At 71.9% G+C, this 111,118-nt stretch carries 109 protein-coding genes and 1 pseudogene; 36 read left to right on the plus strand and 74 right to left on the minus strand.

Annotation, left to right across the window (positions count from 1 at the left end; all coding sequences use genetic code 11):
* The first annotated feature begins 120 nt into the window (after positions 1-120).
* The 4 genes from RUR49_RS22110 (at position 121) to RUR49_RS22125 (ending at position 2,995) form a co-directional block, all read left to right on the plus strand.
* Positions 121-1,434, plus strand: coding sequence for a sugar ABC transporter permease (locus RUR49_RS22110; protein ID WP_409148604.1), 1,314 nt, complete (start codon positions 121-123; stop codon positions 1,432-1,434).
* Positions 1,435-1,450: 16 nt separating this feature from the next.
* Positions 1,451-2,251 (plus strand): ATP-binding cassette domain-containing protein, encoded by an 801-nt coding sequence (locus RUR49_RS22115; protein WP_409148605.1) that lies wholly within the window; start codon positions 1,451-1,453, stop codon positions 2,249-2,251.
* Between the two features lie 82 nt (positions 2,252-2,333).
* On the plus strand, positions 2,334-2,543 hold the full coding sequence (locus RUR49_RS22120; protein WP_409148606.1) for a hypothetical protein: 210 nt from the start codon (positions 2,334-2,336) through the stop codon (positions 2,541-2,543).
* Complete coding sequence (locus RUR49_RS22125; protein WP_409148607.1) at positions 2,507-2,995, plus strand: hypothetical protein; 489 nt, start codon at positions 2,507-2,509, stop codon at positions 2,993-2,995. The genes RUR49_RS22120 and RUR49_RS22125 overlap by 37 nt, the downstream gene beginning before the upstream one ends.
* A 68-nt stretch (positions 2,996-3,063) precedes the next feature.
* Here RUR49_RS22125 and RUR49_RS22130 read toward each other — a convergent pair whose 3' ends face one another.
* From RUR49_RS22130 to RUR49_RS22155, 6 genes are all read right to left on the minus strand, one after another.
* Positions 3,064-6,354: an EAL domain-containing protein gene (locus tag RUR49_RS22130; RefSeq protein WP_409148608.1), complete on the minus strand. Its 3,291-nt coding sequence runs from the start codon at positions 6,352-6,354 to the stop codon at positions 3,064-3,066.
* A gap of 9 nt (positions 6,355-6,363) precedes the next feature.
* Positions 6,364-7,362, minus strand: a complete 999-nt coding sequence (locus tag RUR49_RS22135; RefSeq protein ID WP_409148609.1) for a tyrosine recombinase XerC — start codon at positions 7,360-7,362, stop codon at positions 6,364-6,366.
* 89 nt (positions 7,363-7,451) lie between these two features.
* Positions 7,452-7,667, minus strand: a complete 216-nt coding sequence (locus tag RUR49_RS22140; protein WP_409148610.1) for a DNA gyrase inhibitor YacG — start codon at positions 7,665-7,667, stop codon at positions 7,452-7,454.
* Complete coding sequence (locus RUR49_RS22145; RefSeq protein WP_409148611.1) at positions 7,664-8,365, minus strand: Maf family nucleotide pyrophosphatase; 702 nt, start codon at positions 8,363-8,365, stop codon at positions 7,664-7,666. Before RUR49_RS22145 ends, RUR49_RS22140 begins: the two co-directional genes overlap by 4 nt.
* Before the next feature lie 76 nt (positions 8,366-8,441).
* Positions 8,442-8,660: a translation initiation factor IF-1 gene (infA, locus tag RUR49_RS22150; protein ID WP_409148612.1), complete on the minus strand. Its 219-nt coding sequence runs from the start codon at positions 8,658-8,660 to the stop codon at positions 8,442-8,444.
* A 228-nt stretch (positions 8,661-8,888) separates the two neighbouring features.
* Positions 8,889-9,284: a hypothetical protein gene (locus RUR49_RS22155; protein ID WP_409148613.1), complete on the minus strand. Its 396-nt coding sequence runs from the start codon at positions 9,282-9,284 to the stop codon at positions 8,889-8,891.
* A 40-nt stretch (positions 9,285-9,324) separates the two neighbouring features.
* Here RUR49_RS22155 and RUR49_RS22160 point away from each other — a divergent pair, with 40 nt between their 5' ends.
* Positions 9,325-10,491, plus strand: a complete 1,167-nt coding sequence (locus RUR49_RS22160; protein ID WP_409148614.1) for an acetyl-CoA acetyltransferase — start codon at positions 9,325-9,327, stop codon at positions 10,489-10,491.
* 171 nt (positions 10,492-10,662) lie between these two features.
* Here the strand turns inward: RUR49_RS22160 and RUR49_RS22165 are convergent, their stop codons facing one another.
* From RUR49_RS22165 to RUR49_RS22205, 9 genes are all read right to left on the minus strand, one after another.
* On the minus strand, positions 10,663-11,016 hold the full coding sequence (locus RUR49_RS22165) for a DUF2794 domain-containing protein (protein WP_409148615.1): 354 nt from the start codon (positions 11,014-11,016) through the stop codon (positions 10,663-10,665).
* Between the two features lie 230 nt (positions 11,017-11,246).
* A complete protein-coding gene (locus RUR49_RS22170) occupies positions 11,247-12,179 on the minus strand; it encodes a ribose-phosphate pyrophosphokinase (RefSeq protein ID WP_409148616.1) in 933 nt (310 codons plus the stop codon).
* A 126-nt stretch (positions 12,180-12,305) separates the two neighbouring features.
* Complete coding sequence (locus RUR49_RS22175) at positions 12,306-12,830, minus strand: hypothetical protein (RefSeq protein ID WP_409148617.1); 525 nt, start codon at positions 12,828-12,830, stop codon at positions 12,306-12,308.
* A gap of 112 nt (positions 12,831-12,942) precedes the next feature.
* Positions 12,943-14,097, minus strand: a complete 1,155-nt coding sequence (locus tag RUR49_RS22180; protein WP_409148618.1) for a M24 family metallopeptidase — start codon at positions 14,095-14,097, stop codon at positions 12,943-12,945.
* 50 nt (positions 14,098-14,147) lie between these two features.
* A complete protein-coding gene (locus RUR49_RS22185) occupies positions 14,148-14,492 on the minus strand; it encodes a cupin domain-containing protein (protein WP_409148619.1) in 345 nt (114 codons plus the stop codon).
* Positions 14,493-14,538: 46 nt separating this feature from the next.
* Positions 14,539-16,053, minus strand: a complete 1,515-nt coding sequence (locus tag RUR49_RS22190; RefSeq protein ID WP_409148620.1) for an AMP nucleosidase — start codon at positions 16,051-16,053, stop codon at positions 14,539-14,541.
* A gap of 31 nt (positions 16,054-16,084) precedes the next feature.
* Entirely contained in the window at positions 16,085-17,713 is a 1,629-nt protein-coding gene (locus RUR49_RS22195; RefSeq protein ID WP_409148621.1) for an NTP transferase domain-containing protein, read from the minus strand.
* Positions 17,710-18,420 carry an XdhC family protein gene (locus RUR49_RS22200; protein WP_409148622.1) on the minus strand — a complete coding sequence of 237 codons (711 nt, stop codon included), beginning with the start codon at positions 18,418-18,420 and terminating at the stop codon, positions 17,710-17,712. Before RUR49_RS22200 ends, RUR49_RS22195 begins: the two co-directional genes overlap by 4 nt.
* Positions 18,421-18,442: 22 nt before the next feature.
* The gene (locus tag RUR49_RS22205; protein WP_409148623.1) at positions 18,443-18,778 is read right to left on the minus strand and encodes an XdhC family protein; all 336 of its coding nucleotides are present in this window, start codon (positions 18,776-18,778) and stop codon (positions 18,443-18,445) included.
* 289 nt (positions 18,779-19,067) lie between these two features.
* On the opposite strand from RUR49_RS22205, the gene RUR49_RS22210 reads away from it, so the two are divergent.
* The 7 genes from RUR49_RS22210 to RUR49_RS22240 all read left to right on the plus strand — a co-directional run bounded on the left by RUR49_RS22210 (position 19,068) and on the right by RUR49_RS22240 (position 32,041).
* Positions 19,068-21,551, plus strand: a complete 2,484-nt coding sequence (locus tag RUR49_RS22210; RefSeq protein ID WP_409148624.1) for an ATP-binding protein — start codon at positions 19,068-19,070, stop codon at positions 21,549-21,551.
* On the plus strand, positions 21,548-23,095 hold the full coding sequence (gene tsaE, locus RUR49_RS22215) for a tRNA (adenosine(37)-N6)-threonylcarbamoyltransferase complex ATPase subunit type 1 TsaE (RefSeq protein WP_409148625.1): 1,548 nt from the start codon (positions 21,548-21,550) through the stop codon (positions 23,093-23,095). Before RUR49_RS22210 ends, tsaE begins: the two co-directional genes overlap by 4 nt.
* A 22-nt stretch (positions 23,096-23,117) precedes the next feature.
* Positions 23,118-23,870 carry a nucleotidyltransferase family protein gene (locus tag RUR49_RS22220; protein ID WP_409148626.1) on the plus strand — a complete coding sequence of 251 codons (753 nt, stop codon included), beginning with the start codon at positions 23,118-23,120 and terminating at the stop codon, positions 23,868-23,870.
* 5 nt (positions 23,871-23,875) lie between these two features.
* On the plus strand, positions 23,876-26,968 hold the full coding sequence (addB, locus tag RUR49_RS22225; protein WP_409148627.1) for a double-strand break repair protein AddB: 3,093 nt from the start codon (positions 23,876-23,878) through the stop codon (positions 26,966-26,968).
* Entirely contained in the window at positions 26,965-30,474 is a 3,510-nt protein-coding gene (gene addA / locus RUR49_RS22230; protein WP_409148628.1) for a double-strand break repair helicase AddA, read from the plus strand. The genes addB and addA overlap by 4 nt, the downstream gene beginning before the upstream one ends.
* 94 nt (positions 30,475-30,568) lie before the next feature.
* Positions 30,569-31,117 (plus strand): NUDIX domain-containing protein, encoded by a 549-nt coding sequence (locus RUR49_RS22235; protein ID WP_409148629.1) that lies wholly within the window; start codon positions 30,569-30,571, stop codon positions 31,115-31,117.
* 162 nt (positions 31,118-31,279) lie between these two features.
* Positions 31,280-32,041: a DUF1223 domain-containing protein gene (locus tag RUR49_RS22240; protein ID WP_409148630.1), complete on the plus strand. Its 762-nt coding sequence runs from the start codon at positions 31,280-31,282 to the stop codon at positions 32,039-32,041.
* A 42-nt stretch (positions 32,042-32,083) separates the two neighbouring features.
* Here RUR49_RS22240 and RUR49_RS22245 read toward each other — a convergent pair whose 3' ends face one another.
* Both RUR49_RS22245 and RUR49_RS22250 read right to left on the minus strand, forming a co-directional pair.
* On the minus strand, positions 32,084-32,977 hold the full coding sequence (locus RUR49_RS22245) for a DMT family transporter (RefSeq protein ID WP_409148631.1): 894 nt from the start codon (positions 32,975-32,977) through the stop codon (positions 32,084-32,086).
* 235 nt (positions 32,978-33,212) lie between these two features.
* On the minus strand, positions 33,213-33,698 hold the full coding sequence (locus RUR49_RS22250) for a MarR family winged helix-turn-helix transcriptional regulator (protein ID WP_409148632.1): 486 nt from the start codon (positions 33,696-33,698) through the stop codon (positions 33,213-33,215).
* A gap of 217 nt (positions 33,699-33,915) precedes the next feature.
* Here RUR49_RS22250 and RUR49_RS22255 point away from each other — a divergent pair, with 217 nt between their 5' ends.
* On the plus strand, positions 33,916-34,665 hold the full coding sequence (locus RUR49_RS22255) for a YebC/PmpR family DNA-binding transcriptional regulator (protein WP_409148633.1): 750 nt from the start codon (positions 33,916-33,918) through the stop codon (positions 34,663-34,665).
* Between the two features lie 14 nt (positions 34,666-34,679).
* Entirely contained in the window at positions 34,680-35,048 is a 369-nt protein-coding gene (locus RUR49_RS22260) for a hypothetical protein (RefSeq protein ID WP_409148634.1), read from the plus strand.
* Positions 35,049-35,242: 194 nt separating this feature from the next.
* Here RUR49_RS22260 and RUR49_RS22265 read toward each other — a convergent pair whose 3' ends face one another.
* A complete protein-coding gene (locus tag RUR49_RS22265) occupies positions 35,243-35,731 on the minus strand; it encodes an Lrp/AsnC family transcriptional regulator (protein ID WP_409148635.1) in 489 nt (162 codons plus the stop codon).
* Positions 35,732-35,874: 143 nt separating this feature from the next.
* On the opposite strand from RUR49_RS22265, the gene RUR49_RS22270 reads away from it, so the two are divergent.
* Entirely contained in the window at positions 35,875-36,837 is a 963-nt protein-coding gene (locus RUR49_RS22270; RefSeq protein ID WP_409148636.1) for a DMT family transporter, read from the plus strand.
* 6 nt (positions 36,838-36,843) lie between these two features.
* On the opposite strand, the gene RUR49_RS22275 is transcribed toward RUR49_RS22270, so the two are convergent.
* Positions 36,844-37,158: a sulfurtransferase TusA family protein gene (locus RUR49_RS22275; RefSeq protein ID WP_409148637.1), complete on the minus strand. Its 315-nt coding sequence runs from the start codon at positions 37,156-37,158 to the stop codon at positions 36,844-36,846.
* A 137-nt stretch (positions 37,159-37,295) separates the two neighbouring features.
* Here RUR49_RS22275 and RUR49_RS22280 point away from each other — a divergent pair, with 137 nt between their 5' ends.
* From RUR49_RS22280 to RUR49_RS22290, 3 genes are all read left to right on the plus strand, one after another.
* Positions 37,296-39,113 carry a long-chain-acyl-CoA synthetase gene (locus RUR49_RS22280; protein WP_409148638.1) on the plus strand — a complete coding sequence of 606 codons (1,818 nt, stop codon included), beginning with the start codon at positions 37,296-37,298 and terminating at the stop codon, positions 39,111-39,113.
* The gene (locus tag RUR49_RS22285; RefSeq protein ID WP_409148639.1) at positions 39,110-39,661 is read left to right on the plus strand and encodes a DUF924 family protein; all 552 of its coding nucleotides are present in this window, start codon (positions 39,110-39,112) and stop codon (positions 39,659-39,661) included. Before RUR49_RS22280 ends, RUR49_RS22285 begins: the two co-directional genes overlap by 4 nt.
* Before the next feature lie 137 nt (positions 39,662-39,798).
* Positions 39,799-40,209: a hypothetical protein gene (locus RUR49_RS22290; RefSeq protein ID WP_409148640.1), complete on the plus strand. Its 411-nt coding sequence runs from the start codon at positions 39,799-39,801 to the stop codon at positions 40,207-40,209.
* Positions 40,210-40,320: 111 nt separating this feature from the next.
* On the opposite strand, the gene RUR49_RS22295 is transcribed toward RUR49_RS22290, so the two are convergent.
* Positions 40,321-40,704: a DUF1127 domain-containing protein gene (locus RUR49_RS22295; protein ID WP_409148641.1), complete on the minus strand. Its 384-nt coding sequence runs from the start codon at positions 40,702-40,704 to the stop codon at positions 40,321-40,323.
* A gap of 126 nt (positions 40,705-40,830) precedes the next feature.
* On the opposite strand from RUR49_RS22295, the gene RUR49_RS22300 reads away from it, so the two are divergent.
* Positions 40,831-41,715 carry a LysR substrate-binding domain-containing protein gene (locus tag RUR49_RS22300; RefSeq protein WP_409148642.1) on the plus strand — a complete coding sequence of 295 codons (885 nt, stop codon included), beginning with the start codon at positions 40,831-40,833 and terminating at the stop codon, positions 41,713-41,715.
* A 10-nt stretch (positions 41,716-41,725) separates the two neighbouring features.
* On the opposite strand, the gene RUR49_RS22305 is transcribed toward RUR49_RS22300, so the two are convergent.
* Entirely contained in the window at positions 41,726-42,703 is a 978-nt protein-coding gene (locus RUR49_RS22305) for a GlxA family transcriptional regulator (protein WP_409148643.1), read from the minus strand.
* A gap of 75 nt (positions 42,704-42,778) precedes the next feature.
* Between RUR49_RS22305 and RUR49_RS22310 the strand changes: the two genes are divergently transcribed.
* Together RUR49_RS22310 and RUR49_RS22315 are read left to right on the plus strand one after the other, a co-directional pair.
* Positions 42,779-43,672: a 3-keto-5-aminohexanoate cleavage protein gene (locus RUR49_RS22310; RefSeq protein ID WP_409148644.1), complete on the plus strand. Its 894-nt coding sequence runs from the start codon at positions 42,779-42,781 to the stop codon at positions 43,670-43,672.
* A 222-nt stretch (positions 43,673-43,894) separates the two neighbouring features.
* Positions 43,895-45,373 (plus strand): carnitine 3-dehydrogenase, encoded by a 1,479-nt coding sequence (locus RUR49_RS22315; RefSeq protein WP_409148645.1) that lies wholly within the window; start codon positions 43,895-43,897, stop codon positions 45,371-45,373.
* 81 nt (positions 45,374-45,454) lie between these two features.
* Here RUR49_RS22315 and RUR49_RS22320 read toward each other — a convergent pair whose 3' ends face one another.
* The 3 genes from RUR49_RS22320 to RUR49_RS22330 form a co-directional block, all read right to left on the minus strand.
* On the minus strand, positions 45,455-45,970 hold the full coding sequence (locus RUR49_RS22320) for a TerB family tellurite resistance protein (protein WP_409148646.1): 516 nt from the start codon (positions 45,968-45,970) through the stop codon (positions 45,455-45,457).
* Between the two features lie 217 nt (positions 45,971-46,187).
* Entirely contained in the window at positions 46,188-46,547 is a 360-nt protein-coding gene (yidD, locus tag RUR49_RS22325) for a membrane protein insertion efficiency factor YidD (protein WP_409148647.1), read from the minus strand.
* Positions 46,548-46,658: 111 nt separating this feature from the next.
* Complete coding sequence (locus RUR49_RS22330; protein WP_409148648.1) at positions 46,659-47,126, minus strand: iron-sulfur cluster assembly scaffold protein; 468 nt, start codon at positions 47,124-47,126, stop codon at positions 46,659-46,661.
* Positions 47,127-47,354: 228 nt separating this feature from the next.
* On the opposite strand from RUR49_RS22330, the gene folE reads away from it, so the two are divergent.
* From folE to RUR49_RS22365, 7 genes are all read left to right on the plus strand, one after another.
* Positions 47,355-47,987 (plus strand): GTP cyclohydrolase I FolE, encoded by a 633-nt coding sequence (gene folE, locus RUR49_RS22335; RefSeq protein WP_409148649.1) that lies wholly within the window; start codon positions 47,355-47,357, stop codon positions 47,985-47,987.
* 32 nt (positions 47,988-48,019) lie between these two features.
* Positions 48,020-48,472: a phosphoribosyl-AMP cyclohydrolase gene (gene hisI, locus RUR49_RS22340; RefSeq protein ID WP_409148757.1), complete on the plus strand. Its 453-nt coding sequence runs from the start codon at positions 48,020-48,022 to the stop codon at positions 48,470-48,472.
* A 183-nt stretch (positions 48,473-48,655) separates the two neighbouring features.
* A complete protein-coding gene (locus RUR49_RS22345) occupies positions 48,656-49,642 on the plus strand; it encodes a tripartite tricarboxylate transporter substrate-binding protein (RefSeq protein WP_409148650.1) in 987 nt (328 codons plus the stop codon).
* A 25-nt stretch (positions 49,643-49,667) separates the two neighbouring features.
* Entirely contained in the window at positions 49,668-50,150 is a 483-nt protein-coding gene (locus RUR49_RS22350) for a tripartite tricarboxylate transporter TctB family protein (protein ID WP_409148651.1), read from the plus strand.
* A 37-nt stretch (positions 50,151-50,187) separates the two neighbouring features.
* On the plus strand, positions 50,188-51,690 hold the full coding sequence (locus tag RUR49_RS22355) for a tripartite tricarboxylate transporter permease (protein ID WP_409148652.1): 1,503 nt from the start codon (positions 50,188-50,190) through the stop codon (positions 51,688-51,690).
* A 177-nt stretch (positions 51,691-51,867) separates the two neighbouring features.
* The gene (locus RUR49_RS22360; protein WP_409148653.1) at positions 51,868-52,245 is read left to right on the plus strand and encodes a DUF6152 family protein; all 378 of its coding nucleotides are present in this window, start codon (positions 51,868-51,870) and stop codon (positions 52,243-52,245) included.
* Positions 52,245-52,733, plus strand: a complete 489-nt coding sequence (locus RUR49_RS22365) for a hypothetical protein (protein ID WP_409148654.1) — start codon at positions 52,245-52,247, stop codon at positions 52,731-52,733. The genes RUR49_RS22360 and RUR49_RS22365 overlap by 1 nt, the downstream gene beginning before the upstream one ends.
* A gap of 21 nt (positions 52,734-52,754) precedes the next feature.
* Here RUR49_RS22365 and RUR49_RS22370 read toward each other — a convergent pair whose 3' ends face one another.
* Together RUR49_RS22370 and RUR49_RS22375 are read right to left on the minus strand one after the other, a co-directional pair.
* A complete protein-coding gene (locus RUR49_RS22370) occupies positions 52,755-53,186 on the minus strand; it encodes a CBS domain-containing protein (RefSeq protein ID WP_409148655.1) in 432 nt (143 codons plus the stop codon).
* 102 nt (positions 53,187-53,288) lie between these two features.
* A complete protein-coding gene (locus tag RUR49_RS22375; protein WP_409148656.1) occupies positions 53,289-54,038 on the minus strand; it encodes a rhomboid family intramembrane serine protease in 750 nt (249 codons plus the stop codon).
* Between the two features lie 225 nt (positions 54,039-54,263).
* Here RUR49_RS22375 and RUR49_RS22380 point away from each other — a divergent pair, with 225 nt between their 5' ends.
* Positions 54,264-54,893, plus strand: a complete 630-nt coding sequence (locus RUR49_RS22380; RefSeq protein ID WP_409148657.1) for a transglutaminase-like cysteine peptidase — start codon at positions 54,264-54,266, stop codon at positions 54,891-54,893.
* A 22-nt stretch (positions 54,894-54,915) separates the two neighbouring features.
* Here the strand turns inward: RUR49_RS22380 and RUR49_RS22385 are convergent, their stop codons facing one another.
* Positions 54,916-55,443, minus strand: a complete 528-nt coding sequence (locus tag RUR49_RS22385) for a gamma carbonic anhydrase family protein (RefSeq protein ID WP_409148658.1) — start codon at positions 55,441-55,443, stop codon at positions 54,916-54,918.
* 26 nt (positions 55,444-55,469) lie between these two features.
* Entirely contained in the window at positions 55,470-55,682 is a 213-nt protein-coding gene (locus RUR49_RS22390; protein ID WP_409148659.1) for a DUF3126 family protein, read from the minus strand.
* A gap of 175 nt (positions 55,683-55,857) precedes the next feature.
* Here RUR49_RS22390 and RUR49_RS22395 point away from each other — a divergent pair, with 175 nt between their 5' ends.
* Complete coding sequence (locus RUR49_RS22395) at positions 55,858-56,898, plus strand: hypothetical protein (protein WP_409148660.1); 1,041 nt, start codon at positions 55,858-55,860, stop codon at positions 56,896-56,898.
* Positions 56,899-56,954: 56 nt separating this feature from the next.
* On the opposite strand, the gene cysE is transcribed toward RUR49_RS22395, so the two are convergent.
* From cysE to RUR49_RS22410, 3 genes are all read right to left on the minus strand, one after another.
* Positions 56,955-57,803 carry a serine O-acetyltransferase gene (gene cysE, locus RUR49_RS22400; protein WP_409148661.1) on the minus strand — a complete coding sequence of 283 codons (849 nt, stop codon included), beginning with the start codon at positions 57,801-57,803 and terminating at the stop codon, positions 56,955-56,957.
* A 105-nt stretch (positions 57,804-57,908) separates the two neighbouring features.
* Positions 57,909-58,418 (minus strand): GNAT family N-acetyltransferase, encoded by a 510-nt coding sequence (locus RUR49_RS22405; protein ID WP_409148662.1) that lies wholly within the window; start codon positions 58,416-58,418, stop codon positions 57,909-57,911.
* On the minus strand, positions 58,415-58,696 hold the full coding sequence (locus RUR49_RS22410) for a DUF1778 domain-containing protein (protein WP_409148663.1): 282 nt from the start codon (positions 58,694-58,696) through the stop codon (positions 58,415-58,417). Before RUR49_RS22410 ends, RUR49_RS22405 begins: the two co-directional genes overlap by 4 nt.
* 171 nt (positions 58,697-58,867) lie before the next feature.
* Between RUR49_RS22410 and RUR49_RS22415 the strand changes: the two genes are divergently transcribed.
* A complete protein-coding gene (locus RUR49_RS22415; protein WP_409148664.1) occupies positions 58,868-59,677 on the plus strand; it encodes an exodeoxyribonuclease III in 810 nt (269 codons plus the stop codon).
* A gap of 40 nt (positions 59,678-59,717) precedes the next feature.
* Positions 59,718-60,683 (plus strand): YncE family protein, encoded by a 966-nt coding sequence (locus tag RUR49_RS22420; RefSeq protein WP_409148665.1) that lies wholly within the window; start codon positions 59,718-59,720, stop codon positions 60,681-60,683.
* A 79-nt stretch (positions 60,684-60,762) separates the two neighbouring features.
* Here the strand turns inward: RUR49_RS22420 and RUR49_RS22425 are convergent, their stop codons facing one another.
* The 3 genes from RUR49_RS22425 to RUR49_RS22435 form a co-directional block, all read right to left on the minus strand.
* Positions 60,763-61,431, minus strand: coding sequence for a carbonic anhydrase (locus RUR49_RS22425; protein ID WP_409148666.1), 669 nt, complete (start codon positions 61,429-61,431; stop codon positions 60,763-60,765).
* A 48-nt stretch (positions 61,432-61,479) separates the two neighbouring features.
* The gene (locus RUR49_RS22430) at positions 61,480-61,947 is read right to left on the minus strand and encodes a cyclic nucleotide-binding domain-containing protein (protein WP_409148667.1); all 468 of its coding nucleotides are present in this window, start codon (positions 61,945-61,947) and stop codon (positions 61,480-61,482) included.
* A 61-nt stretch (positions 61,948-62,008) separates the two neighbouring features.
* On the minus strand, positions 62,009-62,722 hold the full coding sequence (locus tag RUR49_RS22435) for a response regulator transcription factor (RefSeq protein WP_409148668.1): 714 nt from the start codon (positions 62,720-62,722) through the stop codon (positions 62,009-62,011).
* Between the two features lie 230 nt (positions 62,723-62,952).
* Here RUR49_RS22435 and RUR49_RS22440 point away from each other — a divergent pair, with 230 nt between their 5' ends.
* Both RUR49_RS22440 and RUR49_RS22445 read left to right on the plus strand, forming a co-directional pair.
* Positions 62,953-63,468: a L,D-transpeptidase gene (locus RUR49_RS22440; RefSeq protein WP_409148669.1), complete on the plus strand. Its 516-nt coding sequence runs from the start codon at positions 62,953-62,955 to the stop codon at positions 63,466-63,468.
* Positions 63,469-63,574: 106 nt separating this feature from the next.
* Positions 63,575-64,942 (plus strand): hypothetical protein, encoded by a 1,368-nt coding sequence (locus RUR49_RS22445; RefSeq protein WP_409148670.1) that lies wholly within the window; start codon positions 63,575-63,577, stop codon positions 64,940-64,942.
* A gap of 153 nt (positions 64,943-65,095) precedes the next feature.
* On the opposite strand, the gene RUR49_RS22450 is transcribed toward RUR49_RS22445, so the two are convergent.
* The 18 genes from RUR49_RS22450 to RUR49_RS22535 all read right to left on the minus strand — a co-directional run bounded on the left by RUR49_RS22450 (position 65,096) and on the right by RUR49_RS22535 (position 82,587).
* Positions 65,096-65,953, minus strand: a complete 858-nt coding sequence (locus tag RUR49_RS22450; protein ID WP_409148671.1) for a zinc ribbon domain-containing protein — start codon at positions 65,951-65,953, stop codon at positions 65,096-65,098.
* A gap of 107 nt (positions 65,954-66,060) precedes the next feature.
* A complete protein-coding gene (gene rfbD / locus RUR49_RS22455) occupies positions 66,061-66,966 on the minus strand; it encodes a dTDP-4-dehydrorhamnose reductase (protein WP_409148672.1) in 906 nt (301 codons plus the stop codon).
* A gap of 62 nt (positions 66,967-67,028) precedes the next feature.
* Positions 67,029-68,081: a sulfate/molybdate ABC transporter ATP-binding protein gene (locus RUR49_RS22460; RefSeq protein ID WP_409148758.1), complete on the minus strand. Its 1,053-nt coding sequence runs from the start codon at positions 68,079-68,081 to the stop codon at positions 67,029-67,031.
* A 100-nt stretch (positions 68,082-68,181) separates the two neighbouring features.
* The gene (gene cysW / locus RUR49_RS22465; RefSeq protein WP_409148673.1) at positions 68,182-69,063 is read right to left on the minus strand and encodes a sulfate ABC transporter permease subunit CysW; all 882 of its coding nucleotides are present in this window, start codon (positions 69,061-69,063) and stop codon (positions 68,182-68,184) included.
* Positions 69,056-69,919, minus strand: a complete 864-nt coding sequence (gene cysT / locus RUR49_RS22470) for a sulfate ABC transporter permease subunit CysT (RefSeq protein ID WP_409148674.1) — start codon at positions 69,917-69,919, stop codon at positions 69,056-69,058. Before cysT ends, cysW begins: the two co-directional genes overlap by 8 nt.
* 7 nt (positions 69,920-69,926) lie before the next feature.
* Positions 69,927-70,982: a sulfate ABC transporter substrate-binding protein gene (locus RUR49_RS22475; RefSeq protein ID WP_409148675.1), complete on the minus strand. Its 1,056-nt coding sequence runs from the start codon at positions 70,980-70,982 to the stop codon at positions 69,927-69,929.
* Between the two features lie 399 nt (positions 70,983-71,381).
* A complete protein-coding gene (gene pufC, locus RUR49_RS22480; RefSeq protein WP_409148676.1) occupies positions 71,382-72,659 on the minus strand; it encodes a photosynthetic reaction center cytochrome PufC in 1,278 nt (425 codons plus the stop codon).
* Positions 72,660-72,663: 4 nt separating this feature from the next.
* Entirely contained in the window at positions 72,664-73,641 is a 978-nt protein-coding gene (pufM, locus tag RUR49_RS22485; RefSeq protein ID WP_409148677.1) for a photosynthetic reaction center subunit M, read from the minus strand.
* A gap of 16 nt (positions 73,642-73,657) precedes the next feature.
* Complete coding sequence (pufL, locus tag RUR49_RS22490) at positions 73,658-74,482, minus strand: photosynthetic reaction center subunit L (RefSeq protein ID WP_409148678.1); 825 nt, start codon at positions 74,480-74,482, stop codon at positions 73,658-73,660.
* A 145-nt stretch (positions 74,483-74,627) separates the two neighbouring features.
* On the minus strand, positions 74,628-74,813 hold the full coding sequence (gene pufA, locus RUR49_RS22495) for a light-harvesting antenna LH1, alpha subunit (protein ID WP_409148679.1): 186 nt from the start codon (positions 74,811-74,813) through the stop codon (positions 74,628-74,630).
* An 11-nt stretch (positions 74,814-74,824) separates the two neighbouring features.
* Positions 74,825-75,046: a light-harvesting antenna LH1, beta subunit gene (pufB, locus tag RUR49_RS22500; protein WP_409148680.1), complete on the minus strand. Its 222-nt coding sequence runs from the start codon at positions 75,044-75,046 to the stop codon at positions 74,825-74,827.
* 124 nt (positions 75,047-75,170) lie between these two features.
* Entirely contained in the window at positions 75,171-75,395 is a 225-nt protein-coding gene (locus RUR49_RS22505) for a hypothetical protein (RefSeq protein ID WP_409148681.1), read from the minus strand.
* A gap of 72 nt (positions 75,396-75,467) precedes the next feature.
* Positions 75,468-76,916, minus strand: coding sequence for a chlorophyllide a reductase subunit Z (gene bchZ, locus RUR49_RS22510; RefSeq protein WP_409148682.1), 1,449 nt, complete (start codon positions 76,914-76,916; stop codon positions 75,468-75,470).
* A complete protein-coding gene (gene bchY, locus RUR49_RS22515) occupies positions 76,916-78,472 on the minus strand; it encodes a chlorophyllide a reductase subunit Y (protein WP_409148683.1) in 1,557 nt (518 codons plus the stop codon). Before bchY ends, bchZ begins: the two co-directional genes overlap by 1 nt.
* A gap of 10 nt (positions 78,473-78,482) precedes the next feature.
* A complete protein-coding gene (locus tag RUR49_RS22520) occupies positions 78,483-79,493 on the minus strand; it encodes a chlorophyllide a reductase iron protein subunit X (protein WP_409148759.1) in 1,011 nt (336 codons plus the stop codon).
* A 5-nt stretch (positions 79,494-79,498) separates the two neighbouring features.
* The gene (gene bchC, locus RUR49_RS22525; protein ID WP_409148684.1) at positions 79,499-80,431 is read right to left on the minus strand and encodes a chlorophyll synthesis pathway protein BchC; all 933 of its coding nucleotides are present in this window, start codon (positions 80,429-80,431) and stop codon (positions 79,499-79,501) included.
* Between the two features lie 108 nt (positions 80,432-80,539).
* Positions 80,540-81,685: a methyltransferase gene (locus RUR49_RS22530; RefSeq protein ID WP_409148685.1), complete on the minus strand. Its 1,146-nt coding sequence runs from the start codon at positions 81,683-81,685 to the stop codon at positions 80,540-80,542.
* 32 nt (positions 81,686-81,717) lie between these two features.
* Positions 81,718-82,587 carry a polyprenyl synthetase family protein gene (locus RUR49_RS22535; protein WP_409148686.1) on the minus strand — a complete coding sequence of 290 codons (870 nt, stop codon included), beginning with the start codon at positions 82,585-82,587 and terminating at the stop codon, positions 81,718-81,720.
* A 125-nt stretch (positions 82,588-82,712) separates the two neighbouring features.
* On the opposite strand from RUR49_RS22535, the gene crtD reads away from it, so the two are divergent.
* Positions 82,713-84,257 carry a 1-hydroxycarotenoid 3,4-desaturase CrtD gene (gene crtD / locus RUR49_RS22540; protein WP_409148687.1) on the plus strand — a complete coding sequence of 515 codons (1,545 nt, stop codon included), beginning with the start codon at positions 82,713-82,715 and terminating at the stop codon, positions 84,255-84,257.
* A 116-nt stretch (positions 84,258-84,373) separates the two neighbouring features.
* The gene (locus RUR49_RS22545; protein ID WP_409148688.1) at positions 84,374-85,126 is read left to right on the plus strand and encodes a hydratase; all 753 of its coding nucleotides are present in this window, start codon (positions 84,374-84,376) and stop codon (positions 85,124-85,126) included.
* 6 nt (positions 85,127-85,132) lie between these two features.
* Here RUR49_RS22545 and RUR49_RS22550 read toward each other — a convergent pair whose 3' ends face one another.
* From RUR49_RS22550 to bchF, 22 genes and pseudogenes are all read right to left on the minus strand, one after another.
* Entirely contained in the window at positions 85,133-85,294 is a 162-nt protein-coding gene (locus RUR49_RS22550) for a hypothetical protein (RefSeq protein WP_409148689.1), read from the minus strand.
* Positions 85,295-85,306: 12 nt separating this feature from the next.
* Positions 85,307-86,368, minus strand: a complete 1,062-nt coding sequence (locus RUR49_RS22555; RefSeq protein ID WP_409148760.1) for a phytoene/squalene synthase family protein — start codon at positions 86,366-86,368, stop codon at positions 85,307-85,309.
* Positions 86,369-86,444: 76 nt separating this feature from the next.
* A complete protein-coding gene (locus tag RUR49_RS22560; protein ID WP_409148761.1) occupies positions 86,445-87,911 on the minus strand; it encodes a phytoene desaturase in 1,467 nt (488 codons plus the stop codon).
* A gap of 113 nt (positions 87,912-88,024) precedes the next feature.
* Positions 88,025-88,912: an alpha/beta fold hydrolase BchO gene (bchO, locus tag RUR49_RS22565; RefSeq protein WP_409148690.1), complete on the minus strand. Its 888-nt coding sequence runs from the start codon at positions 88,910-88,912 to the stop codon at positions 88,025-88,027.
* Positions 88,913-89,034: 122 nt separating this feature from the next.
* Positions 89,035-90,954 carry a 1-deoxy-D-xylulose-5-phosphate synthase gene (gene dxs, locus RUR49_RS22570; RefSeq protein WP_409148691.1) on the minus strand — a complete coding sequence of 640 codons (1,920 nt, stop codon included), beginning with the start codon at positions 90,952-90,954 and terminating at the stop codon, positions 89,035-89,037.
* 100 nt (positions 90,955-91,054) lie between these two features.
* Positions 91,055-92,884 (minus strand): annotated as a pseudogene (locus RUR49_RS22575) (magnesium chelatase subunit D); the annotation flags it as partial.
* A gap of 104 nt (positions 92,885-92,988) precedes the next feature.
* Positions 92,989-93,966, minus strand: coding sequence for a magnesium chelatase ATPase subunit I (gene bchI, locus RUR49_RS22580; RefSeq protein ID WP_409148762.1), 978 nt, complete (start codon positions 93,964-93,966; stop codon positions 92,989-92,991).
* Between the two features lie 240 nt (positions 93,967-94,206).
* Positions 94,207-95,160, minus strand: coding sequence for a 4-hydroxy-3-methylbut-2-enyl diphosphate reductase (gene ispH / locus RUR49_RS22585; protein ID WP_409148692.1), 954 nt, complete (start codon positions 95,158-95,160; stop codon positions 94,207-94,209).
* Positions 95,161-95,186: 26 nt separating this feature from the next.
* Entirely contained in the window at positions 95,187-96,398 is a 1,212-nt protein-coding gene (gene hemA / locus RUR49_RS22590; protein WP_409148763.1) for a 5-aminolevulinate synthase, read from the minus strand.
* Positions 96,399-96,508: 110 nt separating this feature from the next.
* Positions 96,509-97,369: a putative photosynthetic complex assembly protein PuhE gene (puhE, locus tag RUR49_RS22595; protein WP_409148693.1), complete on the minus strand. Its 861-nt coding sequence runs from the start codon at positions 97,367-97,369 to the stop codon at positions 96,509-96,511.
* Between the two features lie 28 nt (positions 97,370-97,397).
* A complete protein-coding gene (gene acsF / locus RUR49_RS22600; protein ID WP_409148694.1) occupies positions 97,398-98,465 on the minus strand; it encodes a magnesium-protoporphyrin IX monomethyl ester (oxidative) cyclase in 1,068 nt (355 codons plus the stop codon).
* Positions 98,462-98,764, minus strand: coding sequence for a hypothetical protein (locus tag RUR49_RS22605; protein ID WP_409148695.1), 303 nt, complete (start codon positions 98,762-98,764; stop codon positions 98,462-98,464). Before RUR49_RS22605 ends, acsF begins: the two co-directional genes overlap by 4 nt.
* On the minus strand, positions 98,761-99,219 hold the full coding sequence (gene puhC / locus RUR49_RS22610) for a photosynthetic complex assembly protein PuhC (protein ID WP_409148696.1): 459 nt from the start codon (positions 99,217-99,219) through the stop codon (positions 98,761-98,763). The genes RUR49_RS22605 and puhC overlap by 4 nt, the downstream gene beginning before the upstream one ends.
* A 16-nt stretch (positions 99,220-99,235) precedes the next feature.
* Positions 99,236-99,922, minus strand: coding sequence for a photosynthetic complex putative assembly protein PuhB (puhB, locus tag RUR49_RS22615; protein WP_409148697.1), 687 nt, complete (start codon positions 99,920-99,922; stop codon positions 99,236-99,238).
* Complete coding sequence (puhA, locus tag RUR49_RS22620; protein WP_409148698.1) at positions 99,919-100,689, minus strand: photosynthetic reaction center subunit H; 771 nt, start codon at positions 100,687-100,689, stop codon at positions 99,919-99,921. Before puhA ends, puhB begins: the two co-directional genes overlap by 4 nt.
* Positions 100,690-100,722: 33 nt before the next feature.
* Complete coding sequence (locus tag RUR49_RS22625; protein WP_409148764.1) at positions 100,723-102,141, minus strand: MFS transporter; 1,419 nt, start codon at positions 102,139-102,141, stop codon at positions 100,723-100,725.
* 56 nt (positions 102,142-102,197) lie between these two features.
* Positions 102,198-102,899 carry a magnesium protoporphyrin IX methyltransferase gene (gene bchM, locus RUR49_RS22630; RefSeq protein WP_409148699.1) on the minus strand — a complete coding sequence of 234 codons (702 nt, stop codon included), beginning with the start codon at positions 102,897-102,899 and terminating at the stop codon, positions 102,198-102,200.
* 14 nt (positions 102,900-102,913) lie between these two features.
* The gene (gene bchL, locus RUR49_RS22635) at positions 102,914-103,825 is read right to left on the minus strand and encodes a ferredoxin:protochlorophyllide reductase (ATP-dependent) iron-sulfur ATP-binding protein (protein WP_409148700.1); all 912 of its coding nucleotides are present in this window, start codon (positions 103,823-103,825) and stop codon (positions 102,914-102,916) included.
* Positions 103,826-103,848: 23 nt separating this feature from the next.
* Positions 103,849-107,607 (minus strand): magnesium chelatase subunit H, encoded by a 3,759-nt coding sequence (locus RUR49_RS22640; protein ID WP_409148701.1) that lies wholly within the window; start codon positions 107,605-107,607, stop codon positions 103,849-103,851.
* Positions 107,582-109,210 (minus strand): ferredoxin:protochlorophyllide reductase (ATP-dependent) subunit B, encoded by a 1,629-nt coding sequence (gene bchB, locus RUR49_RS22645; RefSeq protein ID WP_409148702.1) that lies wholly within the window; start codon positions 109,208-109,210, stop codon positions 107,582-107,584. The genes RUR49_RS22640 and bchB overlap by 26 nt, the downstream gene beginning before the upstream one ends.
* 3 nt (positions 109,211-109,213) lie before the next feature.
* Positions 109,214-110,443 carry a ferredoxin:protochlorophyllide reductase (ATP-dependent) subunit N gene (locus RUR49_RS22650; protein WP_409148765.1) on the minus strand — a complete coding sequence of 410 codons (1,230 nt, stop codon included), beginning with the start codon at positions 110,441-110,443 and terminating at the stop codon, positions 109,214-109,216.
* 68 nt (positions 110,444-110,511) lie between these two features.
* The gene (gene bchF / locus RUR49_RS22655) at positions 110,512-111,039 is read right to left on the minus strand and encodes a 2-vinyl bacteriochlorophyllide hydratase (RefSeq protein WP_409148766.1); all 528 of its coding nucleotides are present in this window, start codon (positions 111,037-111,039) and stop codon (positions 110,512-110,514) included.
* Positions 111,040-111,118: the final 79 nt, after the last annotated feature.

A 111,118-nucleotide genomic window follows, 5' to 3' on the forward strand; every position in this document is an offset into this window, starting at 1 on the left:
TTCGGGACCTGTTTCGCCCGCAAGCGCAGTTGACGCGCGCCGGCCACAGTCCGAAGTTCGGGAACAAGGAGCGGCCGGGCCGATGTCGCCTGCCGCCGGGTCGTGTCCAGGGGGTCGTCCATGAGCGAACGCGCCGTCGGCGTCCCAGCCGCATCCTCGCCGCCGCAGCAGCAACAGTCCCGCTCGATCCTCCAGGCGCTCGAGGTCGACGTCCGCTTCCTCGGCATGATCGGCGCGCTGGCCGTCATCTGGATCGGCTTCCACATCCTGTCGGGCGGCACCTTCCTGACGCCGCGCAACCTGTGGAACCTGTCGGTGCAGACCGCCTCGGTGGCGGTGATGGCGACCGGCATGGTGCTCGTCATCGTGACGCGCCACATCGACCTGTCGGTCGGCTCCATCCTCGGCGTCACCGGCATGATCATGGCCGTGGTGCAGGTGAACTACCTGACGCCGACCTTCGGCTTCAACAATCCGGCCGTCTGGGCGCTGACGCTGCTGATCGGCCTGTTCTTCGGCGCGATCATCGGCGGCCTGCAGGGCTTCGTCATCGCCTATCTCGGCGTGCCGGCCTTCATCGTCACGCTGGGCGGCCTGCTCGTCTGGCGCGGCGCGGCCTGGTGGATTGCCTCCGGCAAGACGATCCCGCTCACCGACGACAACTTCAAGCTGATCGGCGGTGGCGCCGACGGCTCGATCGGCTCCACGTGGAGCTGGGTGATCGGCATCGTCGCCTGCCTCTGCATCGTCGTCGCGGCGCTGAACGCGCGGCGCCAGCGCCAGCGCTTCCACTTCCCGCTGAAGCCGGCGTGGGCGGAGGTCGTGACGGTGGCGGTCGGCTGCCTCGCCGTCATCGTCGCCACCATGGTCATCAACGCCTACATGATGCCGGCGGCCCTCGCCCGCCGCTACGCCGAGACGCACAACATCGCCGTGCCGGACGGCGGGATGCTGCAGATCCCGTTCGGCTGGGCCATCCCGGTGCTGATCGCCGTCGGCGTCGGCATCGCCATGACCTTCCTGACCAAGCGCACCCGCTTCGGCCGCTACGTCTTCGCCATCGGTGGCAACCCCGAGGCGGCCGAGCTCGCCGGCATCAACACCCGCCGGGTGACGATGACGATCTTCGCTCTGATGGGCATGCTGGCGGCGCTCGGCGCGGCGATCTCCACCGCCCGCCTCACCTCGGCGACGAACGCCCAGGGCACCCTCGACGAGCTCTACGTCATCGCCGCCGCGGTGATCGGCGGCACCTCGCTCGCCGGCGGCGCCGGCACGGTGGCGGGCGCCATGCTCGGTGCCCTCGTCATGCAGAGCCTGCAATCGGGCATGGTGCTGCTCGGCTTCGACACGCCGCTGCAGAACATTGTCGTCGGCATCGTGCTGGTGGTGGCGGTCGGTCTCGACACCGTCTACCGCAAGCGCTTCAAGTGACCGGGAGAACCGCGCGATGAGCACCCGTACCGGCACCCCGCTCGTCGAGATGCGCGACATCTCGATCTCGTTCGGCGGCATCCGCGCCGTCGACCGCGTCAGCGTCGACCTCTATCCCGGCGAGGTGGTCGGCGTGCTCGGCCACAACGGCGCCGGCAAGTCGACGCTGATCAAGATCCTGTCGGGCGCCTACCGCTCCGACACCGGCGAGATCTTCGTCGGCGGCCAGAAGGCCGACATCGGCACGCCGCGCGATGCCAAGCGCTACGGCATCGAGACGATCTACCAGACGCTGGCGCTCGCCGACAACGTCGACGCCGCCGCCAACCTCTTCCTCGGCCGCGAGCTGCTCACCGCCTGGGGAACCCTCGACGACGTCGCCATGGAGGCGGCGACGCGCGAGGTGATGGGCCGCCTCAACCCGAACTTCCGCAAGTTCAAGGAGCCGGTGCGCTCGCTCTCCGGCGGCCAGCGGCAGTCGGTGGCGATCGCCCGCGCCATCCACTTCAACGCCAAGATCCTGATCATGGACGAGCCGACGGCGGCGCTCGGGCCGCAGGAGACGGCGCAGGTCGGCGAGCTCATCAAGCAGCTGAAGGCCGAGGGCATCGGCATCTTCCTGATCAGCCACGACCTGCACGACGTCTTCGACCTCGCCGACCGGGTGTTCGTCATGAAGAACGGCAAGCTCGTCGGCTCGGCCCTGACGAGCGACGTCACCCAGGACGAGGTCCTCGGCATGATCATCCTCGGCAAGTGCCCGCCCGGCGCCATCCGCGGACCGGGGGCGCTGACGGACGCCGAGATCGCGGCGTAAGCGGGGGGGGCAAACCATTTCTGAACTGTCGGCCGGCGAAAGGCGTCAGTTTGAGAAGAGCCGATACGCGCTCGAGCGGGCGGTGACGACCAGTCTCCGTTCGCGCGCTCGCGCCGCTGGCTGGAAAACCATCAACAACAACATTTTCCGTGAACGCGGCGAGTGGTTCCTTCACTCTACCTGGCTCGTCAGTAAAGATGATGAGTCGACCGTCTTATGGTTTAACGCCAAGCCTATGGAACTCGACCATATCTTTTGGGATATCGTAGGGTTGCCAGAAACAAGAACCTGAAGAAATCTCTGCGAGTCAACGGCGCATGGACGACGCATCCACCGGCGCTTTTCGAAGATAAAATCGCCGATAGCGGCCTCAGCGTGGACGAGATAGCTGAACGCATACTCTTTTGGTCCGATCGATCACTCGAACTCTCTTTGGATCATGCGATCCTCGAAAATCTTGTAACGCAAATCGAGAACAACATTCACTGGCAGCAGCGAAAATCATACTCGGACGCGCACATTTGCGCCTACGTTCTCACAGCGCAACTGGGCGAGGCACGGCAGCTCGCACAATTTTGCGCCTTGCACGGCCAGCCGGTCGACTACGTCGTTGGTGACAAAAACTTCGGTGCGATGGCTCTTGACTGGCTCGACGCACGGATCCCACGACGCGATCCATGGAAGCGGGCGACCGACGCAGTGCGAAGGTTCTTCATGCGCCCCGGCGATCCGCTGAAGCGGTAGTGTCGTGCTCCATAGAGAAAACATCCCACGGGAGGCCGCTCGCGGACCCCCGCCGTGCCCGTCGCCGCCTACGCCCCCTCCCCCAGCCGCGCGAACCAGTCCTCGATCGGCTCCGGGGCGGCGACGAGGTAGCCCTGCAGGCGGTCGACGCCGGCGTTGCGCAGGAAATCGGCGTCGGACTGCGAGGCCACCATCTCGGCCACCAGCGTCAGCTTCATCGCCTTCGCCACGTCGACGGTCGCCCGCACGATCGCCTGGTTGATGCGGTCGTCGGCGACGCCACTGACGAAGGAGCCATCGAGCTTCACCATGTCGACCTCGAGCAGGCGCAGGTAGTCGAACGAGCTCATGCCCTTGCCGAAGTCGTCCAGCGCGATGCGGCCGCCGAGCTGGCGCACGCCGGAGACGAAGCTGCGCGCCACCGGCAGGTCGAGGATCGCCGCGCTCTCGGTGATCTCGAAGACGATCCGGCCCATGTCGATGCCGTTCTCGATCGCCGTCGCCCGCACGTGCTCGAAGAAGTCGCGGTCCGACAGCGTCGAGCCGGCGACGTTGATGTGGATGTCGAGGCCGTGCGCCGCGGCGCCGCGGCCAAGGCGGGCGAGCGCCTCGAAGGTGCCGCGCACCACCGCCCGGTCGAGCCGCCGGACGAGGCCGTGGCGCTCGGCGGCCGGCAGGAACACCCCCGGCATCATCACCCGCCCGCCGCGATCGCGCAGTCGCGCCAGGATCTCGATGCCAGTGAACGCGCCGCCTTCCGCGGAGACGACGGGCTGGCAATAGAGCTGCACGGCCCGCTCGGTGAGCGCCCGGTTGATCTCGGTGAGCACGGCGAACTGGGCGCGCGCGCCGCCCGGGTCGTCGCCCGAGCGGAACACCTCGATGCGGCCGCCGCCGCGCGTCTTCGCCTCGTAGAGGGCGATCTCGGCATCGGCCATGACGTCGAAGGCGGTGGAGGCGGCGACGCGGTCGATCACTACCAGCCCCACCGAAAGGCCGATCGGATGCGACCGCTCGCCCCAGACGAAGCCGAGATCGCCGACGCGGCGAACGAGATTCGCCGCCGATGTCTCGCCGTCCTCGAGGCGGCAGTTCTGCAGGATGACGGCGAACTCGTCGCCGCCGACGCGGGCGACGATGTCGCTCGCCCGCACCGATTCGGTGAGCGTGCGGGCGAGGTCGCGCAACAGCTGGTCGCCGGCGATGTGGCCGGAGGTGTCGTTGACGATCTTGAACTTGTCGACGTCGAGGAACATCAGGCAGCTCGTTACGCCGCGCAGCCGCGCCGCCTCCACCGTCCGTCCGACCTCGCGCTCGAGGGAAAAGCGGTTGAGGAGACCGGTGAGGACGTCGTGATTGCCGCGCCACTCGAGCTCGGCGACCATCCGCTCGCGCTCGCCGACGTCGCGCAGCGTCAGCACCGCGCCGTCGGGATGGCCGTCGGCGGCGCCGATCGGCTGGGCGACGAACTCGACGACGGTGCGCCGCCCGGCGCGGCCGGTCAGCACCGCCGGCATCTCGGAGCGGATCTCGCCGCCGGCCCTGACCGCCTCGATGGCGAGGTTGGGCAGGCGCGGCCGCGCCGGGTCGAGGGACAGCGTCACCACCTCGTCCAGGGAGCGGCCGACCGCCTCCTCGCGCGGCCACTCGGTCATCGCTGCCGCCGCCGGGTTGAGGAACTCGACGAGACCGCGCGGGTCGACCTTGACCAGGCCCTCGTTCAGCGCCGACAGCATCTCGACGGCGATCTCGCGCTCGCGCTCGGCGCGGGCGAGCCCGCGCTGCAGGCCGGTGACGTCGTGGAAGGCGACGACGACGCCGTCGGTCGCCCCGTCGCCGGCGACATAGGGTGTCAGGCGCGCCTCGAAGGTGCTCTCGCCGGTGACGAAGGGCACCACCAGGCTCTCGCCGGAGGCGATCACCTCGGTGAGGCGCTGGACGACCTCCGAGCGCAGCGGCGTCCGCCAACGGATCGCCGACAGCGGGTCGCCCTCGCGCAGCACCGCCGTCGCGCACAGCCGCTCGAGCTCCGGCGTGAAGCGGCGAACGCGGAGGTCCCGCCCGAGCACCAGCGCCGGCACGGCGATGCCGCGCTGCATCGCCTCGAGTTCGTCGCCGCGCACCTGCAGCCGCGCCACCCGGGCAGCGAGTTCGTCGCCGAGGGCGCGGAGTTCGGCGCGGCTCGAGCGCAGCTCCGCGGCCTCCGCCGCGAGCTCCTCGATGTCCGCGGACGGGGCGTCACCGTGCGCTGGCGCCGGGGCGACGGCCTCGGCCGGCGTCCGCTCGACGCCGGCCAGCACGAGGAGGCCGCCCTCCTGCATCTCCGGAAAGGGGTGGACGACGAGCCGCGGCCCGTCATTGGCGGGGTCGGCCGGCACCGTCAGCGCGACCACCGTCGGCTCGCCGCTCCGCCGCGTCCGCGCCATCGCCCGCCGCAGCGGCCCGGCGAGGTGGGGGCGCACCATGTTGGTGACAAGCAGGCTCGCCGGTCCGGGCTGCAGCTCGGTCAGCGGGCCGGTGTCGCCGAGCGTGAACCGGACGTGGCCGTCCGGATCGACCGCGAACGCCGCCGCCACCGCAAGCGTCGCGCACTTCTCGACGACGAGGCGGCGCAGCGCGTCTGCCGCGGCATCGACCCCAGGCAGGCCGGCCGTGTCCGACACCCGCCCGGGTCCGCTCGGCCGATAGAGCCGGCGGTCCAGAACGTCCGACGTGAAGCGGTCGGGCGAGCCCATGCCGTCTTCGGCGCGCGTCAGCAGAACGCCTTCGCCGCGCAAGGCGTAGTGGAAGGCGCCGATCGCCCGCTCGCGGGCGTCCGGGGGCAGCGCCGCGAGCCGCATCCGGCAGACGATGACGTCGATCCGGGCGAACGGCGCATCACGGGCGACGTCGTGGACGGAGAAGGTCATCCGGTCGCGGATCGCCGCGCGCACCCGGTGGCCGCTCGGCTCGGAGGCGAAATAGCTGCCGAGGAGCCCCGGCGGCAGCGCCGCCACCGCGTCGGCACCATAGAGGCCGATGCGGGCGTGGCCGATCGCGTCGGGGTCGCCGTCGGTGGCGAAGATCTGCAGGAGTGTCTGGCCGCGGGAGGCGCGCCGCGCCTCCTCGCAGACCATGGCGACGGCATAGGCCTCGCTGCCGGCGCCGCACCCGACCACCCACACGCGCACCGGCTCGCCACCGGCGCGCCGCCGGATCAGCGCCTCCACATGCCGGCGCAGCGCCTCGAGCCCGGGGGCGTCGTCGAAGATGGTGCCGCCTGCCGACGCAACACCGGCAGGACCGATGGTTGAGAGCGTGTCACGCCGAACCTCCGGCACATCCGCCTCCGGCACGCCCGTCCCCCCGAAATCGTTCATTCCAGGTCCCTAGCCCGCGTTCATCCTTCGCACGCTCGCCGCCGTGTCGGCAACGGCCGCCTCGCCGCCCAGCGGGTGGGCGCGGCGGTGCACGTCGATCAGCCGGTCGGCATCGACGGCGGTGTAGAGCTGGGTCGTCGACAGGCTGGCGTGGCCGAGCAGTTCCTGGATGGTCCGCAGGTCGCCGCCGGCCGACAGGAGATGCGTCGCGAACGAATGGCGCAGCGCGTGCGGGGTGGCCGTGTCCGGCAGCCCGAGGGCGCCGCGCAGCCGCGCGAGCGAGCGCTGCACGATCCGCGGCGACAGCGGCCCGCCACGGGCGCCACGAAACAGCGGCTCGCCGGCGCCCGGCCGGAACGGCAGCCGGTGGCGGTAGTCGTCGAGGCTCGCGCGTACCGCCGGCAGGAGCGGTACGAGCCGCACCTTGCCGCCCTTGCCGGTGACGCGCAGCACCGAGGTGTCGCCGGCGACGTCGGTCGCGGTGATCGCCAACGCCTCGCCGATGCGCAGGCCGGCGCCGTAGAGCAGCATCGCCACGGCGGCGTCGCGGGCGGCGATCCACGGCTCGGCGGCGTCCTCGCCGGCCTCCTCGGTGACGCGGCGGGCGTCGACGACCGACAGCGGGCGCGGCAGCGACGGCTTAAGGCGCGGCGCCTGCACGGCGCGGATCGGCGCGGCGTTGAGGCCATGCTCGCGCTCGAGATAGCCGGCGAAGGAGCGCAGCGCCGCGAGCTGGCGGGCGATGGTGCGCGAACCGGCGCCGTCCGCCCGCCGGCGCGCGAGGAAGGCGCGCACGTCCGCCGTCCTCAGACCCGCATGGTCCGCGAGATCCGGGGCACCGCCGAGATGGCCGGCGAGGAAGGAGAGCCACTGCCGGGCATCGCGGTCGTAGGCCTCCAGCGTGCGCGCGGCGAGGCGGCGCTCGACGCGCAGGCGCGTCAGCCAGGCGACGACAGCGGCGGCGAGCGCCGGGGCGGCGATGCGGAGGGGGTCGGGGGCGTCGGTCATGGCGCGTCCGTCAGGGCGGGGGCAAAGCGTGCCCCGCGGGCCAGGGACGCACCCTGGCAGGCAGCGGTTAACGAGCCGCTGCGCTGACCTCAGTCCTCGCGGTCGCGCTCAGGTGGCCGGCCGTCCTCGTCGTCGGCACCGTCGAGCTCCACGACCGGGATCGCGTAGGAGCCGGCGAGCCAGCGGTGCAGGTCGACGTCGGCGCAGCGCTTCGAGCAGAACGGCTTGTAGGCCTCGACGCGCGGGGCCGAGCAGATCGCGCACGGGCGGGCCCGCGGCGTGCCGGGCGGCGGCAGCGGGCTCATCCGGCCGCGACACCGGGCGTCGAGGCCGGCTCGGCGGCCGCGAGCGGCTCGCTGCGGGCCTCGGCGGCGGCGGCGATCGGGTCGACCGACCAGCGCTCCAGCACCGGGAAGCCGTCGCCGACGAGCAGCGCCACGGTCTCGTGCAGCGGCAGCCCGACGACGGCGCTGTAGGAGCCGGCGAGCGAGGCGACGAACGTCGCGGCGAGGCCCTGGACGGCGTAGCCACCCGCCTTGCCGCGCCACTCGCCGGAGGCGATGTAGGCGCCCGTCTCGACGGCCGACAGGCGCTTGAAGCGCACCCGCGTCTCAACGGTGCGCTCGCGCAGCTTGCCGCCGGGGGTGATCAGCGCGACGGCGGTGGTGACGGTGTGGGAGCGGCCGGAGAGCAGCGCCAGGCAGCGCTCGGCCTCGTCCTGCGTCTCCGCCTTCGGCAGCACGCGGCGGCCGACCGAGACGACGGTGTCGGCGGCGAGGATGAAGGCCCGGGTGCGCGCCTCCTGGGCGGCGAAGCGCCGGGCCGCGACCTCGGCCTTGCCGCGGGCGAGCCGCTCCGCGAGCTGGCGGGGCTGTTCGCGCGACTGCGGCGTCTCGTCGATCTCGGCCGGGAACAGGTGATCGGGCACGAGGCCGACCTGCTCGAGCAGAGCGAGGCGCCGCGGCGAACCGGACGCGAGGACGAGGACGGCGGGCTCGCGCATGCTGGCTCCAGGATGATGGCTGCGGAGGGGGGCCGGCACCGCGGGCGGCGCGGGCCGGCTCAGGCCCCGCCGACGGTCACTTGAAGCGGTAGGTGATCCGCCCCTTGGCGAGATCGTACGGCGTCATTTCGACGAGCACCTTGTCGCCCGCGAGCACGCGGATGCGGTTCTTGCGCATCCGGCCCGCCGTGTGGGCGATGATCTCGTGGTCGTTCTCGAGCTTGACGCGAAACGTCGCGTTCGGGAGGAGTTCGGTCACCATGCCCGGGAACTCCAGGACTTCTTCCTTCGCCATGCGCACCCTTGCACTGCTGTCCGCTACCGCGCCGGCAGGCGCGCCCCGCAGGGTCGTTCGGACGATATGTCGTTAGACGACAGAACGGGCTAAGCGCGGCGCCGCGGGGCGGCGCCGCGCCGAGCGCCGCGGATTGCGATCTCCGCTACCACGTTCCGCGCCCGGCGGAAAGCTTTCAGGCGCACGGATGCGGCAGCGAGCGCGATAGCATGCCCGATCGACGCTTCCTCAGCCGTCGTTCTCCGCATTGAGCTCTTCGGGCCGGAGGCTGCCGGCCTGCGGCCGCAACCTCACCCCAGGGGCACCGCCGCCGAGCAGCTCGACGCCGGCCTCCTCCAGCACCCGGGCGACGGCCGCGAGGTCGAGGTCCACCGGCGACGGGCCGTCGTGCGCCTCGAAGCGGGCGATGTCCTCTTCCGGGACGCCGGCCGCCGCCGCGAGATCCGCGATCTCCCAGCGCAACATTGCGCGCGCCGCCCGCACCTGCACACCCGTCAGCACATCATCCTCCCAGCCGCCGGCCTGCCGGCAAAGCCCCCGGTGTTCCGCTCCGATCGTGTCACCGGCGGGGTGCCACGGCAACCTTCGGGCATCCCGCTGGTCTTTCAACGCCCCGGTCGCCATGCCATATCAGCCAGCACGGGGCACGAGACGGAGAGTGGCGATGACGGCTGCGATCGTGGGCTGGGCGCACAGCCCGTTCGGACGGCAAGACGGCGAGACCGTCGAAAGCCTCATCGTCGGCGTCGCCCGCGGCGCGCTGGCCCACGCCGGCATCGCCGCCGCCGACGTCGACGAGATCTTCCTCGGCCACTTCAACGCCGGCTTCTCCGCCCAGGACTTCACCGCCTCGCTGGTGCTGCAGGCCGACCCCGGCTTGCGCTTCAAGCGGGCGACGCGCGTCGAGAACGCCTGCGCCACCGGCTCCGCCGCCGTCCACCAGGGGGTGCGGGCGATCGCCGCCGGCGCGGCCCGCGTCGTGCTCGTCGTCGGCGTCGAGAAGATGACCGACACCCCCGGCCCGCAGATCGGCCAGAACCTCCTGCGCGCGTCCTACCTTGCCGAGGAGGGCGACATCCCGGCCGGGTTCGCCGGCGTCTTCGGCCGCATCACAGAGGCCTACTTCCAGCGCTACGGCGACCAGTCCGACGCGCTCGCCGCGATCGCCGCCAAGAACCACCGGCACGGCGTCGCCGACCCGTTCGCGCAGATGCGCAAGGACCTCGGCTACGAGTTCTGCCGCACCGAGAGCGAGAAGAACCCGCGCGTCGCCGGGCCGCTGAAGCGCACCGACTGCTCGCTCGTCTCAGACGGCGCCGCCGCGATCGTGCTCACCGACATGCCGACGGCGCTCGGCATGGAGCGGGCGGTGGCGATCCGCGCCGCCTCCCACGTGCAGGACTTCCTGCCGATGTCGCGCCGCGACATCGTCCGCTTCGAGGGCTGCGGCGAGGCGTGGTCGCGGGCGCTCACCGAGGCGCGGCTGACCCTCGACGACCTCGACCTCGTCGAGACGCACGACTGCTTCACCATCGCCGAGTTGATCGAATACGAGGCGATGGGCCTCGCCGCCCCCGGCCGCGGCGCCGACGTCATCCGCGACGGCCACAGCGCCATCGGCGGCCGTCTGCCGGTCAACCCCTCGGGCGGCCTGAAGTCGAAGGGCCACCCGATCGGCGCCACCGGCGTGTCGATGCACGCGCTCTGCGCCATGCAGCTCACCGGCCAGGCCGGCGACATGCAGGTGAAGGACGCCGAGCTCGCCGGCCTGTTCAACATGGGAGGCGCCGCGGTGGCGAACTACGTGTCGATCCTGCAGGCGGTGCGATAGGCGCTCGCCTTCCCGACGCCGTCATGCCCCGCTTCACGGGCCATACAAGCCACGGAAACGGCTAGCGTTTTTCTGGCATGGATCGCCCGGTCGAGCCGGGCGATGACGGATTGGATTTGTCCGTCGGGTCCGAACCCATCCCGCCGCAAGATGCGCCGCACCAGCCGACCCTCAGGCGTCGACCAGCCTCAGCGAGCGCTTCTTGTCGAGCACGGCCAGCACCCGCTCGAGATCGGGCCCGCGCTTCAGGATCATGCCGCCGGCGGCGACGACCGAGTAGGCGCCCTGCCGCCGGGCGAGCCGCATGTCCTTGACGATGCGGAACAGCGGCATCTCGCTGGCGCGCCGGAAGATCGAGAACACCGCCTCGTCGCGCTGGAAGTCGATGGCGTAGTCGCGCCATTCGCCCTCCGCGACCTTGCGGCCGTAGACCTTGAGGATGCTGGAAAGCTCCCGGCGATCGAAGCTCGTCACCGGGGTGGCCTGCGGCTGGCACGCCGCTTGGCTACCCGTGTGCGGCCCCACGGCCGTCGTTGCCTGCGCCGTCCTGGGTGCCGGTCCGCGTGGCGCGGCGATCGACACGACCGCCGCGCTTGCGCGGCTTTCCGGACTGGCTTCCGCGTCGTCCAAAACGCGCCTCCCGTCGTCATCCCGCCGTCATAGTCGGGGCGGGAGCGGCGGCTGGCAAGCCCGTTTGTGGCGGGCGCGTTTGCGGGAGGGGCCGTTCGCGACGGCCCGGTCTTCGAAGCGCCGGCTCAGTCGAACAGGCTCGACACCGACTTCTCAAGCGCCGTCCGGCTGATCGCCTCGCCGATCAGCGGCGCGATCGACAGGACCCGGATGTTGCGCCCCTTGCGCACCGATTCGGTCGGCTGGATCGAATCGGTGATGACGAGCTCCTTCAGCATCGAGCCCTCGACGCGGGCGACCGCCCCACCCGACAGGACGCCGTGGGTGATGTAGGCGGTGACGCTCTTCGCGCCCTGGGCGAGCAGCGCCTCGGCGGCGTTGCAGAGCGTGCCGCCCGAATCGATGATGTCGTCGAAGAGGATGCAGTTGCGGTCCTCGACGTCGCCGATGATGTTCATCACCTCGCTCTCGCCGGGCCGCTCGCGCCGCTTGTCGACGATGGCGAGCGGCGCGTCGATGCGCTTCGCCAGCGCCCGCGCCCGCACCACGCCGCCGACGTCCGGGGAGACGACGACCAGGTCGTTCGCCGCGTAGCGCTCCTTGATGTCGCGCATCATCACCGGCACGGCGTAGAGATTGTCCGTCGGGATGTCGAAGAAGCCCTGGATCTGGCCGGCGTGCAGGTCGAGCGTCAGCACCCGGTCGGCGCCGGCGCGGGTGATCAGGTTCGCCACGAGCTTCGCCGAGATCGGCGTGCGCGGGCCGGGCTTCCGGTCCTGGCGGGCGTAGCCGAAATAGGGCACCACCGCCGTCACCCGGCGCGCCGAGGCGCGGCGGAGCGCGTCGGTGATGATCAGCAGTTCCATCAGGTGGTCGTTCGCCGGGAAGCTCGTCGACTGCAGGATGAAGACGTCCTCGCCGCGGACGTTCTCCTGGATCTCGACGAAGATCTCCTGGTCGGCGAAGCGCCGCACCATGCACTTCGACAGCGGGATGTCGAGATAGCCGGCGACCGCCTCGGCGAGCACGCGGTTGGAATTCCCTGACACGAGCTTCATGCCGGCGATCGTCCTCCAGGGAAGGGTCGTGCAGAGCCGGCATAGGCGCCGGCGGGAAGGTCGCGGTCTCTCTAGCAACCCTCCCCCGCGCCGACAACCGCGCGGACGCCGCAATCCTTCGCCGGCTCAGACGCTGCCGGAGGCGAGCCAGGCCTTCAGGGCGGCCACCGTGCGCTCCGCCACCACTTCCAGCGTCTCGTCGGTGATGCCCGACCACGGGTCGCCCGACGTGCCGCCCGAGGGCTCTTGGCCTGCGATCCGGTGCAGCCGCCGGCCGGAGGCATCGTAGACGTCGTAGATGTAGGAGAGCGTCGTCGCGGTCGGATTGCCGACCACGGTCAGGTAGCCCTTGACGCGGAACGTCGCAGGGGCGCCGACGCGGCGCACGAGGTTGAGGCCCTCGCGGCCGGCGGCGTCGGCGATGCGGCGCGTCAGCTCGTCCGCGGCATTGCCCGGCACGCCGGTGAACGGCTCGAAGGCGAAGCTCGCGGTGCCCACGGCCGACGGCCCGATCGGCGCGGTGGTGCCGGCCACCGTGGGTGTCGGGGCGAGGTCGCTCACCGCATCGCCACCACTGCAGCCGGCGGCGACGAACGCCGCCGCCACCAGGGGCGCCACGATCCGCACCATCCGACCCGTCCATCCCGTCATGCCGCGATCCACCATCCGCGCGCCTGCCTCCCAGTCCGCTCGCAAGGCGCCGACCCTACCGGCATGCGCCGCAAAGATAAAGGAAGCGCGGGCCCGCTTCGCTACCGGCCCCTCACGCCGCGATCGGCAGGTCGAGGGGCAGCGTCGACAGTGGCTCCGGGTCGGCGTCGGTGGTGAGATAGGTGCGGCCGAGCGTCATCGCCGCGCCGGCCTCGCTGTCGAACAGGATCATGTGGGCGAACAGCACCATGTTCGGCACGATCGCCGTCTTGTTGCCACGGTAGAACATCGGCGTGTCCATCCACGACGGCGCGAAGCGGGCGCCGAGCGAGTAGCCGCAGGCGTTCAGCCGGTGCGCCTGCAGCTCGCGGCCGTCCATCACGGTGGCGTGGGCGTCGAAGACGTCGCCGAACGTATTGCCGGGCCGCATCGCCGCCTCCACCGCCCCGAGCGCCTCGCGTTCGGCGGAGTAGAGCGCGAGGTGGCGCGAGGTGGGCGTGCCGACGATCACCGTGCGCATGAGGGCCGCGTGGTAGTGGCGGAAGGTGCCGGCGAACTCGAGCGTCAGTTGGTCCTGCGGATCGAGGGCGCGCCGGCCCGCCTTGTGGCGGCAGAGCAGAGCATCGGGGCCGGAGCCGATGATGAACTCGTTGCCCGGATACTCCCCGCCCGCCTCGAACACCGCGCCCTGCAGGACGGCGAGGATGCGGCCCTCGTCGGCGCCGGCGTGGATCTCGGGCAGTGCCTTTTCCCAGGCGAGGTCGGCGATGCGGGCCGCCTCGCGGACGATGGCGATCTCGGCCGGGCTCTTCACCATGCGCAGCGACGGCACCAGGTCGGAGGCGTCGACGAGGGTGGCGAACGACTTCAGCCCGTCGTCGATCTTGCGGCCGTGGGCGGCCGTCAGGCCGTGGGTGTCGTATTCGATGCCGATGCGGGTGCCGAGGAGCTCGAGCTCGAACAGCGTCTCCTTCAGCTGGCCGCTCGGATCGGCCTCGCCACGGTCGACCCAGACGCGGATGTCCTCGACGATCGAGGTGTGCTGCGCCTGGCGGAGATCCGGGGCGCGCGTCACCAGGGTGAAGCGGCCGGTCTTCGTCAGCACCATCGCCTGGAAGAAGCAGAACCCGAACGTGTCGTAGCCGGTGAGCCAGTACATGCTCTCCTGGGCGAACATCAGGAGCGCATCGAGCTTGCGCGCCTCCATCGCCTCCAGCGTGGCGGCGAGGCGGTCGTCGTACTCGCGTCGGTCGAAGTGCAGCGCCATGCGCGTCCGTCCTGGTGACTGGAATGAAGGGGTCGGCTGGGGGCCGGGGGTCAGACCGCCGGCCGGCAGCCGCCGACCGGGCCGAAGAAGAACACCCAGGTGCCGAAATCGTCCCCGAAATCTTCGAAGCGATGCTCCTCGAAGGCGGCGACGAACAGGAAGTCGCCGGGCGCGAACGGCACCCGCTCGCCGTTCCTGAGAAACGTGCCGGAGCCGGTGGCGACGATGTAGACCTCGTCGCGGTCGTGCGGCTCCTGGAGGTCCGCACCGCGCGGCGCATAGAACTCGACGCTGAGGTCACCGCGGGCGAACAGCTCGTCAAAGGGCAGCGGCAGCGCCGCGATGCGGGCCGCGGCGTCGTGGGCAGCGATGCGGGTGGTGTCGTCGGCCGTCATGGCGCGACTATGAGATCGCCCGCCGCCGCTGTCCATCGTGGCCTGGTCACTGGAAGGCGACCTCGGAGAACGAGCGCAGCTTGCGGCTGTGGAGCTGCTCGAGGCCGAGGGCCCTGAGCTTCTCCATCGCGAGGATGCCGATCTTCAGGTGCTGGTCGACCTGGCTGCGGTAGAAGGCGTCGGCCATGCCGGGCAGCTTCAGCATGCCGTGCAGCGGCTTGTCGGAGACGCAGAGCAGCGTGCCGTAGGGGACGCGGAAGCGCAGGCCGTTGGCGGCGATGGTGGCGCTCTCCATGTCGAGGGCGACCGCCCGGCTCTGGCTGAGGCGCTGCACCGGCTCGCGGTGGTCGCGCAGCTCCCAGTTGCGGTTGTCGATGGTGGCGACGGTGCCGGTGCGCAGGATGCTCTTGCGCTCCCACCCCGACAGGCCGGTGACCTCGCCGACCGCCTGCTCGAGGGCGATCTGCACCTCGGCCAGCGGCGGGATCGGGATCCACGGCGGCACGTCCTCGTCGAGCACGTGGTCCCAGCGCACGTAGCCGTGGGCGAGCACGTAGTCGCCGAGCTTCTGGGTGTTGCGGAGCCCGGCGCAGTGGCCGAGCATGAGCCAGGCGAGCGGGCGCAGCACCGCCACGTGGTCGGTCGCCGTCTTGGCGTTCGACGGCCCGACGCCGATGTTGACCATCGAGATGCCGGACGCGTCCGGGCGGACGAGATGATAGCCCGGCATCTGCGGCAGCCGCGGCGGCGTCTCCCCCGAGGCGCCGCCGCCGTGGCGGATGTTGCGGGTGACGCGGTGGCCAGGCTCGACGAAGGCGTCGTAGTCGCTGTCCGGGTCGGCCATCTCGGCGAGGCCGTAGGCGATGAACTCGTCGATGTAGAACTGGTAGTTGGTGAAGATGACGTAGTTCTGGAAATGCTCCGGGCTCGTGCCGGTGTAGTGGCGCAGCCGGTGCAGCGAGTAGTCGACGCGCGGCGCCGTGAACAGCGACAGCGGCTGTGGCTCGCCGGGCGCACCGACCCAGGTGCCGTTGACGATCGAATCGTCCATCTGCGCGAGGTCCGGCACGTCGAACCAGTCGCGGATCGAGCGGATCTGCTCGGCGTCGAGGACGCCCTCGATGTGGATGCCGTCGGCATAGGCGAAGTGGACGGGGATCGGCGTGTCGCCGATGCCGACCTCGACCGGCCGGCCATGGTTGCGGATCAGCTGGCCGATCTGCTCCTCGAGATAACCGCGGAAGAGGTCGGGCCGCGTCACCGTCGTGGAATAGGTGCCCGGCGCGCTGACGAAGCCGTAGGAGAGGCGGGTGTCGACGCGCGCATAGCTCTCGGTGGTCAGGGACACCGTCGGATAATAGGCGCGCACCCGCTCGGCCGGCGGACGGCCGGCGGCGAAGTGGCGGAAGTGCTCACGCAGGTAACCCGTCTCCGCCTCGTAGAGGGCGCGCACGTGGGCCACGGCGGCAGCGGCATCGCTGAAGCTGCGGGTCTGCGGCGGGTCGGGGCGGGTCAGCACGGGGCGGTCCTCGGTCGGGCGGGACGCACAGGATAGGCGCATGCGGGTGTCGGCGCGATGGCGCCGTCACCGCTCATCCCGGCTGGCCGAGCAGCCCTCCCGCCGCAGCGAGGGCCTCCGGCGTGTCGACGTCGATCGCCGCCGCCTCGCCGAGTTCCACCTCGACGACCGCCTCCGGCACACCGGCGATGATCTGCCGCCCGCCGGTGTCGCCGGTGATCGCAGAAAGTTCCGGGAAGAACCGCCGCGACCACAGCACCGGATTGCCGCGCTTGCCGCCGGCGGTCGCCATCACGACGAGGGCGCCTGCGGCCGGGTCGTAGGCGCCGACCACCCGGTCGATCGCCCGGGCGTCGATGCCCGGCATGTCGGCGAGCACGACCACCGCCGCCTCGACGTCCTCCGGCAGCGACGCCAGGCCCGTGCGCAAGGACGTCGACAGCCCCTCGGCGAAGTCGGGGTTGTGGACCACCGTCACGTCGAGGCCCGTCAGCGCCGCCGCGACGTCGGCGGCGGCGTGGCCGGTGACAACAACGACCGGCGTCGCCCGGCTCGCCACCGCGGCTTGCGCCGCCCCCCGCACCAGCGGCACGCCGCCGATGGTGGCGAGTTGCTTCACCGGCCCGCCCATGCGGCTGCCGCGCCCGGCTGCCAGCACGACGGCGCCGACACGGCGGGCGGGCGCGGCCACCTCCGGCACCGGGCCGGCGCGCGGCTGCGGCCGCGAGACGATCTCCATCAGGAGCCCGCCGACGCCGAGGCCGGTGATGTCGTCGGCCGTCACCGTCAGGCCGGCGAGCAGGCGCTGCAGCACCCAGTCGAAGCCGTTCTCCTTCGGCGAGCGGGCGCAGCCGGGCGCCCCCACGACCGGAATGTCGCCGAGGGCGCCGACGAGCAGCAGGTTGCCCGGATCGACCGGCATGCCGAAGTGGTGCACTTCGCCGCCCGCCGCCTCGACACCGGCCGGGATGACGTCGCCGCGGTCGACCACGGCGGAAGCGCCGAAAACCACCAGCATATCGGCACCGTCGGCCGCGAGCTGTCGCAGCGCGACGGCGACGGCCTCGGCGTCATGCGGCACGCGCACGTCGGCGGCGATCGTCGCGCCGGCCGGCGCGAGCCGTTCTGCCAGCACCTTGAGCGTCTTGTCGACCACGGATGGCTTGAGGCTCGGCAGCAGCGTCGAGACGACGCCGACGCGGGCCGGGCGGAAGGCCGCGAGGCGCACCGGCGGCCGGTCGGCGAGCACCGCCATCGCCGCAGCGACGGCCGCCTCCGGCACGGCGAACGGAATGATCTTCACGGTCGCCACCATCCGCCCCGCCTCGACGGCGGCAAAGCGCGGCAGCGTCGCCAGCGTGATGCCGGGATCGATGCGGTTGAAGGCGTCCACCGCCCCGCCGTCGACGACGAGCACGCCGGCCGCCTCGGCATAGAGGTTGGAGCGGCCGGTGAAGGCCTCCTCGACGCGCACGCCGTCTCCCGCCACCGCCTCGGCGAGCCGGCCGGCGGCAGCGTCCTCGTGGATATCGTCGATATCGAGGGCGGCGACGATGACCTCGGCGACACCCGCCGCCGCGAGCCGCGCCACGTCGGCGGCGCCGAGCCGCGTGCCCTTGCGCAGCGTCCGCTCGCCGGCCTTCACCGAGTGGGCGAGGATCGTGCCGGCGGCGCCCGCCGTCGCCACCGGACCGAATTTCATGCCGCGGCGCTCCGCGCCTCGCGGGCCGGCCGGCGCAGCGCCGCGATGGTCTCGGCGAGCACGGCGACGGCGATTTCCTCAGGGCTCGCCGCGCCGATAGCGAGGCCGATCGGGGCGTGGATGCGTCCGAGCGCCGCCTCGTCGACGCCGGCGGCGAGAAGCCGCTCGACGCGCTTGGCGTGCGTCTTCCGGCTGCCGAGGGCGCCGACATAGAAGCAGCCGGCGGCCAGTGCCGCCGTGACCGCCGGGTCGTCGATCTTCGGGTCGTGGGTCAGCGCCGCGAGCCCCGTCCACGGGTCGAAGGCGAGCTCGTCCATCACGTCCTGCGGCCACGACGCCAGAAGCTGAACGCCCGGAAAGCGATCCGGCGAGGCAAACGCCGTGCGCGGGTCGACGATGACGACGTCGAGCCCGGCGATCTTCGCCATCGGCGCGAGCGCCTGCGAGATGTGGACGGCTCCGCAGACGACGAGGCGCGGCGGCGGCAAATGGACAGTGAGGAAGGCAGAAGCGCCATCGGCCAACGTCGCGAGGCCGGACTGGCCGGATCGCAGCCGCTTGCCGATCTCCTCGCCGAACGGGTCGGCGGCGAGGTCGTCGCCCGGCCGCACCAGCCGCGCCGCGCCGTTGCCGAGGTCGGTCAGCAGCACGACGGCGCGCCGGGCACGGCGCTCGGCGTTCATCTCCGCGAGCAGGGCGGCGTCCATGGGGGAGTCCCTTTCCGCCGGCTCAGGCGAGCTTTTCGACGTAGACGCGGATGCGCCCGCCGCACGACAGCCCGACCCGCCAGGCCGTCTCGTCGGCGACGCCGAACTCCAGCATGCGCGGCTTGCCGTCGGAGATCACCTCGATCGCCTCGCCGACCACCGCGCCCTCGACGCAGCCGCCGGAGACCGAGCCCTCGAAATTGCCCTCGCCGTCGACGACGAGGTGCGAGCCGACCGGCCGCGGCGCCGAGCCCCAGGTCTCGACCACGGTGGCGATGGCGACGTCGCGGCCGCCCTTGCGCCAGGTTTCCGCGACATCGAGAACGTCGACGCCACCGATCGCTGCGTGCTCGCCCATCGCCGCATCTCCTGCCTGCCGCCGGCACGCGGGCCGGCGCTTCCGATATAGCGACGGCGGCGGCAGGCGAGAAGGGCGGCGCGACAAGGCGGCGCGAGAACGGCAGCGACCCCCGTCTCCTTGCTTCTCGCCGCCGGACGGATCGCGATATGGTGGGCGGAGGCCGATTCGCGCCACGGCGGCGCCGCGCGGCAACCGCCCGACCTGCAATCACGGGAGTTCGCGGCCGATGGGGCGCGGCGACGGACAATCCGGAGCTTCGGAGACCGCGCGGCCGCGCCGAGCCGGCGTGTCGGCGCGCCTGCGCGCCCGCCTCTCCCTCGCCGCCTCGAGTGCCCTCGCCGGCCTGCCCACCACCCTTGCCCCCACGCCAAGCCTCGCCGAAGCCTTCGGGCCGGTCGAGGCGACGCTCGGCAGTGCCCTCGTCGGTGCCCTCGCCTTCGCCGCCCTCGTCACCGTGGCCCTCGCCCGCACCCGCGCCCGCGCCGCCGATCGCATCCGCCGGGCCGAGGATGCCGCCCGCGACGCCGCCCGCCGTGCCGACCGCGCCGAGACGCTGCTCGCCGGCGACGAGGAGCGGCTGCTCGTGCTGCGCACCGGCGAGGCGCCGCGCACCGTCGGCTACCTGCCGCCGGAAACCGGTGTGCCAACCGACGCGCCCGGCCTCGCCGCCCTCGACGGCTGGCTCGCGCCCGAGTCCGCCGCAGCCCTTGCCGCCCATCTCGACCGCCTCTCCGCCACCGGCGAGCGCTTCCGCCTGGCGCTGACGACGAGCGCCGGGGCGCCGCTGGAGGCGAGCGGGCGCGCCGCCGGCACGAGCCGCCTGGTTCGCCTCCGTGAGCTCGGAGAGGAACACCGACGCCTAGCCGAAGCCGAAGCCGCCCGGCTCCGCGCCGAGCGCGAATCGGCGGCGCTGAAGGCCTTGGTGGCCCGGCTGCCGCACCCGTTCTGGCTGCGCGACGCCGACGGCCGCATCGTCTGGCACAACGACGCCTACGCCCGCGCCGTCGAGGTCCCCGAGGGCGCCCTCGCCGCCAGCGGCGAGGCCCCGGAGTTGCTCGACACCGCCGACCGGGCGGCCCTCGCCGCGGCCCTGGCCGAGCGCACCGTCGTGGCGCGCCGCGTCGCCGTCGTCGCGGCCGGCGAGCGGCGCATCCTCGACGTCGTCGCCGCCGCCTCCGAGGAGGGCTCCGGCGGCGTCGGCGTCGACGTCACCGAGCTCGAGCTCGCCGACGCGGCCCTGAAGCGCACGCTCGACTACCACACCCGCACCCTCGACCAGCTCGCCACGGCGGTCGCGATCTTCGGGCCGGACCGCCGCCTCACCTTCTACAACGCCGCCTACCAGTCGCTCTGGGGCCTCGACATGGCGCTGCTGGAGAGCCGGCCGGAAGACGGCGCCCTCCTCGACGCGCTGCGCTCGGCGCGGATGCTGCCCGAACAGGCCGACTTCCGCGCCTGGAAGCGCGAGGTGCTGTCGTCCTACCAGTCGGTGGAGGCGCAGGAGCACTGGTGGCACCTGCCGGACGGCCAGACGCTGCGGGTGCTCGCGAGCCCGCATCCGCAGGGCGGCGTCACCTACGTCTACGAGAACGTCACCGAGCGGCTCGATCTCGAGAGCCGCTACAACGCCCTCATCCGCGTGCAGGGCGAGACGCTCGACCACCTCGCCGAGGGTGTCGCCGTGTTCGGCTCCGACGGCCGGCTCAGGCTGTGGAACCCCGCCTTCGCCTCCGTCTGGGACGTCGACATCGCCCTCCTCGCCGAACGGCCGCACATCGGCGTCTTCGCCCGCCGCACGGCGGCGCCGGGAGCGGCCGCCCGCCGCGCCTGGGAGGAGATCGCCGCCGCCGTCACCGGCCTCGCCGAGGGCCGCCCACGCGCCGTCGGCCGCTGCGAGCGCGCCGGCGAGGTCGTCATCGACTATGCCACCGTGCCGCTGCCGGACGGCGCGACGCTCGCAACCTTCGTCGACGTCACGGATTCGGTGAAGGTCGAGCGGGCGCTGATCGAGCGCAACGACGCCCTCGTCGCCGCCGACCGCATCAAGGACGCCTTCATCCAGCACGTCTCCTACGAGCTGCGCTCGCCGCTGACGACGGTGATCGGCTTCACGCAGCTCCTGGCGGACACGCGCACCGGGCCGCTCACCGACAAGCAGCGCGAATACACCGACTACGTGCTGTCGTCGGCAGGCGCCCTGCTCGCCATCATCAACGACATCCTCGACCTCGCCACCATCGACGCCGGCGCGATGGAGCTCGAGCTCGCCGAGGTCGACGTCGCCGCCACCATCGCCGCCGCCGTCGAGGGCGTGCAGGACCGCCTGCGCGAGGCGCGCCTCGAGCTCTCCACCAAGGTGCCCGACGACGTCGGCACCTTCGTCGGCGACGAGAAGCGGGTGCGGCAGGTGCTGTTCAACCTCTTGTCCAACGCCATCGCCCATTCCGATCCGGGCGGGCGCGTCGAGATCGCCTGCGCGCGGGAGGCGGAGGGCGTGCGGATCGCCGTCAGCGACCGCGGCCGCGGCATCCCGACGGAACTGATCGACCAGGTATTCGACCGCTTCGTCGCCCGCCCGACCGGCGCGAGCCGCCACGGCGCCGGCCTCGGGCTGTCGATCGTCAAGAGCTTCGTCGCGCTTCACGGGGGAACGGTGGCGATCGATTCGAAGGAAGGCGCGGGAACGACGGTGATCTGCCGCTTCCCGTCACGGCCCGGCGAGACCGCGGCCCGCGACCCGCTGCCGCCGAGGCGGGCGGTAACGTCGTGAACGCGGGCGTGGAGCGCATCGCACCGCGCGTCTGGTCGCTGCCGCTGCCCGACGAGGCGGCGACCATCCGCCTCGCCGAGGACATCGCCGTGGCGCTGGCGCCGGGCGACGTGGTGCGCCTCGAGGGCGATCTCGGCGCCGGCAAGACGACGCTGGCGCGGGCGCTGCTGCGCGCGCTCGCCGACGACCCGGCGCTCGAGGTGCCGAGCCCGACCTTCACGCTGGTACAGACCTATGCCGCCGGCCGCCTGACAGTCGCCCACGCCGACCTCTATCGCCTGACCGATCCGGCGGAGATCGACGAGCTCGGCCTCGACGAGGCGCGGACGGCCGGCGTCGTCCTCGTCGAGTGGCCCGAGCGCGGCGGCGACGCTTTCGCCGACGCCGACATCACGCTCGCCCTCGATCTCGGCGACCGGCCGGAGAGCCGTACGGCGACGCTGACCGCCTCCGGCCCCGCCGGCGAGCGCCTCGCTCGCTCGCTCGCCATCCGCGACTTCCTCGACGGCGCCGGCTGGACGGGTGTCGCCCGCCGCTTCCTGCAGGGCGATGCCTCCAGCCGCAGCTACGAGCGCGTCGCCGCGGAGGATGGTCGCCGCGGCGTGCTGATGAACGCGCCCGCGCGCCCCGACGGCCCGCCGGTGCGCGACGGCAAGCCCTACAGCCGCATCGCCCACCTCGCCGAGGACGTCCGCCCGTTCGTCGCCATGGCGGTGGCACTCGCCGACCGCGGCCTGTCGGCGCCGCGCATCCACGCGAGCGACCTCGCCCACGGCCTGCTGCTGACGGAAGACCTCGGCCACGAGGTCGTGGCGCCGGGCGGAACGCCCGACCCAGAGCGCTACGGCGTCGCCGTCGACCTGCTCGCCGCCTTCCACGCCGAGCCGCCGCCGCAGCCGGTGGTGCTGTCCGACGGCACCGTCTACGCACCGCCTCCCTATGACGCCGGCGCGCTCGCGATCGAGGTGGAGCTGCTGCTCGACTGGTACCTGCCGCACGCGGCCGGCGCCGGCGCGGCCGCCACGCCCGAGCAGGCTGCGGATTTCGTGACGCTCTGGCAGGCGGCCTTCGACCGGCTGGAGACGTCGGAGCAGCACTGGGCGATGCGCGACTACCACTCCCCCAACCTGATGTGGCTGCCGGAGCGGGCCGGCGTCGGCCGCATCGGCCTCCTCGATTTTCAGGACGCACTCCTGGGGCCGACCGCCTACGACGTCGCCTCGCTCGCCCAGGACGCCCGCGTCACCGTTTCCCCGGATCTCGAGGAGATGCTGGTGGAGCGCTACGTGTTCGGCCGGCGGGCGACCGACCCCGGCTTCGACGAGGAGCGCTTCCGCGCCGACTACGCGACGCTCGCCGCCCAGCGCGCCACCAAGATCCTCGGCATCTTCGCCCGCCTCGACCGGCGGGACGGCAAGCCGCACTATCTCGCCCACCTGCCGCGAGTGAAGGACTATCTGTCGCGGTCGCTCCGCCATCCGGTTCTGTCCGACCTCCGGCTCTGGTATGAGACCGCCGGCGTCCTCGCTCCCGAGGGCGGGTGACCATCGAAGAACGGGCGGACGGATGGCGACGGAGCGCTTCGGCATTCGGCGGACAGTGGCGGGTCCGAAACGGGCGATGATGCTCGCGGCGGGGCTCGGCAAGCGCATGCGGCCGCTCACGGCGACGACACCGAAGCCGCTGATCGAGGTGGCGGGCCGCGCCCTCATGGACCACGGCCTCGACCGGCTGGAGGCGGCGGGCGTCGAGGAGGTGGTGGTCAACGTCCACTACCTCGCCGACCTCGTCGAGGTGCACGCCTCGCGGCGCGAGAAGCCGCACGTCCACGTTTCCGACGAGCGCGGCACCCTGCTCGACACCGGCGGCGGCATCGTCAAGGCCCTGCCGCTGCTCGGCCCGGAGCCGTTCTATCTCGTCAATTCCGACAGCTTCTGGATCGAGGGCGTGTCGCCGAACCTCGCGCGGCTCGCCAGCGCCTGGGACGAGACGCGGATGGACGGGCTCCTGATGCTCGCCGCCACGGTGCCCGCCGTCGGCTATGACGGCCCCGGCGACTTCATGCTCGACGGCGACGGTCGCCTCAGCCGCCGGCCGGCCTCGAAGATCTCGCCGTTCGCCTATTCCGGTGCGGCGATCCTGCATCCCCGCCTGTTCGAGGGCGCCCCCGAGGGCCGCTTCTCGCTCAACGTCCTGTTCGACCGCGCCATCGAGGCCGGGCGGCTGTTCGGGGTGCGGATGGAAGGCGTCTGGCTGCACGTCGGCACGCCCGAGGCGATCCGCGAGGCGGAGGCGGCGATCCAGCAGAGCGCGGCCTGACCGGCATGACGGGACCGGGCGCCGAGCCACGCGTCTACACGATCCCGCCCTCGGCGAACTTCCTCGCCACCCTCGTCGACGCCCTCGTCTCCGGCCGGCTCGTGCCGGGACCGCCGCTGCGCGACGACCCGCTGGCGCTCGCCGACGCCACCATCTTCGTCCCCACCCGCCGCGCGGGGCGCGCCCTCGCCGCCGCCATCACCGAGGCGGCCGGCGGCCGGGCGACGCTGCTGCCGTCGATCCGCCCGCTCGGCGACGTCGAGGAGGACCTGCTGGCGCTGTCGCCGGTGGGAGCAGCCCTCGCCGACCTGCCGCCGGCGGTCGACCCGCTGGAGCGGCGCGTCGTCATGACGAGGCTGGTGCTCGGCTGGGCTCGCGCGCTGTCGCCGGACGCACGCAAGCTGCTGCCCGGCGAGGAAGTGCTGGTGCCGACCTCGCCGGCCGACGCCGCCCGCCTCGCCGACGACCTGCTCGCCCTCGTCGACCAGGTGACCACCGAGGAGACCGACTGGGCGCGGCTCGGCGACATCGTGCCGGCCGAGCTCGCACGCTTCTGGCAGGTGACGCTCGCCTTCCTGGAGATCGCCACCGCCGCCTGGCCGCAGATCCTCGCCGAGCGCGGCCGCATCGACCCGGTGGTGCGGCGGCTGCGCCTGATCGACGCCGAAGCCGCCCGCTTCGCCGCGCGACCGCCGGCGGGGCCGGTGATCGCCGCCGGCTCGACCGGCTCGGTGCCGGCGACGGCGCGGCTGATGGCGACGATCGCCCGGCTGCCGCGCGGCGCCGTCGTGCTGCCGGGTCTCGACCTGACGCTCGACACGGAGACGTGGGCTGCGATCGCCGACGGCGACGGCACGCCGAGCCACCCCCAGTTCGGTCTCGCCCGCCTGCTGCCGCGGCTCGGCGTGACGCGCGCCGAGGTGGCGGCGCTGACGGAGCCGTCTCGGCCGCTGCGCGGCCACATCGTCTCGGAAGCCTTCCGCCCGGCCGAGACGACCGAGCGCTGGGCCGGCATCGCCGACCGCTTCGGCACGCCGGTGGCAGTCGCCGACGGGCTCGCCGGCCTCGGCCTCGTCGAGGCGGCCAACGAGCGCGAGGAAGCCGCCGCGATCGCGCTCGCCTTGCGCGAGGCGCTGGCCGACGGTGCGACGCGGGCGGCGCTGGTGGCACCCGACCGCACCATCGCCCGACGCGTCGCCACCGAGCTCGCCCGCTGGGGCATCGCGGTGGAGGATTCCGCCGGCACCCCCGCCGGATCGACGCCGCTCGGCGTGCTGGCGCGGCTCGTCGCCGAGGTCGGCATCGCCGGCGACGACCCGGCGGCGCTGCTCGCCCTCCTCAAGCACCCCTTGGCCGACCTCGGGCTGTCGCGAGATGCCCGCACGGCCGCCGTCGACCGGCTGGAGCGCGGCGTCCTGCGCGGGCCGCGGCTCGCCCCCGGCGTCGCGGCGCTCGCGGCCAGTGCCCGCCACCGCGCGGCGCACCTCGCAGCGATGCGCCGGGGCGAGAGCCTCGACGGCGCCATCGACCTCGCCGACCGGCTAGTCACCGCCCTGTCGCCGCTCACCGATCTCGCCGCCGCGCCGACCGTCTCGGTCGCCGCGCTGGCCGCCGCCCATGCCGCCGCGCTCGCCGCCGTGCGCACGCCGGCGGAGGGCGAAGAACTCGCCACAGCGACGGCGGAGGCGCATTTCGCCGGCTGCTTCGAGCGCCTCTCGGCGGGCGACGCCGAGGACCTCGCGGTCGCGCCGCGCGACTGGCCGGGGCTGTTCGACGTGCTCGCCGGCGGCGCAGCGGTGCGGCCCGCCGGCAGCCGACCGGGGCGGGTGGAGATCTGGGGGCCGCTGGAGGCGCGCCTGCAGGCGGCCGACCTCGTCGTGCTCGCCGGCCTCAACGAGGCGACGTGGCCGCAGGTGGTCGGCGTCGACCCGTGGCTGACGCGGCCGATGCGGGCGGCGCTCGGGCTCGAGGCGCCGGAGCGTCGGGTTGGCCTGTCCGCCCACGACGTCGAGATGGCCCTCGGCGCGCCGCGGGTGCTGCTGACGCGCTCGGCCCGGGCCGGCGGTGCGCCGACGGTCGCCTCGCGCTTCCTGCAGCGCCTGAAGGCGGTGGCGGGCGAAGCGGGCCGCGCCGCGATGGCCGCCGAGGGTGCCCGCCACCTCGGCCGCGCCCGCCGCCTCGACCGGCCCGACGGACCGCCGGTGGCCGCCCCCCGGCCGGAGCCGCGGCCGCCGCTCGCCGCCCGGCCGCGGGCGCTGTCGGTCACCGAGATCGAGACTCTGATCCGCGACCCCTACGCCGTCTACGCCCGCCGCGTCCTCGGCCTGAAGCCGCTCGATCCGGTCGCCGCCGACCCCGGTGCCGCCGATCGCGGCAACATCGTCCACGCCGCGCTGGCGACCTTCCTCCAGGCGCACAGCGGCCGCTTCGATGCGGCGGCAGTGTTGGCGCTTGTGGAAGCAGGACGGCAGGCCTTCACGGCGGTGGCCGACTATCCGGAGGTGACGGCGCTGTGGTGGCCGCGCTTCCTGCGCATCGCCGAGGCCTTCGTGGCGACCGAGGCCGACCGGCCGGTGGCGCGCCGTCGCCACCTCGAGGTACAGGGCGCGCTGTCGATCCCCGCCCCCGGCGGACCGTTCACGCTGAACGGCCGCGCCGACCGCATCGACGAGACGGCGGCGGGCCTGTTCATCGTCGACTACAAGACCGGCGGCGCGCCCTCGGCCAAGGAGGTCGCGAGCCTGCTCGCGCCGCAGCTGCCGCTCGAGGCGGCGATTGTGCGGCGGGACGGCTTTCCGGGCGTGCCGGCCGACGAGGCGATCGCCGCGCTCGCCTACATCCGCCTTCGCGGGCTAGCCGATCCGGTCGAAGAGGTGACGATCGAGCCGGGCATCGACAAGGACGGCGTCGACCGCTCGCCCGACGCCCTCGCCGCGGAAGCCATCGCCCGCCTGACGGCGCTGATCGCCCGCTACGACGACGTGGGCAACGGCTACCTCTCCCGCGCCCGCGTCGCCTTCGAGCAGGCGATGGACGCCCCTTACGACCACCTGGCCCGGGCGCGCGAGTGGACCGTCGGCGGAGGCGGCGAGGCATGAGCGGCCGGCGCGTCATCCTCGAGGTCCCGGCGGACACCAAGCACGCGCAGGGCCGCGCCACCAGCCCGGACGCCTCGGCGTGGGTGTCGGCGAACGCCGGCTCGGGCAAGACGCACGTGCTCGTCTGGCGCGTCATCCGGCTTTTGATCGCCGGCACCGACCCCGGCCGCATCCTCTGCCTGACCTATACGAAGGCCGCTGCCGCGACGATGGCGGCCCGCGTCTTCGACACGCTCGCCCGCTTCGCGACGCTGAGCGAGGCCGACCTCGCCCGCCAGCTCGCCGAGATCGAGGGCGGCACGGTCGATGCCGGCGCGACGACGCGGGCGCGGCGGCTGTTCGCCCGGGCGCTCGAGACCCCCGGCGGCCTGAAGATCCAGACCATCCACGCCTTCTGCGCCTCGCTGCTGGCGCAGTTTCCGCTGGAGGCGAACGTCGCCGGCCGCTTCGCCGTCATGGACGACCGCCTCGCCGCCGAGCTCGCCGAGACGGCGCTCGCCGCCGTGCTGCGCGAGACGGTGGCACATCCCGACGGTGCAGCGGCGCGCGCGCTCGACACGCTGTTGCCGGTCGTCAGCGATGGCGGGCTCGGCGAGGCGATCAAGGCGGTGGTGGCGCGGCGCGAGGAGTTCCGCGAGTGGCTGCGCAGCGCCGACGACCTCGACGGCGCCATCGCCCGGCTCAGTGCCACCCTCGGCCTCGCCCCCGGCGATACGCCCGAGAGCCTGACGGCGCGCATCCTCGACGAACGCCTCCTTGCCGGCGATGACCTCGTCCGCCTGCACGACGCGCTGGCCGCCTCGACAGCGACGGCGCAGGAGCGGGCCGGTGAGATCCATGCGTCCGCCATCGGTGATGCAGACGCGCGCACGGCCGCCTGGTGCGCCTTCCTGTTCACCAAGAACGGCAGTCCACGCTCCGGCAAGAACGCGCTGTCGGCAGCCGTCGCGAAGGCGCACCCCGATCTGCTGCAGGCCTACGAGGACGAACAGGCCCGCGTGCTCGCCCTCCTCGATCGCCGCCGCGCCGCCGGGGCGGTGGTGCGGACGGCGGCGCTGGCGCGGCTTGCCGATGCCGTGCTGTCCCGCGTCGAGGCGGAGAAGCGCCGGCGCGGCCTGATCGACTATGCCGACCAGATCCGCCGCGCCGCCGACCTGCTGTCGCGCTCCGATGCCAGCGCCTGGATCCGCTACAAGCTCGACCAGTCGATCGACCACATCCTCGTCGACGAGGCGCAGGATACGAGCCCGCTGCAGTGGCAGGTCGTGCGTGACCTCGCTGCCGAGTTCTTCGCCGGCGCCGGCGCACGCGCCGGCCGCCGCACGGTGTTCGCGGTCGGTGACGAGAAGCAGTCGATCTACGGCTTCCAGGGCGCCGCGCCGGCGGCGTTCGCGGCGGAGCGGCGCGGCTTCCAGGCGAAGGCGGCGGCGGTGCGCGAGGCCTTCCACGACGTCCGCCTGACGCTCTCCTTCCGCTCCACCCAGGACGTGCTCGCCGCCGTCGACCGGGTGTTCGCCGACCCGGCGGCGCGTGAGGGGCTGTCGGCCGACGGCGACGCCCCCGTCCACCAGGCGATCCGCGCGACGGAAATCGGCCTCGTCGAGGTGTGGCCGCAGGTCTTGCCCGACGAGCGCACCGTGCCGGACGACTGGCGCGAGCCGATCGACCGCATCGGCATGGCGCACCCCTCCGTCCGCCTCGCCGAGCGCATCGCCGAGACCATCGACGGGTGGATCAGCGCCGGCGAGCTGCTGCCCGATGGCCGGCCGGTGCGGGCCGGCGATGTGCTGGTGCTGGTGCGCAAGCGCGGGCCGTTCGTCGAGGCGCTGAGCCGGGCCCTGAAGCGGCGCGGCGTGCCGGTCGCCGGCACTGACCGGCTGGTGCTGGGCGAGCACATCGCCGTGCAGGACCTGGTGGCGCTCGGCCAGGTGCTGGCGCTGCCGGCCGACGACCTGTCGCTCGCCGCCGTGCTGAAGAGCCCGCTGTTCGACGTCGACGAGGCGCTCTTGTTCGACCTTGCCCACGGCCGGCCGGGCACCCTCGTCGCAGCGCTGGCCGACAGCGCCGATCCGCGCGCTGAGGCCGCCCATGCTCGCCTCTCCGCCTGGCGCGCCGCGGCCGCACGGCAGCGGCCGTTCGAGCTCTACACGACGGTTCTTGGCCGCGATGGCGGCCGGCGACGTTTCCTCGCGCGGCTCGGGCCGGAGGTCGACGAGGTGCTCGACGCCTTCCTCGACCTCGTGCTCGAGCAGGAGCGCAATGCCATTCCGACGCTCGACGGTTTCCTCGCCTGGTTCGCGGCGGCGCCGGCCGTCGTCAAGCGCGAGGCGGAGACGGCCGGCGACGCGCTCCGGGTGATGACGGTGCACGGCGCCAAGGGGCTGGAGGCGCCGGTGGTGTTCGTCGCCGACGACGGCAGCGGGCCCTCGCATTCGAGCCACGACCCGAAGCTGTTCGCGCTGCCGCCGCTCGACGGCGCCGCCGCCTGCCTCGTCTGGGCGGCGAAGGCCGGCGACCGGCCGGCGGCGTGCGAGCCGGTGCTGGCCGAGACGCGCCGGCGCGCGGCGGAAGAACACCGGCGGCTCCTCTACGTGGCGCTGACGCGCGCCGCCGACCGCCTCGTCGTCTGCGGCTGGCGCGGCAAGCGGGCGGCGTCCGAGGACTGCTGGCACGCCATGGTGGAACGGGCCCTCGTCTCCGACGCGGCAGAGGTCCGCGACGCCGAGGGCGCCCTCACCGCGCTGCGCTGGCAGGCGCCCCGACCCGTTCCGGCCGAGCCCGAACTGCCGCTGCCGCCGATCGGACCGGCCGGCGGCGCGTCGGTGGCGGAGGCCGAAGAGGCCGGCCTGCCCGCCTGGGTCGGCCGCGAGGCCGAGGCACCGGCGGCGGTGCTGACGCTGTCGCCCTCCTCCGCCTGGGCCGACGAGGACGAGGCGACGACGGCTCCGGGCCCCGCCCGCGTCGCCGACCCCACCGCCCTCGTCCGCGGCCGGCTGGTCCACCGGCTGATCGAAGCCCTGGCGACGATCGCCGCGGCAGAGCGCGCGGATGTCGCCACACGCTTCCTCGCCCGCGAGGCGCCGGATCTCGACGAGCCAGTGTCGGCGGCGATTGCGGCGGAGGCGCTGGGCGTTCTCGCGGACCCGGCTCTGGCGCGCCTGTTCGGCGAGGATGGCCGCGCCGAGGTGCCGATCGCCGGCTCCCTCACCCGCGCCGACGGTGCCGTGCTCGCCGTCGCCGGCCGCATCGACCGCCTCGCCGTGTTGCCGGACCGGGTGATGGCGATCGATCTCAAGACCGACCGGCGGGTGCCGGCGGACGCAGGGGCGGTGGCGCCGGCCTATGTCGCCCAGATGGCGCTCTACCGCGCCCTGCTGGCCGACCTCTATCCGGGCCGGATCGTCGAGGCGGCGATCCTCTACACCGCCGCGCCGCGGCTCGTGACGCTGCCCGCGGCGGCCCTCGACGCGCTCCTCGTCCGCCTGCTCGCAGCGCCTCCGCCGTGATCTCTTGCGGGTCCGCGGCCGGGTCTCGCGCTTGCCGCCGCCGGCCGGCGATGCGACGCTCACCGCCGCCCCCGCAACCGCGACACGCACAATCATGACCGACCGACCCAGCCCGCCGGACGACAGCCTCGACCCCGCCTTCCGCCGCCGCGTGCCACACGGCGACAGCCTCGAGCGCGATGTCTGCGAGCGCTGCGGCTTCGTCGCCTACGACAATCCGAAGATCGTCGTCGGCTCGGTCGTGCGCTCGCCGGGCGGGGTGATGATGTGCCGGCGCGCCATCGCCCCGCGCATCGGCTTTTGGACCCTGCCGGCCGGCTATCTCGAGCACGGCGAGACGCCCGAGGAAGGCGCCCGTCGCGAGGCCTTCGAGGAGGCGGGCGCCGACATCGAGCTGACGTCGCTCCTCGCCGTCTACACGGTCCGCCGGCTGTCGCAGGTGCAGTTGATCTACCGCGCCGAGCTCCGGGGCGGCTATGAGGCCGGGCCGGAGAGCCTCGAGGTGCGCGAGTTCGGCTGGAACGAACTGCCGTGGGACGCCCTCGCCTTTCCCTCCGTCGCCTGGGCGCTGGAGCACGAGCGCGCCGTCGCCGGGGGAGCCCTCGCCCCGTTCACCAATCCCGTTCCCGACGACGCTGCCTAGTCGCAATCGTTGCGTGCACGGAGTGCGCGGGCTACAAACGCGGCCCCGGCCTCGCGACCCGGTTGGTCACGAAGCGGTGCAGCAGCGTGACAGCACCGTGACTTTCCCCCGGCGGCGGCGCTGCGTAGGGTCGGCCTTGTGAATCGTCCCATTCCCCCTTCGATGATGTCTCTGCGGGGCCGCCTGTCGGCCCTCGGCGGCCTGACGTTGGCGGCGCTCGCCGCGGCCTTTGCGCCGGCCAGCGCCGAACAACGCCCGCCACTCGCAGTGGTTGAGCTTTTTACTAGTCAAGGTTGTTCATCCAGCCCGCCGGCGGATGCCCTTCTGGCCGAGCTCGCAGGCGACAGCACCCTCGTCGCGATCTCGTTGCCGGTCACCTACTGGGACTATCTCGGCTGGGCCGACACACGGGCGAGCCAGGCCAACACCAGCCGCCAGTTCTCCTATGCCGCGCGACGGGGCGACCGGGCGGTCTACACGCCGCAGATGGTCGTCAACGGCCGCACGCCCGTGGTCGGCAGCGATGCGGAAGCCCTCCGCGAGGTCATCCAGCAACAGGTCGACGACGGCCTCGGACTTCGCCTGTCGGTGGAGATCCGGCTCGCCGACGACATGTTCGAGATACAGGTCGGTGCCGGTACCCGCGGCCAGCGGGCGACGGTGTGGATCGGTGCCGTCGAGCCGTCGGTGACCGTCTCGGTGCTGCGCGGCGAGAACGGCGGCCGGCGCCTCACCTACACCAACGTGGTGCGGGTGCTGCAGCCGATCGGTGTCTGGCGCGGCGATGCGATGTCCTTCGAGCTGCCCGCCGAGAAGATCGACAGGCGCGCCGGCTCATCGGCCGTGGTGATCGTGCAGGCGGAGGTGGACGGGCACCCGGGCGAGATCCTCGGTGCCGCGCTGCTGCGCCCCGCCGAAGGCTGAGGGCTGAGGGCGGCGGAGCGGCGCGCGCCGGGCGGCCGTACGTCAGCTGACGCGGCGCAGGCGCTCGCGGTGCAGCGTGTAGAGGCCCGAGCCGACGATGATCGCCCCGCCGACTGCCGTCCACAGGTCGGGCAGATCGCCGAACACCAGGTAGCCGAGCGTCGTCATCCACAGGATCTGCGTGTAGCCGAACGGCGCCAGCGTCGAGGCCGGCGCGAGCTTGTGGGCGTGGATCAACAGGAAGTGACCGACCCCGCCGAGGACGCCGAGCGCCACCAGCATCCCCCATATCGCCGCGGTCGGCGGCATCTGCCAGACCGGCGGCATCAGCGGTGTCAGGGCCAGCATGCCGACGGCGGCCGACAGCAGCAACATGCCTTCGGCGCTTTCGCTGCGGCTGAGGTGACGGGTGAGGATGAGGTAGAGCGCGTAGCAGAGCGTCGAGCAGAGCGACAGGCCGGCCGCCCAGTGCATGCCGCCGAGCCCGGGGCGGATGACGACAAGCACGCCGATGAGGCCGACCACCACGGCCGCCCAGCGGCGCCAGCCGATCTTCTCACCGAGCAGCGGGCCGGCGAGCGCCGTGACGATCAGCGGCCCGGCGAACTGGATGGAGGCGGCCTCGACCAGTTGCAGGTAGCGCAGCGCCGCGAAATTGAAGACGGTGGAGCCGAGCAGGAACAGCCCCCGCAGCAGCTGAAGCCCCGGCCGGCGGGTGCCGAACAGCTCGGGCTGCCGCCAGGCCCGCAGCACGATGATGACGAGGACGACGTTGACTGCGTAGCGGAACCACGCGACCTCCATCGGGTGCAGCGAGTTGCCGAGCAGCTTCGCGATGGCGTCGAGGCCCGCGAACAGGAGCGTCGTGAGAACAACCAGGCCTATGCCGCGGAGACGAAGGTCCACTGGTCGCCCGAACACTGCCGCCACGGCCATGGAACGCTCCGGCGGGGGAGGACGGTTCCGCCCGCTCACGCGGACGAGCCGCCGCACCGGATGACGCCCGGTGCGCGGCAGGCCTGCTCTCAAGGGACCCCGACCATAGCGGGAAGCTCCCCGGGCGGCGACCGGGATCGTCGCATGGCATCACTGCGGGGGACGCATGGCGGCCAACGCGGCGCGCAGGGGGACATGGCAGGAAGCGCCGGAGGCGATGCAACAGACGGCCACCTCAATCCGATTCGAGGCCGTCGTCGTCCTCGATCGCGGGCGGCAGGGGCGAGCCGCTGATCTTGGCGAGGTTGCGCTCCACCTTGTTGAGGAGCTTGCGCAGGCGCTTGCGGTCCTTTTCGTCGAGCCCGGCGACCGCCTCCTTCTCGAGGCGCTTCCAGGCCTTGTCGACCTCGGCGATGCGGGCGCGGCCATCCTCGGTGAGGTGGACGCGGGCGAGGCGGCCGTCGGCATCCGACATCTGCCGCCGCACCAGCCCCTGCGCTGAGAGCCGGGTCACCATCTTCGTCACCGTCGGCGGCTGCACCGAGAGCACCGAGGCGAGCTGGCCCATCGTCTGGCCGTCCTCCTCGTTCAGCGCCTTCAGCACCGATTCCTGCCCCGGATGGAGCCCGATGCGGCCGAGGTGCGAGGTCGACCGGGCGCGATGCGCCTTGGCCGCCTGGCCGAGCTGGAAGGTGACGGTCTTGCGGTAGCTGAACGACATAGGAGCCGACTAACAGTTCCCTGTGACGGCTTGGTGAATTTCGACCGCCGCCGGTGAAAATCGACGCTAGGGCTGACCGCGGGCCGAGACAAGCCGGCCGCGGCGAGTTCACTGGTCGGGGCAATGGCTCCCGCGAGCCCGCGCGGCTTCCTTTTACGGCCATCCGGGCCTATAAGCCGCGGCCGAGCCACACATCTTTTCGGGGCATGACAGACGCATGGCCGGCCATTCCCAGTTCAAGAACATCATGCACAAGAAGGGCGCCGCCGACGCCCGCCGCTCGAAGCTGTTCTCCAAGCTCGCCAAGGAGATCACGGTCGCGGCGAAAATGGGCCTGCCCGACCCGAAGATGAACTCGCGGCTGAGGCTCGCGGTGCAGAACGCCCGCGCCGAGAACATGCCGAAGGACAACATCGAGCGGGCGATCAAGAAGGCCGCCGGCGACGACACCAGCGACTTCGTCGAGGTGCGCTACGAGGGCTACGGCCCCGGCGGCACGGCGATCATCGTCGAGACGCTCACCGACAACCGTAACCGCACCGCCAGCGCCGTGCGCGCCGCCTTTGCGAAGAGCGGCGGGGCGCTCGGCGAGACCGGCTCGGTGTCGTTCATGTTCGACCGCGTCGGCGAGATCACCTACCTCGCGGCCGCCGGATCGGCCGACGCGGTGATGGAGGCGGCGATCGAGGCCGGCGCCGACGACGTGCAGTCGGACGAGGCGGGCCACACGATCACCTGCGCCTTCGAGGCGACCGGTGACGTCTCCGCCGCCCTCGAGGAGCGCCTCGGCACGCCGGAGAGCGTCAAGATCGTCTGGAAGCCGCAGAACCTCGTGCCCGTCGACGAGGAGAAGGCCGAGACACTCATCGATCTCGTCGACCGCCTCGAGGACGACGACGACGTGCAGGCGGTATTCTCGAACTTCGAAGTCTCCGACGAGGTGATGGCGAAGCTGACGGCGGCGTGATGGGGCGGGCTTCGGTGAACGCGCCGGGCTTCGAAGGTGCCATCGAGGCTCAGGAGGCGGTGTGCCGTCGCTACGGGGCAGTCTTCGATCTGCCGAAGCTTCACCTGCGCGCCGGTGTGTCGGCGGACCTGCGGTCGGGGATCGAGCCGATCAACGGTCAGCGCGAGCGGCCGGAAGGCAACCTGTCTGGCTGGTTCTTCTGGGCAGGGACGGAGTTCTCGGAAGCCGAGGACTTCTTCCAGCCGCTGCATCTCGTCCATCTGCCGCTGTGGTTTCCGCGCGTTCTCCCCTATCTCGCCCTGCCGCTCGGCTGGCGCTTCCTGCTGGCGGAGGGTTACGAGGACGTCTGGTTCGACGAAGCTCTGGTCCATCCGCGGCACTAGAGGCAACCGTCTCGCGCACCACCCTCCCCCTGCGGGAGGGTCGGGCCGCCGCAGGCGGACCGGGGAGGGCGCCGGCGGCGTAGCCGTCGGCGTGCGACGGTGCACCATTTGCGACGTTTCACGCGGCGCTTCGCGCCGCGCCCCCTCCGGCCGGCTCCGCCGGCCACCTCCCCCGCGAGGGGGGAGGAAAAGGGTCACGCAATGTCCTCGAGCCGCTCGAGCGGCAGCGGGCCGTCGACCTTGACGGAGCGGATGGCGAAGTTCGAGCGGATGTCCTCGATGACGCCGATGGTGAGAAGCTTGTCGGTCAGCACGCGCTCGTAGGCCTCGAGGTCGGGCACCACCACCTCCGCGAGGAAATCCGCCATCCCCGAGACCATGTGGCAGGCGACGACCTCGGGGATCGCCACCAGCCGGTCCTGCAGTTCGGCAGCCGTTTCCAGGCTGTGGCGGGCGACCTTGATCTCGACGAACACCGTCAGCCCGAGCCCGACGGCCTTGCGGTCGATCACCGCCCGGTAGCCACGCACCACGCCGTCCTCCTCCAGCCGGCGCACCCGCCTCAGGCACGGCGACGGCGACAGCGCCACACGGTCGGCGAGGTCGACATTGGAGATGCGCGCATCTGCCTGCAGGCCCTCGAGGATGCGGCGGTCGATGCGGTCGAGGTCGGGTTTTGGCATGATCACGCGCTTTTGTGGATCCTTGCTGCGCATATGTTGCGTCAGGCCGCTTTTGGCGGCAACCCTTCGCAAGGACATGCCCTGGCCTTCGGCGCGAAAAGAGGGGGCGGCGAGCGTCGCCGCCGAAGCTCCGGGAGACACCCATGTCCCGCATCGCCGCCATCGCCCCCGAAACCACGGCCCCCGCGGCCGGCCCCACACCGACATTGCCCGTCCACCGCGACACCCTCGTCGGCGTGGCCGCGGCGCTCCTCGCCGTGGCGGTGTGGGCGGGCTGGATCGTCGCGACGCGGCACGCCACCGCGACAGTGGCGCTGCCGGCCGAGTGGCTCGCCGTGCTGCGTTTCCTGCCGCCGGCGGTGCTGCTGGCGCCCGTCTGGCTGAAGCACGGGCTACTGCCGCGCGGGGTCCCGCTCTGGCTGGTGGCGGCGATGGTGGCGGGATCGGGCGCGCCGTTCTTCCTCGTTGTCGCCGCAGGCCTCGCCCGCGTGCCGGCGGCCGAGGCGGCGGTCCTGCTGCCTGGAACGATGCCGCTCTGCGTCGCCGTGCTTGCCGCCATGGTGCTGCGCGAGCGGATCGGCCTCCTGCGCGCCGCCGGCTTCGGCCTGGTGGCGGCCGGCGTGGCTGCGATCGGCTGGGCGGCGCTCGCCCACGGCGGCGTCGGTCACATCGCGCCGCGCCTCGTGGTGCTCGGCGGGGCGGCGCTGTGGGCGGTCTACACCGTCGCCTTCCGCCGCTCCGGCCTGGGCGCGCTTTCCGCCACGGCGCTGGTCGCGGTGTGGTCGACGCTGATCGCGCTGCCGCTGGCGCTGATGCAGGGCATCGCGCCACTCGTCGAGGCCGGCCTCGCCGTGATCGCGACGCAGGTGCTGCTGCAGGGGATCCTGAGCGGCCTCGTTGCCATCCTCGCGTTCTCGGTGGCGGTGAAGCGGCTCGGCGCCAGCAAGGCGGCGGCGCTGTCGTCGCTGACGCTGGCAGCCGCGACGCTGCTCGCCATCCCCGTGCTCGGCGAGATCCCGAGCGGCGCGGCGCTCGTCGGCATCGCACTGACCCTCGCTGGCGTCGTGCTGGCGAGCGGCGTCCTCGCCAGGGGCCGTGCGAGGTAGGCGGCGCTACGGCTGCGCGCCGCCCTTGGCGACCTCGAAGATAAAGCGGTCGCCCTCCCGGCGCTGCGACACGAGGGCGTGGCCGTCCTCGCGCACGAGGTTGGGGATGTCGAGCCCAGCGAGCGGGTCGGTGGCGATCACCGTCAGCCGGCCGCCGGCGGGCAGCTTCGCCAGCGCCTTGCGGGCGAGCAGCACCGGCATCGGGCAGTTGAGCCCGATCGCATCGACGGTCGCCTCGCCGGCCGATCCCTCTGCGGTGGCTTCCTCGCCCCCCGTCTCCTTGCCCTCGGTCTCCCGCCTCGTCGTCTCGCCGCTCGCCATCGCCAGCCACCCCGACTAAGTTTCCCGCAAAGGTGCGCGCGGCGGTTCGGCCGAGGCCCGCGCGCCATACAACGCGGTCGCCGCCGAGCCAAGAGCCAGAGACGTCCGGGCGCGCCGCAGCGGGGGGAGACGACGGAATGGGTTTCGGCGCCCGCGTGCGCAGCGAGTTCGCCTACCTTTCGGGGGCGCTGAGGGCGCTGCGGCGCACGGGCAAGATCCGCCGGGCGCCGAACCGGACCTGGCCCGACGCGGTGGAGGATCTCGCCCGGCGCTATGGCGACCGGCCGGCGCTGATCTCCGAGCGCGAGACGCTGAGCTATCGCGACTACGACCAGCGCGCCAACCGCTACGCCCGCTTCTTCCGGGCGCAGGGCATCGGCAAGGGCGACTGCGTCGCGCTGATGATGCCGAACCGGCCGGAATATCTCGCCGTCTGGCTCGGCGTCGCCCGCGCCGGCGGGGTGACGGCGCTCCTCAACACCCACCAGCGCGGCGCAGCACTCGCCCACTCCGTCGCCATCGTCGCGCCGAAGCTCGCGATCGTCGACGCCGCCCTGATCGACGCCTGGGACAGCGCCGCCGAGCCGCTCGCCGAACAGGGCGCGCCGCCGCTGCCGGCCTTCGTGCACGGCGAGGCCGGCGAGCGGCCGCGCGTCGACCGGCTCATCGAGGCGTTCCCGGACGGCCCGCTCGCGCCGGCCGAGCGCACGCCGCTCACCATCGAGGACCGCTGCCTTTACATCTACACGAGCGGCACGACCGGCCTGCCGAAGGCCGCCAACATCAACCACTACCGGGTGCAGGCGATCATGGCGGCCTTCGCCGCCGCGACGAACGCCACCGAGTCGGACCGCATCTATGTCTGCCTGCCGCTCTACCACTCCGCCGGCGGCGTGCTCGCGGTCGGCATCGCGCTGACCACCGGCGGCTCGGCGGTGATCGCCGAGCGCTTCTCGGCGAGCCGCTTCTGGGACGACGTCGTCGATTACGACTGCACCATGGTGCAGTACATCGGCGAGCTCTGCCGCTACCTGCTGAACAGCCCGCCGCACCCCAAGGAGCGCGCCCACGGCCTCAGGATCATCGACGGCAACGGCCTGCGCCCCGACGTCTGGCGGCCGTTCCAGCGCCGCTTCGCCATCCCGCGCATCCTCGAATGGTATGCCGCGACCGAGGGCAACGCGCTGCTGCTCAACTTCGACGAGACGGTGGGTGCCGTCGGGCGGCTGCCGTGGTGGGCAAAGTTCCGCTTCCCGCTGGAAGTCGTGCGCTTCGACGAGGCGACCGAGCAGCCTGTGCGCGGGCCGGACGGGCGCTGCATCAAGTGCGCGCCCGGCGAGGTCGGCGAGCTCGTCTCGCAGATCCTCGACGACCCGAAGAAGCCGGCGCAGCGCTTCGAGGGCTATGCCGATCGCGCCGCCACCTCGAAGAAGATCGTCACCGACGCCTTCCGGCCGGGCGACCGCTGGTTCCGCACCGGCGACCTGATGCGCCGCGATCGCCACGGCTACTTCTTCTTCGTCGACCGCATCGGCGACACCTTCCGCCGGCGCGGCGAGAACGTCTCGACCGTCGAGGTCGCCGCCCTCCTCGGGGCGGTGCCGGGCGTCACCGCCGCCTGCGTCTACGGCGTCGAGATGGCGGGCGAGGAGGGCAAGGCCGGCATGGCGGCGCTGGTGGTGGCACCGCCGTTCTCGCTCGAGGATTTCGCCCGCGCCGTCGAGGCGGGCCTGCCCGACTATGCCCGGCCGGTGTTCGTCCGCCTCTGCCCGGCGCTGCCGGAAACGGGGACGCACAAGCTCACCAAGCTCGCTCTGGTGCACGAGGGCTTCGATCCCGCCGTCGTCGGCGACCCTCTTTTCATGCGGGTCGATGGTGCTTACGTGCCCCTCGACGCGGCGCGCTTTTCCACCCTCGGTGTGCGCCACCCCCCGGCCCGAGGAGAAACGCCATGACCCGCAACGCCGCCTCCGATCCGATCGACGTGCTGGACTTCTGGTGGAAAGCGGGGCCGGACAAGTGGTTCGCGGGCGGGGACGCCTTCGACGACGCCTGCCGCGGCTTCCGTCACCTCACCGAGGCGGCGCGAGAGGGGCAGCTCGACGCCTGGGCCGAGGCGCCGCACTCGGCGCTCGCACTGGTGATCGTCACCGACCAGTTTCCCCGCAACATCTATCGCGGCACCGAGCGCGCGTTCGCAACCGACGCAAAGGCGCTTTCGGTCGCGACGGCGGCCATCAACCGCGGCTTCGACCGGGCGTTCCCGGTGATGGCGCGCAAGTTCTTCTTCCTGCCGTTCATGCACAGCGAGGACATCGCCGACCAGGAGCGCGGCCTCGACCTCTACCGGGCGCTGGGCGACCAGGAGGGCTACTACTACATGCTGATCCACTTCGACGTGATCCGCCGCTTCGGCCGCTTCCCGCATCGCAACGGCGTGCTCGGGCGACAGACGACGCCGGAGGAAGCGGCCTACATGGCGAGCGGCGGCTTCTCCGGCTGATCCGGCCCGGGCGTCGGTGAGCGATCCGCCGCGGCGATCACGTCAACGCGAGCAACGCTCTCTTGCACGCGCCGTCGTTGCCGAGCGCTCCCGGCCGCGCCAGCTTAAGGGAGCCGATCAACGCCCGGAGCAACCCCATGGGCGCCCCCGCCGAGACGCCGCCGACCGCCGTCCTCGCCCCGATCGAGCACGTCCGCCGCGCCGCCTTCGAAAGTGTCGCGCGCGCCTGCGCCTTCGCGGCGCTCGCCGTCTTCACCTTCGTCATCGGGCTGTCGTTCGATTTCGGCCTGGCGATGCGCACCGGGGGCGTGCTGTCGCTCCTGATGCTCGCGGTACTCCTGCTCAAGGCGCACGGCGCCGGCACCTGCGACCACCGCCGCACGGAAACCTGGACGCTGATCGATAAGGCGAACCGGCCCTCGGCCGAAACGGCGCAGTGGGTGGTCGCCACCGTGCTGCGGCAGACCTACCTGCGCTTCGCCCAGCTGACGGCGGCGACATCGGCGATTTTCTGGGCGCTGGCCACGATGACCGCCCTCGCGAGTTGAAGGCCGCGGCCGGGACCGACGGCCACCCCGAGCGCCCGGCCCGGAACGCACGACGCCCCGCCGGCGGGGGAGCCGACGGGGCGCGGGCTGCCGGCCCGAGGGGAGAGGCCCTCAGGCGGCGCGATCTTCTCCGACAATGCGCAGCCGGCGCCGCTCGACGCCGCGGGCGGCCTCCTCGGCGCGCAGTCCGGCGAGGCGCTCGGCGGCGAGCGCCTTGGTCGCGGCCCGGCGCTCGACGGCGAGGACGCGCATGCGCACCGTCGGGTCGGCGCCCATCGGCTCGATGATCGAGGCGTGCACGTCGCCGCGCGTCAGGCCGATGTCCTTCAGCATGCGCTCGTCGAAGTGCATCATCTCGAGCGCCGTCCGGCGATTGAGGTAGCCGCGCACGATCGAGACCGTCCAGTTCGCCACCGTGGAAGCCGCCACGCGGAGCCCGCGGGCGAAGGCGGAGGGCCGGCGCACGGAACGGGTGGTGGTGGAGGGAGCGAACATCGGACTGACTCCTCGAAACGTCCGCCGGCACATCCGGCGTGTCGTGAAGATCGCTCCGACCGATTGATGAATCCAACGAATGTTTGTAATCTGAGGCATCGGCATCCGTGATGAATGAGACGCCTCGTGGCCACCGTCCTCGATCTCGACCAGCTCCGCAGCTTCGTGGCGATCGCCGAAAGCGGCAGCTTCACCCGCGCCGGCGACGTCGTGCACAAGACGCAGTCGGCCGTGTCGATGCAGATGCGGCGGCTGGAGGAGCGGATCGGCAAGCCGATCTTCGAGCGTGACGGCCGGCAGTCGAAGCTGACGGAAGAGGGCGAGCGGCTGCTCAACTACGCCCGCCGGCTGATCAAGCTGAACGACGAGACGCTCGCCGCCTTCAACGATACCGAGCTCACCGGCCGCGTCCGCCTCGGCACCCCCGACGACTATGCCGACCGCTTCCTGCCGGAGATCCTCGCCCGCTTCGCCCGCTCGAACCCGCGCGTCGAGGTGACAGTGGTGTGCGAGCCGACGCCGATGCTGCTCGACTGCCTGCGGGCGAACGACCTCGACGTCGCGATCATCACCAACTGCGCCGCGGTCGGGCGGATCGGCGGGGCGGTGATCCGCCGCGAACCGCTGTTGTGGGTCACCTCCGCCCGCCACTGCGCTCACGAGGAGACGCCGCTGCCGCTCGCCCTCGGCAGGCCGACCTGCGACTGGCGGCAGGCGGCGGTGGGTGGCCTCGACGCGCTCGGCCGTCAGCACCGTCTGCTCTATTCGAGCTGGAGCTCGGCCGCCGTCGGCGCGGCCGTCATGGCGGGGCTCGCCGTGTCGGTGCTGCCGGAGTCTGCGCTCCGGCCGGGCATGCGCGTGCTCTCGGAGACCGACGGCTTCCCAAGGTTGCCGTTCGTCGAGATCGGCCTCGTCCGCTCGCCCCACCACGCGACGCCGCTGGTCGACGCCCTTGTCGACCACATCGTCTCCTCCCTCGACAACCTGTCGGTGCCGATGGTCGCCGAGTAGCGGCGACGGCTCACCGCCGCTCGCGTGGCGTGGCGAGGCGCCCCTTACGCACCGCCCGGATCGACGTGCCGAAGTGGCCGGAGAAGGCGCGTGACAGCGTCGCGGTGGAGGCGAAGCCGGTGCGCGCGGCGATTTCGGCCGCCGACAGTCCCGTCTCCTCGACGAGCGAGCGGGCGATGCCGAGCCGCACCATCTGGTAATATTTTGCCGGCGAAACACCCAGCTCCCGCGGGAAAAGACGCTCCAGCGTGCGCAGCGAGGTCGCCGCCGCGTCGGCGATGCGGGCGAGCGGCAGCGGCGCGGCAGCGGTGCGGCGCATCTCGGCGATCGCCCGCTCAAGCTGAGGCGCCCGGCGGGCGAATGGCAGCGAGAGGGCCGCCCTTCGACCGTCGCGGCCGGCCGGGGCGACGTCGTAGACGAACATGTTGGTGACGTCGAAGGCGAGCGCCTCGCCGCCGCGCTCGCGCACGAGGCGCAGCATCAGCTCCATCACCGTGGTGGCGCCGCCGGCGGTCATCCGGTCGCCGTCGACGACGGTGCGGTCGGCCACGACCGTCACCGTGGGGAAGGCCTCGGCGAAGTTCTCGAGTTCCTGCCAGTGCACGGTGGCGCGCCGGCCGGCGAACAATCCGGCGGCCGCGAGCAGCCAGGCGCCGACGTCGAGGCCGGCGAGAACGGGCGTGCGGCGGGCGAGGCGCCGCAGCGCCGAAAGCACCGGCGGCACGACGAAGGCGCGGGCATCGTAGCCCGCGACGACGAAGAGGGCATCGAGCGGGGGCGCCGCGGCGGCCGCCGCGTCGGGGGCGATGGCGATGCGGCTCGAGCTTACGGCCGGTCGCCCGTCGACCGTCAGCAGCACATGCTCGAACAGGCGCCGGCCCGAGAGCGCGTTCGCCGCGCGTAACGGCTCCACGGCGCTGGCGAGCACCATGTTGGAGAAGCCGTCGAAGAGCATGAAGCCGCAGACGGTGGGGGCGGCTGGCGACATGAGAAGATTCTTTGGCGGATTGCGCAAAGTCCGATCCTGCCGCAAAGCGCACTCTCGGGGAAGCGGGAGGACCCCATGAACACCGAAGTCTTCATCACCTGCGCCGTCACCGGCGCCGGTGCCACGACCGACAAGAGCGCCAAGGTGCCGGTGACCCCGGCCGAAATCGCGGCCGCCTGCGTCGAGGCGGCGAAGGCGGGGGCGGCGATCGCCCACGCCCACGTGCGCGACCCGGCGACGGGCCGCGGCGCCCGCGACCCGGCGCTCTACCGCGAGGTTGTCGCGCGGGTGCGCGACAGCGGCGTCGACGTGGTGCTCAACCTCACCGCCGGCATGGGTGGCGACCTGGTCATCGGCTCGGCCGAGAAGCCGCTGCCGCTGAACGCCGAGTTCACCGACATGGCCGGCGCCGAGGAGCGCCTCGCCCACGTGACGGAGCTGTTGCCGGAGATCTGCACCCTCGACTGCGGCACGATGAACTTCGCCGAGGGCGACTACGTGATGACCAACACGCCCTCGACGCTGCGGGCGATGGCGAAGCGGGTGCAGGCGCTCGGCGTGCGGCCGGAGATCGAGGTTTTCGACACCGGGCACCTCGTCTTCGCCAAGCAGCTCGTCCGCGAGGGCCTGATCGACGACCCGGTGATGATCCAGCTCTGCATGGGCATCCCCTACGGCGCCCCCGACGACCTCGCGTCCCTCAACGCCATGGTCGCCAACATCCCGGCCGGCTGGGTCTATTCTGCCTTCTCGATCGGCCGCATGCAGCTTCCCTATGTGGCGATGGCGGCCCTAGCCGGCGGCAACGTGCGGGTCGGCCTCGAGGACAACATCTGGCTCCAGAAGGGCGTGCTCGCCAGCAACGGCGACCTCGTCGAGCGCGCGGTGACCATCCTCACGGCGATGAACGCCCGCATCCTCGGCCCGACCGAGGTGCGCGAGCGCCTGAAGCTGCAGAAGCGGTGGTGACGAGGGCGCTTCTGGAAGGCGCTCCACCATTTTTCAACGGCAAGCACTGCCCCCACCGAAGTCATTCCCGGGCTTGTCCCGGGAACCCATAGGCCGGCGACACCCGGGATGAGGAATGGGTTCCCGGCACAAGGCCGGGAATGACTCCGAGGGAGTGGCTGGCCACCGAGACCGCTCACCGCTCACCGCCCTCCCCTCACCTTCAACCAACCGGACCATTCCATGCCCCTTCCCCTCAAGCGCGCGGCGGCGATCGGTGGTGGCGTCATCGGCGGCGGCTGGATCGCCCGGCTGATCCTCAACGGCGTCGACGTCGCCGTCCACGACCCAAACCCGGAGGCGCCGCGCCAGGTCGGCGAGATGCTGGCGAACGCCGCCCGTGCCTACGCCCGGCTCGGCCTCACGCTGCCGGCGCGCGGACGCCTCTCGTTCCACGCCTCGATCGCCGAGGCGGTGGCCGGCTCCGAGCTCGTGCAAGAGAGTGCGCCCGAGCAGGAGGACCTCAAGGTCCGCCTACTCGCCGAGATCGACCGCCACGCCCCGGCGGACGCCATCATCGGCTCCTCGACCTCCGGGCTGCTGCCGACGCGGCTGCAGGTCGGCATGGCCCACCCCGAGCGCCTCGTCGTCGCCCACCCGTTCAACCCGGTCTATCTGCTGCCGCTCGTCGAGATCGTCGGCGGCGAGAAGACGTCCGCCGAGGCCATCGCCCGCGCCAAGGCGATCTATGCCTCCCTCGGCATGAAGCCGCTGCATGTGCGCAAGGAAATCGACGCCTTCATCGCCGACCGCATCCTCGAGGCCTACTGGCGCGAGGCGCTGTGGCTGGTGGCCGACGGCATCGCCACGGTGGAAGAGGTCGACGACGCCATCCGCTACGGCGCGGGCCTGCGCTGGGCGGCGATGGGCACCTTCCAGGTCTACCGCATCGCCGGCGGCGAGGCGGGCATGCGCCACTTCATCAGCCAGTTCGGACCGGCGCTCCAGTGGCCGTGGACGAAGCTCACCGACGTGCCGGAACTCACGGACGGCCTCATCGACGAGATCACCGCGCAGTCGGACGCGCAGGCAGGCGCGCTCGGCATCCGCGACCTCGAGCGCAAGCGCGACGACTGCCTGACGGCCATCCTGACGGCGCTCGAAGGCGAGGACTGGGGCGCCGGCGCTGTGCTCGCCGCCCAGCGCGTCCGCCTCGCCGAGACGATCGCCGCAGCCGGTCCGGCGGCCCGCCCCCTCCCCCTGCACACCGCCACGGTGCCGCCGGAGTGGGTCGACTACAACGGCCACATGACGGAGCACCGCTATCTCGAGGTCTTCGCCGATGCTTCCGATGCGCTGATCGCAAAGCTCGGCGTCGACGCCGCCTACCTCGCCGGCGGCCGCTCGCTCTACACGGTGGAGACGCGCATCCGCTATTTGCGTGAGGTGAAGGCGGGGGCACGGCTCGCCGTCTCCACCTGGCTCCTCGGCCACGACGATAAGCGCGTCTCCTACGTGCACGAGATGAGCGACGCCGACACCGGCGAGGCGGTCGCCACCGGCGAGCACATGCTCCTGCACGTCGACACCGCCGGCAGCCGCGCGACGCCGATGCCGGCGGAGATGGTCGCCCGGATCGTCGCGCTGGTGGCGGCGCACCGTCCGGCGACCCCGCCGCGCTACGCCGGGAGAGGGATGCGGCAACTCACCGGCAGCTTGTGAAGCCGGCTAAAGAACACAGAGCGCCTGAACTATCACGCTGCGGCAAAGGCTTGGCTGGTGCGCCGCCGCTCGGCACCGACCTCAGCCACGCCCCTCGAACGTCAGGGCGAGCTTGTCGATGAAGGCGGTCTGGTCGTCAGTTGGCGTGCCCTCCGCGGTCGCCACACGCCGAAGCATGCCGACCAGTTGCCGCCGCTCGGCCATGTCGACCCGCGTCATCAGAAGCTTCTGAAAACTGTATGGGACGTATTCCGGGCTTTGGATGTGGCCGGAGAGCCAACGGGCCCGCGCCATTGCCTCGACCGTGTCGGTGACGCCGAGATCCTCGCGCAGGATCTCTTCGATCGCCTCGACCTCCTTGCTCGTCACGGTTCCGCGGATGCGGGCGACCGCCAGAAGCAGCACGGCGGCCGCCTCGGCGGGCTCCTGGACGGCGTCGAGCGGCGTGCCGGACGCGCGACGGCGGAAGCCGAAGCGACGCCAGAAGCTCTTCGCCTCATAGGACAGGTCGTTGGCGGCCGAGGCGGCGTCGCGCATCCGCACGATGAAGAACGCGAGGGTGCCAAGCACGGCGATGGCGCCGAGGATGATGTGCATGGTCGCGGCGAGGCTCCGAGGCGACGACAGATGGCGCTCACCGGTTCCCGGCCCGCTCGACGGTCGAGCTGGGTCCCCCAGTCGCGCAGGTGGCGAGGCAGGCGCACTCTCTGAGCAAGACCGCGGCCGTTGCCGGGGTCCGATCATGGTTCGCCGTGACGGCCAACCATGCGTGAATTTCTGTGGGCCTGCAACTTTGCGGATAGTCTGTGCAGCGTCAGGTCCCTGCGCCGTCGAGCCGCGTCGTCGGGTCGATGTGGCGGCCGGTCCAGCGGCCGTAGCGCCAGGGGGTCCACCAGCGCGCGTCGGTGGGAACCTGCTCGGGTACCGGATCATAGCCAGAGGCGCCGAGGGGGTTGCAGCGGATGAGGCGGGCGAGCGTCATCCAGCCGCCGGCCCAGGCGCCGTGGCGGCGGATCGCCTCCTCGCCATAGGCCGAGCAGGTCGGCAGATAGCGGCACCACTGGCCGAGGAAGGGCGACAGTGTCAGCCGGTAGAGCCCGATCAGCACCAGCATCGCCCGCGCCGCCGGGCCGATGGGGCGGCCCGGGCGTGGCGGCGGGCAGTTCGCACACATCGCTTGTCTCCGTCGCTCGCTCCGCGGCCAGACGCCACGGGGGACCCCGCGGACCGATGATGCGGCACGTCTGACGAAAGTGGGTGCGGCAACCAGCGCCAGCGCCGCCCGTCAGCCGCCGACGCCAGCGGCCGCGGGCGCCGCCCCCGCCCGCTTCGCCTCGATCTGGTCGAGGGCATCGACGACGGCGTCGAAGGTCAGCATCGTCGAGGCATGGCGAGCCTTGTAGTCCCGCACCGGCTCCAGCACGGAAAGCTCGGCGAAGCGGCCGGTCGGCGCCGGGCCGTTTTCCTTCAGCATCCGTCGCATCGTCTCGCGCAGCGCCCGCAATTCTTCCGTGCTCGCGCCGACGACAGTCTGTGCCATCAGCGATGACGACGCCTGGCCGAGCGCGCAGGCGCGCACCTCGTGGGCGAAGTCGACGACCTGGTCGCCCTCGACGGAGAGGTCTACGGTCACCGTCGAGCCACACAGCCGCGAGTGCGCCGTCGCCGTGGCGCCGGGAGCCTCGAGCCGGCCGAGCCGCGGGATGTTGGCGGCGTGGGCGAGGATCTTGTCGTTGTAGAGCGCGTCGAGCATCGCTTGCTCCGGATCGGCGGAACGGTGCGACCCTGTTCCCGCCAGCCCGTCACAAGGACCACAGCTGCCGTTTCCGGATCGTCGCCAAGCCACTATATAGGAACGGTCGGTGTTGGTTCGCCATTGGGCATGGGTGAAACCGTGACCAGACCCGCCGGATGGGCCGACTGGTCCGTTTGAGCGGGCGCCCCGTATAGCGGCGCGACACAAGTCGACGGGAGAGCCCCGATGGATGCCATCGTGAAGAACATAGCCGATCGCCGTGCCGAAGTGCCCCGTGCGCCCGTCACCCGCCCCACCCGCGAAGAAGCGGAGGCCGCCGTTCGCACGCTCCTGGCGTGGACCGGCGACGACCCTGACCGCGAGGGCCTGGTCGATACGCCCCGCCGCGTCGTGCGCGCCTATGAGGAGCTCTACAAGGGCTACCGCGAGGATGCGGCCACGATGCTGTCGCGCACCTTCGAGGAGGTCGGCGGCTACGACGACATCGTGCTGGTGCGCGACATCCCGTTCTTCTCGCACTGCGAGCACCACATGGTGCCGTTCATCGGCCGCGCCCACGTCGCCTACTACCCGTCGGAGGGCGTCGTCGGCCTGTCGAAGATCGCCCGCCTGGTCGACGTCTTCGCCCGTCGCCTGCAGACGCAGGAGAACCTGACGGCGCAGATCATCTCGACGATGGACGAGCATCTGAAGCCGCGCGGCATCGCGGTGATGATCGAGGCCGAGCATCAGTGTATGTCGATGCGCGGCGTCCAGAAGCAGGGCGCCTCGACGATCACCAGCCAGTTCACCGGCGTCTTCCGGGACGATCCGGCCGAGCAGGTTCGTTTCATGACCATGGTGCGCGGCTTCCGCTGAGCCGCCACCCGAGCGGTGTGGCGGTGGACGGTTTGGACGCGCGATTTCCCTCCCCTGGCGGCAAGCATGACCTCGAGGCCGGCGTCACCCTGACGCCGCGCTTCGACGCCCACGGACTTGTGACCGCCGTCGTCACCGACGCGGGCGACGGCACCGTTCTCATGCTCGCCCACATGAACGCCGAGGCACTCGCCCTCACCGTCGAAACCGGCATCGCGCACTACTACAGCCGCTCGCGCCAGGCGCTCTGGAAGAAGGGCGAAACCTCCGGCTCGCAACAGCGGGTCGAGGAGATGCTCGTCGACTGCGACCAGGACGCCGTGTGGATCAGGGTGCGGGTCGAGGGCAGCGGCGCGAGCTGCCACACCGGCCGCCGCTCCTGCTTCTACCGCTCCGTGCCGCTCGGCCAGACCGGCGCCCCGCTCGTCTTCGTCGAGGCCGAGCCGATGGTCGATCCGGAACAGCTCTACGGCGGCAAGACATAGAGGATCGGGGAACGCTCCCTCGCGGTCCGCCTTGCACTTTCGTCTGACACCGGCCGACGGGCGGCGCCCGAGACTGGCCGTCCGGCAAATCGTCCGCTACCGTCGCTCATTCGTCGCAGGTCTACTGCGCGCACAGGGGAAACACCGCCGGAGCGTCCGCGCCCGGTACCAGGGAGGATGTCCATGACGATCACGCGCCGTCTCGCACTCGCCGCCGGCTTTCTCGCCGCGGCCGCGCTGCCCGCCTTCGCCCAGGGCGACTACCCCTCCAAGCCGATCACCATGATCGTGCCCTTCGCAGCCGGCGGCCCGACCGACACCATCGCCCGCATCGTCGGCGAGAACATGAGCAAGACGCTCGGTCAGCAGATCGTCGTGGAAAACGTCGCCGGCGCCGGCGGCACCACCGGCGCGACCCGCGGCAAGGACGCGGCGAACGACGGTTACACCATCATGATGGGCCACATGGGCACCCATGCCGCCTCGGTGGCGCTGTACCCGAACCTCGCCTACGACCCGACCACCGACTTCGCCCCCGTTGGCCTCGCCGCCGGCACGCCGGTTCTGATCCTCGCCCGCAAGGACTTCCCGGCCGAGACGCTCGCCGAGTTCATCGAGGTGGCGAAGAAGGAGGGCGCGGCCCTCAACAACGCCAACGCCGGCGTCGGCTCGGTCTCGCACGTGAGCTGCCTGTTCTTCAACGCGCTGACCGGTGCGAAGCCGACCGAGATCCCCTACAAGGGCACCGGCCCGGCACTGAACGACCTCATCGCCGGCCAGGTCGACTACCTCTGCGACCAGATCGTCAACGCCGCCCCGCAGATCCAGGCCGGCACCATCAAGGCCTACGCGATCGGCATCCCGGAGCGCTCGCCGGCCCTGCCGGACGTGCCGACCTCCGCCGAGGCGGGCCTGCCGGACTGGCAGGTGCAGGCCTGGAACGCGATCTTCGCCCCGGCCGGCACCGATCCGGCGATCGTCGCCAAGCTCTCCGCCGCCCTCGACACCGCCCTCGACGACGAGACGGTGCAGAAGCGCCTCCTCGAGCTCGGCAGCGTCATCCCGGAGAAGAACCTGCGCACCTCCGACGGCCTCGGCGCCCACGTGAAGTCGGAGATCGCCAAGTGGTCGCCGATCATCAAGGAATCCGGCGTCACCGTCGGCAACTGACCGGCACGCGCCGGGAGGCGGGGGCGTGAGCGAGCCCGGCAACGCGAAGCGGCGGACTCCGCCGCTCCGCCGCACCAACGTGGTGGCGGGGCTGGCGCTCGTCGCGCTCGGCGCAGTCGCCTTCTGGCTCACCGCCGACCTCGCCGGCAGCCGCGGCCCGCTGCTCGGGCCCGGCAGCCTGCCGCGCGCCGCGGCCGGCATCATCCTCGGCCTCGGCGTCGTGATCGCCGCCATCGGCTGGCTCTACGAGGACGACCCGGCGGCGCGCTGGCGGCTGCGCGGGCCACTCTTCCTGCTCGGCAGCGTGCTGGTGTTCGCACTCCTGGTCCGCACGCTCGGGCTCGCCGTGGCGACGCCGGCAGCGATCCTCGTCGGCGGACTGGCCAGTCCGGAGACGCGGCCTTTGGAAATCGTCATCTTCGCGGTGGCGCTTACCGCCTTCTGCATCGGCCTGTTCCGCTACGCCCTCGGGCTGCCGATCCCGATCGCACCGTGGGCCGGCCTGTGAGGCCCGCCTCCCGCTCCGACGCGGACGGAGGCGGCGCTTGAGCGAACTCCTGTCCCATCTGCAGCTCGGCTTCGGCGTCGCGCTGACCATCCAGAACATCGGCTTCTGCTTCATCGGCTGCCTCGTCGGCACCCTCGTCGGCGTGCTGCCGGGCGTCGGGCCGATCGCGACGATCGCCATCCTGCTGCCGATCACCTTCGGCCTCGAGCCGGTGAGCGCCCTCATCATGCTCGCCGGCATCTACTACGGCGCCCAGTACGGCGGCTCGACGACTGCGATCCTCGTCAACATCCCCGGCGAGGCGACCGCCGTCGTCACCACGCTCGACGGCCACCAGATGGCCAAGCAGGGCCGCGCCGGCATCGCGCTCGGCATCGCCGCCATCGGCTCGTTCATCGCCGGCACCTTCGCGACGCTGCTGATCGCCGCGATCGGCGCGCCCTTGTCGCGGCTCGCGCTTCTGTTCGGGGCCGCGGACTATTTCTCGCTGATGGTGCTCGGCATCGTGTTTGCCGTCGTGCTGGCGAGCGGCTCGATTCTGAAGGCGATCGCCATGATCACCGTCGGCATCCTGCTGTCGACGGTCGGCCTCGATCTCGAGACCGGTGAGCCGCGCCTGACGCTCGGCCTCGACCATCTCTCGGACGGCATCGACTTCGCCGTGCTGGCCATGGGACTGTTCGGTTTCGCGGAGATCCTGCGCAACCTCGACGACCCGGAGCCGCGCGAGACCGTGCGCGAGCGCATCGGCCGGCTGTTGCCGAACCGGGAGGACTTCCGCGCATCGGCGCTGCCGATCGCCCGCGGGACGGTGATCGGCGGCATCCTCGGCATCCTGCCCGGCAACGGCGCCGTGCTGGGGCCTTTCGCCTCCTACACCGTCGAAAAGAGGATCGCCCGCGATCCCTCGCGGTTCGGCAAGGGTGCCATCGAGGGCGTCGCCGGGCCGGAATCGGCCAACAACGCCGGCGCGCAGACCGCGTTCATCCCGCTCCTCACGCTCGGCATTCCGCCCAATGCGGTGATGGCGCTGATGGTGGGCGCGATGACCATCCACGGGGTCGTGCCCGGCCCGCAGGTGATGACGCGCAACCCGGAGCTGTTCTGGGGGATGATCGCCTCGATGTGGATCGGCAACCTGATGCTGCTCGTCATCAACCTGCCGCTGATCGGGGTATGGGTGCGCTTCCTGAAGGTGCCCTACCGGCTGATGTTCCCGGCGATCCTGGCGTTCTGCTGCATCGGCATCTACTCGGTGAACAACCAGCCGTTCGACGTGGCGCTCGCCGCCTTCTTCGGCCTCGTCGGCTACGCCCTCATCAAGCTGCGCTTCGAGCCGGCACCGCTCTTGCTCGGCTTCGTCCTTGGCGAGCTGATGGAAGAGTATCTCCGGCGCGCGATGCTCCTGTCGCGCGGCGACCCGATGGTGTTCCTCGAGCGGCCGCTGTCGGCGACCCTGCTCGTGCTCGCCACGCTGATCCTGGTGCTGGCGCTGCTGCCGTCGCTCCGCCGCAAGCGCGATGAGGCCTTCCAGGAGTGAGTGGCGCGCCGACCGGGGACGTGTCGTGCGCCCCGTCGGCCAGCCTTTCCCTCCTCCTGTGCGAGAAGCGCCGTAGGACGGCGGCGCCGGCGACGTTGGAGCCGGGGGAGGTCGTTCGTGGTGGTCGTTTCCGCGCGGGGGCCTGTGGCTGACCTCGTGCACGGAAGGAAGCGCCTCATGCCGGCAAATGTCTCTCCGCCCCTCTCCCGACGCGGCTTCGCCCTGGCGGCGGCGGCCGCCGCCCTGCTGGCGACCCCCGCCCTCGCCCATCACGGCTGGTCTTCCTATGATTCCAACACGCTGGTGACGATCGAGGGCCCGATCCTCGCCGCCGACACCGGCTTTCCGCACGCCCACATCGAGCTCCAGCACGAGGGCGAGCGCTGGGACATCGTGCTGGCGCCACCCTCGCGCATGACGGCCCGCGGCCTGCCGGACGGTGCGCTGGCGGAAGGCGTCGTCGTCCGGGTGGAAGGCTACCCGAGCACTGAGACGGAGTGGGAGCTGCGGGCGGAGACGATCACCGTCGACGACAAGACGGTCCAGCTGCGCTGATGCACGTCGCCCACGGGCCGGCCTGGGCTGTCGCACTGGAGCAGTCGGGCCTCGGCGAACTGATGCGGTCGTCGGGGCTCCTCTATCCGCTCGCCAACGTGCTGCACGTCATGGCGATCTGCGCGGTCGTGGCGCCGATCGTGCTCGCCGACCTGCGCCTCCTCGGGTTCGGGCGGCGTTTCCCGCTGCGCCCGACGGTGGTGATGATGTCGGCGATCGCCGCCGGCGGCCTCCTCGTCGCGATTGCAACCGGCATCCCGCTGTTCGCCGCCGACGCCGGGCCGCTCGCCACCAACCCGGTGATGGTGGCGAAGCTCGCGCTTCTGGCCGTCGGCATCGCCAACGCGGTGCTGTTTCGCGTGCTGTGGACGCGCCACCTCGACGACTGGGACATCCTGGCGCCCCGCCTCGGCCGCGCGCAGGCGGCGCTGTCGGCGGGCGTCTGGCTCTGCGTGCCGGTGGCTGGCCGCCTCATCGCCTATCTGTGACGAGGCGGGGGCCCCGGGCCGTCACACCATCTGGATGTAGCTGCGCATCATCTCCGCCTCCTGCTCGGCGGAGGCGATGCGCTGCTTGACGACGTCGCCGATCGAGACGACGCCGACGAGCCGTCCCCCCTCGACCACGGGCAGGTGGCGGAAGCGGCCCTCGGTCATCCATGCCATCACATCGGCGATGGTGTCGGAGGGACCGCAGGTCTTCACCGCCCGGGTCATGTAGTCGGCGGTCGGCCGGTCGAGGGCGATGCTGCCATCCCGCGCCATCGCCTTGACGATGTCGCGCTCCGACAGGATGCCGGCGATGCCCCCCGCGCCATCTGTGACGACGACGGCGCCGATACGGTGCGATGCGAGCAGGCCGCAGACGCCCTTCAGCGTCTCGCTCGCCTCCGCGGTGATGATTGAATGGCTTTTCTGGCCGAGGATCGCGGCTACCGTCACGGATCGTTCCTCCCTGTCGCCCGCGCCGTCCGCGCTGGAGCGCAGCGGCGCCGTTGCCGGGGATGATGCCACGTTTTGCCGCACCGGCAACACTGCCGCTCTTCAGGCGACGCGGCGAACGCGGAACGGATCGAACAGCGGGAACAGCAGCACGCCGGCGATGAGTCCGCCGATATGGGCCTGCCAGGCGACGTCGCCGCCGTCGCCCCCGGCGAAGGGCAGGGAGGCGATGCCGAAGATCACGTTGACGGCGAGCCAGAGGCCGAGGAAGGCGAGCACCGTCGGGTCCCGCCACATCTCCGACAGCGTCGCCGCCGGCTGGGTGAACGCGGCCTCGCCGCGGCCGCGCTGGTGACGCGACAGCGGGCCGCCCGGCTGGAAGGCGAAGCGCGCTGCCGCCGCCATCTGGCCGGAGATTGCGGCCGAGGCGCCGATCACCGGGATCGGGCTCCCGGAATGGGTGAGGAGATGAACGAGCGCCCCTGCGGCGGCACAGGCCGCCGAAAAGGCGAGGAAGCGCAGGAAGCCGAAGCGCCGCGCCACGGCGCTGCCGAAGGCGAGCATCCAGACACTGTTGACGATGAGATGCAGCCAGCCGCCGTGCAGGCCAGCATAGCTGACGAAGGTCCACACATCCGCCGCGAGCCCGCCGGGAAAGACGAAGCCCTGCAGCAGGTCGGCGCTGTAGCGGATCGGGTAGAAGGCGAACAGGAGCAGGACCTCCTGGTCCTGCTCGATGTCGAGCACCATGGTGCGCACGACATGGATGAGCACGAAGACCGCAGCCAGCCCGGTGATCGCCCCCGGCACGTTCAGAATCGGCTCGCGGGCCGGTCGCCAGGTTTCGTTCATCTGCTCCGGTCCGCCCCCTCGATGCCGTGGTGATAGGGCGCCGCGGCCCGCCCGGCAACCCCACCGCCCGCGACGGTGACTCTTCGTCAAGCTTAATCGTTTCTGTCTTCGTCGTTTGCTAGGGCGACCAGTTCCCTAATTTGTCCGATCAATTTTCTCTATTTCGCTTAGCCGCCGGGCAAGGCGCATCGCTCATGATGTTCTTCGTCGACGGGGAACGAAAACATGACGACACGCCGCCTCATGACGACCCTCCTGCAAGCCGCCGGCATCGCCGCCACGGCCGCCCTCGCGGCCGCCGCCGTCGTTGCCAACGCCGGCGAAGCGGATCGGTTCATGCCGACGGCCGGACCGGCGACGGCGCCGGCGGGTTTCGTCGAGTTCTGCCGCGAAGAACCGGCCGAGTGCGACGACCGCACGGACCGCGGACTGCTGGTGAAGCTCGACGACGCCCGCTGGCTCGACCTCATTGTCGTCAACCGCTCCGTCAACCAGCGCATCCGCCCGGCGACGGACCGGGAGATGCACGGCGTCGAGGAACGCTGGTCGCTGCCGACCGACCGCGGCGACTGCGAGGATTATGTTTTGCTGAAGCGCCACGAGCTGAAGCGGCGCGGCTGGCCGGCCTCGGCGCTGCTCGTCACCGTCGTGCGCGACGAAGAGGGCGAGGGCCACGCCGTGCTGACGGTGCGGACCGACCGGGGCGAGTTGGTGCTCGACAACAAGGTCGACGTCATCCGTCCCTGGTACGAGACGAACTACACCTACGTGAAGCGCCAGGCCACCGTCGACGCCGGCCGCTGGCTACGCATCGACGACCGCGCCGACCTGCCGGTCTCGAGCATCCGGCGCTGACGGAGCGAACGAGCCCGCGGCCTCAGACCGGGCGAAGCCCGGCGGCGTAGCGGCGCCAGTTGGCAACATATCCGCGAGCGGAGGCCTCGAGCCCGGCGATGCCCTCGTCGGAAAGCTCCCGCACCACCTTCGCCGGTACGCCGACGGCCAGCGACCGCTCGGGGATATGCCGGCCCTCCGGCACCAGCGCCTTGGCGCCGACCAGCGAGTTGCGGCCGATGCGGGCGCCGTTGAGGACGACGGCACCCATGCCGACGAGCACGTTGTCCTCCAGCACGCAGCCGTGCAGGATCGCCTTGTGGCCGACCGTGCAGCCGGCACCGATCGTCATCGGGAAGCCCATGTCGGTGTGCAGCACGCAGCCGTCCTGCACGTTCGAGCCGGGGCCGATGTCGATCAGCTCGTTGTCGCCGCGCAGCACCGCACCCCACCAGACACTGGCGCCGGGCGCGATGCGCACGCGCCCGATCAGCACCGCGTCGGGCGCGATCCACGCTTCACCCGCGGCGGGAAGCTCCGGATGGTGACCGTCGAGGGAGTAAAGGGGCATGCGCGCGCTCCGGCGACCGGCTGCTGTCAGTCCTCGAGATCCATCTCGAGGATGGCGATCTGCAGGTTCCAGGACAGTTCGCCGTCCTCGTCGTCGCGGAAGATGATGCCGACGAACTCGTCGCCGATGTAGAACTCCGCCGAATCGTCCTTCTTCGGCCGGGCGCGGACGGAGATCGACGGCAGTGAGAACTTCCGCTGCAGGTAGCTCTCGACCTTCTTCAGTTCGTCGCGTTTCAAGTCGTCCTCCGCGGTTCGGCCTCGTCTGGGGGTGCGGCGAGCCATAGCAGACCCCTCCGTCGCGGTCGACCGGGCACCCGCCAAGGCGCCGCGATGACAAGCGCGCCCGCGGCGCCTACATGCGTCGGGCCCGGTCGAATGCCGGGCCCGGTTCGCGAACCGCGGGAGAGGACGAATGCTGCTGCTTCACATAGGTCGCGGGAAGGCGGGGTCTTCGACGATCCAGAACACCATCGACCTCAACCACGAAGCGCTGCTGGCGCAGGGCATCGCCGTCCCCTCGCGCGCCTCCGAGCACCGCGGCCACGCCGTCGACGTCTCCTTCGGCATGCAGCAGGCGGAGGGCCACGAAGACGCCCTGCCCGGCCTGCGCGCCCTGCTCGACGATGCTGCCAACCGTCACGTCTTCGTCAGCAGCGAGTACCTGTTCACCGCGACGAGGCCCGAGATCGATCGGCTCCGGCAGGCGATCGGCCCGCACGACGTCCGCATCGTCGCCTACCTGCGCGCCTATCCCGACTGGCTGCGCTCGCTCTACGCGCAGGGCATCAAGCGCGGGCGGCGGGCGAGCGACTTCGACGCCTTCTTCGAGACGGCTGCGAAACGGGCGCCGAGCCGCGCCCCGCTTTCGCGCTGGGCCGAGGCCTTCGGCTGGGAGCGGCTGCGCGTCCGCCACCTCGCCGGCCTCGACGGCGGCGGGCTCGTCGCCGACCTGGAGTCAGTCCTCGGCTGCCCGCTCGCCGCAGGCCCCGACCAGAACGCCTCGCCGCACTGGATCGAGACCGAGTTCCTGCGCGCCGTCCACGGCCATGCCGCGTCGACGGGCGACACCGCCCCGCCGCGCGCCGCGCTCGCCGCAGTGCTGACGGTCCTTCGCGAGGCGATCGACCTGCACGCGCCTGACGACGCAATGTACCTGACGCTCTCCCAGCACCGCGCGCTCGAGGACGCCTACCTCGCCGACGCCGCGTGGCTCGCCCAGCGCACTGATGCACCGCTGCCGCCGCCGTTGCCCGACCGCACCCGCGAGCGGCCGTTCCTGCCGGAGCTCGCGGCAACGCCCCAGGACGTGCGCGAGACGATCGCCCGCCGCCTGCGCCGCTCCCTGCGCCTGAAAGAACAGCCGGAGGTTCGGGCGCTGGTGCTGGCGACGATTGCAGAGCACTGGCCGCAGGCGAGAGACGTCGGCGACGACGCGGCCGCGCTGCCGTCCTGAGCATCCCGCGGCGGCGGCGCCACCGCGGCCAGCAGTTTCTCGGCTAACGGCCGCGCTCAGGCGGCGCCGGTGCCGGCGTCCGCGCTGACGCTCGCGAGGATCTGGTCCATCGAGCGCGACGGCTCGGCGCAGGGCGCCTTGCCGACGACGCGGGCCGGCACGCCGGCGACCGTCGTGTTCGGCGGCACCTCGGCCAGCACCACGGAGCCGGCGGCGACGCGCGAGCAGCGGCCGATCTCGATGTTGCCGAGGATCTTTGCGCCGGCGCCGATGAGGACGCCGCGGCGGATCTTCGGATGGCGGTCGCCGAGTTCCTTGCCGGTGCCACCGAGCGTCACGTCCTGCAGGATCGAGACATCGTCCTCGATTACCGCCGTCGCGCCGACGACGAGGCCGGTGGCGTGGTCGAGGAAGATGCCCCGCCCCATCGACACCGCCGGGTTGATGTCCACCTGGAACACCTCCGAAGAGCGGCTCTGCAGGTAGAGCGCGAAGTCGCGGCGGCCGTTGTTCCACAGCCAGTGCGCCAGGCGGTGCGTCTGGATGGCGTGGAAGCCCTTGAAGAACAGCACCGGCTCGACGAGACGCTCGCAGGCCGGGTCGCGATCGACGACGGCGACGAGGTCGACGCGGAAGATGTCGCCGAGCTCGGGCTGGGCGGCGAGCGCGTCGTGGAAGGCGAGCCGGATCATCTCGGCCGGCACCGAGCGGTGGTGGAGCCGGTCGGTGATGCGGCGGACGACCGCCGCCTCGAGCGTCGGCTGGTCGAGAATGGTGGTGTGGAGGAAGCCGCCGAGCGCCGGCTCGGCGCGGACCATCGCCTCGGTCTCGGTGCGGACGCGGTCCCAGACGGGGTCGTGGATTGCGAGCACCGGCTCGCCCGAGCGGCGGGTATAGAGCGACATCGGCAACTCCCGTCGGCCACTTCGTGCGGCCCTTCCCGCACAACATAGTGCGTCCGGGGCGGTTGGGCAAAAGGGACGTGGCGCCGGAGATCGGCTGTTGCGCCCTCAGCCGAGCCCGGGACCGCGGGCGAGCAGATCGAGGGGGGCAAAGCACCTGAGAGAATCGTCGGGATCGCGCTCGAAGCCGTGCCGTCGATAGAAGCCGACGGCCCGCTCATCGATCGCATCCACGATCATCAGGTGAGCGGCAATCTCCGATTCCAGGGAGCGGGCAACGGCGTTGGCGAGCAGCACGGACCCGAGCCCGCGCTGCTGAAAACCGGAATCGACCGCCAGTCTGCCGAGACGCACCGCCGGCACGGTCGGATAGCGCGGCAGCTTGCGGCGCCGAGATTCCGGCAGGTCGGCGAGGTGCACGTGGCAGGCCGACAGCTTGTAGTACCCGGCGACCCGGCCGGACGCGACCTCGACCAGAACGAAGCCGCTCGCGATGCGTCGTCGGACGTCCTGCCCCAGTTGCTCCCGAAAGTAGCGATCGAGTTCCTCGACACCGCAGGCAAAGCCCTTCCTGTCCCGGCCACCCAGTGGCTCGAACCGGAACGGCGCCTCAGTCACAGCGGCCCGACGAGGCGCTCGTGGCGTTCCCTTGTCCGGCGCATCGCGTCCGCTACCGGCGGTGGATTGTTCAGCATCTCCGCGAAGCGCTCGGAGGCTTCGCGGGAAAGCCTGATCACCTCGTTCCGCTCGATCGTCTGCAGCGCCGCCTCGCGAGCCGCCGCCACGACGAAGTCCGTCACCGTGCGTCCTTCGATCTCGGCCGCCCGCTTCAGCAGGCTGTGGGTGTCGGACGTGATACGCGCCTCCAGGCGCGACTGCTTGGTCGCCTGTTCCATCGGAACGCTCCTTCGGCCCACGATACGGCAATCGGCCGTACGGAGGCAACTGCGTTTGGCGCAGCCGCCTCGGCGCCTTCCCACGCTGCTTGGTGCCTGCCCCGTTGCCCGCCATCGTCGCTTGCGCCATCGTCCGCGCCCCGCCGCCGCTGCACGAAAGCCTCCGCCCGCATGGCCGACCGCCTGAAGATCGCCACCTGGAACGTCAACTCGATCCGCTCGCGGATGGACCACGTCGGCCGCTTCGTCGACGAGAACGCCCCCGACGTGCTCTGCCTGCAGGAGACGCGCTGCCCGGACGGCAGCTTTCCGTCCTCGCCGCTGCGCAAGCTCGGCTACGAGCACATCGTCCTCAACGCCAAGTCCGGCCACCACGGCGTCGCGATCCTGTCGAAGCGGCCGCTCTCCGACGTCGTCATCGAGCGCACAGCCGACATCGACGAGCCCCGCCACATCGCCGCCACCGTCCAATTCGCCGGCGCGCCGCTGTGGCTGCACAATCTCTACGTTCCGGCCGGTGGCGACGAGCCGGATGCCGCGATCAACCCGCGCTTCGCCGCCAAGATCGCCTTCCTCGATGCGCTGACGGCTTGGAGCGCCGTCGTCGGCCGCGCCGGCCGCGGCGTTCTCGTCGGCGACCTCAACGTTGCGCCGCTGCCCGACGACGTCTGGTCGCACAAGCAGCTCCTGTCCGTCGTCAGCCACACGCCCGGCGAGACGGAGCGGCTCGAGGCGGTGCGGACCGCCGGCGGCTGGGTCGATGCGGTGCGCAAGGTGCGGCCGATGCCGGAGAAGGTCTTCACGTGGTGGAGCTACCGCGCCAAGGACTGGAAGGCGGCGAATCGCGGCCGCCGCCTCGACCATCTGTGGGTGACCGCCGATCTCGACGGCTCGCTCGCCACCGTCGAGGTTCGGCCCGAGACGCGCGACTGGGAGCGGCCGTCGGACCACGTGCCGATCGTGGCGACGCTGACGGCCTGAGGGCGGCCGCGGGGGAAGCCGAACAGGGGGAAGGCCGGTCATGTCGGAGAAGATCATCGCCATCGACAAGGTGGCCAACAAGGTCCGCTTCTACGATCCGGACTTCACCGAGCGCCGGGTGATCGACGGGCCGGAGCCGTGCGTGCACGAGCTCGCCTTGTCGCCGGACCGGCGCCTCGCCTACGTGCCGCTCTACGGCGACGGGATCTACGGCGCCAACCGCAATCCCAACAACAAGGTGCTGGTGATCGACACGGCGCGCGAGGAGATCGCCGACCTGATCGACCTCGGTCCGCTCGTCGCCCCGCACGGCATGGCCGCGACCCGCGACGGCAAGCTGTGGGTCACCTGCGACATCCGCGGCAAGCTCGTCTGTCTCGACCCGGCCGCGCGTCGGGTCGAGGCGGTGTTCGACAACCCGTCGAAGGGCGGCCACATCGTCGAGCTGCTGCCCGACGAAACGAGGCTCTACGTCTCCGCCAAGGAGGGGCCGCTCGGCGTCTTCGACCTGGCGGAACGGCGCTTCACGGCGACGGTCCCCTTCGCCGCGCCCGGCGCCGTCGGCATCGGCGCCGGCAGCGAGGGCACGGCGGTGTCGCCCGACGGGCGCAGGCTCGTCGTCGTCGACAACGACCAGGCGGCGCTGCACGTCGTCGACGGCGCCACGAACCAGACGGTCCGCCGGGTGCCGCTCCTGCCGCACGTGCCGACCAACCCGCGCCGCTCGCGCTCGGCCAAGCTCGGCTTCTCGCCCGACGGGCGCTGGCTCGTCGCCACCGCCTATGCCACCGGCCTCGCCTGGGTGATCGACGCCGACGACCTCACCCGCCAGCGCATCGTCGCCGTCGCCAAGGGGCCGATGGGGATGATCTTCGAGCCGGACGGGCAGAGCGTCGTCGTCTCATCGCACGATTGCGGGCTGCTCACCCGCATCGATCTGGACTCGGCGACCGCGACGGCCGCCGTCGAGGGCGGAGCCGGCATCGAGGTGCTCGCCTGGTGCTGAAGAGGGCGTGAGGCGCCGCGGGCCGCGGCGACCCCGGATCGCCGACTTGCCGCTCGCGACCAGCCCGACGGAGGCCGCGTCAGGAGCAGCGCAGCAGCGAGCGCGTGCGCTCCGGGTCCGCCATCGGGCGGAACAGGCCGTTCTCCGGGTCGCGCACCAGAAGCCGCCCCGTCGAGACCGAGAACAGCGCGCCGTGCAGGGCGAGCTCTCCCGCCTCGACGCGCGAGCGCACGAACGGGAAGGTCATCAGGTTGCGCAGCCCGAGGTCGACGGTGGCGAACTCGAGCCGGCGCAGGAAGTCGTGGAAGTCCTGGCCCTTGCGGGGGCCGAGGCGATCGGCGGCGGGCGCGATCTGCGACATCCAGCGGCCGATGAAGTCGCCCGGCGAGAGCGGCTGCTGCTCGTCGGCGAAGGCGCGGACGCCACCGCAAAGGGCGTGGCCCAGGATCACGATGTGCTTGACGCGCAGCGCCTGCACGCCGAACTCCAGCGCCGCGCTGGTGCCGTGCTGGGAATCCGCGTCCGCCTCATAGGCCGGGATGAGGTTCGCGACATTGCGCACCACCAGCAGTTCGCCCGGCGCGGCGTCGAAGATCACTTCCGGCGAGACGCGGGAATCGACGCATCCCACCACCATGATCTCAGGGCGCTGGCCGCGTTCGGCAAGCATCTCGTAGCGGGCACGTTCGCTGGAGAAGCGCCCGTCGAGGAACGCCTGGTAGCCCGTCGTCAGCCGGTCGGGGAACATCCTGGGGCCTTCCATCGAAATCGTTGCAGGGGTGAGGGGTCGCGGCGCTCAGGGCTCGCCGGCAGCGGAGGGATCCGCGAGAGCATCGCGAACGCCGGCGACGGCGGCTCCGAGCCTCAAGAAATCGGCGGACAGCCGCGCATGCAAGGCCGCGGCCACATCGGGATACTCGTCGAGCAGCCGCCGGAACACGGCCCGACGTACGAGCAATACCTCGCTTTGCCGCGTCGCGCGCGCCTCGATGACGATGTCGGTCTCGGCGAGCAGCGCGAGTTGCGCCACCATCGCGCCGGGGCCTGCCGGCTGCGAGGCGCGGCAGCCGGCAGCGCGCACCTCGATCAGCCCGGCGAGCACGACGTAGGCGCCCGGGGGCGGCCGCCCGGCCTCGATGAGCAGTCCGCCCGCCGGCAGGGCGAGGCGCTCTCCGGAGAACGCCACGAGCCGCAGGTGCTCGTCGGTCAGGTCGGCGAACGGGGGCGCGAGGCGCAGGAGCGCGAGGTCGCTCGACAGGCTCATCCCGGTTGGTCCCGGCCCGCGGTCGGCGGCGCCGGCAGGCGAAAGGGCTCGGCGCTGCGTCTCATGCCGTCGCGGGCTCACCGGCCGAGCGCGGCATCAGCTTGTAGCCGCCGTCCTCGGTGACGAGGAGTTCCGCATTGGAGGGATCGCGCTCGATCTTCTGGCGCAGGCGATAGACGTGCGTCTCCAGGGTGTGGGTGGTGACCCCGGAGTTGTAGCCCCACACCTCGTGCAGCAGTACGTCGCGACCGACCGACTTCTCGCCGGCGCGATAGAGGAACTTCAGGATCGCCGTCTCCTTCTCGGTCAGGCGAACCTTGTTGCCGCGGGTGTCGACGAGCAGCTTGGCACTCGGGCGGAAGACGTAGCGGCCGATGGTGAAGGTCGCGTCTTCGGTCTGCTCGAACTGGCGCAGGTGGGCGCGGATGCGGGCGAGCAGCACATTGAAGCGCACCGGCTTCGTCACGTAGTCGTTCGCGCCGGCCTCGAGGCCGAGAATGGTGTCGGATTCGCCACCGTGGCCCGTGAGCACGATGATCGGCGCCTTGAAGCCGTTGCGGCGCAGGAGCTTCACCGCCTCCCGGCCGTCGAGGTCGGGCAGACCGACGTCCATCAGCATGAGATCGACGCGCTCGTCGCGCGCGAGCTTCATGCCGGCGGCCGCGCTGTCGGCGAGGAGCGTGACGAATTCGTCCGTCAGCGCCAGCTGCTCGGCGAGCTCGCCGGCGAGTTCCGGCTCGTCGTCGACGATCAGGATCGTTCGCGTCTTGCTCACGCTCTCCCCCCGCTTGCGGGTGCCCGGACCGGCGGGTGACCGGTCCCGCGCGACGGGCCCTCCCCGACTCGCGCGCGGCAGTGTATGCGACAACCTGTATCTCCAGCAAAGATGACCGTTTTTTCCGCATGCGTTCAACCCACCCCGGAGCCGGGTCCGCGCCTTCCTGTGGACTGCGCCCGCCGGCCTTCGCCCTGACGCCGCGGCCGAAGGCGCGGCTCGCGCGTCCGATGGCGACGGTGGTGGTGCGGCCGCGGCCCGGCCGGCCGAGCCAGGGGCTCGCCGCCTTCGCCGGCACGGTGCTGCCGTGCGCACTCGGCCGCTCCGGCATCCGTTCCCTGAAGCGGGAGGGCGACGGCGCCACGCCGCGGGCGACGCTGCCGCTCGTTTCCGCCCTGTGGCGGGCCGACCGCCTCGGACGGCCGCGGACCGCGCTGGCGCTGAGGGCGATCCGGTCTGCCGACGGCTGGTGCGATGCCCCGGACGACGGCCGCTACAATCGCCCGGTGCCGCTGCCGTGCCCGGTCTCGCACGAGGAGCTCGCCCGCGACGACGGCCTCTACGACGTTCTGGTGGTGCTCGACTTCAACCTGCGCCCGCGCCGGGCCTTCGGCGGCAGTGCGATCTTCCTGCATTGCGCGCGACCCGGCCTCGTCGCGACGGCCGGCTGCGTCGCCTTCCCGCGCCCGGTGCTGCTGCGTCTGCTGGCGCGGCTGCCGGCCCGCGCACGCCTGCGCGTCGTTTGAGGGCGAGCGCCGCGGCGACGCCATGCCGCCGCCGAATTTGCGGTGCAGGAGGCGGGGCGGGGACGAGACATCCCGTGCCCTGCCCCGCTGTCATGGAAGCCCGACCATGCGTCGCCCGACGTTCCTGCTGCCTGTCCTGTTCGCGCTCGTCCTCGCCGTCCTGGCGCCGCCGCCGGCTCCGGCCCAGGTCGTCGTCCTCGACGACGAGGTGGTGCTGAGCGAGCGGCCGCGCGGCGGTGGCGGCTGGTCGACACCCGGCGCCGTGCTGCCGTCCGACCAGGGGGCGCTCGCGAGCGAACTCTTCGGCATCCTGCAGAGCCAGCCGCCGCTTCTGCCGGCGCGCGCCGTGCTGCCGTCGCGGGCGACGCTCGACGTCACCGCCTACCCGTCCATCAACCGCCGCACCGGCCTGCCGTGCGTCGGCTGCCGCAACCCGTGCCGCTCGTTCCGCTACACCTACGCGCGGCCCGACCGCGGCACCGTGACGGTCGAGGGCCAGCGCTGCCGGCGCCGCAACGGCCAGTGGGTCGCCTTCGAGCCGGACATCGTCGTCGGCGAGCGTCCGGCCGCGCCCGGCGCGCCGGTCGCCGGCGGCTTTCAGGGTGCCCCGCCGGCCCAGCCGCAGTCCCAGGCGATGCGCCGCTCGCCGCCGCCGCTGCCGCCGGCGCGACCGGGCGACGGAACGGCCGTCGCCGGTGTCGCCGGCGCCGCCCCCTCGCCCTTCGATCCGCCGCTCATCGACAACGGCCCGGTGGACGAGGGCTCGCGCGACATCGCCGGTGAGGACTTCGCGACGGAACAGGATCCCGCTTCGGCACAGCCGCTGCCGGGCAGCGAAGACGACGTCTGGTCGACGGCCGCCCTGCCGGACGTCGCACCAGCCGAGGACGCCGACGCGCCGCAAGTGCTGAGCCCGCAGCCGCCCTCGGGCGCCGTGGCCGCGGCCGAGGCCGCCCTCGCCGGTTCCGGGGACGCGGCCGAGACCGCCACACCGCCGGCCGGATCCGGCGACGATGCGACGGCCGCTGCCCCGACGCCGGCGGAGGCCACCGCAGCAGCAGATGTCGCCGGCGACGTGCCGCCGGCCGCGCCAGAGCCCGTCGGCTCCACCCCGACCGCTCCGGCGACCGCGCCCGATGCCGCCGTCGAGACCCAGACGGCGCGCGTCGTCATGCCCTTCGGCGGCGGCGAACAGGCCGGCGCGGTCGAGGTGGAGACCACCGCCGACCCCGACGTCGTGCGGATGCTGCGGATGCTGCGCTATCTCGACCCGGAGACCTCGGCCGAGCCGAGCCCGCAGGCCTACGAGGCGGCGGTCTCCGACTTCGCCTCGGACGAGCGCTTCGCCCTGCCGCAGTCGAACTCGGCGCTGCGCGAGCGCCTAGAAGGCGCGGTGGACCGGCTGGCGGCGCTGTCGAGCTGCCCGGCGACCAGCGGCGAGGGCTACGGCGCCTGCCTCACCGGCGCGCGCTGAGCCGCTCGGCCATAGACGGCCGCCGCACGACAGGCATCGCCCCGGCAGCGCGTCGGGGTGAGCACCGCCTCGCAAGACACTGGATGATGAAGCGCCGCTCCCGGCAGCGCGCGGGGAGACGGCTGAGCGCTGCCCTCAGGGGCGCGCCGAATATCAGCGGCGGGCGAGCGTCAGCTTGGTGGCGCCCGAGACCGCCCTGACGGCGACCTCGCGTCCATCGAGCGGGATGGCGATGCCGCTCGGGGCGCCGACGGTGTAGACGGCGCCGTCGACGCGGATGCGGAACGGCGCATCCGCCGTGACCACCCATTCCCCCGCACCCGTCACCGCCTCGAGATCGAGCGGCGTCCAGGCGGTGTCGACCGTCATCTCGCGCGCCGCCACCGCCTCCGGCCCGGCGAGCATCCGCCAGCCGAACAGCGCCGCGGCCCCGATGCCGACGACGACGAGACCCGCCACGAGGACGCCGGCGAGGCGACCGCGCCGGCGCGGCTCGGGCAGCATGACGGTGCGGCCACCGCGCTCGGGCACCAGCACGAGGTCGCGGGAATCGCTGAGGTCGTCGTTGTCGTAGGGCTCGGGCGCGATGTCGAGGCGGGCCGATCCCGACGGCGGGCGCGGCGCGCGCGGGCGCGGCGCCCCCTCGACGTCCGGCTCCACCGGCTCGAGCTCGGCATAGGCGGGAGCGGCGGCAGAGGCGGCGACCTCGGGAGCGGCCGGTGCGACGTCCGCGTCGGCGGCGGCATATTCGATCCCGGGCTCCGCCGGCGAGGGCGTGGGCGTCACCACCTCGTCCGGTGGCAGGGTCGCTTCGTCGGGCGGCAGGATCGGCTCGGCGGCCGGGGCGACCGCCTCGGTCGCGGGCGCTTCCGCCACCACCGGATCGGGCGCGCCGCAGTGCGGGCAGGCGAGCGCGCGGGTGAACAGCGGCTCGCCGCAGGCGACGCAGTGATAGGGCGCGCGGGCGGCGGAGCGGGAGGTGCCGGCGAGGGCAACGGCGGGTGTCGTCATGGATCGGCCGATAGGATCACGCCGCGGCGAAATTGAGATGAAAAGCGGGGTTTTTCCCGCTCAGCGGTCACTTTCCGCGGGTTCGGCACGGTTCGCACGGCAAACGCTCATCCGGCGCCGGCTACGAGCCGCGCCACGGTCTGTTCGAGGCTGTCGCGCCAGGGCGGCAGCCGCACGCCGAAGGTCTCGGCGAGCCGGGTCGTGTCGAGCCTCGAGTTGGCCGGACGGCGCGCCGGCGTCGGGTAGTCGGCCGTGGTGATGGCATCGACTGGAACCGCCCGTCGGCCATGGTGGGCGGCCACCTCCAGCGTGGCGCGGGCGAGATCGCACCACGATGCCTCGCCGCCGCCGGCGAGGTGATAGGTCCCGGCCCAGGCCTCCGGCCGGTCGGGCTCGAGCTTCGGCAGGATCGCCAGGATCGCCTCGGCGATGTCGAGAGCTGAGGTGGGCGACCCCACCTGGTCGGCGACGACGCGCAACCGGTCGCGCTCTGAGGCGAGGCGCAGCATCGTCTTGACGAAGTTGTTGCCGAACGGGCTGTAGACCCAGGCGGTGCGCAGCACGATCGTCTTGCCCCAAGCCGCCCGCACCGCCGCCTCGCCCTCGAGCTTCGAGCGCCCGTAGACGCCGGCCGGCGCCGTCGGGTCGTCCTCCACATAGGGCGCCGGCTTGTCGCCGTCGTAGACGTAGTCGGTGGAGATGTGGACGAACGGCACGTCGAGCACGGCGGCGGCGCGCGCCAGCGCCGCAGCGCCGTCGCGGTTGATCGCGAAGGCGCGCTCCGGCTCGCTCTCGGCCTTGTCGACGGCGGTGTAGGCGGCGGCGTTGATGATCGCGGCGGGGCGGATGTCGACGATGGCGCTGCCGAGGCCCGCGGGCTTCTCGAGATCGAGCACCGGCCGGCCGTGCGCGACGACGGCGACGCCGTGGCGGGCCGCCCGCTCGATCAGTGCCCGCGCGACCTGCCCCGTCGCTCCGACGATCAGGATCGGTCGTTCCGCCGTGTTCGCCATGGCTTCCACCCTCGCCCGAGAGCGATGGCTTGCCGCGCCGGCGCGCCGCCGTCAAGCGCCGCTCAGGCGGCGCGCGTGTCGTCCGGATAGAGACGGAACGACTTCAGCTGCACCGTCACCGGCTCGCCGGGGCTGACGGCGTCGGCCGCCCGCACCGCCACCTCGACGAGGTGGTTGTCGCGACCCAGCGCGATCTCGATCAGGCGGTGGCCGGCGGTGCGGCGCACGGCCCGCACGCGGCCGGGAATGCCGGTCGCCTCAGGCCCGGCCAGCGCGACGTCGTCCGGCCGGGCGAACAGCAGCGCTGGCCCGTCCTGGGCGCGCCCGAGCGTGATCGGCAGCACGTCGCCGTCGAGCAGCGCCTTGCCCCCCTTCACCGTCACCGGCAGCCGCACCGACTGGCCGATGAAGTCGAAGACGAACGGCGTCGCCGGCCGGTCGTAGATCTCGTCGGGCGTGCCGACCTGCTGGATCTTGCCGTCCTTCATCACGACGATGCGGTCGGCGAGCTCCATCGCCTCCTCCTGGTCGTGGGTGACGAACAGCGTCGTGTGGCCGGTGCGGTCATGGATTTCCCGCAGCCAGCGACGAAGATCCTTGCGCACCTTGGCGTCGAGCGCGCCGAACGGCTCATCGAGGAGGAGCACCTGCGGCTCGATGGCGAGCGCGCGGGCAAGCGCGACGCGCTGGCGCTGGCCGCCGGAGAGCTGCATCGGATAGCGCTTGCCGAGGCCGGGAAGCTGCACGAAGTCGAGCAGCGTCTCGACGCGCTCGCGGATCTGCGCCTTCGTCGGCCGCCGGTCGGACGGGCGCACCGTCAGGCCGAAGGCGATGTTGTCGAACACCGTCATGTGCTTGAACAGCGCGTAGTGCTGGAAGACGAAGCCGACATTGCGCTGCTGCACGGTACGCTGCAGCGCATCCTCGCCGCCAAACATGACGCGGCCGGAGGTCGGCGCGTCGAGGCCGGCGACGATGCGCAGCAGCGTCGTCTTGCCGGAGCCGGATGGCCCGAGCAGTGCGACGAGCTCGCCCCCCGGCACGTCGAGGCTGACGCCGTGCAGCGCCGGCGTCGTCCCGAACGCCTTGGTGAGGCTCTCGACGCGGACGTCCATCGGCTTCGCCCGTCCGTGGCCCGGCAATCCGGTGAAGGACCCGGCGAAAGTCTGGTCTGCGATCATGTCCATGATGCGGTGGCCCTCGGCGATGTCGGGGTCAGTGCCGGCGCGTGGCGGCGGCGATCTGGTCGGCGAAACGCCACTCGAGCAGCGTCTTCACGACCAGCGTGACGAGGGCGAGCAGGGCCAGCACCGAGGCGATCGCGAAGGCGCCGACGAAGTCGTACTCGTTGTAGAGGATCTCGACGTGCAGCGGCATCGTGTTGGTGAGGCCGCGGATGTGGCCGGACACCACCGAGACGGCGCCGAACTCGCCCATCGCCCGGGCGTTGCAGAGCAGCACGCCGTAGACGAGGCCCCACTTCACGTTCGGCAGCGTCACCCGCCAGAAGGTCTGCCAGCCGCTCGCCCCGAGCGACAGCGCCGCCTCCTCCTCCAGCGTGCCCTGTTCCTGCATCAGCGGGATGAGCTCGCGGGCGACGAAGGGAACGGTGACGAAGATCGTCGCCAGCACGATGCCGGGGATGGCGAAGATGATCTTGATGCCGTGCTCGGCGAGCCAGGGCCCGAAATAGCCTTGGGCGCCGAACATCAGCACGAAGACGAGGCCGGCGATCACCGGCGAGACCGAGAACGGCAGGTCGATCAGGGTGATCAAGAGGCTCTTGCCGCGGAACTCGAACTTCGCGATCGCCCAGGCGGCGGCCACGCCGAAGACGAGGTTCATCGGCACCGCGATCACGGCCACGAGCAGCGTCAGCTTGATCGCCGCGATCGCGTCGGGGTCGCCGAGCGCCGCGAGCGCCGGCCCGACGCCGCGCCGGAGCGCCTCGACGAACACCGAGACGAGCGGCAGGAACAGGAACAGCGCCAGGAAGGCGAGCGCCACGCCGATCAGCGCGACGCGCACCCAGGGGGCTTCGGAGACGGGGGAGCGGAAGGCGGGAGCGCCAGGAAGTGTCGCCGCACGGTCAGACATCGCCGAACCTCCGTCGCGCCCAGGCCTGGATGAGGTTGATCGCGAGCAGCATCAGGAAGGAGATGCCGAGCATGACGGCCGCGACCGCGGTGGCGCCGGCATAGTCGAACTCCTCCAGCCGGATCACGATGAGGAGCGGCGCGATCTCGGTGACGTAGGGGATGTTGCCGGCGATGAAGATCACCGAACCGTACTCGCCGACGGCGCGCGCGAAGGCGAGCGCGAAGCCGGTGAGCAGCGCCGGCGCCAGCGTCGGCAGAACGACGCGCCAGAACGTCTGGCGGCGGTTCGCGCCGAGGGTGGCGGAGGCCTCCTCGCGCTCGCGGTCGATCTCCTCCAGCACCGGCTGCACCGTGCGCACCACGAACGGCAGGCCGATGAAGATCAGGGCGATGACGATGCCGATCTGCGTGTATGCGATCTTGATGCCGAAGGGGGCGAAGAGCTGGCCGATCCAGCCGTTGCCGGCATAGAGCGCGGTCAGCGCGATACCGGCGACGGCGGTCGGAAGCGCGAACGGCAGGTCCACCGTGGCGTCGAGGATCTTCCGGCCGGGGAAGCGGTAGCGCACCAGGACCCAGGCGACGATCAGGCCGAAGACGGCATTGACCATCGCCGCCGCGAGCGAGGTGCCGAACGACACCCGGAGCGCCGCGACGACGCGGGGGTCCGTCGCGATTTCGAAGAAGCGCTCAAAACCGAGGCCGCCGGCGCGCAGCACGAGGGCCGCGATCGGGATCAGCACGATCAGCGAGAGGTAAACGAGCGTGAAGCCGAGCGTGATCCCGAAGCCCGGGATGACGCTCGGCCGGCGTCCCGAAAACGGGACGCGCGCCACTGCGGAGGCGACGGCCATCGGGTCGTCAGTTCGCCGGCTTGTAGATCTGGTCGAACACGCCGCCCTCGCCGAAGTGGAGGGGCTGCGCCTTCGCCCAGCCGCCGAACAGCGGGTCGTCGATGGTGACGAGCGCGACTTCGGGGAACTGCTTCAGGTACTCCGGATCGACACCGTCCGGCTTCGACGGGCGGTAGTAGTGCTTCGCGGCGAGGTTCTGGCCGACGTCGGAATAGAGGTACTGCAGATAAGCCTCGGCAACCGCGCGGGTGCCCTTGGCGTCGACGTTGCCGTCGACCAGCGTCACCGGCGGCTCGGCCTTGATGGAGAGCGACGGGATGACGATGTCGAAGTTTTCCGGGCCGAGCTCGGCGAGCGACAGGAACGCCTCGTTCTCCCAGGCGAGCAGCACGTCGCCGATGCCGCGCTGGGCGAAGGTGGTGGTCGAGCCGCGGGCGCCGGTGTCGAGAACCGGCACGTGGCGGAAAAGCTCGCCCATGTAGGCCTTCACCTTCTCCTGGTCGCCGCCGAATTCCTTCTCGGCCCACGCCCAGGCGGCGAGGTAGTTCCAGCGGGCGCCGCCGGAGGTCTTCGGGTTCGGCGTGATTACCTCGACGCCGTCCTTCACGAGGTCGCCCCAGTCGGTGATCGCCTTCGGGTTGCCCTTGCGGACGAGGAAGACGATCGTCGAGGTGTAGGGCGAGGAGTTGTCCGGCAGGCGCCCGCGCCAGTCCTTCGGCAGCTTCGTCGTGTTCTCGGCGATGGCATCGATGTCGGCTTCGAGCGCCAGCGTCACGACGTCGGCGTCGAGGCCGTCGATGACCGAGCGCGCCTGCTTGCCGGAGCCGCCGTGGGACATCCGCACCGTCACCGGCTCGCCGCCCTGGCTCGCCCAGTGGGTCGCGAACGCCTCGTTGAACTCCTTGTAGAGCTCGCGCGTCGGGTCATAGGAGACGTTCAGGATCTCGACGTCGGCGCGGACGGGGGTGGGCGCGCCGAGCACAGCCGCGGCACCGAGCAGGAGGGCCGCGAGGCCGGCGACGGCAGTCCGTCGGGTGGTGGTGCACGGGGGAAGCAGAGCCATCGGGGGTCCTTCCGGGTTCGCCGATTCCGATGACGCTAATGTCGATTCAAATTGTCGGGTTTGTCAACTCACTCTCTCATCGCCTCCGTGCGTGCCGGCCCGCGCCCCGGACACGGGGGCTCGGCCGCGGTTCGACAGGGCTCCCAGGGCCGAGGATTGGGTAGATTGGCCAGGGCCAGCGCGGGCCGGCGCACTTCGCCCGCAGGGTGCGGTTTTGACCGACGATCTGGAGTATTCCGCAGTCCAGACGGTCCAGCAGACCGCGCGCCGCCCTACCGAAACAAAAAAGCGACCCGTCCGGGAGGACGGGTCGCCGAGAGCTTCCAGAAAAGGGTGGAGCGACCCGTCCGGGAGGACGGGTCGCTCCGGCCGGCGAGACCTCGCGTCGGGAGCCGCTGGTCAGTTGGCGCCGGGTTGGGGGGCCGCCGGCGGCTCGCTCGCCGCAGGCGGTGTCTCGGTGGTGGGCGCGGCCGGGGCCGGGGCCGCCGGAGCGGGGGCTGCCGGAGCGGGAGCGGCGGGCGCCGCCTCCGGGGTGGCGGCCGGGGCCGCGGCGGGAGCCGTCGGCGCAGCCTCGGCGGGTGCCGTGGCAGGCGCCGGCGGTGCCGGCATCGCCGCAGGGGTGACCGCCGCCTGTGCGCCGAGCGACGTCTCGTAGCTCTGCAGCATCGAGGCGCCGAGCAGCGGCTTCGGGGCCTCCTGATGGCAGGTGGCGCAGTTGACCTTCTTCGGGTCGCCGAGCGGACCGAGGCGGGTCGCCGGGAACACCGGCTTCAGCGGGTCGATGTAGTCGGCGTTGACGGCGTCCACCATGCGGATGCCGTACCAGGCGATCGAGCGCTGCGGCGAGCTCTGGTCCCACGCCGAGAACGAGCGCGAGTTGTGGCAGAACGTGCAGTTCACGCCGAGCGCTTCCGACATGTGGATCATCAGGCCGTAGGTCGCCTCGGTCTCCTGGATGGTGGCGCCGAGACCTTGCTGCCCCCGCACCGGCAGCGCCGCCTTGGAGATGACGCGGATGTCGTCCGGATTGCGCAGCAGCGCCGAGAACGGGTCGTAGGGCAGCGACGACAGCCCGCTCACGGGGTTGGCGCCGTTCTGGCCGTTGCGGCGGGCGGACATGCCGCCGGCAGTGCGCGGGCCGGGATCTTCCGACCACACCTGGAGCGGCACGGGATTGCCGCGATGGCAGGTGTAGCAGGTGACGCCCGTCTGCTGGACGTGGGCCGTCCAGTCGGTGTTGATGGCGCGCGTCATCTGGATCATCCGGCGCGCCACGACCTTCGTGTAGATGTCGTCGGAGGCGAGGTTCTCGCCGTGGCAGTAGAGGCAGCCCTCCTGCGGGGACACCCACTCGGTGATCGCGTTCATGACGCGCAGGAACTCGCCCTCGCTGAGATCACCCAGAACCTGGACGTTCTCGTAGACCTGCGAGGCGCGCGGCTCGTCGGCGTAGGGTTCGGCCGGCGGCTGCGGCTCCGGCAACGCGTTCGCCACCTTCTGCAGGGCGAGCACGTCGACGTTGTTGATCTGCACCATGCCGGTGCCGCGATAGCCGGTCTGCTGGCTTTCCGTCACCGGCTCCTCGCACCCAGCGAGGAGGGCGGCGAGCCCGAGGACGGGGAGCACACCCCGCAGGAACGTGCTCCGGCTGCGATGGGAGGCGTTTCTTGTCGTCATTGGTTCAGCCCCCCGTCGGCAGTGTCGCAGGATCGACGATCGCCGGTCCGGTGTGCGGATAGGCCGGGGCGACGCCGTGCTCGACCGCCCACAGGTACCAGTTGTCGACCGCCGTGCCGGTGAGCAGGATGCCGATGCCGCCGGTGAGCGGGCACAGCACCGCGAACCACCACGCCCAGCGATGGATCGACTCCATCGTGGCGTTGAAGCCCATCGTCCACCTCCAGAAGAGGGCGGCGCGCTCCGTGGCGGTGCCACGGTCGACGATCTGCTCGAGCTCGCGCTCGCCGCCGAAGCGGCTGACCGCCAGGATCGTCGCCGCGTGCATGGCGAACAGCAGGGTCGAGCCGTAGAGGAAGACGATCGAGAGGCAGTGGAACGGGTTGTAGAAGAGGTTGCCGTAGCGGATCGAGAACGCCGCGGTCCAGTCGAGGTGCGGGAAGATGCCGAAGGGCACCGCCTCGCTCCAGCTGCCCATCAGCAGCGGCCGGATGAAGCCGAGCACCAGCATCAGCCAGATCGCCGCGGCAAAGGCCCAGGCGACGTGCGTACCCATGCCGAGCGCCCGGGCCCGGGTGTACATGCGCACCCACCAGAGCAGAACGGAGGCCGTCATGCAGAAGCCTGCGAGCAGCCACCAGCCGCCCTCCGCCATCGGCGGGATCGACAGCCCCCACTCCGGCCCCGGCGGCTCGAGGCCGAGCCAGGGCAGCTGGCGGACGAACTGGATCGGATCCCAGTTCACCGAGGCCCACAGGTTGAGACCGACGATCTCGAACCAGGCGAAGCCGAAGGCGAGCGACGCGACACCGGCCCAGCCGAGATAGAACGGCCCGATCTGCGCGTCGCCGAACTTGCCGGCCCAGTACGAGAAGAACGGCTTGCCCTGGCGGACGAAGGCGCCTTCCCGGTCCGCCGGCACGCCGGCGTAGGCTGGTCCGCGTACCTGCACGCGGGTGAAGATGTTCTGATAGTCGTTCATCACCATCTCCCCTCGCTCAGCTCCAGATCGGCAGGTCGAGCCACCAGCTCCACCACTCCGGCCATCCGCGGGTCCAGAAGGGGCCCGAGATGATGATGCAGACGGCGCTCCAGAAACCCGCGGAGAGCGCCAGGAACAGGCCGAGCCGGTGGATGCCGAGTGGGCCGATCGAATAGCCGATGGTGTCGCGGAAGAACGTGTTCTCGTGCTCCGGCGTCTTCACCACCTCACCCTTGCGCGGATTGGCCGCCGACAGGATCAGCGAGCCGTGCAAGGCGAGCGCCAGCGTCGTGGTGAAGAAGAACGTCACCGCGATCATGTGCGCCGGGTTGTAGTGGAAGTGCAGATACTGGTAGCCGACGTTCGACACCCAATCGAGGTGGCTGAAGATGCCGTAGGGGAAGCCGTGCCCCCAGGCGCCGAGCAGCACCGGCCGGATCACCACCAGCGAGATGTAGGCGAAGATCGCCACGCCGAAGGCGAACGGCACGTGGTAGCCGATGCCGAGCTTGCGGCAGATCTCCACCTCGCGCAGCGCCCACGAGATGAACGAGCCGATCGCGCAGATCGTGATGACCTGCCAGAGACCGCCCTCCTTCATCGGCGCGAAGCCGAGGCCGTAGGAAAGGTCGGGCGGGGCGATCGAGATCTGCCAGACGTTCCAGGTCGGGCCGAGGGCGGCGCCGTAGAGGATCAGCGCGGTGCCGAGGACGGAGAACAGGAACGTCGTCACGCCGAAGAAGCCGACGTAGAACGGGCCCACCCAGAAATCGAATAGGTCTCCCCCGATCAGGGTGCCCCCGCGGACCCGGTATTTTCTTTCGAAACTGAGCATAGCCATCGACCGACACTCCGATCGGCATTCGGGAAACGGTACGGCGGAACCGCGTCCGCCGACCGCGACAGCCCCCTGCCCGGACAAGGTCCGTGGGCCGAGGCGGCTGGCGGCACGGGAGCCACGAGGGCCCCCGTGCCGAAGGCCGGCGTCAAGCCAGCGGCAGTGCCGTCGTGACCTCGATCGCGCCGACCACGGTCGGGCGCGGACCTTCCAGCCAGTTGAACCGGTCGGTGCTGAGCAGGATGAAGTGAATCACCAGCGCCAGCACGAACAGGAACGAGAAGAGCGCAACGAGAGCGCGCCTCGGATCGAACAGTAACCAGACCTTCCACATGGTCTTCCCCCTCAGACGATCGTCGAGATGATCTGGCCGACGGTGTTGACACCGTCGATCATCGAGGTGGTGTAACCACCCTCCGGCGGCAGCCAGGGGCGCCACATCCAGGCGAGGATGTGGGCGATCACGGCCACGATGGTAAAGCCGATGAAGCTCGACATGAAGATACGGTGAAACTCTTGCGCTTCCGGCTCGGAAAGACCCGAAAGCGAACTTCTCTCGACAGCCATGCTGCAAACCTCCAGTCAGGGCCGTTGGCCAATGCCGCGCCACCCGCGCGGCTGGGCTCGTCGTCGTGGACATCCACGACCGGCGACTTCGACCGGCGGAAGCCGGGCGAACCTTGGTGCGCAGCTACGCCATGAAAGCGAACGGGATCGTCGTGTTCGCGGCGGTTCTGGCTTCTTCGATGAGCGACCGGCGGGGCCCGCTGGCGGGCCGGCCAATGCGCAGGATGCTCTTGACGATGGCGACCCCGAGGAACACCGGAAACGTCATGGCGACGATCAGCCGGTATTCCAGCTGCTCGCCCCGGCGGGCGCGCGATGCGACCCCTGCGTATGTCCGTCCGTTCGCCATCGTGGTTTCCTCCGTCTTCGTCTTCGCCGGCGTCGGTCCCCGCGGGATGCGCGGGGGCGGGCGCCGTCGAACTCAGGTCGTCGCGCCGGCGAGCATCGCCTTGGCGCGATCGAGGCTGTCCGTGGTCACGTGGTCGTCGCCGGCCTTGCGGGCGTCGCGCTCGGCGGCGTCGCGCAGGCGCTTGGCGGCGGAAATCCTGACGAGCACCGGATGCTCGGCGAGCACGCGGTCGAGCATCGCCTGGGCCTCGTCAGTCCAGGGAAGCTCGGCCGTCCGCTTCGCCGGCGTCGGGTCGACGCGGTCGAGATCGGTGCCGAGCGGCAGGATGTGGAACAGCGCATCGAAGAGCGCGTTGCACACCTCCTGCACGAGGTAGGTGGCGCCGGCGTAGCCCATGAAGGGCGTGCCGGTGTGGCGGCGGATGATCGCCCCGGGGAAGGACGCGGCGATGTAGACCGAGCGCGCGCCGGTTTCCGCCAGGTACATGCGCTCGTTGTAGCTGCCGAAGACGACCAGCGGCGGCCGACCCTGCAGCGCCTTGCGCACCGCCTCGTTGTCGGTCTTCGCGCCCGGGCGGCGGGCGGCCGAGAACGTGCAGGGCAGGCCCATCTCGTTCTCGAGGAAGTTGCGGATGCCGCGGGAGTAGGTTTCGCTCGCGACGATCGCGAAGCTCGCGGTGCCGAAGAAGTCCTGCGTCACCGACCGCCAGAGATCCCACAACGGCTTGATGGTGGTGTGCTTCTCGCGGGTGATGAACGGCTCCGGATCGAGGCCGGTGAGCTCACCCAGCGTGCGCAGGAACTTCGTCGTCGAGTGCAGGCCGATCGGCGCCTGCAGGTAGGGACGCCCGAGCGCCTCGCACAGCATCCGCCCGTATTCGCGGTAGAGGCAGATGTTGACGTCGGCGTCGATGAGGCGCGGCACCTCGGCGAGGTGGCTGCCGAGCGGGAACACCATGTTCACCTCGCAGCCGATGCCCTCCACCAGGCGGCGGATCTCGGCGAGGTCGGACGGCATGTTGAAGGTGCCGTAGGCGGGCCCGATCAGGTTGACGCGGGGCTTCTCGCCCTCCTTGCGCGGCTTCCTCTCGGGGATCTTCTTCGAGCCGTACTCCGACCACAGCCACTTCATGGCGCGGTCGGCGCTCTGCCACTGGTCCTCGTCGATGGTGCGCGGCAGGAAGCGCTGGATGCCGGTGCCTTCCGGGGTGACGCCGCCGCCGATCATCTCGGCTATCGAGCCGGTCACCACCACCGCCGGCAGATGCGGGTCGAGGGTGGCGTGGGCGCGCTTCATGGCGCCCTCGGTGCCGTGCTGGCCGAGCTCTTCCTCGCCGAGGCCGGTGACGACGATCGGCAGTTCGTGCGGCGGCAGCGCGTCGGTGTAGTGCAGCACCGAGGTGACCGGCAGGTTCTCGCAGCCGACCGGGCCGTCGATGACCACCTGCAGGCCCTTCACCGCGGTGAAGACGTAGACGGCGCCCCAGTAGCCGCCAGCGCGATCGTGATCGAGGACGAACATCAGATCGGCTCCTCGACCTTGCGCGCCTTGGCGGCCTTCTCGAGGCGCTTGCGGGTGACCTCGCGGAACTCCGGGCGGAGCTTCGGGGTGTTCTCCCAGATGCCGGCGGTGTCGCCCTCACCCACCCCGTCGAAGAAGGCGGTCATCTCGTCGAAGCGCGTCTTGCCGGCGATCGCGGCGTTGACGACCTGGGCGAGCGAGCCGGCGCCGTCGCGGCCCATCAGCGGCCGGGCGGAGATGAGGTTGGTGAAGTAGAGCGCCGGCCGTCCGGCCTGCTTCGCCTTCTGCACCACCGGCGTCGTGCCGATGGCGAGATCCGGTTCGAACTCCGCCATCGCGGCGAGGTCCTGCTCGAGCGAGGCGCGGTACTGCACGTGTACGCCGCGCGCCTCGAGGAAGGCGCGGTCGTCGTCGGAGAAGCGGGTGCGCGGGCAGGCGGTGCCGACATAGCGCACGTCGGCGCCGCTCTCGACCAGCAGGCGGGCGACGATCAGCTCGGAGCCCTCGTAGCCCGACAGCGTGATGCGGCCCTTGATCGGGTTGGCGGCGAGCGCCGCCTCGATCGCCGGCAGTTCGCGGTTCTGCGCCTCGGCGATCAGGTCGGCGGAGACACCACAGGCCTTGCCGATTGCGGCGAGCCAGGCCGCCGTGCCGTCGCGCCCGACCGGGGCGGAGCCGACGATCGGCCGGGCGGCCGCCTCGAACTCGCGGAAGGAGGCGGTGTAGAAGGGGTGGATCGCCGCCACCACGGCGCCGTCGAGGGCGGCGTAGAGCTCGCGCCATTCGCGCGTCGGCACCACCGGTCCGGTGGCGAGGCCGAGGGGGGCGATCATCCGGCCGATCGAGATCGGGTCGACCGGGAACATCTCGCCGACCAGCGTCACCGTCGGCTTCTCGGCGCGGCCGCCGCGCGGCGCCTGCACCGGGCCCTGCTCGGCCTCGAGGCGGGCGTAGTTCAGCATCGCGCCGGCGAGCACGTCCTTCGCCTCGGCGTGGGTCGGCACGCCGAAGCCCGGCACGTCGATGCCGATGATGCGGACCCCGTTGATCTCCTTCGGCAGCAGCTGGAGCGGCACGCCGGAGGCGGTGGGGACGCAGAGATTGGTGATGACGATGGTGTCGTAGAGCGCCGGGTCGGCGAGCTTGAACACCGCCTCGCGGATGTCCTCGAAGAGCTTGCCGGTGACGAGCGTCTCGGAATTGAACGGCACGTAGCCGACGGTGCGTTTCGCCCCATAGAAGTGCGAGGTGAACGTGAGGCCGTAGACGCAGCAGGCCGAGCCCGAGAGCACGGTGGCGGTGCGGCGCATGCGCAAGCCGACGCGCAGCGAGCCGAAGGCCGGGCACATCGACTGCGGGCGGTCGTGTGGACCGGCCGGATAGTCGGCGGCATAGCGAGCGAGCGTCTCGCTCTTGCCGGCGGCCGCGGCCGCCTTCTTCAGCTCCGCCGCGCCGGCATGACAGCCGAGGCCGTCGCCGCCGCGCGCCGGAGCAGGCTCCGGCAAGGGCTCCGGAGTTGGCTCGATGTCGGGTCCGAGGTGGCGGAGGTCATCCATCGGGCGGGCCTCAGACCGTCTCGTAGACGACTTCGAGGGACGGCTTGGCGAAGTCGGTGCGACCGCACATGTCCTCGAAGGAGGCCGGCTCGAGCACGACGCCGCGGCCGACCGCCTCGCCGGCGAACAGCCCGAGCAGGGCGTCCTGGCTGAGCGGCGTCGGGCGCACCGGCGGGGCGGTGCCGACGTTCAGCGAGAGCTGGTCGAACAGCGGCCCCCAGCGGTCGCCAGGACGGCCGACGATCTCGTAGTTGGCGCTCTTGCGACGGATGTCGTCGTCGGCCGGGATGGCGGCGAGGATCGGGATGCCGACTGCTTCCGCGAAGGCGGCCGCCTCTCCGGTGCCGTCGTCCTTGTTGACGACCATGCCGGCGACGCCGACGTTGCCGCCAAGCTTGCGGAAGTATTCGACCGCCGAGCAGACGTTGTTGGCGACGTAGAGCGACTGCAGGTCGTTCGAGCCGACGACGATGACCTTCTGGCACATGTCGCGGGCGATCGGCAGGCCGAAGCCGCCACAGACCACGTCGCCGAGGAAGTCGAGCAGCACGTAGTCGAAGCCCCACTCGTGGAAGCCGAGCTTCTCGAGCAGCTCAAAGCCGTGGATGATGCCGCGGCCGCCGCAGCCACGGCCGACCTCCGGTCCGCCGAGCTCCATGGCGAAGACGCCGTCGCGCTTGAAGCAGACGTCGCCGATCTTCACTTCATCGCCGGCGAGCTTCTTCTTGGACGAGGTCTCGATGATCGTCGGACAGGCGCGGCCACCGAAGAGGAGCGAGGTCGTGTCGCTCTTCGGGTCGCAGCCGATCAAGAGGACCTTCTTGCCCTGCTGCGCCATGTTGTAGGAGAGGTTGGCCAGCGTGAAGCTCTTGCCGATGCCGCCCTTGCCGTAGATCGCGATGATCTGCGTGTCCTTGGTCGGCTCGGTGGTCACCACCGGCGTCGGCTCGATCGCCGCCTCGGCCCTGAGGCGCTTCGCGAGCGCCGACGAAGGGTCGATCGGAGCATCGATCGAGAACATCGCCGTCATGAGCAGCCCCTCCAGTCGAGAACCATCTTGAGACAACCGGGATCGGCGAACGCCGTCCGGTAGGCGTCGTCGCAGCGCGTCGCGCTCTGGCGATGCGTGACGAGGCCGTCGAGCGAGAGCCGGCCGCCGTCGACCAGGGCCATCACGGCGGCGAGGTCGGCCGGCTTCCATTCGGCGGCAATGCGCAGGCGCGCCTCGCGCATGAAAGCCGGCGGGAAGGCGAAGGAGAGCGGCGCCTCGTAGAAGCCGGCGAGGACGATCTCGCCGCCGCGGGAAAGCCGCGCGATCAGCGTGTCGAGCAGGCCGGCGTCGCCGCTGGCGTCGAGAATGGTGCGGTAGTCGCGACGGGGATCCGCGTCCGGATCGACCACCGCGTAGCCCTCGGCGCCGCCGTGGCGGGCCGGGTTCTTCTCCCACACCGTCGGCGGCTCGCCGCCCATCGCCACCACGAGGCGGGCGATCAGGCGGCCGAGGACACCGTGGCCGACGATGAGGTCGGGCAGGGCTGCGGCGACGGCGTGGTGGCCGGTGGCGGCAAGCGCCAGAAGCACGCCGCTGTCGCCGAGGCCGGCATCAATGGCTGTGAGGCGGTCAGCCGGCACGACGACGCGGGCGGCGGCTCCACCGAACAGTCCGCGCACGTCGCCGAAGCACTTGGCGCCCGGCACGAAGACGGTATCGCCTTCGGACAGCGAAGCACCCTTGTCGGCGGAAACGACGCGTCCGACGGATTCGTAGCCCGGCACCAGCGGGTAGCCGAGGCCCGGAAAGGGCGGCATGCGGCCGCTCCACAACAGGCGCTCGGTGCCGGTCGAGATGCCGCTGAAGGCGATGTCGACCACGACGTCGCCCTCGCCCGGCTCGTCCAGTTGCAGCCGATCGAGCGCGAGGCGCTCGGGGGCATGCAGGACGACGGCGAGGGTGTGCATCGGGATCTCCCAGGGTCCGCGGCGTGGCGTCAATTTGGCTAGACGCTCGTTGGTGTAACTAAAACATGACGGCAAAAAATGTCAACCAAACCTGACGCTTTTTTGGTGTTAGTTTGCCTTGACGATCCCGGCGAGGAAGGGACGGCGCGTCGGCACGGCCTCGGTGCGCGTGAAGCCTGCTTCCGCGAGCAATCCCGCCAGCACCGCCGGGCTTCGAGCCCGGCCGCTGCCCATGGCGAGCAGATAGAAGCCGAAATAGGCGTCGCCGATCCGCTCGGCGCCGGGCGTGCCGGCCATCGGCTCGGCGACCAGAAGCGTGCCGCCGGGGGCGAGCGCCGCCCGCGCGGCGGCAAGCAGCGTGCGCACCGTCGCCTCGTCGTGGTCGTGGACGATGCGCACCAGCGTGATGAGGTCTGCCCCGCCGGGGAGCGGGTCGCGGCAGAAGTCGCCGCCGACAGCCTGCGCCCGGCCGGCGAGCGGTCCCTGCGCAAATCGCGCCCGCGCCCGCTCGGCCACCGCTGGCAGGTCGAACAGCACGAGCTCGGCCGCGGGCGCCCGTGCCGCCACGGCCGTGAGGAAGGTGCCGTCGCCGCCGCCGACATCGAGGATGCGGCGGTGGCGGGAGACGTCGTAGGCGTCGAGGACATCCTCGGCGACGAGGGGCTGCGAGGCCGCCATCAGGCGCGTGTAGCCGGCGACGTCGGTGTCGGCGCTCGCGGCCGGCGCGTCCGTCCCGGCATAGGCCCAGTAGCGGCCGAGCCGCGTCTCGTGCGCCTCGCCGCGCAGCAGCGCCAGCGGGTCGGCGAGGTCGGCATAGAGCATCGCGTGGTGCTCGATCATCTCGGCGATGCCGGGATTGCCGAGGAGGGCCGCGCCGAGCTCGCCGAGGCCGTAGCGGCCGCCGCCGCGCCGCGCCGCGAGGCCGAGGCTCGCCGCGGCGGCGAGCAGCCGGTCGGCCGCCTCGACCGGCAGCGACAGGCGTCGCGCCAGGGCGGGCACCGTCGCGGGCCCCTCGGCCAGCACCTCGAACAGGCGCACGCGCACGCAGGCGAACAGGATCTGGGAGTAGACGAAGCCGGCGCAGAGATCGAACAGTGCCGCACCCTTGCGGCGGGCGATGCCGCGCGTCGGCGGGAAGGCGGAGGCGAAGCGCTGGAAGCGCGGATCGGCGAGGAGCCGGTCGCGCACGGCGAAGACGCGGTCGGCGAGACCCGTCCGGGTCTGCCGCCACCACGTCTCCGCGACCGTCGCCATGTCGGGTGTTTCCGCGGGGGCGCCGTCAGCCCTCAGGCCGCCCGGAGCACCACCTGCTTCGGCAGGAACTGCTTCACCTCGTGGAGGATCAGCGCGCGCAGCGGCGCCTGGCCCGGACAGGCGGGAATGGTGCCGACAGCGTCGAGCACGAGGCCCGTCAGCCGTTCCACCGCGCCGTCGAAGCCGTAGCGGCGCACCGCGTTCGGACGGCCGAGCGCCGCATCGCGACCGACCGGCTTGCCGATCGCCTCGGCGGTCTCGGTCGCATCGCGGATGTCGTCGGCGACCTGGAAGGCCTCGCCGATCATCTCGCCGAGCGCCCGCCACGGTTCCGGCGCATGCCCCGCCGCGGCGGCGCCTGCCATCGTCGCGCCGGCGAACAGCGCGCCGGTCTTGGCGCGGTGATAGTCGACGACGTCGACATAGGCCTCGCACTCCCACGCCTGGCCGGCGCAGATGCCACCCGGCGCGCCGACGGCGCGGGAGACGAGCCGCACCAGCGGCGCGAGCCGCTCTGGCCGGGCCTCGCCGGCGCGGGCGAGCGTCTCGAAGGCGGCGATGATCAGGGCGTCGCCGGTGAGGAGCGCCAGGCTCTCGCCGTACTCGGCATGGACGGACGGCTTGCCGCGCCGCATGTCGGCGTCGTCGAAGCAGGGCATGTCGTCGTGGACCAGCGAGGCGCAATGCAGGAGCTCGATCGCGGCCGCGGCCGCATCGGCGAGGTCCGGCGTGTCGTCGCCGCAGGCCCAGGCGGTGGCGAGCACCAGCCGCGGGCGGATGCGGGCGCCGCCCGGAAACACCGCGTAGCGGATCGCCTCGGCGAAGCGCGGCGGGCAGCCCGGCGCCTCCGCATGGGCGACAGCCTCGTCGAGCGCTCGTTCGACCCTGCCCTTGGCGTCCATGCGATCCTCCGACGATTGGAAGTGTAAGTTCTTGTTGTCGGCCTGTTGTGTCAACTAGAATGGACGTCAACACCGCCGCGTGTCAATTCCCCTGGACGGGTGGAAGTGGCGGGAAGGGAGCGTCGTTGGCCACCGATCGTGTCGTCGTCGTCGGAGCCGGCATCGGCGGCCTCGTCGCCGCCCTGTTGCTGGCGGCGCGGGGAGCCAACGTCACCGTCGTCGAGGCCGCCGAGCGGCCCGGCGGCAAGATGCGAGAGGTCACCGTCGGCGGCCGCCCGGTCGATTCGGGGCCGACCGTCTTCACGCTCCGCCGCGTCTTCGACCGCATCTTCGACGCCGTCGGCGAGCGCCTCGACGACCACCTGTCGCTGCGCCCGGCCGACGTGCTCGCCCGCCACGCCTGGGCGGACGGCGACCGCCTCGACCTGTTTTCCGACGTCGAGCGCTCGGCCGACGCCATCGGCGCCTTCGCCGGCGCCGCCGAGGCGAAGGGCTACCGGGCGTTCGCCGCCCGCGCGTGCGCCGTCTTCAACACCCTCGAGCACCCCTTCATCGAAGTGCCACGGCCGAGCCCAATCGGGCTGACGCGCGCCGTCGGACTCGGCCGCATCGGCGAACTGATGCGCATCACGCCGTTCAAGACACTGTGGGACGCGCTCGGCGAGCACTTCGCCGACCCGCGCCTGCGCCAGCTGTTCGGCCGCTACGCCACCTATTGCGGCTCCTCGCCGTTCGCCGCTCCTGCCACGCTGATGCTGGTCGCCCACGTCGAGCAGGAGGGCGTCTGGCTGATCGACGGCGGAATGCACCGCCTCGCCGCCACCCTCGCCGGCCTCGCCGAGGCCCGCGGCGCGCAGTTCCGCTACGGCAGCGCGGTCACCCGCATCGTCGTCACCAACGGCCGCGCCAGCGCCGTGCGGCTGGCCAATGGAGAGGTGCTGCCGGCCGACATCGTCGTCTGCAACGCCGACGTCGCCGCACTCGCCGACGGCCGCTTCGGCCCGGGGACGGCGAAGGCGGTGCCGCCGACGGCGCCGCGCCAGCGCTCGCTGTCGGCAGTCACCTGGTCGCTCGCCGCGCCGACCGACGGCTTCCCGCTCGCCCGGCACACGGTGTTCTTCTCGGACGACTACGCCGCCGAGTTCGCCGACATCCTCAGCCACCGCCGGCTGCCGAAGGCGCCCACCGTCTACGTCTGCGCCCAGGACCGCGACGACGGCGGCCGTCTCGCTAGCCCGGGCGAGGCCGAGCGCCTGCTCGTCCTCGTCAACGCGCCCGCGGGCGGCGACAGCCCAACCCTCGATCCCTCGGAGATCGCCCGATGCGCCGACCGGACCTTCGCGTTCCTCTCCCGTTGCGGCCTGACGGTCGACCGCGACCCGGCGCGGACGGTGACGACGACGCCGGCGGATTTCGAGGCGATGTTTCCGGCGACGGGGGGCGCCCTCTACGGCCGCGCCTCGCACGGGTGGATGGCGTCGTTCCGCCGGCCGGGACCGGCGACGCGACTGCCGGGCCTGTTCGTGGCGGGGGGCAGCACCCACCCGGGGCCGGGCGTGCCGATGGCGGCGATCTCCGGCCGGCTCGCGGCGGAGGCGGCGCTCGCGGCCCTGGCTTCGACGACCCCGTCGCGCCGGGCGGCTATGTCTGGTGGTACCTCGACGGCCTGAGCGACGACGGCCGCCACGGCCTCACCATCATCGCCCTCGTCGGCAGCGTCTTCTCGCCCTACTACGCGCTCCGCCGCCGCGGCGGCCGGCCCGCCGATCCGCTCGACCACGCGGCGATGAACGTCGCCCTCTATGGCGACGCCGGCAAGCGCTGGGCGATGACCGAGCGCGGCCACGCCGGCCTCATCCGCACCGCCGACACCCTCGCCATCGGCCCGAGCTTCGCCGCCTGGGAGGGCGACACGCTGGTGGTCGAGATCGACGAGGTGACGGTGCCGATCCCCTCGCGCCTGAAGGGCCGCGTCCGCTTCCACCCGGCCGTGCTGACGGGTGCGTCCTTCGCCCTCGATGCGGCGGGAGACCACCGCTGGTTCCCCGTCGCCCCGTTCGGCCGCATCGAGGTGGACTTCGAGCGCCCGGGACTCACCTGGAAAGGCGCCGGCTATCTCGATTCCAACCGGGGCGAAGCACCGCTTTCCCGCGATTTCGCCCGCTGGGACTGGTCACGCGCCGCCACCCGCGACGGCGCGGCGGTGCTCTACGACGTCGAGCGGCGCGACGGCACGGACCTCGCACTCGCGCTCGCCATCGGCCGCGACGGCGCCGTCTCGCATTTCGAGCCTCCGCCACGGACGGCGCTGCCGTCGACGGGATGGCGGATCGCGCGCGGCACCCGCACCGAGACCGGCGCGCCGGCGAGCGTCGCCGCGACGCTGGAGGACACGCCCTTCTACGCCCGTTCGCTGGTGTCGCACCGGCTCAAGGGCGAGGACGTCCGCTCAGTGCACGAGAGCCTGTCGCTCGACCGCTTCGCGAGCCCGGTCGTTCAGATGATGCTGCCGTTCAAGATGCCGCGGCGGAAGCGCTGAGGCAGCTCAGGCCCCGTCGCCGGCGGGCCGCGACGCGGCTTCGGCCTTCTCCCGCGCCTCGCGCTCGCGCTTCAGGCGGTTGAGCCCGCGGATCTCGTGGACGCCCCAGCCGATCGCGAGCCCGAGCACCAGCAGGATCTCGAGGAAGATGATCCAGCCGGAGGTCATCGCGCGCGGCCGTCAGCGGTCGGCGGAGGCCGGCACGCCGGCACCGAGCGCGCCGGCACCGAGCGAGCCGCCGCCGAGAGCCCCCTGCCCCTGGCGCTCCAGCCGCTCGAACAGGTCGAGGACGAAGTCGACGCGTCGCGGGGCGGCCGTTGCAGGTCGCGTCGGCGCGGGCTGCGCGGCCGCCTCGACGACGTAGAGGGCGGCGGCGAGCGGTGGCACCGCGTCCGGCCGGTGCAGCGAGGCGAGCGCGCCTGCGGCCTGGGCGGCGAGCGCCAGCTTGCGGCGCTTCGAGACGACGGCGCGGCGGCTGACCGAATCGCAGCCGGCGCGGACGACCTCGCGGCCGATCTCCGCATAGATCAGGCGGGCGGCGCGGATCGCCGGCCGGCAGTCGCGCGGCAGCGCCGCGATGCCGGCGTCGGCCCGCACGTAGAGGGTATCGGCGGCCGCGACGAGCCGCGCCACGACGCCGGCGAGCGCCACTGAGTGGCGGGGCGCGGCCAGCAATCGGTCGGCGTCGAGGCCGGCCTCGGCGAGCCAGGCGAGCGGCAGGTAGACTCGGCCGGCGCGGGCATCCTCGCCGACGTCGCGGGCGATGTTGGTGAGTTGCATGGCGACGCCGAGATCGGTGGCGCGGGCGAGCGCCGCGGCGTCGCGCACCCCCATCAGCACCGCCATCATCGCACCGACGGAGCCCGCGACCCGCACCCCATAGGCCTCGAGATCGGCGAGCGTCTCGTAGCGCCGCCCCGCCTCGTCCCAGGCGAAGCCGTCGAGCAGCGCCTCCGGCAGTGCCTTGGGCAGGGCGAAGTGTTCGACGGTGGCGGCGAAGGCGCGGTCGACGGGATGGTCGAGCGGCCGGCCGGCATAGGCGCGGTCGAGGCGCTCGGTCAGGCGGGCGAGCGCGGCCGGCCCGCCCTCGCGGTCGACGACGTCGTCGGCCACCCGGCAGAAGGCATAGAGCGCCGTCGCAGGCGCCCGCACCCGCGTCGGCAGCAGCAGCGAGGCGGCGAAGAACGACTTCGAGCCGTCCGCCAGCAGCCGCCGGCAGGCGGCGAGGTCGGCCGGCGAGATCCCGCTCGACGCCGCGGCGGCGCGCGCCGGCGCCCCCGGAAAGGCCGCAGCCCGCACGGGCGGCCGCGTCGGGGCGTCAGCGGGCGAAGGCGGCGGCATGCGGCACGACCCTGTCGAGGACCTTGGCGGAGGAGAGCACGCCCGGAACACCGGCGCCCGGATGGGTGCCGGCGCCGACGAGATAGAGCCCGTCGATGTCCTCGGACGCGTTGTGGGGACGGAACCAGGCGCTCTGGGTGAGCACCGGCTCGAGCCCGAAGGCGGCGCCCTGCCAGGCGTTCAGGCGGTCGCGGAAGTCGAGCGGCGTCATCAGCCGCGAGGTGACGACGTGGCGCCCGAGGCCGGGCAGCACGGTTTCTTCCAGACGCCGCTGGATCGCCGCCCGGTAGGGCTCCGCCGCCGCGGTCCAGTCGGTCGTGCCGGCGAGGTTCGGCACCGGCGACAGCACGTAGAAGGCCTCGCACCCCGCCGGCGCCAGCGCCGGATCGGTGGCGGTCGGCCGGTGCAGGTAGAGGCTGAAGTCGTCGGCCAGCACCTTGCGGTCGAAGATGTCGGTGAGCAGGCCCTTGTAGCGTGGCCCGAGCAGGATGGTGTGGTGAGGCACGTCCGGGTAGGCCCGATCGGTGCCGAAATACCAGACGAACAGGCTCATCGACTGGCGGGCGCGGGCGAGCTTGGCGTCGCTCCAGCGCTTGCGTGCGGCCGCCGGCAACAGCTTGCCGTAGGTCCAGGCGGCATCGGCATTGGAGACGACGATGTCGGCGGGAATAGTCTCGCCGAATGCGAGCCGGACGCCGGAAGCGCGGCCACCGGCGAGCGTAATCTCGGCCACGTCGGCGTGGCAGGCGAGCCGCCCGCCCTGCCCCTCGATCAGCGAGACGAGCCCGTCGACCAGCCGGCCGGTGCCGCCGATCGGGAAATGCACGCCCCATTTGCGCTCGAGATAGGCGATCAGCGCGTAGATGGCGGTCGCCCGGAACGGGTTGCCGCCGATGAAGAGCGGATGGAACGACAGCGCGATGCGCAGGCGCTCGTCCTTCACGTATTGCGAGACGAGGCCGTGCACGGACCGCCAGGCGGAGTGCCGGATCAGCGCCGGGGCGATGCGCGCCATGTCGGTCCAGGAGCCGAACGGCACGTCGCCGAGTTCCTCGAAGCCGAGCCGGCAGAGCTGTTCGCTCGCCTTCAGGAAGCGCTCGTAGCCGTCGACGTCGCCCGGCGACAGCCGTGCCACCGCCCTCCGCATCGCCTCGGGATTGGCGGAGACGTCGAGATCGGTGCCATCGGCAAAAGACAGCCGGTAGAACGGCGAGATCGAGCGCAGGTCGATATCGTCGGAAAAGCGACGGCCGGCAAGCGCCCACAGCTCCTCGAAGAGCTGCGGGGCGGTGACGATGGTCGGCCCGGCGTCGAAGGTGAAGCCGTCCTGGCGGAACACGCAGGCGCGCCCGCCCGGCTGCTCCAGACGCTCCAGCACCGTGACGCGGTATCCCCGCGCACCGAGACGGACGGCGGCGGCGAGCCCGCCGAAGCCGGCGCCGATGACGACGGCGTGCGGTCGAGTGTCCCCCGCTCGCGGCGCCCACGGCGGGCCGTCGGCGGCGTCTCCCCCGCCCGGCCGATCAGTCTCGACCCTGCGCAACGCCACCGGCACGGTCAGGCGCCTCCTGCCGGCAACAGGCCGGCCGCCCGCTCGATGATCTCGGCGATGAGCTCGGGCTTCTCCTCGTGGGCGAGGTGGCCGAGGCCGCGCAGCATCACGACTTCGGCCGTCGGCAGACGGCGGCGAACGTCGTAGGCGACCTCGGCGCGCACCATGCGGTCTGTGCCGCCGGCAACCAGCACCAGTGGCACGGTGAGCCGCGGCAGGTCGGCCTCGAGGCTCTTCAGGTCCCAGTTCGCCATCATGCCGAGGGCGCCCGCGACATGGCCGCGGGTGCGGGCGAGGCGGGCGTAGATCGCCGCCCCTTCGGCGTCGATGCGCGAGCCGGTCTGGTCGAGCAGGCGCTCGATCACCGCCGGGTTGCTCGCCCGCCAGGCGAACAGCTGCGGCACCACCGGATTGAGCGCCATCAGCTTGGCGATCGGCGAGAACATCTGTCCGGCGAAGCCGCCGAGCGGCAAGAGCGCGCCGGCGAGGCTGACGATCGCCTTCGGCGCGATGCGGCCGTCGAGCGCCATGCGCACCAGCACCGCGGCGCCGGCGGAGTGGCCGACGACGATCTCTGGGTCCAGTTCGAGCGTGCGCAGCAGCGCCGAGACGGCATCCGCCATCGCCGGCAGCGACAGCCGCTCGGGCGCCGGCATCGAGGTGAAGCCGTGGCCGGGGAGATCGGGGGCGATGACGGTGAAGTGCTCGGCGAGGCGGGGCAGCAGCGCCCGCCAGGAATGGGTCGAGGCGCCGGTGCCGTGCAGCAGCAGGAGCGGCGGGCCCTCGCCCGCCACCTGAAAGTGGAAGCGGACGCCGCCGGCACTGATGAAGCGGCTCGCCTCGCGGTTCGGCCAGTCGCGCCCGTCGCGCTCGAAGACGAGGCCGCCCGTCATCTCGCGCCTCCGCGACGCCGCCCCCGGCCGATCCTCGAAGCCCGCGGCGCGGGCCGCCGGCCGATCCTCGGTCCGCTCATCCGCCACGGCCACGGCCGCTCGCGCGCTGCCCGGTGCCATCGTCAGGCCCGCAGCGCTGCGATGCGGCCGTCGGCGCCGAGCGCCGCCTGCACGGTGGCGACAATGCCGCGGGCATCGAGGCCGGCTCGGGCGATCTGCACGGCGGGCGCGTCGTGGTCGAGGAAGTCGTCGGGCATCACCATCGTGCGAACCTTGAGGCCCTTGTCGAGGGCGCCGCGGGTGGCGAGCGTCTGCAGCACGGCGGCGCCAAAGCCGCCGCTCGAGCCTTCCTCGACGGTGACGAGCACCGCGTGCTCGCGGGCGAGCCGCAGCACCAGCGCCTCGTCGAGCGGCTTCAGGAAGCGCGCGTCGGCGACGGTGCAGGAGAGGCCGCGGGCGGCGAGCTCGTCGGCCGCTGCGAGGCAGTCGGCGAGCCGCGTGCCGATGGAGAGCAGCGCCACCGTGGTGCCTTCGCGGACGACCCTGCCGCGGCCGATCGGCAGCGGCACGCCGACCTCGGGCAGGGCGACGCCCACCCCCTCCCCGCGCGGATAGCGGAAGGCGATGGGACCGTCGTCGTGGGCGCTCGCGGTCGCCACCATGTGCACGAGCTCGGCCTCGTCGGCCGGCGCCATGATGGTGAAGCCCGGCAGGCAGCCGAGATAGGCGAGGTCGAAGGCGCCGGCATGCGTCGCGCCGTCAGGCCCGACGAGGCCGCCGCGGTCGAGGGCGAAGCGCACCGGCAGGTGCTGGATCGCGACGTCGTGGACGATCTGGTCGTAGGCGCGCTGCAGGAAGGTCGAGTAGATGGCGACGAAGGGCTTGTAGCCCTCGGTCGCGAGCCCCGCCGCGAAGGTGACGGCGTGCTGCTCGGCGATGCCGACGTCGAAGCAGCGCGTCGGGTGCGCCTTGGCGAAGAGGTCGAGGCCGGTGCCGGTCGGCATCGCCGCCGTCACCGCCACCACCTTGTCGTCGGCGTTCGCAGCCTGGATCAGGCTGTCGGCGAAGACGCGGGTGTAGGCGGGGGCGTTCGGCTTCGACTTCGACTGCGCACCGGTGACGACGTCGAACTTGACGACGCCGTGGTACTTGTCGGCCGAGGCCTCGGCGGGAGCGTAGCCCTTGCCCTTCTTCGTCACGACGTGGACGAGGATCGGGCCGTCGTGAGCGTCGCGGACGTTCTTCAGGACCGGGACGAGCTGGTCGAGGTCGTGGCCGTCGACCGGGCCGACATAGTAGAAGCCGAGCTGCTCGAACAGCGTGCCGCCGGTGAGGAAGGTGCGCGTCTGGGCGATCGCCCGGGTGATGGTGCGGTCGATCGGGCCGGGCAGCCGCGACGTCAGCTGGCGGCCGACGTCGCGCAGCGTCAGGTAGGCGCGGCCGGAGATCAGCTTGGCGAGATAGTGCGACAGCGCGCCGACCGGCGGGGCGATCGACATGTCGTTGTCGTTGAGGACGACGATCAGGCGCGCGCCCATGGCGCCGGCGTTGTTCATCGCCTCGTAGGCCATGCCCGCCGACATCGCGCCGTCGCCGATGACGCTGATGACGTGCCCCTGCCGGCCGTCGAGGTCGCGCGCCACGGCCATGCCGAGGCCGGCGGAGATCGAGGTGGAGGAGTGGCCGGCGCCGAAGGGGTCGTACTCGCTCTCGGAGCGCTTGGTGAAGCCGGAGAGCCCACCGCCCTGGCGCAAAGTGCGGATGCGGTCGCGGCGCCCGGTCAGGATCTTGTGGGGATAGGCCTGGTGACCGACGTCCCAGATCACCTTGTCGGTGGGCGTATCGAAGACGTAGTGGAGCGCCACCGTCAGCTCGACGACGCCGAGGCCGGCGCCGAGGTGGCCGCCGGTGACCGACACCGATTCGATCGTTTCGGCGCGGAGCTCGGCGGCGAGGTCGGCGAGGCGATCCTCGGGAAGCTGGCGCAGGTCGGCAGGGCCGCGGATGCGATCGAGCAGCGGTGTGGCGGACTGAGAGGACACGGACGACCTTCCCCTGCTCGGTTGCGTTCCCTGTGTGATGATAGCTTTACAATAGCTCGTGTAAAGCAAAACTAACACTTCTGGGAAATTGACGGACCTGCTAGCGGCCGGCCGTCGCCGCGCCGCGCACGGCGCGGGCGAGCGTCTCGGGGTGCCCGTTCGGAAGCGGCAGATAGGTCGCCCGCATCGCCTCGGCCAGCGCCCGGGCGCGGGCATCGGGTCGCGGTGCGGTGTCGACCAGCAGCGCTGCCAGCCCGCCGGCGCGCACCGCCCGCGCGCTCGCCTCGGCGTCCTCGCGGGCGCGGGCGCGGCCGGCGGCACCGTCGCGGCCGATGTTGGCGCCGCCGTCGGTGAGGAGAACCAGCACCGCGGTGTCGCCGCGCCAGCGCACCTGGTCGGCGAGCACCACGGCCGCGTCGATGCCGGCGGACAAGGGCGTGCCGCCACCGCCGGGCAGGCCTGCGAGGCTGCGCTTGGCGCGCGTCAGTGAGCCGGTCGGCGGCAGCAGGATTTCCGCCGCGGTTCCGCGGAAGGCGATCAGGGCGACGCGGTCGCGGCGGACGTAGCAGTCGGCGAGCAGCAGTTCCGCCGCCCCCTTCGCCTCGCCGAGCCGGTTGAGCGCCGACGAGCCGGAGGCGTCGACGACGAAGATCGTCGTCGTGCCGGTGCGCTGCTCGTGCCGGACGGCGCGGAAGTCGTCCCGGCGGACGATCAGGCGGGGCGTCGCCGCGGCCGGGGCGGCGGCGGCGATCGCCGCGGCCGCCACCTCGGCCCGCCGCAGCCTTTGCCACGGCGCCGCGGCGCGGATGGTCTCGTAGGCGGAGATGCGGTCGCTGCGCGGATCGGCGCGGCGGACACCGACCGGCCGGCCGCGGCGGCCGCCCTTGGCAGCGGCGCCCGAGCGCCCGTCGGTGCGGCTGCGCCGCGGCGGTCCGGCGGCGAGGGACAGGGCGGCGAGGAGGTCCGGCGGCAGCGCCGCGCGCACGGCGTCGATGACCACGTCGGCGAGCGCCCGGTCGGCAGCGGCCTCGTCGGTGTCGTCCGGCGGCGGCGGAGCGTCGGCATCCATGTCGTCCGTAGCAGGCTCTTCCGGCTGCTCCGGCGGCTCGGCGGGCTCCGCCTGCTGCTCCGGCGGGGCGGGAAACATGAGCGCGCGCGGCACCAGCACCAGGCGGGCGGCGAGCGTCACGTCCTCCTCTTCCACCACGTCGCGGCCGGCGAGCGCGGCGGCGGCCTTGGCCACCGTCAGCGCGTGCAGCGGCGCCCGCAGCGAGGCGATGCCGAAGGCGGCGGCGACGGTGCAAAGCGCCGTCACCGTCTCGTCGCCGGCATACACGGTGGCAAGCCGCGTCCGCGCCACGGCAACGGCGGCGGCGAGACCGGCGGGCGTCACCGCCGCCGTCACGGCGACGGTGGCGAGGTCGACGGTGAGGCCGAGGCGCTCGGCGAGCGCCGTCGGCACCCGCTCGTCCGCCTCGATGCCCTCGTCGAGGGCGACGACACCGAAGCCGGCACGGCGCCCGCTAACCCTCCCGTCGGACCCGTCGGCGTCGCCGTGGAGGCCGGCGCGTCGTTCCCCGGTCCCCTCCCCGTCGAAAGCTGAGGCGATGCGGGCGGCGGCGGCGCCCGACAGGCGCTCGGCCATGGCGAGCACCAGCACGCCGCCGGCGGCGGCTGAAAGCACGCCCTCGGCGGCGACAGGGCGACCCGCGGCGAGCGTCGCGGCGAGGTCGAGGCCACCGTCGAGACGGGCGGCGTCGACGTCGGCCGGCAGGCGGCGGACCGCCGTTCCGGCCGGCAGCAACGCGGTGACGAGGGCGAGAAGGCGGTCGCGCACCGGACCGGCGGCGGCGCGCACGTGCAGGCCGCCCGGGCCGGCACCGGCGGGGTCGAGGGCGAAGAGGGCGGCCGCACGCACGGCGTCGGACCAGACGCACGGCGGCGACGAGGTCGGGGCAGAAGCGCCAGCTGAGAGACCGACATTGGCACCGCCAGCAGCGGCCGTTGCCCTGGCTGCACCGGCGGCCGCGCCGGTCATCCGGCGAGCTCGGCCAGCGCCCGCTCCACCCGCGTCGTCGACCCGACCTCGTCGAGCGGGTTGCGGCGGAGGCGATGGCGCAGCGCCGAGGGGGCCACGGCGGTGAGGTGGGCGATGGCGACGGTGTCGTCGCCCTCCATCGCCGCCAGAGCGCGGGCGGCGCGGACCAAGGTGAGTTCGCCGCGCAGGCCGTCGGTGCCGAGCGAGACGCAGAGCCGCGCCGCCGCCTCCAGCACCGCGTCGGGCACGGTGACCGAGCCCAGCCGCGCACGGGCGGCGACGAGGCGGCGGCGGACGCGGGCGTCCTCCGCCTTCCAGGCGGCGGCGAATCCGGCGCGGTCGCGCTCGTAGGCATCGCGCCGCTTCACCACCTCGACGCGGGTCTGGATGTCGGTCGGCGTCTTCACCTCCACCGACAGGCCGAAGCGATCGAGGAGCTGCGGGCGGAGCTCGCCCTCCTCCGGATTGCCGCTGCCGATCAGCACGAAGCGGGCGGGATGGCGGACGCTGAGGCCCTCGCGCTCGACGACGTTCTCGCCGGAGGCGGCGACGTCGAGCAGCAGGTCGACGAGGTGGTCCTCGAGCAGGTTGACCTCGTCGATATAGAGGAAGCCGCCGTTGGCGCGGGCGAGCAGGCCGGGCTCGAAGGCCTTCTCGCCGCGGGTCAGCGCCCGCTCGAGGTCGAGGGCGCCGACGACGCGGTCCTCGCTCGCCCCGAGCGGCAGGTCGACCACCGGGATCTGCGCCTCGTGGGTGCGCACGCCCGCGCCGCCGACCGCCGCCGCGCAGGCGTCGCAGTGGCGCGCCGAGGGCGAGGGGTCGCAGCCATAGGGACAGCCGGTGACGACGCGTCGCGACGGCAACAGCGCGGCCAACCCGCGCACCGCCGTCGATTTGCCGGTGCCGCGGTCGCCGAAGACGAGCACGCCGCCGAGCGAAGGGTCGATGGCGGCGATCAGGATCGCCCGCTTCATCTCGTCCTGGCCGACGATGGCGGAGAACGGGAACGGCGGCGGTGGCGTGCGCACGGGCGCCGACACGATGGTCTCCTTGCCGGCCGCGCGCTTTTCCGCGGACGCCTTGCGGGCGCGGGGAGACGGACGCGGCGCACCGCCGGCCGGGCCACCGCCGCTGTCCGCATCATCGAGGCGCTTCATGGGGATCTCGCCTCCGTTGGCACTCACGCTCACGCTGTCCACACTCTCGCCGTCGCCTCAGGCCGCCGGCGCATGCGCTTCGACGAGCCGCTCGGGCAGGCGGAAGCGCACCGTCTCCTCGAGGCCGTCGAGCGTCTTCACCACCACCGGCCGCACCGCCGAGAGCGCCCGGATGGTGTCGGTGACGAGCCGCTCCGGCGCGGACGCCCCGGCCGTCAGCCCGACGGATTCGACGCCCGTGAGCCACGCCGGGTCGAAGTGCTCCGGCCCGTCGATCAGCCGCGCCGGCACGCCGGCCTGCTCGGAGATCTCGCGCAGGCGGTTGGAATTGGACGAGTTCGGCGAGCCGACGACCAGCACGAGGTCGACCAGAGCCGCGAGCGCCATGACCGCCTGCTGGCGGTTCTGCGTCGCGTAGCAGATGTCGCGCACGTCGGGCCCGATGATGGCCGGGAAGCGGCCCTTCAGGGCGGCGATGACGTCGCGCGTGTCGGTGACGCTCAGCGTCGTCTGGGTGATGTAGGCGACCTTGTCCGGGTCGCGCACCGACAGGGCTTCCACCTCGGCGGCGGTCCCGACCACCTGCAGGGGGCCGTTCACCTGGCCGCGCGTGCCCGTCACTTCCGGGTGCTCGCGGTGGCCGATGAGGACGACGTCGTAGCCGCGGTCGGCATAGCGCTGGCCCTCGTGGTGGACCTTGCGGACCAGCGGACACGTGGCGTCGATGACGTCGAGGCCGCGCCGCGACGCCTCCCACTCCACCGCCCGCGGCACGCCGTGGGCGCTGAACACGACGATGGCGCCGTCCGGCACCTCGTCGAGCTCGTCGACGAAGATCGCGCCGCGGCCGGCGAGCTCGCTGACGACGTGGGTGTTGTGGACGATTTCGTGGCGCACGTAGACCGGCGGGCCGTAGATCGCCAGCGCCCGCTCGACGATGTCGACGGCGCGCACAACGCCGGCGCAGAAGCCGCGCGGCTTGGCGAGGATCACCCTGAGCGGACCGGCCATCGTGCGTCCTCCGTTCGTCCGTCCGCTCACGCTGCCCGCTTCAGCCCGGCGACCTTCCAGATCGACGAGAGCGCGTCGATCAGGTGGTCGATGTCGGCGTCGGTGTGCAGCGGCGACGGCGTGATGCGCAGGCGCTCGGTGCCGCGCGGAACCGTCGGATAATTGATCGGCTGCACATAGACGCCGTGCCGGTCGAGGAGCTCGTCGCTGATCGCCTTGCACACCACCGGGTCGCCGACGATCACCGGCACGATGTGGCTGGGGTTGGCGAGGTGGGGGATGCCGGCGGCGTCGAGCTGGCGGCGGACCCGGGCGACGCGGTCACGGTGGCGGACGCGCTCGACGGGGCTCGCCTTGAGGTGGCGCAGGCTCGCCAGCGCCCCCGCCGCCACCGCCGGCGGCAGCGACGTGGTGAAGATGAAGCCGGAGGCGAACGAGCGCACGAAGTCGCAGAGCGCGGTGGACGCGGCGATGTAGCCGCCGACGACGCCGTAGGCCTTGGCGAGCGTGCCCTCGATGACGGTGAGGCGGTCGGCGACGCCGTCGCGCTCGGAGATGCCGCCGCCGCGGCCGCCATACATGCCGACGGCGTGCACCTCGTCGAGATAGGTCATGGCGCCGTGGGCGTCGGCGACGTCGCAGATCTCCGCGATCGGCGCGACGTCACCGTCCATCGAATAGACGGACTCGAAGGCCACCAGCTTCGGCGTCTCCCTCGGCAGCTCCGACAGCTGGCGGTCGAGGTCGGACGGGTCGTTGTGGCGGAAGACCCGCTTCTCGGCGCGGCTGTGGCGGATGCCGTCGATCATCGAGGCGTGGTTGCCGGCGTCCGACAGCACGACGCAGCCGGGGATCTTGGTGGCGAGCGTCGCGAGGCTCGCCCAGTTCGAGACGAAGCCGGAGGTGAAGAGCAGCGCCGACTCCTTGCGGTGGAGGTCGGCGAGCTCCTGCTCGAGCAGCACGTGGTAGTGGTTGGTGCCGGAGATGTTGCGGGTACCGCCGGCACCAGCGCCGCAGCGGTCGAGGGCCTCGTGCATGGCGGCGAGCACGGCCGGGTTCTGGCCCATGCCGAGATAGTCGTTCGAGCACCAGACGGTGACTTCGCGCGGACCGTTCGGGGTGTGGTGGATGGCGCGGGGGAACTCCCCGACGCGACGCTCCAGGTCGGCGAAGACGCGGTAGCGCCCCTCGCGATGCAGTCCGGCGAGCTCTCCCTGGAAGAACGCCTCGTAGTCCATCGGCCCCGACCTCCCCTCGGCGCTGGTCTTCACGCCGGCGCTGTCGCCCGCGGCACGGTCGTTGTTCATCTCCGGCATCGGGCAGCCGCCCGCCTGGATGTGCTCGCTCTTCATGTCGCCGGCCTCACCCCGATGCGCGCAGGCGCGCGTTCCACTCCAGGCGCCCGCCGCGTCTCGCCCTCGGGCGGCTCGGCATGGGCGCTTCGCGACTTCAGGCCCCACCGCCACAGCTCCATCGCCGGGATCGGCAGAACCAGGAACCAGTGCTCGAGCAGTGCGAGCCCGGTCAGGGCGGCGAGCAGCGTCGCCGCGGTGGCGGCGAACGGATCGGCCGCCGCCACCGCCTCGGCGATGAGCGCGACGAACAGCACCGTCGTCGCCGTCACCGAGACGGGAAAGAGAAGGTTCATCGGTCGCCGCCGGAAGAAGCTCGCGATGTACTTCAGGTGATCCGGCAGGAACTCCTCCGAGAGGTTCGGCACCCCCAGGAAGACGTTGAGCTTGGTCGACAGCCGCATCACCCAGAGGATCAGGAAGGCCCAGAGGCCAACCCGGTTGTCGCCTCCGGCCGTCACCGCGAAGACGGCGAGCGCCGAGGCGGCGATGGCAAGCTCGTGCCAGAGGATGGAGCCCGTCGCCGCCACGAAGTGCCGCCAGCCGGCGACGCCCGGCGGGCAGGCCCGCCGGTTCGGGCCGGTGATGACGCCGGTGAGGAAAGCGAGCTCGTTCCACCCCCACACGGCGAGTGCGCAGACGAAGGCGATGCCGGCGCCGGCGATCGTCGTCTCGTCGCGGGTCTCGGCGAGGCCCGCGAGGGCGGCGGCACCGAGAACCGTGGCGCCGCCGAGGCTCCAGCGGAAGGTCCGCCGCGGCAGGCCGTCGAGATAGAGGACGAGCCCCGTCGACGCCCACCACAGGACGACGACGAAACCGACCGCTACCGCCGCGACTGCCATCGGCGAAAGTTCCACGGGCCTCGCCTCCTCTCGGTCGTTGCCCTCACCAGGCCGGCGCGAGCCGCACCTTGGCGGGGATGTCGTTCTTGCGGACCGGCAGCATGTAGAGCCGGAGCAGCGTGCCGGCGGCGCTGGCGCCGAGGCCGAACCGCTTCAGCGCCCCGCCGATGCCACCCTGCTTCTTCGCCACCTCGGTCGCCTCGGCGATGCGGAAGAGCTTGTCGAGGCCCGCCCAGAACACCGGGTTGTCGAGATCGAGCGTGATCGGGAAGACCTGCTTGGTGATCTCGGAGGTGAGGCGCAGCACCTTCTGGTCGTAGTCCGTCGGCGAGATGCCGAGGCCCTCGTGGAAGGCGACGCGCATGTGGTCGCGGACGTACATCGTCGCGAACACCGCGAGCAGGAAGAAGCGGATCCACAGCTTGTTCGCGCCCGACAAGAGCTTCGGGTCGGCGCGCATGATCAGCGCGAATGCCTCGCCGTGGCGGAACTCGTCGTTGCACCACTTCTCGAACCACTTGAAGATCGGATGGAACCGCATCTGCGGGTTCCGCTCCAAGTGGCGGAAGATGGTGATGTAGCGGGCGTAGCCGATCTTCTCCGACAGATAGGTCGCGTAGAAGATGAACTTTGGCTTGAAGTAGGTGTACTTCTTCGCCCGGGCGAGGAAGCCGAGGTCGACGCCGATGCCCATCTCCTTCAGGGTCTCGTTGATGAAGCCCGCGTGGCGGGACTCGTCGCGAGCCATGAAGGTGAAGAGCTCGCGGATCTCCGGGCTCTTGATGCGCTTCTTGATCTCCGCATAGAGCACGCAGCCGGAGAACTCGGCGGTGAGCGAGCTCACCAGGAAGTCGACGAACTCGCGGCGCAGTTCCGGCGGCAGGTCGTCGAGGCTGAAGCCGTCGAAGTCCTCGTTGCGGACGAAGTGGCCCTTGTTGTGATCGGCGCGCATCTCGCCCATCACCTCGTCCCACTCGGCGCGGACGGAATCGATCTTGAGCCGGTCCATCGCCTCGAAGTCGGTGGTGTAGAAGCGCGGGCTGAGCAGCGTGTCGGTCTGCGCGTCGCGCGTCGTGGTGTTGGCCTGGGCGCCACCCTCCATCGGGATCATGCTGCGCCCTCCCCCTGGAAGCCGACCTCGTAGAGCTCGGTGAGCTCCTTGTAGCCGGCGACGTGGGTCCAGAATCGCTCGAGCGGGCCGGCACGGACGACGGTGGCGTGGCACTCCCGGACCACGTGCTCACCGAAGCCGACGTCGAGCGGCGGCGCGTGCACCGTCACCTCGTCGCCGGGTCCGACCTCGAAACCATGCAGGTCGACATAGGCGTGTAGACTGTCTGGGGTCTGCTCGACGTCGACGGTGCATGGCACCTCGATCGTCCGCCTCCCGATCATGAAGAGTGCGTTCATCGGCTGGTCGTCTCCCTGTCGAATAGCCGTGCGAAGGCCTGGGTGTTGGTCGGGCCGAACGCGTCGAGCCCGATTTCCCGGCCGGTCTGTGGGTCGATCAGCGTCAGCCGACCGTCCTCACGCTGGGCGAGCCGCACGGGCGGCTCGGATCCGATTCCGAGGGAGCGACGCTCGCGGGCAACGCCGCGCATCACGCCCCGGATGAAGCCGTCGGTGTTCGGTGCGAGCACCGCGACGGTGGTTTTGTCGTCGGCGTCGAGGATGGCGATGCCACCCTCGGGCCGGTCGACGAAGACGAGGTCGCGCGTCTCGACGAGCGCCGCCGGCGGCAGCCGCACGGTGCCGATGTCGCCGACCCGGCCGGCGAGCGCCGCCACCATCGTCGCCGCGATCAGCACCCCGGCGCCGATGAGGGCACCACGCGGAAACGGCCGGTCGGTCATCTCTTCGCTCACGTCGAGGTCCTCCCGTTCAGGATGCGAGCGCGGCGCGCCCGCCGGCATAGCGGCCCGTCGGCGCGGCCTGCGCCGGAGCGGACGGGGTCTGCGTCACGGTCGCACCGGCGGCAACCGGATTGGCGGCAGCATCGGCAGCGAGCGCCGTCGCCACGAGTTCGGCGACGCGGGCGGCATCGGGGATGGCCCGGAGCGCCGGCTCGGGCCGGGCGAGCCGCCACGGACGGCAGTGCGGCCAGAGCAGTGCCCAGGCGATCTTGACGCTCGGGTCGAGCGCGAAGGTGAGGCTGCCGGTGCCGTTCGCCCGCACCACCACGCCGGCGTCCTGGATGAGCCGGAAGGGCACGTTGATCGTCATCGTCAGCGCCATGCCGATGCGCAGCACGAGGCGCTTCGTCGTCAGCGTGTAGACGGTGGTGCGCGCCGAGTACCAGGCGAGCAAGGCGAGGAGCCCGATCGCCGTCAGCGCCATCGGCAGCAGCCAGGCGGCCGAGATCGCGGCACCGAGCACCGGCTCGCCTTCGTAAAGGTAGATCACGAAGCGAACGGCGATCAGCGCGCCGAACCAGATCGCCACCTTGCGGACCTGGAAGGACTCGATCGCCAGCGCCCGCCAGTCGGGTGAGCCCTGCCACAGCACCCGTTCGCCGGCGGGGAGTTCCTCCGGAAGTCCCCGCACCGGCTCCTGATCGAGGTCGCTCACAGCAGCGGCTCCGCGCGCGCCGGCGTGGCGTAGAGATAGCCGCCGCCATAGTAGCCCATGATCTTGTCCTCCTCGAGGAAGGTGACCTGGTCGGGATGCTTCGTCGCCGGCACGGCGGCGAACTGCGAGCCGAGGATGGCGTTGACCTTCACCGTCCGCCTCGCGCCGTCGATGCGGCAGAAGTTGACCGGCACCAGCACGCGGCGGCCGGCGCCGGCGACGTCGACCTCGAAGTAGCGGGCGAGGTATTCGGAGCGGTCGACCCAGACGTCGACGATGGTGCCGCCGACGACGCGGTCGGTGCCGACGACTGACATGCCGCGCGGGTCGGGATCGCGGGCCTCGAGGTAGAAGTCACCGGCGACGCGCAGCGGCACGATCTTCGGGGCGCCCTCGAAGGTGAGGTCGGGGTGGTCGGAGCGCTCGGCCCAGGCGGCCGGGCCGACGCCGTCGACCATCGGGTTGCCGGTCGGCTCGAGCGGGGCGCCGGGCCAGATCGCCACGGGCCGCGCCTTGATCTCGCGGTCGTCGGCCTTGCCGTTCGGCACGGAGACGGTGCCGCCGTGCGGCAGCAGGTAGGTCTTCGGGGCCGGCGGCGCCGGGAAGCCGATGACGCTGACGCGCTCGTTCGTCCGGTCGGAGAGGAGCGGGTAGCCCTCCCGCTTGTTCTCCCGGTGCAGGTAGTAGATCAGCCCTGCGAAGAACGCCCAGAAGACGTAGAGCACGACCTGTGCGAGATCGATGTTGGCGGTGAAGGCGGGTCCCATGGCGACCTCCTCTTCTTTCCTTGTGTACCCGGCTCAGCCGGGAAGCTCGGACAGGCCGAAGCGCGACGATTGCAGGCGGAGCGTGCGCGCGTGGCGCACGAGCGGACCGATCGCCACCAGCGTGGCGAACAGGAGCAGGATCTCGATCTGGTAGACGGCGCCGTAGCCGACGGCCGGTCCGGTCATCGTCGGGCCGAGGTAACCCGCGGCCCCGAGCGCGCCGACGGCGTCGCGGATGATGCCGCCGGCGGCGATGCCGACGCCGGCTGCGGTCGCCTGCACGGCGCCCCAGGCGCCGAGGGCGAGGCCGGTCGCCCGGCCCTCGTCGAGGCCCATCGCCACCGTCAGCGTGCCGACAGCGAACAGGCCGCCGCCGAAGCCGACGAGACCGATGCCGATGCGGAACAGCCCGGCCGACTCGAAGGGTGCCGACAGCGAGACGAGCACGAAGGCCGGCAGCCCGGCGAGCGCACCGTAGGCGGCGACCCGGTAGGGGTCGGCGCCATGCACCAGCATCCGGGCGGCGACGACGAAGCCCGCGAGCGCGCCGCCGGCGAGCAGCGCCGACAGTGCCGAGGTGTCGCCGACGCCGAGGCCGAGGATCTCGCCGCCATAGGGCTCGAGCACCACGTCCTGCATGGTGAAGGCGGCGGTGCCGAGCGCCACGGCGATCAGGAAGCGGGTGGCGCCGGTGCGCTTCAGGAAGGCCCGGAAGGCTTCGCCGAAGGCCGGGCGCGGCGTGTCGGAGCGGGTCGCGGCCGGGTTGCGCGCCTCCTGCTTCCACAGCGCGATGACGTTGAGCACGACGGTGAGCACCGCCGCGCCCTGGATCACCTGGATCAGCCGCTTCGGGCTGTAGTCCTGCAGCAGCGCCGAGAAGAAGAAGGCGCTGGCGACGGTGCCGACGAGCAGCGCCACGTACATCATCGCCACCACGCTCGGGCGGGTGTCCGGCGGGGCGAGGTCGGTGGCGAGCGCGAGGCCGGCGGTCTGCGTCGTCTGCAGGCCGGCGCCGACCATCAGGAAGGCGAGGGCGGCGCCGAACTGGCCCGCCCACACCGGACCGTTGGTGCCGGTGCCGGACAGCACCAGCAGCGCGAACGGCATGATGGCGAAGCCGCCGAACTGCAGCAGCGTTCCGAACCAGATGTAGGGCACCCGCTTCCAGCCGAGTGCCGAGCGGTGGTGGTCGGAGCGGAAGCCGAGCAGCGCCCGGAAGGGGGCGAAGACGAGCGGCAGCGACACCATCACCGCGACGAGCGAGGCCGACACCGACAGCTCGACGATCATTACCCGATTGAGCGTGCCGACGAGCAGCGCCGTCGCCATGCCGACGGAGACCTGGAACAGCGACAGCCGCAGCAGCCGACCGAGCGGCAGCTCGGTCGAGACCGCGTCGGAGAACGGCAGGAAGCGTTGGCCAAGCCGCATCCACACCGCCGCCCACGTCATCGGCGACAGGCCGGCCGACGGGGTGCGGGACGTCACGGCAGGGCTAGCGGAGCGCTTCACGACCGGACGAGCTCCATCGCCTGGGAGATGTAGAAGCCGCTCGACACCCGGGCGGTGGCGGCGGGGCGCCAGCCGGCGAGGCCGGCGGTCGAGGCGATGCCGCGGCGGAGCGCCCGCTCGGCCACCGGCTCGATCGACGGCGCCCGGTCGCTGCGCGGGAACAGGCCGCCGACGGCGTGCATGGTGGCGAGCAGCGGCGTCCGCGGCGCGAACGTGAACAGCACCGAGGTCTCGGTGCGCTCGGCGAGCGCCGCCAGCGCGTCGAGAGTGTCCGACAGGCGGTAGTGGATCAGGCAGTCCATCGTCACCGCGTGGTCGAAGCGGCCGAAGGCCGGGTCGAGCATGTCGCCGACGCGGAAGTCGATCGAACCGGCGCCGAGATCGCGCGGCAGCCGCTCGCGGGCGAGCCCGACGAGCGTCGGCGAGACGTCGACGGCCAGAACCTCGGCGCCGCGGCGGGCCGCCTCGACGGCGAGCGAGCCGGTGCCGCAGCCGGCATCGAGCAACCGGCGGCCGGTGAGGTCGGCCGGCAGGCGCGACAGGAGCGTCGCCCGCATGGCGTCGCGGCCGGCGCGCACGGTGGCGCGGATGCGGCCGACGGGGGCGTCGGAGGTGAGCCGCGACCACGCCTCGACCGCGGTGCGGTCGAAGTAGGTCTCGACGCGGCTGAGGCGCTCCCGGTAGGTGGCGGAGGTCATCACGGGCGCCTCTCTCAATCGAAGCCGAGGAGATCGAAGATGTCGCGGTCCTTCATCGGCGCGCAGGTGTAGGCCGTGCCGCCGGCCCACAGGTTCGCCGCCAGCCGCAGGTATTCCTGCTGCACCGCCTCCACCTCGGGGCCGCCCTCCATCTCGAACAGCGTCGCCTTCTTCAGGCGCGAGCGGCGGATGACGTCGAGGTCGGGGAAGCAGGCGACGGTCTCGAGCCCGACCGCCCTGTTGAACTTGTCGATCTGGTCGGTGGCGGCGGAGCGGTTGGCGATGACGCCGCCGAGCCGGACCGGATAGTTCTTTGCCTTCGCCTGGATGGCCGCGACGATGCGGTTCATCGCGAAGATCGAGTCGAAGTCGTTGGCGGCGACGATCAGCGCCCGGTCGGCGTGCTGCAGCGGCGAGGCGAAGCCGCCGCAGACGACGTCGCCGAGCACGTCGAAGATGACGACGTCGGTGTCGTCGAGCAGGTGGTGCTCCTTCAGGAGCTTCACCGTCTGGCCGACGACATAGCCGCCGCAGCCGGTGCCGGCCGGCGGGCCGCCCGCCTCGACGCACATCACGCCGGCATAGCCCTCGAAGACGAAGTCCTCGGTGCGCAGCTCCTCGGCGTGGAAGTCGACGCCCTGCAGCACGTCGATGACGGTCGGGATCAGGCTCTTCGTCAGGGTGAAGGTCGAGTCGTGCTTCGGATCGCAGCCGATCTGCAGCACCCGCTTGCCGAGCTTGGCGAAGGCGACCGAGAGGTTCGAGGAGGTCGTCGACTTGCCGATGCCGCCCTTGCCGTAGACGGAGAAGACGCGCGCCGTGCCGATCGCCAGCGCCGGGTCGGCGAGCGGGTCCATGTGGACCTGCACGCTGCCGTCGCCGTCGAGGCCGCGGGCTGGGCGGATATTGGGGAGGGCGATGTTCACGGGGCTTCTCTCCTCGTCCGCAATCAGGCCGCGACGCCGACGGACACGCCTTCGAGGCGGTCCTCGAGGTCGTCGCCCGCCTCGCGCAGGGCCGACAGCATGGCGTCGTCGGGTGTCCAGTAGTTGCGCTCGTGCGCCTCGATCAGCCGGCCGGCGAGCTTCGCCGCCGCCGTCGGATTGAGGGCGGCGAGGCGGTCGCGCATTTCCGGGTCGAGCACGAAGGTCTCGGTGATGCGCTCGTAGACCCACGGCTCGACGTGGCCGGTCGTCGCTGACCAGCCCATCGTGTTGGTGACGTGGCACTCGATCTGCCGGACGCCCTCGTAGCCGTGCTTGAGCATGCCCTCGTACCACTTCGGGTTGAGCATGCGCGTGCGGGTCTCGAGGGCGACCTGCTCCGACAGCGTCCGCACCGATCCCTCGCCGCGGGTCTGGTCGCCGATGTAGACGGGCACCGACTTGCCGGTCGCCCGCTTCACGGCGCGGCTGATGCCGCCGAGCGTGTCGAAGTACTGGTCGAGGGTGGTGACGCCGAGCTCGACCGATTCGAGGTTCTGGTAGGAGAGGTCGACGTCCTTCAGCACGCTCTCGAGCAGCGCCGTCTGCTGGGCCGGGCGGCCCTTGCGATCGTAGGCGAACGACTTCCGGCGCGTGTAGGTCTCGGCGATCTCGTTCTCGTCGTCCCAGAGCCCGCTCTCGACGAGGTTGTTGACGTTGGCGCCGTAGGTGCCGTCGGCATTCGAGAAGACCCGCAGCGCCGCCGTCTCGAGGTCGCCGCCATGCTCGGCCACATGCTGGCGGGCGTGCTTGCGGACGAAGTTCTGGTCGTCCGGCTCGTCGGCGCTGGCGGCGAGGTAGGACGCCTCGGCGAGGATCTGCATCTGCAGCGGCATCAGATCGCGGAAGATGCCGGACACCGTCATCACTACGTCGATGCGCGGGCGGCCGAGGTCGGCGAGCGGCACCAGCACGGCGCCGCAGAGCCGGCCGTAGCTGTCGAAGCGGGGACCGGCGCCCATCAGCGACAGCGCCTGGGCGAGCGGCCCGCCCTCGCTCTTCAGGTTGTCGGAGCCCCACAGCACGAGCGCGATCGTCTCGGGGAAGCGGTGGCCCTCCGACAGGTGCCGCTCGATCAGGCGCGTCGCCTGGCGGGCACCGTCACGCATGGCGAAGGCGCTCGGGATGCGGAAGGGGTCGAAGCCGTGCAGGTTGCGCCCCGTCGGCAGGATCGCCGGGGTGCGCAGCAGGTCGCCGCCCGGCGCCGGGCGGATGAAGCGGCCGTCGAGGGCCCTCAGCAGCGCCGGGATCTCGGTGTCGACCTGCAGCAGCCGGTCGGTCCTGGCGAGTTCGACGAACATCGCGACGCCGGCGGGATCGGTGACCCCTGCGGCCGCGGCGACGGTCTCGGCCGGCTCGCCGGCGACGAGGCGCGCGATCACGGTGCGGTCGAGGCGGGCGCCGTGCGAGGCGTCGGCGAGCGAGAGCAGCAGGTCGACGCGCTCCTCCGCCGAGGCGGGCGTGCCGACGACGTGCAGGCCGTGCGGGATCAGTGTGTACTCGAGTTCGAGCACCGCACCGGCGAGCGCGGCGACGGCCGCTTCGGCCTCGTCGACCGGCCAGGCCGGCTCGGCCGGCGCGAGGTCGAGGCTGGCAGCGAGCGCCTGGATGACGCCGGCGAGGTCGCGGCGGTCGGCACTGTCCGGCGCCGGCAGCAGCCGCCAGCGCTCGATCGCATCCTTCAGGTCGAGCAGGCCGCGATAGAGCCCGGCGTGGGCCACCGGCGGCGTCAGGTAGCTGATCAGCGTGGCGGCCGAGCGCCGCTTGGCGATCGTGCCCTCGGAGGGGTTGTTGGAGGCGTAGAGGTAGATGTTCGGCAGGTCGCCGATCAGCCGGTCGGGCCAGTCGCGGGCGCCGAGGCCGACCTGCTTGCCGGGCATGAACTCGAGCGCGCCGTGGGTGCCGAAGTGCAGCACCGCATGGGCGCCGAAGTCCTCGCGCAGCCAGCGATAGCAGGCCGAGAAGGCGTGCGTCGGGGTGAAGCCCTTCTCGAACAGGAGCCGCATGGGGTCGCCCTCGTAGCCGAAGGCGGGCTGCACGCCGACGAAGACGTTGCCGAAGCGGGCGCCGAGCACGAACAGCGAGGCGCCGTCCGACTGCTGCCGGCCGGGCGCCGGGCCCCACTGCGCCTCGATCTCCTTGAGGTGCGGCTCGCGGCGGACGTGGTCGTCGGCGGAGATGCGGGTGTGGACGTTGGCGATGGCGCCGAAGCGGGCGGCGTTGCCCTCGATGATCGCGGCGCGCAGGGCGTCGACGGTCGGCGGCACATCAACCGCATAGCCGTCGGCGGCGAGCGCCGTCAGCGTGTTGTGCACCGACTGGAATACCGAGAGGTAGGCGGCCGTGCCGGTATTGCCGGCGTTCGGTGGGAAGTTGAAGAGCATGATCGCGAGCTTGCGCTCGGCCCGGGCGGTCTTGCGCAGCGTCACCAGGCGGTCGATGCGGGCGGCGAGCACCTCGGCGCGCTCGCGGCAGACCTGCATGTCGCGCGAGGTCTCGACGGTGGTCGCCGTGCACGACCGGTCGCAGCCCGTGCAGGCGACGCCGATGGCGCCGAAGCGGCCGCCGAAGATCATCGGGCCGCTGGCGCCGTCGAGCTCGGGGATCGCCACCATGATGGTCGATTCGACCGGCAGCAGGCCGCGATCGGAAGCGCCCCACTCGCCGAGCGTCTGGAACTCCGACGGATGGGCCGCGACATAGGGAACGTCGAGCTTGGCGAGCACTTCCTCTGCCGAGCGCGCGTCGTTGTAGGCGGGTCCGCCGACCAGCGAGAAGCCGGTGAGCGACACCAGTGCGTCGATCGCCGGCCGGCCGTTCTTCATGAAGAAGCGGTCGATCGCCGGGCGGGCGTCGAGGCCGTTGGCAAAGGCGGGCACGACGTCGAGGCCGCGCTTCTCGAGCGCCGCGATGACGCCGTCATAGTGGCCGGCGTTGCCGGCGATCAGGTAGGACCGCATGACCAGGAGGCCGATGCGGCCCCGCGCCGGCCCAGCGGAGGCCGGCAGCTTCTCGACGTGCTCGCCGAGCCGGCCCGCCATCGCTGGGTGGTAGACGCCGACGTCCGGATAGTCGATCGGCGGCCGCACCTTCAGGGCCCCGCGCAGGCCGCGGCGCGGCCCGTCGGCATAGCGGTCGACCAGCATGCGGACCATGTTGGCGACGTTCTCGTCGGAGCCCGCCAGCCAGTACTGCAGCGACAGAAAGTAGGCCCTGAGGTCCTGCGCCGTTCCCGGCATGAACTTCAGGATCTGCGGCAGCCGGCGCAGCATCTTCATCTGCCGGGCGCCGGCGCTGGCCGAGTGATCGCCGGGCTTGCCGCGCAGCTTCTTCAGGAACGACAGGGCGCCGCCCTGCGAGCCCCCCATCTTGAACTTGCCCATCCGCGTCAGCTTGGTGATCTGGCCTTCGCACATGCAGCAGATCATCGCGTCGCAGGCGTCGCGGCGGGCCTCCAAAGCGGGCCGGATGGCGCGGATCTGCTCGTCGAGGAAGATCATCGTGACGATGACGATGTCGGCCTTGCCGATGTCGGCGCGGCAGCGGTTCACCGCGGCGTCGTCATCGCCCCAGTTGGCGGCGGCGTGCATCGACAGCGTCAGGCCCGGAAGCTCGCGGGTCAGCGTCGTGCGGGCGCGATCGACCACGCCGCTCAGGTGGTTGTCGAGCGTAACGATCACGACGCGCAACGGCGTCGGATCAGCGTCCGAAATGCGCCCGAGCATCGTACAGCGTCTCCAGGGTGACGACAGCGACGCCCGTCTCACGGGCGAAGAGTTCGGTGTTGCGGCGTGCTTTCCCGCGCACGAAGAACGGGATCTTCTTGAGCTCCTGCTCGGCCTCGCTGGCCCAGGAGAGGGTGGATGAGACGGTCGAGGACGACGCGGTGGTCGTCGCCGCGGTCGCCGGCGCCGGAGCAACCTCTGTGACGGACGACTGCACCGCAGCCTCCGGCTCGGCGGCCGGCATCGGCGTGGCGAGGTGGGAACCGAGGTGCGAGGGCGCCGCGCCGTCGGCGAACTCGAAGTCATCGCGGAACATCGCGAGCAGGTGTTCCTCGAGGCCCATCATCAGCGGGTGGACGAAGGTGTCGAACAGGACGTTCGCGCCCTCGAAGCCCATCTGCGGCGACGAGCGCGCCGGGAAGTCCTGGACGTGCACCGGCGCCGAGATCACCGCGCACGGGATGCCGAGGCGCTTGGCGATGTGGCGCTCCATCTGCGTGCCGAGCACCAACTCGGGGTGCAGTTCGGCGACCTTCGCCTCGACCTCGAGATAGTCGTCGGTGATCAGCGCCTCGACGCCGTATTCCTTCGCCGCCTCGCGGACCTCGCGGGCGAACTCGCGGGCGTAGGTGCCGATGCCGACGACCTGGAAGCCGAGCTCCTTGGCCGCGACCCGCGCCGCCGCCACCGCGTGGGTGGCGTCGCCGAAGACGAAGACGCGCTTGCCGGTGAGGTAGGTCGAGTCGACCGAGCGCGAGTACCAGGGAAGCCGCGAGCCCTCGGCGGCGAGGACCGCGGAGACGTCGACGTCGGCGACGCGGCCGACCTCGGCGATGAAGTCGCGGGTGGCGCCGACGCCGATCGGCACTGTCGTCACCATCGGCTGGCCGAAGGTGCGCTTCAGCCAGGTGGCGGCGGTGAGCCCCGTCTCCGGATAGAGCACGACGTTGAAGTCGGCCTCGCCGAGGCGGGCGATGTCGGCCGGCGTCGCGCCGAGCGGCGCGCACACGGAGACGTCGACGCCGAGGGAGGCGAGCAGCGCGGTGACTTCCTTGACGTCGTCGCGGTGGCGGAAGCCGAGAGCGGTCGGTCCGAGCAGGTTGCAGCGCGGCCGGGCGCCGGCGGCGCGCGGCGCGCGCTCCGTGCCGGGGGCCGGCGCGGACGGGCCGGCGAGGGCGCGGACGATCCGGTAGAAGGTCTCCGCCGCTCCCCAGTTTTCCTTCTTCTGGTAGGACGGCAGCTCGAGCGGGATCACCGGGATCGGCAGGTCGAGGGCGCGCGCGAGGCCGCCCGGATCGTCCTGGATGAGCTCGGCCGTGCAGGAGGCGCCGACGATCATCGCCTGCGGGGCGTGGCGCTGGTAGGCGTCGCGCATCGCCACCTTGAAGAGCTCGGCGGTGTCGCCGCCGAGATCGCGCGCCTGGAAGGTCGTGTAGGTGACCGGCGGACGCTCGGAGCGCCGCTCGATCATCGTGAATAAGAGGTCCGCATAGGTGTCGCCCTGCGGCGCGTGCAGCACGTAGTGCAGGCCGCGCATGGCGGTGGCGACGCGCATCGCACCGACGTGCGGGGGGCCCTCGTAGGTCCAGACCGTGAGCTGCATCGGTCAGACCTCCAGCCGGTCGCGGCGGCCGAGGGGCCGGGCGAAGAGTTCGGCGAGGTCGCCGGCCTGCTCGTAGCCGTGCACCGGCGAGAACACGAGCTCGATCGACCACTTGGTGGTGAGGCCTTCGGCCTCGAGCGGATTGGCGAGGCCGAGGCCGCAGACGACGAGGTCCGGACGGGCGGCGCGGCAGCGGTCGAGCTGGCGGTCGACGTCCTGGCCTTCCGAGAGCTGCACGCCGGCCGGCAAGAGCGCGAGCTCGGCGGCGAGATGCTTGCGATGCAAGGTCGGCGTGCCGACCTCGATCGGCCGCATGTCGAGCTCGCGGGCGAGGAAGCGGGCGAGCGGCACCTCGAGCTGCGAATCGGGGAAGAAGAACACTGTCTTGCCGGCAAGCGCCTCGCGGTGGCGGGCGACGGCGCGCACCGCGCGCTCGCGGGCGGAGCGAGTCACCTGCTCGAAGCGGTCGGCCTCGACGCCAAAGGCGGTCGCCGCCGCCTGCAGCCAGGCCGTCGTGCCCTCGGCGCCGAACGGGAACGGCGCCGGCAGGCGCTCGGCGCCGCGCTCGACGAGCAGGCGGCCGGTCTCGGCGAGGAAGGGCTGCGCCAAAAGCAGGCGCGTGTTCGGACCGATCGCCGGCTGCTCGGTGGAGCGGCGCGGCGGGAAGAAGGCGACGGGCACGCCCATCTCGGCGAACAGCCGGCGGAACTGGTCCTCGACGACGTCGGGCAGCGTGCCGGCCACCAGCAGCGAGGCCGGGGCGTCGGCGCCGGCGGCCGGCAGTTCCGGCACCAGCGACGCGAGGCAGGCGTCCTCGCCTTCGGTGAAAGTGGTCTCGATGCCGCTGCCGGAATAGGCGAGCACCCGCACCGCCGGGGCAAAGCCCTTCGACAGCCGGTGGGCGGCGCGCGTCAGGTCGAGCTTGATCACCTCGGACGGGCACGAGCCGACGAGGAACAGCACGCGGATGTCAGGGCGGCGCTCGAGCAGGCGGCCGACGACGCGGTCGAGCTCGTCGTCGAGGTCGGCGAGGCCGGCGAGATCGCGCTCGTCGATGATCGCGGTGGCGAAGCGCGGCTCGGCGAAGATCATCACGCCGGCGGCCGACTGGATGAGGTGGGCGCAGGTGCGCGAGCCGACGACCAGGAAGAAGGCGTCCTGGATCTTGCGGTGCAGCCAGACGATGCCGGTCAGCCCGCAGAACACCTCGCGCTGGCCGCGCTGGCGCAGCACCGGGCGCTCGGCGCCGGCCTCGGGGTCCGCGCAGCCGAGAGCGGCCGGGGCGATGGCGACGCGCTCGTTCACGACGCCGCCTCCGCGTGCAGCACCGGACCCGCCTGCCGGTCCGCCCGCGCCATGTCGAGGCGGGCGGCCCTGAGCTTCAGGAGGAACTGGCCGGCGTTGATGACGTAGGTGGCGTAGGCGGCGAGCGCGAGCAGCATCAGCTGCGTGGCATCCAGCGCACCGGTATAGAGGGCGGCGAGGTAGGCCGTGTGCAGCGCCAGCACCAGCATGCTGAACACGTCCTCCCAGAAGAAGGCGGGCACGAACAGCCACTTGCCGAAGACGACCTTCTCCCAGATCGAGCCGGTGACCATGATCAGGTAGAGGACCAAGGTCTTCACTACGATCGAGATGGTGGCGATTTCCAGCCCCTCGCCGGTCAGGAACCAGCGGATGACGAGGGCAAGGCTGACGAGGAAGACCAGGAACTGCACCGGCGCGAGCACGCCCTGCACCAGCGTCCAGCGGGTGGAGTCGCGGCGAACCCGCTCGGCGGCCGTATAGAGGGCCGGTCGTCCGTTCGATGTCGCGCCGCTGTCCCGCATCTTCAAGGCCGACCCTCCCGTGTCGTTGGATCAAAAGCTAGAACCGCTCCACGGGGTGTGTCAATCAAATTGGACGTAA

Origin of the sequence: Pseudoxanthobacter sp. M-2 (assembly GCF_046156265.1) — a bacterium.
Lineage (GTDB): Bacteria > Pseudomonadota > Alphaproteobacteria > Rhizobiales > Segnochrobactraceae > CAMDHY01.

Coding starts and splice junctions, on each gene's coding strand:
- RUR49_RS22430 (WP_409148667.1), bottom strand. CDS start 61,947: ATGAGCCTGTCGAGCGACCTCGCGCTCCTGCGCCTCGCGCCCCCGTTC.
- RUR49_RS22155 (WP_409148613.1), bottom strand. CDS start 9,284: ATGGCGACCGGGGCGTTGAAAGACCAGCGGGATGCCCGAAGGTTGCCG.
- pufL (WP_409148678.1), bottom strand. CDS start 74,482: ATGGCTATGCTCAGTTTCGAAAGAAAATACCGGGTCCGCGGGGGCACC.
- bchY (WP_409148683.1), bottom strand. CDS start 78,472: ATGGATGACCTCCGCCACCTCGGACCCGACATCGAGCCAACTCCGGAG.
- RUR49_RS22550 (WP_409148689.1), bottom strand. CDS start 85,294: ATGACCTCCGGCTGGATCATCTTCCTCGAGATCCTGCTGGTGCTCGGG.
- RUR49_RS22275 (WP_409148637.1), bottom strand. CDS start 37,158: ATGGCGAGCGGCGAGACGACGAGGCGGGAGACCGAGGGCAAGGAGACG.
- RUR49_RS22475 (WP_409148675.1), bottom strand. CDS start 70,982: ATGGCTCTGCTTCCCCCGTGCACCACCACCCGACGGACTGCCGTCGCC.
- RUR49_RS22170 (WP_409148616.1), bottom strand. CDS start 12,179: ATGAAGCTCGTGTCAGGGAATTCCAACCGCGTGCTCGCCGAGGCGGTC.
- RUR49_RS22315 (WP_409148645.1), top strand. CDS start 43,895: ATGCCCCTTCCCCTCAAGCGCGCGGCGGCGATCGGTGGTGGCGTCATC.
- RUR49_RS22195 (WP_409148621.1), bottom strand. CDS start 17,713: ATGAAATTCGGTCCGGTGGCGACGGCGGGCGCCGCCGGCACGATCCTC.
- RUR49_RS22375 (WP_409148656.1), bottom strand. CDS start 54,038: ATGAACGAAACCTGGCGACCGGCCCGCGAGCCGATTCTGAACGTGCCG.
- RUR49_RS22135 (WP_409148609.1), bottom strand. CDS start 7,362: ATGACCGACGCCCCCGACCCCCTCCGCATCGCCGCCCCGGCGCTCGCC.
- RUR49_RS22605 (WP_409148695.1), bottom strand. CDS start 98,764: ATGAACGCACTCTTCATGATCGGGAGGCGGACGATCGAGGTGCCATGC.
- bchO (WP_409148690.1), bottom strand. CDS start 88,912: ATGACGGGCGGCCTCGTCTTCGAGCGCGACGGGCGCGACTGGCCGAAC.
- bchC (WP_409148684.1), bottom strand. CDS start 80,431: ATGCACACCCTCGCCGTCGTCCTGCATGCCCCCGAGCGCCTCGCGCTC.
- puhA (WP_409148698.1), bottom strand. CDS start 100,689: ATGGGACCCGCCTTCACCGCCAACATCGATCTCGCACAGGTCGTGCTC.
- RUR49_RS22535 (WP_409148686.1), bottom strand. CDS start 82,587: ATGGACGCCAAGGGCAGGGTCGAACGAGCGCTCGACGAGGCTGTCGCC.
- RUR49_RS22530 (WP_409148685.1), bottom strand. CDS start 81,685: ATGGCGACGGTCGCGGAGACGTGGTGGCGGCAGACCCGGACGGGTCTC.
- RUR49_RS22130 (WP_409148608.1), bottom strand. CDS start 6,354: ATGAACGATTTCGGGGGGACGGGCGTGCCGGAGGCGGATGTGCCGGAG.
- RUR49_RS22450 (WP_409148671.1), bottom strand. CDS start 65,953: ATGACGACACCCGCCGTTGCCCTCGCCGGCACCTCCCGCTCCGCCGCC.
- RUR49_RS22505 (WP_409148681.1), bottom strand. CDS start 75,395: ATGGCGAACGGACGGACATACGCAGGGGTCGCATCGCGCGCCCGCCGG.
- rfbD (WP_409148672.1), bottom strand. CDS start 66,966: ATGGCGAACACGGCGGAACGACCGATCCTGATCGTCGGAGCGACGGGG.
- RUR49_RS22115 (WP_409148605.1), top strand. CDS start 1,451: ATGAGCACCCGTACCGGCACCCCGCTCGTCGAGATGCGCGACATCTCG.
- RUR49_RS22110 (WP_409148604.1), top strand. CDS start 121: ATGAGCGAACGCGCCGTCGGCGTCCCAGCCGCATCCTCGCCGCCGCAG.
- pufB (WP_409148680.1), bottom strand. CDS start 75,046: ATGGCTGTCGAGAGAAGTTCGCTTTCGGGTCTTTCCGAGCCGGAAGCG.
- RUR49_RS22380 (WP_409148657.1), top strand. CDS start 54,264: ATGACGACACGCCGCCTCATGACGACCCTCCTGCAAGCCGCCGGCATC.
- RUR49_RS22240 (WP_409148630.1), top strand. CDS start 31,280: ATGATGTCTCTGCGGGGCCGCCTGTCGGCCCTCGGCGGCCTGACGTTG.
- RUR49_RS22235 (WP_409148629.1), top strand. CDS start 30,569: ATGACCGACCGACCCAGCCCGCCGGACGACAGCCTCGACCCCGCCTTC.
- RUR49_RS22640 (WP_409148701.1), bottom strand. CDS start 107,607: ATGCTCGGGCGCATTTCGGACGCTGATCCGACGCCGTTGCGCGTCGTG.
- RUR49_RS22440 (WP_409148669.1), top strand. CDS start 62,953: ATGGCGACGGTGGTGGTGCGGCCGCGGCCCGGCCGGCCGAGCCAGGGG.
- RUR49_RS22175 (WP_409148617.1), bottom strand. CDS start 12,830: ATGACGGGATGGACGGGTCGGATGGTGCGGATCGTGGCGCCCCTGGTG.
- RUR49_RS22365 (WP_409148654.1), top strand. CDS start 52,245: ATGCACGTCGCCCACGGGCCGGCCTGGGCTGTCGCACTGGAGCAGTCG.
- RUR49_RS22625 (WP_409148764.1), bottom strand. CDS start 102,141: ATGACGTGGGCGGCGGTGTGGATGCGGCTTGGCCAACGCTTCCTGCCG.
- RUR49_RS22330 (WP_409148648.1), bottom strand. CDS start 47,126: ATGCTCGACGCGCTCTACAACGACAAGATCCTCGCCCACGCCGCCAAC.
- hemA (WP_409148763.1), bottom strand. CDS start 96,398: ATGGACTACGAGGCGTTCTTCCAGGGAGAGCTCGCCGGACTGCATCGC.
- RUR49_RS22425 (WP_409148666.1), bottom strand. CDS start 61,431: ATGTTCCCCGACCGGCTGACGACGGGCTACCAGGCGTTCCTCGACGGG.
- RUR49_RS22190 (WP_409148620.1), bottom strand. CDS start 16,053: ATGCGCCTATCCTGTGCGTCCCGCCCGACCGAGGACCGCCCCGTGCTG.
- RUR49_RS22310 (WP_409148644.1), top strand. CDS start 42,779: ATGAACACCGAAGTCTTCATCACCTGCGCCGTCACCGGCGCCGGTGCC.
- addA (WP_409148628.1), top strand. CDS start 26,965: ATGAGCGGCCGGCGCGTCATCCTCGAGGTCCCGGCGGACACCAAGCAC.
- RUR49_RS22185 (WP_409148619.1), bottom strand. CDS start 14,492: ATGACGGCCGACGACACCACCCGCATCGCTGCCCACGACGCCGCGGCC.
- RUR49_RS22220 (WP_409148626.1), top strand. CDS start 23,118: ATGGCGACGGAGCGCTTCGGCATTCGGCGGACAGTGGCGGGTCCGAAA.
- bchB (WP_409148702.1), bottom strand. CDS start 109,210: ATGCAGCTCACGGTCTGGACCTACGAGGGCCCCCCGCACGTCGGTGCG.
- RUR49_RS22265 (WP_409148635.1), bottom strand. CDS start 35,731: ATGCCAAAACCCGACCTCGACCGCATCGACCGCCGCATCCTCGAGGGC.
- RUR49_RS22295 (WP_409148641.1), bottom strand. CDS start 40,704: ATGTTCGCTCCCTCCACCACCACCCGTTCCGTGCGCCGGCCCTCCGCC.
- folE (WP_409148649.1), top strand. CDS start 47,355: ATGGATGCCATCGTGAAGAACATAGCCGATCGCCGTGCCGAAGTGCCC.
- ispH (WP_409148692.1), bottom strand. CDS start 95,160: ATGGCCGGTCCGCTCAGGGTGATCCTCGCCAAGCCGCGCGGCTTCTGC.
- RUR49_RS22420 (WP_409148665.1), top strand. CDS start 59,718: ATGTCGGAGAAGATCATCGCCATCGACAAGGTGGCCAACAAGGTCCGC.
- RUR49_RS22250 (WP_409148632.1), bottom strand. CDS start 33,698: ATGTCGTTCAGCTACCGCAAGACCGTCACCTTCCAGCTCGGCCAGGCG.
- yidD (WP_409148647.1), bottom strand. CDS start 46,547: ATGTGTGCGAACTGCCCGCCGCCACGCCCGGGCCGCCCCATCGGCCCG.
- RUR49_RS22205 (WP_409148623.1), bottom strand. CDS start 18,778: ATGGGCGAGCACGCAGCGATCGGTGGCGTCGACGTTCTCGATGTCGCG.
- RUR49_RS22410 (WP_409148663.1), bottom strand. CDS start 58,696: ATGGAACAGGCGACCAAGCAGTCGCGCCTGGAGGCGCGTATCACGTCC.
- cysT (WP_409148674.1), bottom strand. CDS start 69,919: ATGGCCGTCGCCTCCGCAGTGGCGCGCGTCCCGTTTTCGGGACGCCGG.
- acsF (WP_409148694.1), bottom strand. CDS start 98,465: ATGATCCCGATGGAGGGTGGCGCCCAGGCCAACACCACGACGCGCGAC.
- RUR49_RS22460 (WP_409148758.1), bottom strand. CDS start 68,081: ATGGACGTCCGCGTCGAGAGCCTCACCAAGGCGTTCGGGACGACGCCG.
- RUR49_RS22345 (WP_409148650.1), top strand. CDS start 48,656: ATGACGATCACGCGCCGTCTCGCACTCGCCGCCGGCTTTCTCGCCGCG.
- bchF (WP_409148766.1), bottom strand. CDS start 111,039: ATGCGGGACAGCGGCGCGACATCGAACGGACGACCGGCCCTCTATACG.
- infA (WP_409148612.1), bottom strand. CDS start 8,660: ATGGCGAAGGAAGAAGTCCTGGAGTTCCCGGGCATGGTGACCGAACTC.
- RUR49_RS22445 (WP_409148670.1), top strand. CDS start 63,575: ATGCGTCGCCCGACGTTCCTGCTGCCTGTCCTGTTCGCGCTCGTCCTC.
- RUR49_RS22255 (WP_409148633.1), top strand. CDS start 33,916: ATGGCCGGCCATTCCCAGTTCAAGAACATCATGCACAAGAAGGGCGCC.
- RUR49_RS22320 (WP_409148646.1), bottom strand. CDS start 45,970: ATGCACATCATCCTCGGCGCCATCGCCGTGCTTGGCACCCTCGCGTTC.
- RUR49_RS22290 (WP_409148640.1), top strand. CDS start 39,799: ATGGGCGCCCCCGCCGAGACGCCGCCGACCGCCGTCCTCGCCCCGATC.
- RUR49_RS22385 (WP_409148658.1), bottom strand. CDS start 55,443: ATGCCCCTTTACTCCCTCGACGGTCACCATCCGGAGCTTCCCGCCGCG.
- bchM (WP_409148699.1), bottom strand. CDS start 102,899: ATGACCTCCGCCACCTACCGGGAGCGCCTCAGCCGCGTCGAGACCTAC.
- RUR49_RS22180 (WP_409148618.1), bottom strand. CDS start 14,097: ATGGCGCTGCACTTCGACCGACGCGAGTACGACGACCGCCTCGCCGCC.
- RUR49_RS22140 (WP_409148610.1), bottom strand. CDS start 7,667: ATGAGCCCGCTGCCGCCGCCCGGCACGCCGCGGGCCCGCCCGTGCGCG.
- RUR49_RS22280 (WP_409148638.1), top strand. CDS start 37,296: ATGGGTTTCGGCGCCCGCGTGCGCAGCGAGTTCGCCTACCTTTCGGGG.
- RUR49_RS22200 (WP_409148622.1), bottom strand. CDS start 18,420: ATGGACGCCGCCCTGCTCGCGGAGATGAACGCCGAGCGCCGTGCCCGG.
- RUR49_RS22270 (WP_409148636.1), top strand. CDS start 35,875: ATGTCCCGCATCGCCGCCATCGCCCCCGAAACCACGGCCCCCGCGGCC.
- RUR49_RS22160 (WP_409148614.1), top strand. CDS start 9,325: ATGACGGCTGCGATCGTGGGCTGGGCGCACAGCCCGTTCGGACGGCAA.
- RUR49_RS22545 (WP_409148688.1), top strand. CDS start 84,374: ATGAACGTCGCCCTCTATGGCGACGCCGGCAAGCGCTGGGCGATGACC.
- pufA (WP_409148679.1), bottom strand. CDS start 74,813: ATGTGGAAGGTCTGGTTACTGTTCGATCCGAGGCGCGCTCTCGTTGCG.
- bchZ (WP_409148682.1), bottom strand. CDS start 76,916: ATGTTCGTCCTCGATCACGATCGCGCTGGCGGCTACTGGGGCGCCGTC.
- RUR49_RS22395 (WP_409148660.1), top strand. CDS start 55,858: ATGCTGCTGCTTCACATAGGTCGCGGGAAGGCGGGGTCTTCGACGATC.
- bchI (WP_409148762.1), bottom strand. CDS start 93,966: ATGAAGCGGGCGATCCTGATCGCCGCCATCGACCCTTCGCTCGGCGGC.
- RUR49_RS22360 (WP_409148653.1), top strand. CDS start 51,868: ATGCCGGCAAATGTCTCTCCGCCCCTCTCCCGACGCGGCTTCGCCCTG.
- RUR49_RS22245 (WP_409148631.1), bottom strand. CDS start 32,977: ATGGCCGTGGCGGCAGTGTTCGGGCGACCAGTGGACCTTCGTCTCCGC.
- RUR49_RS22415 (WP_409148664.1), top strand. CDS start 58,868: ATGGCCGACCGCCTGAAGATCGCCACCTGGAACGTCAACTCGATCCGC.
- RUR49_RS22305 (WP_409148643.1), bottom strand. CDS start 42,703: ATGTCGCCAGCCGCCCCCACCGTCTGCGGCTTCATGCTCTTCGACGGC.
- RUR49_RS22145 (WP_409148611.1), bottom strand. CDS start 8,365: ATGCGCGAGCCCGCCGTCCTCGTCCTCGCGTCCGGTTCGCCGCGGCGC.
- pufC (WP_409148676.1), bottom strand. CDS start 72,659: ATGACGACAAGAAACGCCTCCCATCGCAGCCGGAGCACGTTCCTGCGG.
- RUR49_RS22285 (WP_409148639.1), top strand. CDS start 39,110: ATGACCCGCAACGCCGCCTCCGATCCGATCGACGTGCTGGACTTCTGG.
- addB (WP_409148627.1), top strand. CDS start 23,876: ATGACGGGACCGGGCGCCGAGCCACGCGTCTACACGATCCCGCCCTCG.
- RUR49_RS22520 (WP_409148759.1), bottom strand. CDS start 79,493: ATGTTCTCGATCGATGCTCCGATCGACCCTTCGTCGGCGCTCGCGAAG.
- cysW (WP_409148673.1), bottom strand. CDS start 69,063: ATGTCTGACCGTGCGGCGACACTTCCTGGCGCTCCCGCCTTCCGCTCC.
- pufM (WP_409148677.1), bottom strand. CDS start 73,641: ATGAACGACTATCAGAACATCTTCACCCGCGTGCAGGTACGCGGACCA.
- cysE (WP_409148661.1), bottom strand. CDS start 57,803: ATGTCGCTCTATACCCGCCGCTCGGGCGAGCCGGTGCTCGCAATCCAC.